Below are 97,425 nucleotides of genomic sequence, written 5' to 3'. Positions count from 1 at the left end.
GAGAACTCGCGGCGCCGGATACGATTCCACTGCACCCGCGCCCAGCGGGCCAACATCCAGCAATTCCACTGCTGAGCAGTGCCCGGCTAACTTCGAAGAGCCCGCTTTCAACCCCTCACGCCGCGGCCGCATCGGTCAACTCGTCGAACACGCCCACGCGCTCGGAGTCGAAACAATCACCGGCAAGCCCTACAAGCCCACCACGCAGGGCAAGAACGAACGCTTCCACCAGACACTGTTCCGCTACCTGGACAAACAGCCACTTGCCGACACCCTGGCCGAGTTGCAGGCCCAGGTCGACGCGTTCGACCACATCTACAACACCGAGCGGCCTCACCAAGGACTGCCCGGGCGGGTCACACCGTTGACCGCCTGGCAGGCAACACCGAAAGCCGACGCGCCACACCCCAAATTCGGTCGGCCGTTGCTCGATCCGCCGACACCACGCCCTCGGCCCGCACAGCGGCAACCCACCGACCTACCCGACGGCGTCCTGGCCAGAACTGTCAGCACCTCCGGCACCATCAGCGTGGACGCAGTCACCTACATGGTCGATGTGGACCACGCCTTCGACCAGGTCCTCGTTGTCACCGACGACAACACAATCGTCATCGCCAACACCGAAGGCGAAGTCCTCGTCGAACACCCCCGACCCGCCCCAGGAATCACCTACGTCGGAAATCGACAACCCCGCGGCCCACGCCCCACCAAGAAGACCGCACCGTCACCGAAGTCCTGACACACCAAGTGTCACCAATGTCCAGATGCAGAAACGTCACCGATGTCCCGATACATCACACCCCGCGACGTGGACACTACCACGTAGTATCGAATGCGTGTTCGATCCACGCGCCTTGGATATGTGGTCTGATCGAACGACGCTGCGCATCATCGACCCACCGCGGCCTGTCTCGGTCGACTGGTCGCAAGTCGACCCGACTGCGGGGCGACCTCCCGGCTTCGCTCGCCAGCCGCCGCCACTGCGGGTGCGCGCCGGGGGAGTGCGCGTCGAACCGCGCATGTCTGGTGTGCAGCACGCCTGGCTGCGCCTGTGTTCTCTGCACCAAGCAAGCTACGGCGCTACGGTCGAACTTCGTCGGCGCAAGATTCGGTCATGTGCTAAGCAACACGCTGCCACGTATTGCGCGGCTTTTCACTAACCGGAAATGGTGCCCGGCTTCTGCCCACCTTGTATTCCCCCGGATAAAGCACCTGCCTCCCGATGTCCGCTTGCTAATTTGCCGAAATCTCAAGTAGAACGGCACCCTGGGTAACGGGCGTGCCCGGCTCCACGGCCAGACCGGAGACGGTGCCGTCCTTGTGGGCGACCACCGGGTTCTCCATCTTCATCGCCTCGAGGACCACGACCAGGTCACCCGCGGCGACCTCCTGGCCCTCCTCGACGGCCACCTTGACCACGGTGCCCTGCATGGGTGCGGCGACCGAGTCGCCGGACACCGCCGCCGCACCACCCTTCGCGCGGGTACGGGGCTTGGGCTTCTTGCGGATCGCGCCGTTGCTGCTGCCACCGTTGCCACCGCCGAGCGCGAGATCACCGGGCAAGGAGACCTCGACGCGGCGTCCACCGACCTCGACGACGACCTGCTGACGCGGAGCCGACTCGTCCTCGCCGATGGGCGCACCCCCCGCGTAGGGCTCGAGGGTGTTGTCCCAGTCGGTCTCGATCCACTTGGTGTAGACGTCGAAGGTCTCTTCGCCGGTGTCCGGATCGACCCGGCCGATGAAGGCGGGATGACGCACGATGTGCCGGTCGAACGGCAGTACGGTGGCCAGACCCTCCACCGCGAACTCGTCGAGGGCGCGACGGGCGCGTTCGATGGCCTGTTCGCGGTTCTCGCCGGTCACGATGAGCTTGGCGAGCATGGAGTCGAACTGCCCGCCGATGACGTCACCGGCCACCACGCCGGAATCCACCCGGACCCCCGGACCCGCGGGCTCGCGGTAGACGGTGATCGGACCGGGGGCGGGCAGGAAGTTGCGGCCCGGATCCTCCCCGTTGATGCGGAACTCGATGGAGTGGCCGCGGGGCTCGGGATCCTCAGACAGTTCGAGCTTCTCACCCGCGGCGATGCGGAACTGCTGACGCACCAGGTCGATTCCCGCGGTCTCCTCGGTGACCGGGTGCTCCACCTGCAGACGGGTGTTCACCTCGAGAAACGAGACCAGGCCGTCCGCACCCACCAGGAACTCCACGGTCCCCGCGCCGTAGTAACCGGCCTCCCGACAGATCGCCTTGGCCGAGGAGTGGATGCGGTCGCGCTGTTCGCGGGTCAGGAACGGCGCGGGCGCCTCCTCCACGAGCTTCTGGAAACGACGCTGCAGCGAACAGTCACGGGTACCGGCCACCACCACGTTGCCGTGCTGGTCGGCGATGACCTGCGCCTCGACGTGGCGGGCCTTGTCGAGATAGCGCTCGACGAAGCACTCGCCACGACCGAAGGCGGCGACGGCCTCGCGGGTGGCCGACTCGAACAGGGCCGGGATCTCCTCGATGGTGTACGCGACCTTCATCCCGCGGCCGCCACCGCCGAACGCCGCCTTGATCGCCACCGGTACGCCGTACTCCTCGGCGAACGCGACCACCTCGTCGGCGTCGGCGGCCGGATCCTTGCTGCCCGGGGCCATCGGCGCCTCGGCGCGCAGGGCGATGTGACGCGCGGTGACCTTGTCACCGAGGTCGCGGATCGACTGCGGGGAGGGACCGATCCAGGTCAGTCCGGCGTCGATGACGGCTTGGGCGAAGTCGGCGTTCTCGGACAGGAAGCCGTACCCCGGGTGAACGGCGTCGGCCCCGGACTTCTTCGCGGCATCGATGATCTTGTCGATGGCCAGGTAGGACTCGGCAGAGGTCTGACCGCCGAGAGCGAATGCCTCATCGGCGAGCTTCACGAACTGTGCCTCGGCGTCGGGCTCGGCGTACACCGCCACACTGGTCAGACCAGCGTCCTTCGCGGCGCGGATCACGCGGACCGCGATCTCCCCACGGTTGGCGATGAGGACCTTGTGGATGCGGATAGAAGGAGTCACTGACCACTCCATCTTTCAACAGTCCCCTTTAGTCTAACTCTCTGCATGACGTCTGGAGGAAGTTGTCCACCGAGTTTGCGTCCATAGCGTTGGGCCATCGCAGAGAAGAAGTCACCATTATGGTCTGAATCAACCTCGGTGATTCGACCGCGTATCTCGAGGTAACGATACGGAGCTGTCGGGTCTGCAATACACAAAGAGAACCGGGGGTCGGCATGGAGGTTAAGGTACTTCACCCGGGTGGTCGAGGTTGTAAAAGAAACTTGTGCGGATTCATCGAACACGAACCACATCGGATTCACCTGGACGCTGCCATCGTATCGAATGGTTCCAAGCATCCCAAACAGCGGGGCCTCCATCAAATCGCGATGCGAGTCCGCCAGATGTAGATTGCTCATGCTTTCACCTTCTCGTTAGGCGGTTGAAGTCTCCGTCGAGACTGAAAACCTGCCGACTCTCAGGTCCGTGATGACGTGCCCATAGCTTTCCGTAAGACGTACCGGGAGCCAGTTCGATCACATGTAGACTCCTAGAGGTGGAGTCAGCTGATTCCATGCATTTGTCCCACCGGACAGGGGACACGATTTGATTGCACAGGCGGTTCTTGAGATCGGCGCCTCGGTGGACCACAGCCCCGTCGAAATTGGAGTAGAAGGTTGGACGGCTAGGAAGGTTGTCGCCAAATTTGATGATTTCGAGATCCCTCGCGAATGCGACGCGGGCAGGTTCCATGTACTGCGAGTGAAACGCACCCGCGACATCGAGATGTACAGCTCGAACATTCCGGCCGAGGCTGAGCTCGAATGATTCAATCCCCTCGCTTGAACCGGCAACCACTACTTGTCCAGCTCCGTTAATATTTGCAATCTCCACATCAGGAGATGCGGCGGCAATCCTTACAATTTCTTCGGACGATGCGGGGTTCTTGCGAGACGGCATCAGCGCGAGCATGCCCGTCGCCTGTGCGGAGCAGCACTCAGCCATGCGCAGGCCCCTGGATCGCGCGATACTCATCGCGGTGTCGAATGAATAGAAGCCCGCGATGGCGGAGGCGGCAAGTTCTCCCACCGAATGACCAAGTACTGCGGACCTGCTGCGGTCGAACCACACTTCGTGTGACAACGCTTCGAATGCCAGTAGTGATGCAGCAGTGATGAGTGGTTGAACGATCGCTGTATCCTCAAGAGCCGCGCGATCCCGAGACACGGCACGCAGATCTAGTCCGATTGCTCTGCTCCACCTGTCGCACATCTCGTTCGCACGCGCCGTGGTGAGCCACGGGTCAAGAAGCCCTCGGTATTGGGCCCCCTGTCCAGGGCAAAGGAAGATTGCGCCAGGCGCGACGGGAGACTCGAACTTCGACCGTTCCAGTTCTTCATTGAGGGTGATTGCCATGCTTCCTGTCCTCTCCGTAGTGGGGTCCCGCGCTAACGGCCGACAGGAACCGTTTGATGTATCCCCTGGTTTGTGAAGGATCAATGAGTTGATCAACGAACCCGCGCTCTGCGGAATAGGTGTGGTGCATAACCTCGTTGCGGTATTCATCGGCGAGTTGTTGCACGTCACCTATTACATCGCTTGACTGTTTCAAGCGGCGTTTGTGAAGAATTTCTACCGCTGCCTCTGCTCCCATTACCGCAATTTCATTCGTGGGCCACGCTAAAGACAGGTTCGCGCCAAGTCCGATCGAGTCCATAACGATGTAGGCTCCACCGAAGGCCTTACGAACGATAACTTGCACTCGTGGGACGGTAACCTCGCAATAGGCGTACAGCAGTTTGGCCCCGCGGCGGATGACCCCACCCTGCTCCTCGGCAGATCCGGGGAGGAACCCGGGAACGTCCACAAAAGTCAGCAGCGGTATGGAGAAGCAATCGCAGAATCGCACAAACCGAGCGCCCTTCTCAGCGGCATTCGCGTCTAAGGCACCCGCCAAAACCGAGGGCTGGTTACCCACTATTCCGACCAACCTGCCATCGATGTGCGCGAATCCGATTAGTAAATTGGGTGCCCATTCTTCATGAACTTCGAGGAAGTCGCCGTCGTCGACAATTAGAGTGAAAATTTCACGCATGTCATACGCCGCTCGCGGCGACTCCGGGACTATCGAATCAAGAATGAGATTGTTGCGCTCCTGGCTTTGTTCTGCGTTGGCGGTTCGGGACCAGGTCGGCGCCGGCGTAGCACAGCTCGACGGGAGGATATCGAGTAGGTACCTGACGTCTTCGTAGCATTGCTCTTCGTCAGTGCAGCGGAAAGCCGCGAGCCCACTGCGCTGGGAATGTACTTCCGCGCCACCCAACGATCGGCCCGTAACATCCTCTCCCGTCACCTTCTTGACGACCGCCGGGCCGGTGAGATAGGTCTCGGACAGCTCATCGATCACGAAGACGAAATCCGAGAGCGCGGGTCCGTACGCAGCTCCTCCCGCGCACGGGCCCGCGATCACGCTGATCTGTGGCACAACCCCCGATAGTTTGACGTGTCGCCGGAAGATACCCCCGTAGCCGTCAAGCGATCCCACTCCCTCTTGAATACGCGCTCCACCACCGTCGTTGATGCACACATAGGGGATCTTCTGATCGAGTGCGAAGTCCATGATCCTGTGGATCTTGGCGGCGTGTGCTCTACCTAGTGATCCGCCGAGCACGCTGAAGTCGGTGGCCGACAACGCAATCGGTCGTCCATTGACTGTTCCCCACCCTGTCACGACGCCATCTCCGGCGTGGCGTTTCGAGGCGAGCCCAAAAGCCGCGCTCTCATGCATGCGTTCTGCACCGATTTCGGTGAACGAGTCCTCATCGAAGATGCACTGGAGGCGCTCATGGACAGTCATCCGCGTGCGCCGATGACTGCGCTTGCTGTTGTTGTCTAGCGTGTTCGCGAGCGTGTCTGTCACCGTCGTACTCCTAGTTGTTGGTCGGCGTGGCTAGCGCGCGGACAGCGAGTAGTGATCCGATCGTTGCGATCACCTGACCATCGGAGGCGTCAATTACTTTCCCACTGAAACTCGCTCCGCTGCCTAGGTCTGAGTCGAGGGTGATGTGATGGTGCACCGCTCGACCTGTGCGCGCTCGGCATTGGAAGTGCACAGTCGCCGCGGATCCGAGAATTAGTCCGTGCTCGGCGTCGTCGGGATCCTTTTGTCCTGCGGCCCAGACAATTCCGCAGCCTTGGGCGAATGCTTCGAGGACGGCCAGTTCGGGAACGATCTGGTCTGAATCGTGCGGAACGTCGATCGACTCCAGTCGCTGATGCAGCTGTTGTATCAGTGCCGTTGTGAATGAGGATTCGATCACACCACTTCCAGATTCCGGGTTGAGCCTGACAATCCGGTCGATGATGAGTGCGCTGCCGCGGTGAGGCAAGAGATCGATGACTTGTGTACTGCCCGCGTCAGACACTGCCGACCTCCCACTCTGCATCTACGGTCCCGGCCCGCTGACCATCAACCGTGATGGAGAACTTGATGCGAGCTCCGGCTGGCACCTCGATGATGTCCGTCGCGGTCGTGGCAATCTCGCACGGCGGCACCGCCGGCTGTGTGAAACGCATGCGATGAATTGCCCTCAGTGCGCCAAGGCGCGCGTCTGGCCCAGCGTTCCCAGCCCGGGAGCACAGCCCCAGCATGAACACTCCTGGAACGACGGGGGCCCCGGGGAAGTGTCCGGCGCACACCGGATCATCCACGCCGACGGTCACCGATGCGGTCATACCCTGATGATTGGTCCCGCGATCAGTGCTCATCAGAGCTCTTCCTCATCACTGTGAGCACCACGCCGATCGTCACGATCCCGAGCAGGCCCGATAGGGCGGCCAGACCGTGTAGTGCGTGATCGTGCGACGAGGCAATAATCGACGCTGCTGGTGGATTGAGGCCGAGGTCGGTGTTGCCAGAGGCGATACGGTCGCCAACCCGCTGGGCGGCCGCGGCGGCAACACCTGAGTCGGTGAGGTATGAGCGCGACAGCGATGCGACGGCGGCAACGACCACGACCGACGCAATGGATTCGGCGGCGAGGCGCACCGTATTGAACATTCCCGCCGCCATCCCGAGCGAAGACTGTTCGACCGTGGCAACGGCTGCGCCATCCATGACGCCCATCAGGACACCCACCCCGGAGCCCGTGACGATCATCGATGCGACCAACCAGACGATCGACGCATCAGCGCTCACGGTGAACAAAGAGATCGCTGCGCCGACAGACATCAGCACGAGACCAAGCGTGAGAACCAGACGCGTTGTCGCTCCGCGCCGAACCAGCACACCAGCCACATTGGGCATCACAAATGCCGGAACAGTCAGGCCCAGCATCGTTACGCCGATCATGCCGGAACTCAGGCCTCGAGTAACCGCCAAGTAGGCTGGCAACGCCAGCAAGAGACCAATGAACCCAAGCGCGAACTCAAGATTCACTATGTTGACCGTCAGGAATTGGCGGTTGGCAAATAGGCGCAGGTCGAACAGGGGGTTAGCGGTCCGCAGCTCGGCGACGATGAACGCTCCGAACAGCACTACCGCTACCACGAAAAGTGCCACGACCTGCAAAGAACCCCATCCGGCGATCGGGCCGCGGATGATTGCGACGGTAAAGACGACTAGTCCACCGGAGAACAGGACCGCACCGGGAATGTCGAACCGCCCACCGTCGGATTGCCCAGCGAAGGATGGGAGCAGCCGTGCACCTACAAGAGCGACGCCGACGAGCACGGCTTGGACAGCGAATACACCGCGCCATCCTGCGACTTCGCTCACGAGTCCACTGATGGACGGACCGAGAGCTAGGCCTAGACCGATCACCATGCCGATAGTGGCAAACGCTGACGCCCGGGCTTGTCCTTCAAAGTTGCGTGCGACGATGGCGGTGCCGGATGTGACAATCGCTCCCGCCCCAGCTCCAGCTAAGGCGCGCAGTACGTCGAGGACGAGAACGTTGCTGGTCAATGTTGCGGCGACCAAAGACACGAAGTACAGGCTGGTTCCACCAACGAATATCTTCCTGGGTCCAATACGGTCAGCGAGCACACCGGCGGTGAGCATGAGACTGGCCGCCGCGACGTTGTAAGCATTGACTACCCATTGAACCGATTCGAGACGGGCTCCCAGGTCAGCAGAGATTGCAGGCAGTAGAACCGGGGTGCCACTAACTCCAAGCGGGACGATGAGAACCGCGAGCCCTACAACCGATAGGACGAGCCACGTTGGTCGGTTAGCCACCGCACTAGATTGATGCTCCACCTCAGTACGCGTCATCGGGCTGCGCCCTGCAAGGTTGTCACTAGGTTGGCGAAGTCCGTGATCCCGCGGACCAGTGTGTTCGCTGGCAGGTCAGCCCACAGAAGATCATGGTGGGTGAGTTCATCGTCGCTGTCGATGATCAACTCTGGGACCGGGGCGGTCTCGGCCAGCCACTGCGCTGACTGTGTACAGCTACCGTTGGTGAACGCTGAAGCGAAACTGTATACGGGTATATTGATCTCGCTGCCATGGGTGTTGCGGAATCCGAACTGCTCGCTGAGCGCCGAGGGCCGGAAGGAATCGGCGACAATGTAGTCCAGGAGTGTGCGGTTCGACGTGTACCACTGGAATGCTCCTCCCGCGATCGCATGCGAGTGTGCGACCGACCCCAGCCGGGTGGGAGCCGTTGCCGCCAGGTCCGCAGAACCGGCGACTGTCACGGAATGTCCCGGCCCCGTGGCGGTATTCAACGCGTGAAACACCGCCATGTTGGTTGCATCTTCGCTACCTGACAGACCGTACTGCGCAGGTAGGTGCCTGAGCAGCGGAGAAACCGACTGGGGTCGTTCCAACAAGAGTCGCGCGGCGACATGGTAAAAGATCGCCGCTGATTCCGGCGGCCCGTCAAACCCTAGGACCGCGGTGGTTGAGGTATCGGCTTCAAATGCTGCACCTGATTCGATGCCGGCGAGCCAACCATTGGCGGTGGCGTCATCGATCGCGAAGTGCATTCCTGCGCCGGCGAACGCGTCATGGATACCGCCGTCGATGAGGATTAGGCCGTCGATCAGGTCGTAACCGGGAGTTCCAGCGAAGTCCCAACTGGCGAAGTGTGCCGCAGCGGCCGCCCCGACGGAATGACCGCCGAGCAGGACCTTGCTTTTTCCGCACGCGCGGGCCTGGTCGACGACGAACTTGATGTCGTTCACGAGGGCTACGAGCCCCCTAGAGCTGGCTTCAGCGACAGCGTTCGCCGAGGGCCGCTGATATGCCGCGTCGAGCACGTAGTAACTGACAGCTTCGTCGAGATCTCTAGTGGAATAGCTGGTGTCCGCAAGCTCGGCTTCTCGGCGATTCATCGACCACACGTCGATGTTCGGTGACAATGTTGCGATATTGCGGGCTAGAACATTGAACCCGTTCGCGGTGCCTTCTTTGCCGCCGATCAGGATGACGGCGGTGTCCCCGTCTGAACGTCCCGTTTTGAGGATAGATGGTCCGGACGGGTGGCCGAAATCGGTGGCCGCTGCTAGGTAGCTTTCACGCCAGTCATACTTGAACATCGTTATACTCCTGCTCTTCTGTGGTCGAGGTGACGGTCGTATCTATCGGTGATTCCTTCGAGGTTTATCCGTTGACACTCTGGGTTAGAGGCCCATGCCGATACCACCACCGATCGGGATGCTGGCTCCGGTGATGAACGCTGCATCGTTGCTCAACAGGAAGTGGACAAGTGCTGCCACTTCGTCGGCTCGCCCAATCCGCCGCAAGGGGGTTTGGTTCACCACAGCGGCGAGTCTCTTGTCACTCACGTCGGACAACATTTCGGTCTGGATTAGGCCGGGTAAGACGGCGTTTGAAGTGATTCCCCGGCGTCCCAGCTCCCAGGCAAGCGACCGCGCCAGACCGATGAGACCGCTCTTGGAGGCGGAGTATCCCACCTGGCCTGGGGATCCCCAGGCAGCCATGATTGACGACATGAACAGGAGCCGTCCGCTGCGTTCGGTAATCATGTCGCCGATGCACCGCTGGGTTACTCGCAACGCGCCGCGGAGGTTGATGTCGATGGCCTGCTCAGCTCCGGTCCTATCGCCAGCGGCGAGCAGCGACGCATCTGTCACACCCGCGTTGTTCACCAGGCCGTAGATTGGGCCAAGCCTTTCGCGCACATTGTCAACGGCTTGGTCGATGGAATCATCGGAGGTCACGTCGCATCTGACCCATAGCGCACCGTCGATATCCACATCCGGGCGATGGCTGCTGTAGCCGAGGGCGACGCGATAGTCGGTGGACAGCCGCTGCCCGATAGCCCGACCTATCCCGCCTGAACCACCTGTCACCAGTACAACTGGCAATGTCATAGAGTCCCCTCTTCTTGGTTCATCACCGTTCTGCAGAACTGGGCCGCGTCCGCACTGTCATCGGTGAAGTGATATGCCTTCCAGCCGACGGCGTGCGCCCCCGCGATGTTTGCCGTCAGGTCGTCGACGAGGATCGATTTCGCTGGGCTCACTCCCGCGACTTCGGAGAGGTGGGCGAACATTTGCCAGTCTGGTTTGCGGAATCCGAGATCACACGACACGGCGATGTGGTCAAATTCGTACGGTGCGAGGGCTTCGCTGAACGGCATTTTCCACTCTGCAGGCAGATTCGATACCACTCCCACGAATGCACCGGCGTCGCGTAGCTGGCGTAACTGCTTGACCCAGTCTGAGTTAATCCGGCGGTCACCCCACCAGTCGTCACGGAAGCCGTCTAGTGCATCGATGATGTTGAATTGCGCTGCTAGTTCTTGAGAGATCGATGCTAGCCAGTCTTCCTCGTTCAACACTCCGGAGTCGAGCACAGCCATGGCGTCGGGCATGTTGTGCATTCTCGCGACCGCGTGAAGGGCTTCGTTAAGCTGAGCGGGGGTAAATTCACGGTGCTGGCAGTAGTGTTTGAGCGTTGACTTCAGAGGTGGGGTGAGTACCCCTCTGAAGTCAGTCCATACGGCGATTCGCTTGTCGTCGCTGGGTGCCGGCGTGGTCATCGATTTGGTCCTTCGTCGCTTACAAATTGCACGGTGACGATGGCTGCGGTCTTGTCGTCGTGGGTGAATTCGATGGTGGCGGCAGCAGTGTCGTCGACCCGCTGGTATTCAATCCGCAACGGTCGATCCAGCTCCGCGAACGAGTGAAAGGTGGAGTGGAATCGTCGAAGTGGCGGCGCGGCACCGTCTTCGGCGGCATGGGTGATCTGGCGTGCTGCTTCTAGGAGGACCATCCCCGGAATGTGGTCGTAATCGTGATCGAACAGACTTGTGTTGTGGTAGTCGGGACTCAGCGCCGCGGTTGTTCGCCCACTGTGTGATTCCAGGTCCCGTAATACGACGTTCGCCGTGTTATGTCGCCCGACCATAGACGGAGGGGCTGCCGCGTTGGTGGGGCGGCGGGGCAGCGAGCTTGTACGCGGGGCCGGTACGCCGTCACGCTGATAGGTGCGTAGGTCCTGGTACTTCGATCGCCTGGCTCCTTGAACGATCACCTCGGTGCTCGCACAAAGATCGCCGTCAATCGACGCAGTCTGAGAGTATTTGATGCGCCGTGGGTCGCGAGCTCGGTTGTAGCGGATGTCGTCGAGCGAGGTCTCAATACGCATTCGCGGGTTCGATTCCGCAGAGGTGGTTGATGTTGGGATCCTTGGGTGGTTGGTGAGCGACATCTCGATGAAGAACATGGCGATGTCGGTGGGGACGCCGGTGAATTCGTGAGCGCCGCTCATGGCGGCCTGCCTCATGAGTTCCGCTAAGAAGATTGGGTCGTGCTGTGGGTCGTCGAGACCGTCGTAGTAGTAGGCGTTGGCGGAATGCGGCATGAGTGCCCAGTTGGCGTGCAAGCGGTCACCGCGATACTCGGGTGGTGTGACAAATACTTCATTGTCGCTGGCTCTATGCACCAGTTCCCGTGCGGCGCGGCCCGGTTCGTACATTTGGGCTTTGGCGCTCATCGGACAGTTTGCCCTTCCTTAGAGGTTGTCGGTTACGTCGGCCACGATGCTGTCGGGACGGGCGCGAACCCGCGTTCTCTGTTTCAGTCGTAGCGACTTGAACAGTTCCGGCGAGGCAGGAACTGAACGCTCACGCTTCACTCCTGCACTGTCGATCTGCGTCACCTCAATGACACGGGAGTGAGGGTCGAGATGCAGCGTGGTGTAGTTCGACCTACTTAGGAGGTCGTGGAGCGTGTCGCCCGATGATGTGGTCAGGGCCACACTGGATAGTCGAGCGCCAACCTTGAGTCGACCTACTCGACGGCGCGTCGCAGCTGGGTACCGGGTGTTGAGCATTGCTTGACGTGGAGCAACGAATCTGTCGAGCAGACCCGTGGCAGTCGCACCCTTCAGAATCACGTCACGCAATTGCGCACGCCGGCCGCGTGCTGACCACAGTCGCGTTTGCAGGTCGGTGTCGCGGAGCACGGCGTCGATGACGCTCTGACGCTCTGACGCCCACGTGTCGAGGTCGCTTCGACGAGTACCTGGCCCCTCAGCAAGTCTCCACACCAAAGACGTCGCATCTTCGAAACCAGTGTTCAGTCCTTGACCACCTGCTGGGCTGTGCACATGAGCGGCGTCACCGACGAGGAAGGTGCTCGCGCCTTTCAATGATGCGGAGGACTTGCAGTGGATGAGAAATACACTGGCGCTGTGGCCGGAACCGAACGTGATCGGCACCGGCATCCGCCGCGAAGCAATACTTTCGACCACGTCCGGAGTGACCTGGTCTGCCACGTCCATTGGTGCGCTGGCAAATATTCTCCATGAGTTGCCGGGCATTGGTACCACGACGACAACGCCTTCTTTGGTCATGAAGTAGTGCGCCTGAGTGCGATCGAGATCAACCTCGCACGGCCCATCCGAGAGCATGAACCGTGCAGCATACGTTGCTCCCTGGAAGGGAATTCCCAGCTGCTCTCGCACCATGCTGCGGTAACCGTCTGCTCCGATGGCCCATCGAAAGCGCTCGACGTGTGGTTCTTCTTCTGAGCGACGGATCGACGCAGAAACTCCATCGGGGTGATCAGACAACGCGACAAGTTCGTGCCCGAAGTCGACTGTTCCCCCTCGTCGCCGATACGCCTGCTCAAGAATGCGTTCGGTCTCATGCTGCGGAATCGCCAGGGCGAAGTCGTACTTGCTGTCGGTGATTCGCTGAAAGGTCACCGAGGCGATTGGTCGACCAGCGGAATTATAGGTTTGCCCGTGCAAGGGCAGTCCAGCCGCCACGATATCGGCCGCGACCCCGAGACGATCGAGTACCTCGAGTGCCCGCGGCCAGAGCACCACGGCTTTGGAGTGGTGGTGCCGGGTTGCTCGCCGTTCGATAATGCGAGTCGGTAAACCGAGTTGCTGAGCCGACAGCGCCGCAGTCAGACCGACTGGTCCGGCTCCGACCACTAGGATCGGAGACTCTGGCGAGTGATGCGCGGTCATTGCGCCTCCACCTCCACGATTGCGGCCGCGACCACACCGTTGAAATCCATTGCCGTGACGAGACCGAGCCCACCGTTAGAACACGCGAGCAGGCCAATGACCTGGAGCGCACCGAGCGCGCTGCCTGTCTCTCCCAAAGCCGCGCGCACGTCAAGGACACGCCCGGGATCGACGTGTGCAAGCTCCGCCGCTTCCCGCTCGGCATCTTCGAGGAGCGTCCCACGATTACCCGGCAGCCAGGTCTGCACGGCGTTGGCCGAGACACCGGCCGCAGCTAGGGCGCGTTCGATTGTCCGCAGCAACCTTTCGCGTGGCACATCTGCTATGGGATCGAAGAATCCGGTCTCACAGGACAGGACAGCCCCCAGCCGCGATCGCGAGTGTGCGTGCGCTGAGTCTGAGCTCTCGACAACGAACATGGCGCTTGCCTCGCTGATGGGGACGACGTCGCCGACCTCCTGCTTCTTCCGAATTCCCCACCGAATCTGGTCGGACAGCTCTTCTACCCCACCGACAATCATTTGCTTTGCGTGTCCGTTCGTAATTGCACGCTTGGCGTACCGCATCGCGACGAACGCGCTAGCAACTCCCGCAGACGTCGTGCTGTTGGGGCCTTTGAGTCCGTTGCGGATCGCAACCTGGCTAGCGGCACAGTTCATCGTGCAGTTCGGGAACCGTTTGGGATTGACCCCAGCAGAGCCTGTGCCAGTGAGGATGTCGATATCGAGTTCAATGCTGGCGGGGACGCTGCCCGCGATCGTGCCAAGAGCTATGCCGATGTCACTCGCTGTCTGAGCGTAGAGAGTCAGGTCCAGCATCGACGCCGCCGCCAAGCTGATGGCGGTCGTACGGTCGAGGTGGCGCGTGCCCTTGCCCGGAACGTAGTCCTTGATGTCAAAACCGGGGATGGGAAGGCTAGGGCCCGCACCGTCCTGCGCAGCTACGCTCGATGCACCCGCCCCTACCGCGCGCTGATTACCGTCGAGGGCGCATGCTAGAGCCTTGAGACCGCTTCCCGAGGAAGCAAGCACCGAGGCGTCTGCGATGTACGTCTTAGGAGTGGAGCTCATGAATGGTCCCCAAACATGGTAATTGCATTGTTTCCCCCGAATGCAAATCCGTGATTCTGTGCGATCGACACCGCCGCTGGGCGTGACCGATTCGCCACAAAATCCAGATCGCCGAGCGCTGGGTCTGGCGTTTGGAGGTTAATTGTCGGGGGTAAGAATTGGTTGGCGATCGCGAGGCAGCACGCTACGGCACCGAAACCGCTCGCCGCCCCCATTGTGTGTCCAAGCATTGATTTCAATGAACTAATCGGCGGATGCGCTTCGCCGAATACCGCGCGAGTAGCCGTTGTCTCTGTCAGGTCATTCGTCGGCGTCCCTGTGCCGTGTGCACAAATATAGTCAACAGCCTCCGGTCGAACATTGGAACGAGCGTGCGCACTCCGGATACAATCCGCTATCCGCTCAGCATTAGGATGCACAATATGATCCGCATCGCAGTTCATCGCATACCCGAGAAACTCGGCATAAATCCGCGCGCCCCGCGCCTGGGCATGTTCTCTGTCCTCTAGAACAATCATCGCACCGCCTTCAGCGGTGACGATCCCCGTTCGTCCCGCGTCGAACGGACGCGGTAAATCTTTCGCAATAGCACCTAGACTGTCAAATCCCGCATGTGTAAATCGGTTGACCGAATCCGATCCGCCAGCCAGCATCACATCAGCATCACCCGATGCAATGAGCTCTGCCGCGTACCCAATAGCGTAGTTTGCAGCTGCGCATGCCGTTGGGATCGTCGCCGTTTCTCCTTTGACACCAATCTCCGATGCAACTGCGCCCGCAATGTTTCCCGCAGGCACTCGCCGCACCATTTCCGGGTCAATCAGTGCAGGATCTTCAAGCCACTGAATGGCCAGCGCATCCATGGTCGGGGCTTCCCCGTTCGTGGTACCAACGATCGCACCAGTTGACTCCGCATCGATAAGGTCGAGGTCAAGGTCGGCGTCCGTGAAGGCCAAGCGTGCTGCAGCCGCTGCGAACTGCGCAGTCCGCCCCCAGTCCTTATAGGCCGGTGCTTGCAGGTAGTCGGAAGCCTCGAATGCACGTACCTCCCCGCCTGATGTGCGTTCGAACCCCGCAGTCGAGAAGGAGGTGATCGGCGATACTCCATTCGCGCCCGCCCTGACTCCTTCCAAGAATCGGTTCGCACCGATCCCGATACTGCTGACCGGTCCCAGTCCTGTAATTACGACACGCCGTTGCACGATGGCCTCAACTCGCCGATGCGACGAGGTCGGTATTCACGCGATCCCATATCTTTCGGATCGTAGTCAGGCCACCAGCCTGATCACGGGGGATTTTCACACCAATTTCTTTGTTGAGCCTAGCCAAGACCTGGATCAGACCCAGTGAGTCTGCCTCATACTCGTCGATAAGATCTGCGTCTACATCGACACTATCAATCGTCTCTTCCAGCTCCAGCTCGTCAATGACGATGTTCGTGACGGCGTCGTTCGTGCTTCCCATAATCTATTCCTTCCTGGGGTGACATTGAGTGATTTTGTCACAAAACAAATGTAGATCGCTGTCTGATGCTTACGTCTATCCCTTCCTCCATCGGAAAGGGCACAAGCTGCGTCTCGGGCGGCACGATCGTTCCCTCCGCAATGTGTTCGGCAAGCCATTCGATATCTCTTCCAAGATCAGCATCGTTCGACCCACGTTCAAGCAGATGCATCGTCTCGATTCTCTTGCCTTCGCGCCCGAAGTCACCCTCGAACGCTCCAACGGGAAATGACTCTTTCGTTCGGGCCGTGTGGCCGACAGATAAGAGTCGCCCATACGCCTGCAGTGCGGCGAAAGCCTCAACCATGCTGTTCCCCCCTTCGATGTCGATGACCCCGAATACCGGGGAGTCCAATCCGTCAAGCCTCTCGATGACTTTTGAGGCGCCAAGGTCACGGTGATAGGTATGCCTGCTAGTTTGGCGATCGTGCGCAATGACAGTGGCGCCAGCCAGCCGCAATACTTGGATGGCATAAGTCCCGACCCTCGATGCCGCTCCGGTCACGAGTACAACCCGCCCGACAACCGAGCCAAGTCGCCGCACCGCGCTCACGGCAGTTCCGCCAGCGACGCCAACTGTGGCAAACAGAGCGACATCGCTACCCTCGGAGCGAATGCGAGCGCATTGGCGCTCGCTCACGACACGATTCTGTGCCCAGCCGCCATCAGCACCTAACGTCACCACGGTGTCACCGGTGGTCAAACCACCGTGCTTGGGTGCGGCAACGACTGTGCCCACAGCTTCCCAGCCAGGAATAGATCCCGGCCGCAGTGTCGGAAGGACGTCATTTGCCTCACCAAAGTTGATGTTGGCTACCTCAACTCGAACCAAGACGTCGTCATCAGCCGCTCTTGAGGGCTTACGAACGCAGATCGACTTGACAGATCCGTCCGCATGGGGCGACAGCGCCAAGTGGAGCGAGGGGTCTGAGATCACGTTGGATTGCACTCCTGTCTGACTTGCTTGGCCCGCTTCGGACCAGCGGGGCCCGAGTGTATGAAACGGCGTTCGAATTGACTCAGAGTTCGAACTGGTACTCCGTCTCACTTGGATCAGAGTACGATTAGGTGGTGGTTGATGCAACAGATGTGCTCGGCGCCACTGCGCCTGGCCTACGTGAGCTTAAAAAGGCCGAGGTCAGGAGCCTCCTGACCCGCGTGGCGCGAACGCACGGACAACGGCGCGGCTACGACGCGACGACCGTGTCCGACATTTGCGAGGATGCGCGGGTATCGCGAAGCACGTTCTTCCGCTATTTCAGCGACAAAGCTGCCGTGTTCCTCGCGCCCGAAGTCGACCTGTTCGAGAGGTTCCTTGCGTACGTGGGCGATCGAACCGCCACTTTTCAGATGCTAGACCAGACTTTAGATCGAGCTCTTCAATCTCTCGACGACGAATGGGCTTATTCCTTCGCGCTGTCATGCGACTTCGCAAAGGGCAGTGCAGATCTCGCGAAGCACAGCTTTGACCACTGCGTCGACATTGAAGTTGTCCTGACCAATAACCTCATCCGGGCAGGCGAGCCCGATTCGCTCGAGACCAGACTGAAGGTCGGTACATTTCTGGCTAGCTGGAGGATCGCATCGTCGAGATGGGCTGACTTCGAGGACCGCTCACTCAACTCCCTTCGCAGCGAGCGCACCCTAGCCTGTGCCTTGGTCCAGTCCGTAGCCGTCATGTAGAAGACGCAGATCCGGCCCTGCTCCCACCTGTTTCTAAGACAGACCCGCTGGTCCGTGCGGCATGGCGGGCACCCCGAGGTTGGTGGTGCGGCGGAGGCGGTGGTGGAGTTCGTCGCGTTTGGTGCGGAGGTAGGACAGGGTGAGGTCGATGCCGTCGATTTCGCCGAGCCATCCTTCGGTGTGGGCGTGGTCGCGGCGGGCGAGGAGGTCGGTTTCGATCTCGTCGAGTCGGGTGAGCATTTTCGGGTCGATGTGCAGCATGGGGCAGCGGATGCAGGCGTGTTCGTGGGTGCATGGGGTGGCGTAGGGGCGTCCGCAGCCGCCGAGTTCGACTTTGCGTTTGTCGAAGTGGGCGTCGAATTCGGCCCATTCGTCGTCGCTGACCGGGGTGTATTCGCTGGTGGGGCGGGTGGCGCGGCGGCGTTGTAGGTGGGCTTGATAGTGGCGGATGACGTCTTCGTTGAACACGGCGACGTAGCCGCGGGTTGTTTGCAGGTCCAGGTGCCCGAGTAGGGCGGCACCGATGTGGATGGGTAATCCGGCGTTGACGAGATTGGTGGCGAACAACCGCCGGAAGTCGTGCGGCCGGAAGTGGATACCGGCGAAACGCTTGTCGGTGCGTGCGATATCGGCACACAGGCTGCGTAGGCTGATGCCGATAGCGCCGGTGCTCATGACTTCGACGCGGTTGCCGATGTGGCGTTGGAACAGGAACGGTTGGGGGTCGGTGGTGATGCGTTCGCAGTCGTCGTAGCGGGTGGCCAACGGGACACTGGTCCGCCCGGCGGTGATCCGGCGGATCACACACGCGATGACATGAAACAGTTCCGCCGACATGGGTATAACGCGTTCGCGGTCTGTTTTCGATGGGGCGACCACCAGCAGGGCAATGACTTCACCGTTCGGGCGCTGGTATTGGCGCACACTCAGCTGCGACAGTTCGGTGAGTTCCTCGATCCGCAACCCACTCAGGCGCAGCGTTTCCACGATCGCCCAGGACCAGAACGCGGCGTCCTCGAGCCGGGTGACGTCGAACTTCGCACAAGTGGTGTGGTTGTACACCCGCACCCGTGGAGTGCGTCCTTCGGCGATGAGCGTGCGATCGTTTCTGGTGTAGACACGGGTGTAGGTGGTGCCGTTGGCGATGAACTGTTCACCGTCACCGGCGGCCGCTCCGCGACGGTTGAGCTCATCGAGCTGCTCGTAGCGGGTGGTGACGTGCTCGACGAGCAACGGCAGCAATGGTTGCAGCACACGGATCGTGGCGTGGGTGCGTTCACGCCGGCGTGGCAGGTGATTCGACAGTGCCCGCATGTCGCTGCGCGGGACCGGGCACGGCACCGACCATTGGGCCCAGTGTTCGGGTTCGTGGACCGCCCAGGTGTGGATGTCGGCGTAGAGGGCTCGCACCCACGTCAACACAGCTCGTTGATCCAGGCGCGGGCTACCGTCCTCACACACGCTGATCGTGGCCCGCCACTGGGTGTACACCTCGGCTGATAACCGCAGGTCGGCCTGGTCGGGATTGATGTGCTCGATCGCGACCCAGAACAGTTTGACCAGGACCTGACCCATGCGGGCCAACGATGAGTAGTCCACTTCCGCGCCCCGGCGGGTCAGGTAGTCGATGAACATCTGCCGTACCGCGGGGTTGGTGACCGGGTACTGGTCGACGATCTCGGTGATCGATAGCTGCGGGGCTCGCAACGCGGCCCGCAGCGTCGGTGGTGCACCGGCCGGGAAATGTCCGCAACTGTGCAATGTTTTCCACGCCAGGGTGCCCACATATTTGCCCATGGACGACTTCCCGCGGGGCACGGTGTCACGGGTCAGGCGGGTGTAGTACAGGAACGCTTCGGGGGTCAGGTCGGCGATCGGTATGCCCTGGGTGATCAACGCGGCGCACACATCGAAAATGGCCCACCGTTTGTGCAGGGCGCAGGTATCCAGGGCGTCGATCGCGGCGATGACCGCGTTCAGGGCCGGATCGTTGGCGGCGGAGATCACATGCTGGCAGAACGTTCGTGACCGGTTGTTGCGCATCACCACCAACGTGGGGCGAATGATCTGCAACGCGAACAGGGCCTCAACGGCCTGATGGAACTCCGAGCGCGCGCACAAGCTGCCGCTGCTGACATCCCCGGCGACCATGGTCTCGGAATTCAGCGGGCACCCATCCCACCGTTGCTGCCACGTCACTCCCGGGTACTGCAACAGGTAGGCGCCCAGTTTGCGTAGCCCGCGGGCACGGCCTTCACGCCGGCTGTCTGGGTGCGGCCACACCCGCGCCGCGACAGCGATGATCTCCACCATCTCGGCCTGCGACAGATCCCCGTAACGGCGGGTCGGGTGCGGGGTTGCTGGTGCGGCGATCACCGTCGGCCGCGTGTACCGGGTATTCGGAGCGGCGCGACGCGGCCGCATCTCATGTAGGCGAAGGGGTCGCTCCTGCGTGCTAGCCACCGAACACCGTCGCGATGTCGTCAGCGGCATACCCGGCGGTGAACGTGCGCTGCGGCGCCGGCCGGGCGAAGTGTTCCTGGAGTTTGTCGTGGATCTCCTCGATCCGCGGCTGCACATACAGTTCCGTGCTCGACACATGCCGGTGCCGCAACACCGTCTGCACCTCGGTCAACGTCAACCGCGGGTCATTGGCCATCCGGGTCGCGGCGGTGTGCCGCAGATCGTGGGCGGTCCAGTTCGTGCCCAACACGTCGTTGGCGCGCTGCAAGATCCGGCGCATCGCCCAATACGACAACGGGCGTGGTTGCCCACGCAACGTCCGCCAGATCGGTTCCTCCGGTCCCGGCGTGCCCGCCTGATCGAAATACCGTCCCAGGAACACGAACGCTTCCGGTGAACCCGGTAACGGATCCAGCGTGCGGGTGCCTTTCGAGACCACCCAGAATCGTTGATGGTCCCAATCCACCCGGTTGCCGGTGACACCGAGCAGCTCACTGGCCCGCGCCCCCGACGACACATACAACGCCAACAAGGCACGATCGCGGTCGTGGACCATCCAGTCGAACAATTCGTTCCACAACGCGTCCGGGATCGAGCGTGGCAGCCGGTGAGCAGGTTTCTGCCGCAACGGCGCCCGGGGTATGCGCGGAATCGGGGCCATAAGGCTGCGGTGACCCAGCAGGCGGTGGCGGTTCGCGGTGATCGGGACCGGGTTGGTCACAGGCCCCCGACCGTAGAGGTGATGGAATTCGTAAAACCCCGACACCACCGTCAACGCGTGGTTGATCGTCGACGACGCGTACCCGCCGGCCAGCACCGGTTTGCCGGTGCGCAGGTTCACCGACCCCGGTTGTGCGGCCGAAGCGTCCGAGCGGCGGCGCTGCGGATTCGCCGCGGTACGCATCCACCCCACCAGCAACTCGACATCATCACGGGTGGCCCGGTCCCACGCCACACCCACAGCTGACAGCACCCGCCACCACCGCAACAAATCATGCGCATACGACCGCACCGTCAACGGACTCACATCCGACACCACCAAGCTCGCCAGATACGCAGCGACAGGCTCCACCTCGGCACCATCAATCACCACCGAGAACGGCAACACCGATCCCTCACAAGCCACGACCGAACCCAGGGTGGGCAACGCGACCCCGCCCTCGAACACCAGCTGTCGCACATCCATGACACACTCCCTGCCTGCTGAAACTACACCCCGTTTAGTGCAGTTAACAGGTACGACGGCCAGTGGCGGGCGCTCGTCGAGGTCGAGGTGAGCAGCGCGAACAGGCACTCACGGCTGACGCTGACAATGCTCATCGCACCCGGCGCGATTGAACTGCACAGAAAGGATCACCCATGACCGAACCGAACGCCGCCGACCGTCGCGCACCCAAGCGCGCTCGAGTCCAGGTGGCAGACCTGACCCTCATCGTCCGACCCAACGGACGGCCCGACAAAATCGCCGCCTTCACCGACAGTGAGGCCGACGAGGCAAACGACTACGCCGCACGCATGGGTGCCCACGTCGAGCGCCTGGCTACGGACGACAAATAGTCACCGCCGCCACGTGTTCCATTCCGCGACCCGCCCTCGTCGCAGTAATTCGATAGGAGGGTCTTCGTCTCTCGCCATACGCGATATCAGATCACGATGCGTGCTGAGTGAATGCGTTTGGTCGCCGTGTCGATCAGACAGGTTGTATTTAGTTTCGTCACTGGCGACGAAATATCTTGTGGCGCAGTTTATTACGCCGATAACTTATATTATGTCAAGTAACCAACTGCGTATTGCGCCACGCCGCAACACTATTCGGATGCGTCGTTGTTGCCGTCGGCTATGTGATTCGTCGGCCGCCGGACCCGTATTCGCCTACACGTCATCGCGCGAGTCCCAAAAACGCCATTAACGAGCGTTCGACTTCCACGAGTTGCTCGGATGTCAGACGGCCAACACGCGTCAGTACATTCGACCGCCGGACCGCAGTCAGCTTGTCAATCATCACGTCGCTGTCCCGATCGAGGCCCGAGATCGTATCCCGGTCTCCTGAGATACGAATGCGCAACAATGGCGCCTCGATGAGCTGGCTCGTCATCGGCGCAACTACCACCGACAGAGTTGAATCGAAGAGGTCGTCCTGGACGATGACCGCAGGCCGCGGCTTGGATGCATACACGCCACCCGCAACTGTCCAGATCTCCCCGCGAATCACGCCTCGTCGTCCCAGGGTGCCGCAATAGCCTCGACGAAATCCTGCTCGTCCCCATCGACATCGGCCTGAGCGACGAGAACCGACTGCGCGTGGGCTTGCGCGGCAAATTCAGGCGTGCGCACGTCGGGAACCCAGACCTGTAGTGGGCGCAAACCGCGCTCACGCATCCGGCGGCGATACTCACCAACCCTGTCCCTCACTGCCATGACCCGATGTTACATGTAACGCTGCGGGGTGGCCAGGCTGAGCGTTGGCTGCGAATATGCAGCAATCGAATATGCGGGGCTACCAGTAACCCGCTTGCCGAGGCCCCGCGCCCCGCTCATCCCGCCAGCCCCCAGACATGTCGGGCGACAAGCTATCTGCGACTTTGCGAACCTACTTGCGACTCACTGACGTCGACCTGAGCAAGGCCTCCAACGCGCCGCCTTCGCGCCGACCACTCACGGACCGCCGTGACAACCTCCACCTCCTGTGCCACCGAGTGCTACCATATGGCACATGAGTGCGCCGCGCGATGTCAGCCAACGTGACCTCCGCATGCGTTCCAAAGAAATCATGGACGCGGTGGAAGCCGGCGATTCCTTCACAGTTACCCGCGACGGCCGCGGGATAGGACAACTCGTCCCCCTGCGACCACGACGCACCTTTGTGTCTCGCGCAGAGTTCGTCCGCGGCTCGGTACCGGCTCCATTGATTGATGCAGAGAAGTTCCGATCTGACCAGGACCGCGCATACGACGGAACGTTGAGCGACCCGTATGCCTGAGAAAAACGGCACGGGCTACTCGACACCAACATCTTGATTCTTCGCCACGCGATCGACCCTGCCGAACTGCCGGACGAGATGGCAATCAGCGCTATCACCTTGGCTGAACTCTCCGCCGGCGTACACCTGGTAACCGGGAACGACCCACAGGGCTCTGACGAACGCGCACGCCGCGCAGACATTCTCCAGCGCGCCGAGAACGAGTTCGACCCCATACCGTTCGACGCGGACGCTGCTCGCGCGTTCGGACGCATCAGTGCCGCGGTCCAGGCTCGTGGGAGAACGCCGCGCAGACGAGTAGCAGACCTGATGATCGCATCTGTTTCGACCGCAGCCGGGCTCCCCCTCTACACCACCAACCCCAACGACTTCGAAGGCCTGGACGGCATCGTCCGCGTCATGCCCGTGAGTCGCCCCTGAGACTGACCTCGGCCCGGTCTCGAATCGACATGGTCCAGTGAATACGCAGCAACTGACCATGCAGGGTTACCAGTAGCCCGCTTGCCGAGGCCCGTCATCGGCGCAGCTACTACCGACAGAGCCGGGTCGAAAAACATACTGCACGATCGAAGTCGCCGTGCCTTGGACGCACACAGGCCACCGGCCTCACCGCATTCGACTCTTGCGGAGTCACCACATATCCCAAGGGCTGCAGCATATTTCGCCCACTACGGCCACGGCCACGGCCAGAGACCATCACGCCGCACCCCTCGTGCAGCGATCGACTCCCCCGCGAATTCATCACCTCACACGAGGGCATCCGGCCGGTGCACGCCACCCGCAACTCTGACCACCCACACGACCGTGTCAGTGCTCAGCACGTCGCGTCACCACCGAGGCCGATGAACCCATCCCGTCAGGACAGTGGCCCACGGATCGGTATCTGCCACGGGAATGACAAAACAAGCCCATTTGTCTCTAACTGTGACGTATGATTCAGTACTGTCACCCGACATGAAGTTCAGCGAAAGTGATTGTTGTCATGCGCGTTGTCGATCAGGCCATCAACAGAGCCCAGGTAGTGGTGCCGATGGAGCGCCAGATCCAGGGCCTCCACCTACTCCAGCGGGCCAAGAAGCTGGTGGTGGGCGATAACCAGCCGCACTTCGCGGAGTCGAAGATTCCTGACGTTCAGGACTTGGACCTCACCGAGATAGACCCCAGTAGCCCGTTCCTGTGGCGTCAGGGGCAGTGGCAGCCCTACTTCAAGCGGCTCAGGGACGAGGCACCGGTGCATTTCCGAGCCGACAGCGCGTTCGGTCCGTACTGGTCGGTGACCCGCTACGAAGACATCGTCACCGTCGACAAAAACTTCGAAACCTTCTCGGCCGAACCGCAGATCGTCATAGGTGAGCCGCCAGAGGGCCTTGATATCGAGATGTTCATCGCGATGGACCCGCCGCGACACGACAAGCAGCGCACAGCAGTTCAGGGTGTCGTCGCGCCCCAGAATCTCGAGGAGATGGAAGGTCTGATCCGGTCACGGGTCCGAGAGGTTCTCGACGACCTGCCCGTGGGTGAGCCGTTCGACTGGGTCGACCGCGTCAGCATCGAGCTGACGTCACGGATGTTGGCCACGCTGCTGGACTTCCCGTACGAGGACCGTCGCAAGCTGGTGCAGTGGACCGACTTGGTGGCCACGAGCGCGTCGGCCACCGGCGGGGCCAACAACACCGACGAGATCTACCGCGGCGCAGCCGAGATGGCACGTAGCTTCAGCGCGTTGTGGCATGACAAGGCAGCGCGTCTGGCGGCCGGCGAGAAGCCCGGGTACGACGTGATCACACTCATGCAGCTCTCCGAGGACACCAAAAACCTGATCCACCGACCGATGGAGTTCCTCGGAAACCTCGTCCTGCTGGTCGTGGGCGGCAACGACACGACGCGGAACTCGATGACCGGCGGTGTGCTGGCACTCAACCAGTTCCCAGACCAATTCGACCGTCTGCGCGCCGACCCGGAGCTCGTACCGAAACTGGTTCACGAGACCCTTCGGTGGCAGACGCCCCTGGCGTACATGCGTCGGGTCGCCACCCGCGACACCGTGTTGAACGGGCAGTTCATCCGGAAGGGCGACAAGGTCGTGATGTGGTACGCCTCGGCCAACCGCGACGAACGCACGTTCGAGGATCCCGACCGCTTCGTGATCGGTCGACGCAATGCTCGCCACCACTTGGCTTTCGGGATCGGTACGCATCGCTGCATGGGTAGCCGGCTGGCTGAACTGCAGTTGCGGATCCTGTGGGAGGAGTTGCTGGCACGATTCGACGACATCGAGGTCCTCGCCGAGCCCGAACGCGTGCAGTCGAACTTCGTCCGCGGCTACAGCTCGATGATGGTGCGCGTGACCCCGATCGGCGGCCCGCGCCCGGAGCCGGGCCGATACCGCCAACAAATACGTGCGCAACGCTTGGCTGACAAGAACACTGCTGACAGCCAGGACGTGGACGCGAATCCCTCTGCGGCAACCAGCTCCGATCTTACGACCGCACGCGCCCACCGTGCTGCGGCGAAGACTCTCGAGCTGCAGGTGGCCCATCGGCGGACAGTGGCCGACGATGTCGTCGAGCTGACCCTGACCGATCCCGCTGGCGCTCCCCTGCAGGCCTGGGCCCCGGGAGCGCACGTCGAACTCCATCTCGAACCAGGATTGTCGAAGAGCTACTCCCTGTGCGGAGATCCCGCCGAGCGGTCGTCCTGGACGATCGCGGTGCTGCGAGAGCCCAACGGTCGTGGCGGATCGGAGTTCGTCCACGCGAAGCTGACCGAGGGGACGCGCGTGCAGGTCGCGGGCCCCCGCAACCACTTCGAATTCGTACCCTCACCGCGTTATCTGTTCGTCGCCGGTGGTATCGGTATCACCCCGATGCGCGCGATGATCGCAGCAGCCGAAGCCGACGGCGCCGAGTGGAACCTGGTGTACTGCGGTCGGTCGCAAGCCTCGATGGCATACCTCGGCGAGTTCGAGGCCGACGACCGGGTGACGATCTGGGCTCGCGACGAGCACGGCGAGCGGTTCGACCTCGACGCGCTCCTCGGCGAGCCGCGGCCGGACACTCTGGTCTACAGCTGTGGACCCACAGCGATCCTGGACGCCGTCGAAGAGAAGTGCACGCCGTGGCCCGACGGAAGCCTGCACCTCGAGCGATTCGTGGCTGTGACCGTCGATGTACCCGAGGGTGCACTCGACACGTTCGAGGTTGTCTGCGCACGATCAGGCGTGTCCGTCACAGTCACCAACGGCACGTCGATCTTCGACGCCGTTGAGCAGGCCGGTGTTTCGGTGATCGGATCGTGTATGGAGGGCACCTGCGGTACCTGTGAAGCCGATGTTCTGGAGGGTACCCCCGACCATCGCGACTCGGTGCTGTCGCGAACCGAGCGGGAGCGGGGTGACACGATGATGACCTGTGTGTCCCGGTCACTTTCGCCGAAAATCGTGCTCGACCTGTAGAACAAGCCCGAGGGGTCGTCACGACTCCACAATTCGCATCAGGCAGACCGTCCGTCAGCGAAAGCCGCGGATGGTCTGCCTGATCCGGTCCACAGCCTTCTCCACGTCCACCGTGGGTTGCAGGAGATGGCTGGTGGTCAGTCTGACCACGGTGTCGACCATCGCCTCCGACGCCGACTCGCCCAGCAGCGAGGTGACGGCATTGGTTGCTCGACTCAGGACGGCGTCGGGGTCCACGGTGACGAGCGCGAGGAGCCCGGCGTCATTACTCGGCCGGAGAACGGCCCCGACGATCGCGTTGGCTCGCCCGTGCTCCAAGACTCCGCGTGCTGCCGCGGCGAGGCCCTCCTCCACTGAGTCGGGATGGGCCGCGATACCGGCGCTGACCGTCGCGAGGAACCGGCTCACCTCACGATCCACGACGGCGCGGCCGAGTTCCTCCTTGGTACCGACCGCCTTGTAAAGGCTCTGTCTGGGTATGCCCGCTCGCTTCGCGATAGCGGTCATACTCAGGCCGTCCCAGCCCTCTTCTGCGATGATGTCCGCCGAAGCGTCGAGCACTCGATCCACGCGCAGAGCCCGGAGTTCGGCGTAAAAGGCGGGCTCGGTCATGCACCGAGCCTAAAACACCACCTCCGAGCCCGGGATAGGACTCCCTGAGGGCGCATACCGGTGGCCCTTCGACGCCCCAGAGACTACGCAGCGGTCGAATGATCAGGTTGCCGGGACGCTCGGATTGCAGGCGAACATCGGAATACTCGGCTGCGCGGTTCCGATCCCCTGAGCCGTCGCCGAAACGCCGGTAAACGGCACAACCACGGGGTTATGCGAAACTTCACTTCGGTGAAGGCCGACGACTGGGAGAAGCACCACCGATGATCAGCCAACGCGGAGTCACCAGTTGGATGGAAGACCATCAGGCGGTGCTCTATATCGCCGCAATCGCTCTCGGAATCGTCGTCGGCGTCGCCACACCTGGCACCACGTCCCTCAGGGCTGCGATCAACCCGATTCTGGCAGCACTGCTGTATGCGACATTCCTGCAGGTCCCCGCTGCCGATCTGCTGCGCTCGCTCCACGACGGCAGGTTCGTCGCCGCACTGTTGGCGATGAACTTCGTCGTCACGCCGATCGTCGTGACCGCCCTGTTCGTCCTGCTCCCGTCGAATGACGCGCTGCGGATCGGGATGCTGTTGGTCTTGCTGTGTCCGTGTGTCGATTACGTCATCGTGTTCTCAGGGATTGCCGGGGCGGACAATCAGCGTCTCCTAGCCGCGACTCCCCTACTTCTGCTGCTTCAAATGGCCCTGCTGCCAGTATTTCTCACCCTGTTCATGGGTGCCGACCTCACGGACGTCATCGACGTCGCACCCTTCCTTCGCGCGTTTCTCGTATTGATCGTCATTCCACTCGTGCTCGCCTGGCTCACGCAAGCATGGGCCGCACGAAAATCGGCAGGCCAGCAGTTTGCCAGCGGTGCGGGAAAACTCATGGTGCCGTTGATGATGGCGGTGTTGTTCACGGTGGTCGCGTCGCAAATACCCCGAGTCACCGACGATCTCGGCTATGTCGTGGCATTGATCCCGTTTTACATCACCTTCCTCGTCGTGATGGCCGGAGCAGGTGTTGTGTTCACTCGAGTCTTCCGGCTCGACATCTCGTCTCGTCGTGCGATCGTGTTCTCCGGTGCGACCCGCAACTCCCTCGTCGTCCTGCCGCTGGCACTCGCACTCCCGAGTGGCTACGAGCTGGCTGCGGTCGCCGTTGTCACGCAGACACTCGTGGAAGTGCTCGGCATGGTCGTCTACATCCGCGTGATACCGCGGCTGCTCCCCGACGGGGCCGAGTCTCCCCCGCGATGACACCGCGTTCGGCACCGTTCGTGTCCGTCACGCGAGGCGGCGTCGAGGACGAGGAACTGCGATGGTGAACTGTCCGCGATGCACCCTTCAGGGCCGTTGGCGGCATACCGTGGCCTCATGACCACTCACTCGACGCCGCCATCAACCGGCACTGTGGACATCAAACCACGCAGCCGCGACGTAACCGACGGACTGGAGAAGACCGCCTCCCGCGGAATGCTGCGCGCGGTGGGGATGGGCGATGACGACTGGGCCAAGCCGCAGATCGGTTCGGCTCGTCGTGGAACGAGATCACGCCCTGCAATCTTTCGCTCGACCGACTTGCGACCGAGGTCAAAGAGGGTGTTTTCCAGGCCGGCGGTTATCCCCTGCAGTTCGGCACCATCTCCGTGTCCGATGGAATCTCGATGGGTCACGAAGGCATGCACTTCTCCCTGGTGTCGCGAGAGGTCATCGCCGACAGCGTCGAAACCGTGATGAGCGCTGAACGTCTCGACGGTTCGGTACTGCTCGCCGGATGCGACAAATCACTGCCCGGGATGCTGATGAGCCGAGACGACGTGGACACCATCGAGCGTGCCATCTGCCCGGGGGAAGGGGCGTGCGGCGGGATGTACACGGCCAACACGATGGCCAGTGCAGCCGAAGCACTCGGCATGTCACTGCCTGGCAGCGCCGCCCCGCCGGCCCCGGACAAGCGTCGCGACGGATACGCCAGGGCCAGCGGTGCGGCGTGGTTGAACTGCTGAAGCGGGGCATCACCGCCCGCGACATCATGACGCGCGAGGCGTTCGAGAACGCCATCGCCGTCGTGATGGCATTCGGCGGCTCGACGAACGCGGTACTACATCTGCTCGCGATCGCCAACGAGGCCGAGGTCGAGTTGTCCCTCGCCGACTTCTCGCGGATCGGGGCACGGGTCCCCCACCTCGCCGACGTGAAACCGTTCGGTTCCCACGTGATGACCGACGTCGACCGGATCGGCGGCGTCCCGGTCATCATGAAGGCGCTGCTCGACGCGGGGCTGCTGCACGGAGACTGTCTGACCGTCACCGGGCAAACGGTGGCCGAGAACCTCGCCGACATCGAGCCGCCGGATCCAGACGGAAAGGTGCTCCGTGCACTCGACTCACCGATCCACCCCACCGGCGGCATCACGATTCTGCACGGTTCCCTTGCACCGGACGGCGCGGTGGTGAAGTCCGCGGGTTTCGACTCGGACGTGTTCGAGGGCGTGGCACGGGTTTTCGACCGCGAGCGGGCGGCAATGGATGCCCTCGAAGACGGCACCATCACCGCCGGAGACGTCGTGGTCATCCGCTACGAAGGCCCCAAGGGCGGACCGGGAATGCGCGAGATGCTCGCCATCACCGGCGCCATCAAGGGCGCGGGACTGGGCAAGGACGTGCTGCTGATGACCGATGGCCGATTTTCCGGGGGCACCACCGGACTGTGTGTCGGTCACATCGCCCCCGAAGCGGTCGACGGCGGCCCCGTAGCACTCGTGCACGATGGCGACCGCATCCGTCTCGATGTGGCCACCGGGACTTTGGATCTGCTGGTCGACGCTGACGAAATGGCCCGTCGCGCTGATGAATTCACTCCACTGCCACCGCGCTACCGCCGAGGTGTGCTGGCCAAGTACTCGAAACTCGTCACGTCGGCTTCCCAGGGGGCGGTGTGCCGGTGACACCACACAGATGACCGACCACCCCCGCGCATTACGCTGAGGGTCACGACAGAGAAAGGTTGGACACTGTGCAGAAGATCGGTGTGATCGGCGGCGGCACCATGGGTGCCGGAATCGCAGAGGTATGCATCAAGGCCGGTAGCGAGGTCATCATCATCGAGGCCAAGCCCGAATTCGTCGAAAGCGCACAGAAGCGCGTGTCGACGTCCCTGGGCAAGGCCGTCTCCCGCGGCAAGATCAGCCAGGAGGACGCCGACGCGGCGCTCGCCCGCCTCACGGTCACCGTCGACTACGACACCCTCGCCGACCGCGATCTCGTCATCGAAGCCGCACCGGAGAACCTCGATCTCAAGCGTCAGATCTTCGCCCGCCTCGACGAGGTCACCAGCGCGGAGGCGATCCTCGCCACCAACACCTCGTCGATTCCGGTCATCCAGGTGGCCACGGCGACCAAGAAGCCCGCCCGTGTCGTGGGTGTGCACTTCTTCAACCCGGTGCCGGTGATGCCGCTGGTCGAGATCATCTCGACGCTGGTCACCGACGAGAAGATCGCCGACACCGTCGCCGACTACGTCAAGAACACCCTCGGCAAGACCGTGGTGCGCGCCGGCGACCAGTCGGGATTCATCGTCAACGCACTGCTCATCCCCTACCTGTGCCAGGCGATCCGCATGTACGCCTCGGGTTATGCGACCGCCGAGGACATCGACGCCGCGATGGTCGGCGGCTGCGGATACCCGATGGGTCCGCTCACACTGTGCGATACCGTCGGCCTCGACATCGCACTGGCCGCATCAGAGTCGCTGTACGCCGAGTTCGGTGAGCCGCACCTCGCTCCCCCGCCGCTGCTGCGTCGCATGGTCGAGGCCGGCCAGCTCGGCCGTAAATCCGGACAGGGTTTCTACAACTACTCGAAGTAGCTACCGCACGGCACCAGGTCACGGTGTCAGTGCCGCTGTAGCAGAAGAGAAACCGCGCATTCCGAAGTACTGCCGCACGCGTCCGGTCGCCCCCGGCGCGGCGGCAGTACTCGTATCGGTCACCGGTCGAGCGGCCGATGCCACACCAATGCGTATCGGAACATCGCCAGTCGTTTCCACCGGACTCCCGGCAACACCTGCATCGCGCACTCGCGCACCTCGGCATAGGTCTGCGGGGGCGGCCACACCGTCGGCGCGGAATGCTCCCAGTACCCGCGTCGTGATGAGAGCCATCGGTGCGCGAGAACGCCTGCCGCATCGACGGCGACGTCGGCCGCGCCGCTCGACCGGGCGAGACCGACCACGACCATCACGCCACCGGGTGCGGTCAGCTCGGCGAATCGTCTCAGGGCGCAGGCAAGATCAGGGAGATGATGCAGCGTCGCGATTGACGCCACTACATCGAAGGTCCGCGCGAACCGATATTCCTGCACATCGCCGGCGATCCACCGAACGCGGTCGTCTCGACTCCGTGCCCGAGCGAGCGCGGCCGCGTCGGAGTCGATGGCGACAACGTCGTCGAGAACGCGCCGCAGATCGGTCGCGAGCAGTCCGTCGCCGGTCCCCACGTCCAGAGCGCTACGCGCGTTGGCGGGGATCGCCTCCAACACCACCGAGTGATAGTGGATTTTGTGGTTCCACCGCTTGGTCATGTCTTCTGCTGACGCCACAGTTCTTCTGTATCGCGCACACGGGGTGCAGCCCACACACACTCGTCCCCACGCAAATTCGTCCCCACACAATCTCGCGACTGTCAAACACACCGTGCACACCTGTGGACAGCGACGTTGTGGCTCTCACCGAGCGGCCACACCATGAGAGCCATGACATTCGACGACAGATCCGACATCGCACCCATCGACCACTCGCCGTCCGCACCGTTCCTCGGTGCTGCCGAACTCGGTCGACGGTGGCACCACCTGTACTCACCGCTGGGCTTCCGAGAGGCATCGGTGTGCGTGGGCTTCGTGCGCTCCAGCGCTTTGGTCCCGCCCCTCCTGGAGCTACCGGGTTCGGAGTGTCCCAACGGTTTTCACGCCGACATGCTTATGAGGCGGCTGCGTGGTCTGGTCGCCGCGGATGCCTGCGACGGCTTCGCGATCCTGCTCTCGCGCCCCGGCGGAGACCGCCTCAACGCATGGGACACCGCCTGGTCGAATCTGCTCGACGCAGCAGCACGACGGCATTCGGTACTGCTCTACGGAATTCACCGCGCCAACGACAACGACGTGATCAGTGTGCCGACCGAGTTCGACGAGGCCGCATGACGATCCATATTCGATGCCGCCGTCCGCCGAGGCGCTCCACGTCAGTGCGCGAAGACGAAATGCGTCTCGGCAGTGGTGACGAGGTTGTCCTCGTCTGCATGTGCGGAGGCGACGTCGCGCGCCGAGTAGGCGGTGTGCTTCGTGGCCCACCCGAAGGTGGTCTCGAGACTGTCGGCCGGGTCGCCGCGGTGGACTCCCATCGAGTCGCAGATCCCGTCGCCGGTGAGACAGATCTCGGTGACCAGTGGATCGGGGGTGCGATTGGGTCGCCACGGCATACCGCCGGAGACCTGGGGCAGCACCGACGGATCGCTGACACCGATCACGCCGCCACGGCCGGTTTCCTTGTCGGTGGGGCGACGCGGGTCGGCGATGAGGGTCGCCGCGAGCCCCATCTCCTCGGCGACGTCACCGGCGATACCCGCCCCCTGCGAGTAGCCGCGCAGTTCGAGTGCCGTCGTCGGGCAGGTCACCTGATAGCCCGCCACACTCGATCGCAGAAGCTGGGCACCGACATCCCAGGACGCCTGCATCAGCAGCGCCGGGTACTCGATGACCGTGGTCCTGCCCGCATCATGCGGCCAGAAATGCCGATACTCCGACCCGATGGGATCAGAGGTGCCCCCGACGAAGAAGTAGTGCACGGGACCGCAACCGGGGGCCTTGGGCACCGGAGACGCCGACGCGGGTGCACCTCCTGCCACCACTGTGGTGAACATGCCGACCACACCGGCGACGAGCAGACTCTTCCGCACACCCCACATCATCTGCGCCCCTACCCCCATCTCGACCGTCAGCGCGCTCACCGTATCCCATCGCAGCGAGCCCGGTCGGATTCGCCGTCCGTGTGTACAGAATGCCGAGCTGCCGAAACATGATGCCCGCCAGCATCAGTGAGGCAGAACACACTCAGCGACCGGTTGGCGTCACCTCATACTGCGGCTGGGTTGACCGATGATCGAGTCCGGTGCCGGCAGGGTTCGGGGAGCAGGCGCGAAGTCCACGACACCGAAGGCGATCGACGAGGCGTGGGCGCCGCCGCACCAGATCGCGTTGTCAGTCGGCGCCAACGGACTGAACAGCCAGTCGCCGGTGGGGCTGGGCCCGTCGATGACCACGCGCAACGCCGAACCAGCGCGGAACACATGGGCGAACGGCCGGATCTCCACGCGCGCGAGCACCGGGACGTCGCGGCGCAGGAACCGCTGGTCGGCGTCGCGCTGCGTGGGGACCGGACGCAGCTGCGACGATCGGTCCGCATCGAGCATGCGCTGGGCCACCCGCAGCCACCCCCGCTGGACGTAGGTCTCCAGGCCGTCGGGCCGAACCTCGGTCACCGTCACCTGCACATCGGTGTCCGGGGCGTGCGAGGAAATCCACAGGTCCGCCGAGGCCGATCCGAACACCGCCAGGTCGGAGTCCAGCGGCGCGGAGATGAACGACGCCGACAGTCCGGGAATCGGCTGACCGGCCTTCCACCCCGCCTCGGCCTCCGGGCCGCCCGCCTCGAATGTGATCGCGCCGACGACACCGAAGTTCACCGCCGGCCCGGGAACCGATCGGTAGTCGACCCGCCCGCTGCGCACCCGCCCCATCCCCGCGCTGAGTCTGCCGTCGGCACTGAGGACGAATCTGCGGACGGTGGCCGCCGGCGGGATCGTGTCGAATGTGCTGCGCCACCGGGGATGCGCTGATTCCAGGGCTTCATCGGAGGGCATCGGGGCCTCCGGCGAGGTGGTCTCATGCCAGATCTCCACATGCGGTCGCGAGTCGAACCCGTTGCGTTCGCCGCGCAGAAAATGATCGAAGAAGTCGATGAGTCGCGACCGTGCGGCCACGTAGGTGTCGTGGCGACCGTTGGTTCCCAGCCACCACATCCGGGCCGGATCGAGAAGCTCCTGGAAGTATCCGGCCCGTGACCCCACCTCCTCGTCCTGCCAGGCGGTCATGCTGAACACCGGTACGTCGATGGCGGCGATCCGATCGGTGAGGTCGCGCGCCGCCCAGAACTCGTCACGGAAGCGCGAGTAGTACTCCGCGGAGGTGATGTGCTGATTGCCGGTGAGGAAGTTGCGTTGGTTGTTCGCCACACCTTCGGCGTCGCCGTCGGCCTGGGCGTTCTCGAGGTTGAACCGCCACGCCGACTGGATGGTGAGCCACCACAGACCGATGAACCCGTTGGGGACACCGCCGGGGGCGAGCACGTCGCGGATCGGGTCGACCACCGGCATCCCTGGCGCGATCGCCGTCAGCCCGCGCGGACGGTGCGGGGCCACGAACAGCTGCGAGATGCCCGGCCACGACCAGTCGTACATGCCGACCGCACCCGAGGACCACGGCTGACGTGCCGCCCACTCGACCGCGTATGCCCCGTCGGTCCCCCACGCGTCGGAGAAGAATTCCAGAACACCGCCCGACGATCCGGTGCCGCGCATCGAGACACCGACGACCGCGTATCCCGCGGACACCAGCGCCATGTCGAGATCTGCCGACATCCACCAGTCGCCGCGCAGATACCCCGCTCCGCCGATCGTGCCGGCGTCATATCCGTGGTACTGCATGAGTACCGGAAACGGCCCCTTCCCCGTGGGCAACAGCACGCTGTAGCGCAGCCGGGTGCCGTCGGGCACCGTGATGTACCCCCACCGCCGGGAGGCGAAGGTGCGCGTCGGCTGCGCTGCGGCCGCCCCGACACCAGCAACCCCGGCGCCGGCAGCGACACCGAGGGCTGCTCCGATCCCGACCGTGGCCAGAAAGGCCCTGCGACTGGTCGTCGATGTGCCGGTGAACGCACTGCCGAGTCGATGCTGCCCGCCGGCGATGTCGCCGACGTCTGATCCTGCGCGTGACATTGGATCAGTGTCCACCCCGCACGCCGCGATATCCACGCATATCGCCCATGTCACGGACACACTCACCGGGACCTGCGCGGTCCCCGGCGTACCTGCGCCCCGTCCTGGGCCTCAGCGACCTCGCGCCCGCATGCCCTTACTGGTTACTTCGGGCGGTCTGGCGCCGGTTCTCCTTCTCGATCGCTGCCACCAGTTCGTCCTTGGTCATCGACGAACGCCCGTGGACGTCGAGGCGGCGCGCGATGTCGAGGAGATGATCCTTGCTCGCGTTGGCGTCGACTCCGCCGGCGCTGCGCCCCTGTGGATTCCGGCCGTGGTGTTCGGCCCGCTCGTCGGACGGCCCGGATTCGCTCTTGGGCTCCCAGTGATCGCCGACCTTCTCATGCGTGCGCTTGAGAGCCGCGTAGGCGACGCGGTAGGCGCGTTCGGCGGACCCGTACTCGTCCTCCGCCGAGTCGTGGGCGGCGGCGAACGTGCGTTGCGCCTTATCGTCGGATCGTGCGATCGTGTCGGGGAGCTCCGACTTCTTCGGATCGCCGTTCTCGTTGGTCATGGGCATGGAAACCTCCCGCGCCGCATCCGTGGTGTCGCATCCTGGTGTCACCTGCCCGTGTTGTCGACAGGCCCACCGATATCACCGAGGGTAGGCGTCGACTTCGCTGGCGTCAGCTAGGTTGGGTACCAGCTAGGTTGGGTGTATGGGTCTTTCCACCGTCCGACTGTCCACCGTGGCCGCCACGTCCGCCGCCACCGCAACTGCAGCACTCGTCGGATCTCTGGCGGTGAAATCGGGTTTGTCTGGCTGGTACGACAAACTCGAACGACCCAGTGTCGTACCGCCGAACGGCGCGATCCCGGTGGTGTGGACCGCGCTCTACGCCGACGTCGCCGCAACCTCGGCGGTCGCAATCGACGCCCTCGAGGACAGCGGCGAGAGCGCCACATCGTACAAAGCCGCACTGCTGACCAACCTCGCACTCAACGCAGGCTGGTGTCAGTTGTTCTTTGGCGCGCACAAACTCGGCGCCGCCACCGCCGGGGCCGCACTGCTGACGGTGAGCAGTGTCGATCTCACCCGCAGAGCCGCACAGGCGAACACCGTCGCAGGTGTGGCGCTGGCGCCGTATCCGCTGTGGTGCCTGTTCGCCACCGGCCTGACGTTCGGGTTCTGGCGACACAACCGATGACGTCGACCTGAACAGGGCGACCGGGGTGGATCGGCTGACGTGGATCCCGTGTGGGTGAGGTCAGATTCCGAACGGCGCCGCGTACCGGACCGTGCCACTCGGGATCGGGCTGCCATCCAGGCTCAGGACCATCAGCGCGTCGTCGGGAACGTCGATGCTCAACTTCACCCCGTGCTCGGACGCCCTGGTGAAGCCGAATCTCGGGTAGTAGCCGGGATGTCCGAGCACCACCACCACCTGCTCACCCGCGTTGCGCGCGAAGTCGAGAGCCGCTTCGATGACCGAGGAGCCCACGCCGACGCCCTGATAACGCGGCTGCACGGCACACGGCGCCAGCGCGAGCGCGGGCTCATCATCGATCCGGCACCTCGTGAGCAGTGCATACCCCACCGGTTCATCACTGTCGGGATCCACCGCGACAACCGACAATTCGGGAACCCATGCGTCGTCGTCGCGCAGCGCGTCGACGAGATCGGCCTCCTCGGACGTCTCGAATGCCGCGAGGTTCGTCGCCCGCACAGACGCGACATCCGAGGTCTCCTCGGTTCGCGTCGGCCACCGTGTACCCGTCACCCTGATCGCCCTCTCATGACCTGTGGGGCGCGTCAGCGCCAGGTGAGGCGACATCCGCCTCGTCGATCGATACCAATTGGAATTGCCTGACCCGGCCGGGTATCTCCGCCGTGCACATCGTAAGGATAGGCTCGGAGAGTTCCTCCCGGAGGGTGACCCGCAGCGTCCTGCCCGGACTCGCCGATGCCAGCACGACCACGACAACCGCGTCACCGTGGGCGACATCGATCTCGGTGAATGATCCAATTCTGTTGTCGCCGTATTTCTTACGTGCGAAGTACTGTGCAGCCTGAACCGCGTGCGGCAACGACGTGCGCCCACGCAGCAAGGAGTTGACCACGCGGCCCAGTGTGTAGAGTTCGACGATATTCGCCGGCTCGTCGGCCGAATCCGCTCTGCCATAACACAATCCATGCGGAAGAAGCATCATCGTCGCGGCGAAGCGATCACCACCCAGATGTGAGCACTCCCAGGTCCAGTCCGGATAGCGATCGGCAATCGCTGCCGCGACACCCCGGCCACGAACCGCACAGCACTGGTCGTGTTTGCCGTGTGCACACACCGCGACCAGCGGGTCGGTGATCTCATACCCGCCGGTCCCGTCGAGCGGAACCGTGAGATATCCCTCCGCAGAGTCGCATTCACCACCCACCATTCGCTCCTCCCCCGGCCTCGCGTTCGCGACGAACCAGCGCCATCGCGGGGTCGGCGCACGTCGTCCGGGCCGGCGGATCGCCACGATCCGCAGCCCTGCACGTTCTGCTCGGCGAACGATCTGGCGACCCAGTTCAGGGTCGATGACGGTGGGAGACTGCATGAATGCCGAAGGCCCCCACGGTCCTGATACCTCGAGCATCAGCCAGGAGAACCCCGCCGATGCGGTCCCGTACATGGGGTCGTGTCTGGTGCGGGACTGGTCGCTGCACGGGAGGCGTCTGATCACTCCGGGCGACCCGACTCGCCCACATGCGCCGGATCCGACGGCGCGCGCTGGGACTCCGATATCACCACCACCGCTTCGCGCAGCAGGCGGCGCGCCAGCACCACACCGTCAGCCGAGTCGAGTCCGGGCAATGATCCGGCAGCGCCACGGTGACCCGCGTGCAGCCAATCCAGTGCGCGCGCACAGGATTCCGGGAAGGTGATGGTCTTCTCACGCAGCCGCAGGTCGACAACGCCATCGTGTTCGCAGAGTTCGCCGACCAGACCACCGCGCCATCCGACGACGGTGTCAGAGGTGATCGACGACAGCTGGGCGACCGTGCTGAGGGGGCGCACCGCCACCGGACGTGTCCGATCGGCGTGACGCCAGGTCAACCGATCGGCGACCGCCGAGGCGTAGTCACTCGAGGAGGAGCCGACGACGTCGAGTGCAGCCGCGAGCGCCTTCTCCGCAATCGGCCTGATCTGTGCCGACGCGGCGAAGTCGACCCCCATCGGCAGGGAGGCCCGCATCTGCGGGGAGTCGGCCAGTTCGTCGATCAATGCGCGAACCGCGTCGTGAACGGTCACCGGTGACACACCGACCGTGAGATGGATCGACGTCTCGCCCAATGCCTGCGCGGCATGAATCCACCCGCGCGGCAGGTAGAGCGCGTCTCCCGGCTCGAGGACGGCGTCGATCACCGGCTCCTCACGCGAACGCTCCTCGATCGCCTGGCGGTGGGTCGACCACGACTGTCCCGGTAGCGGATCGACGAACACCGGCTCGTAGACCACCCAGTGCTTACGACCCGCCGTCTGCAACACGAACACATCGTGCACGTCGTAGTGCGGATCGAAGCCCCGGTTGCTGGCCGGCGTGATGTAGGCATTCGCCTGAACCGGATGACCGAGGTCGGCGACCATCGCGGCGACGAAATCGATCACCGGCGGCCACAACCGGTGCAGCCCCTGCAGGACGATGGTCGTACCGGCGGCGAACTCGGCGAGGACTTTCGCGGAATCGATCTGGTCGGGCATGTCGGCGCCGAATCCGGCAGAGCTGAGATACCGCTCGCCTGCGAGCAGCTCGCCGTCCTTGGCCATCCGGATGAACGGCTTGCGTACCCCGCGTTGAGCAATCAGCTCGTCGACGGCATCCGTGGAGAGCAGATCGTCGAAGTCGGCAGGAAGATCGGCGGCCCTGCTGAGCAAGGGCCGCCGATTCCAGTGATCCCGGGCGAAAGTCGCGCTATCGACCGAGATGGTGCGAGTGAGCACTACGCTCAGGCGGTACCGTCGGCGCCGCCGTCGTGACCATCGGGGTTGGAACCGCCGTCGGCCGGACCCTCACCCGCCGACGGCGAACCGTCGGCACCACCGTCGTGACCGTTGGGGTTGGAACCACCGTCAGCCGGACCCTCACCCGCCGACGGCGAACCGTCGGCACCACCGTCATGTCCACCGGGGTTGGACCCACCGTCAGCCGGACCTTCTCCGCCACCGGTTGATGTTGTGATGTCGTCATCGTCGAGTGCCATGGTGTTCCTCTCTGATCGGGAGCACGTGCCCCCTTTATCGACCGGTCACACGCCACGCTGCGAAATCCGTGTCGGATTCGCCTCTTTCACGCCTATGGTGCGACCTCGTGACTCACACTACTCGTCGCCTCGGATTCCCCGGCGACTTCGGATCACCACCATGTCGATGTCTGCGATCACCGATAATCGTGATCATCGGCGCCCGGTGAGGCAATGGCGCTCGGTGAGGCAATGGCGCCGGCGAGCAGTACCTCGGTGAGGCAGTACCTCAGTAAGGCAGTGTGCGGCGCAGACTCACACGCTGCGCGCACCGCCTTCCACGTGGATCGTCTCGCCCGAGACGAATCCGGCGGTGAGCAGCCATGCGACCGCGTCGACGATGTCGTCGGGTCTGCCGACCCGCCCGGCGAGGTTGGTCTGAGCCGTATCGGCGAAGAGGGCTGATCGATCGGCATCCGGGAGGCCGTCCCAGGTTCCCGAGTCGATGATTCCCGGCGACACGGCGTTGACTCGGATCGGAGCGAGTTCGGCGGCAAGATGTGACACGGTGAATGCCACCGCTCCATTGGTGATTCCCATGATCGACAGCCCCGGTTGCGGATGCCATGCCGCGACGCCGGAGAAGAGCACCATCGACCCCGTGGGCGCGATGATCGGCCCGAAGTGTTTGGCGAGCATCAGCGGTCCGATCACCTTGGCGTCAAAGGCGGTGACCACCGACTGATGATCGAGTTCGGCAACCGGCACGTTGTGGTGCGCAGCCGCAGTTGTCACGATGTGGTCGACCGCACCCAGCTCGGCGACCGCGGCCTCCACCGTCTGCTCGTCGGTGACGTCGATCCGGATACCCGTGGCACCAGGGATGTCGGCAGCCGCCCGACGTGCCGTGTCGAGATCTCGGGCACCGATCACCACGTCGGCACCGAGTTCACTCGCTCGCCGGGCGATGGCCAGCCCCAGATTCTTCGCACCGCCGATCACCAACACCGTCGCGCCGGTCAATGTCGTCTGACCAGAACGGAACTCCTCAGAACTGGATCGGGCTGTCGGGGTCATACTCGCACCTCATCTCCGGTGACCGATCACACCGTGTGTCGGCCGCGACGGCGGCCACGTCAGATGGTCGCCACCAACGAGGCACACGGTATGGTTTAGATACCGGTATCTTCAACGATACTTCGCACGACCTGCACATTCGCGGTCCCGGCGCCCGCCGGGTCGCCGCAGCGGGCCCATCTGCACCGGAACACAGGAGGCGAGCCCATGGCCGAGGCGTACACCGTGATGGCGGCGAGCTGTCCGAGTCGGGTGATCCTGCATCGCATCGGAGCACGCTGGACCATCTTCGTCATCACCGCGCTCGCCGACCGCGAGATGCGCTTCACCGAACTCAAGGCCTATATCCAGGGCATCACCCCGAAAGTACTCACCGAGACCCTGCGGTCGCTCGAACACGACGGACTCATCGAACGCACCGACCGCGGGGGATCCGTTCGGCACGTGAGCTATTCACTGACCCCACTGGGCCGCTCGCTGCTCGTTCCGCTGGCCGCGGTGCGCACCTGGGCCGAGAACCACGTACCCGATGTGCAGGCGGCCAATGCCCGCCAGGAGACGCCGGAGACGAACGCATACCAGCAGCCGGTCACGTCGCGACAGGCGCGCACTCCTTCGCGCCGATAAGCTCCTGCTGGTGACGATTTCGGCAGTTCTGGCGATCGATCAGGGCACCTCGGCGACCAAGGCAGTCGTCACCGATCAAGCCGGCCAGATCCTGGCCGAAGCGTCGGCTCCGATCCGTCCTCACTATCCCGAAGAAGCAGTGGCCGAACAAGATCCAGAAGAACTGTGGACTTCGGTACTGACGGCCGGACGCGAGGCGGTGCGCCGTGCGCAGGCGCCGGTCGACGCTGTCGCGCTGGCCAATCAGGGCGAGAGCATCCTCGTGTGGGATCGCGCGACGTCGAGGCCACTGAGCACGATCATCGGATGGCAGGACCGCCGCGCCACCGAGATCTGCACTGAATTGTCCGACGCGGCCGAGGCACTGCGACAATCGACCGGCCTGGTGCTCGACCCGTACTTCTCCGCGCCGAAGATGGGGTGGGCGCGGCGTCACCTCTCCCAGCAGGGTGTTGTCACCACCACCGACACCTGGCTCGTCCATCGGTTGTGCGGAGCCTTCGTCACCGACGCATCCACGGCGAGTCGCTCGCTGCTCACCTCACTCTCCTCGACCGGGTGGGATCAGGCGTCCGTCGATCTCTTCGGTCTCACCGACGAGGAGTTGCCCACGATCGTCGGTTGCGACGAGATCGTCGGGACGACAAGCGCTTTCGGTCCCGACATACCACTGGGCGGGCTCATCGTCGATCAGCAGGCGGCACTGTTGGCCCAGGCCTGTGTGAACGCCGGCGACGCCAAGTGCACCTACGGAACCGGAGCCTTCCTGTTGGCCAATGCCGGCCAGCACCCGGTCATATCGCCGTCGGGCCTGACGACGTCGGTCGCCTGGCAGTTGCGGGGTCAACCGTCCTACTGTCTCGACGGGCAGGTCTACACGGCGGCGTCGGCGGTGCGCTGGGCAATCGATCTCGGCCTGATCGACTCGGCGCGTGACATCGATGCCGTCGCCGCTCACACCAGCGACGGCGTGGTCTTCGTTCCGGCCTTCGCCGGTCTGGCGGCACCCTGGTGGGATCCCGCCGCCACCGCATGCCTGCGCGGGATGACCTTGTCGACCGGGCGCGGCGAGATAATCCGCGCACTGGTGGAGGGCATCGCCGCGCAGGTGGCGGTGTTGACCGCACTGGTCGCCGCCGAGTTGCCCACACCGCCGACGAGGCTGCGCGTCGACGGCGGACTCACCGGCTCAGCCGCTCTGATGCAGGCCCAGGCCGATCTGCTGGGGATCCCGGTGGAGGTTCACTCCTCAGCCGATGCCACCGGTCTCGGGGCCGCGGCATGTCTGCGGCTGGCACTGGATGCCTCGGCGACGGTCGACCAGATCGTGCGACCGTCGCCGCCGTCGCGGGTCTACGAACCCCGATGGTCACGCGAACATGCGGCCGAGGTCCTCTCACGCTGGCAGGCCGCCGCCGCGACGACCATGCCGTGAGAAGATCGACCTCGATGACGATTTCTGATCACACGACCCCTGTTCACACCACTGTCGCCGTGGTCGGCGGTGGTGTCGTCGGCACGGCGATCGCCCACACCCTGTCCCACCGCGGGGTCGACGTGGTGCTCCTCGAGGCCGACTCCGACCTCGGCTATGCGGCCAGCGGCACGAACTCGGGAATCCTGCACACCGGCTTCGACTCGACTCCCGGCGAGCTGGAGACCGAGCTCATCCTGCGCTCGGTCCCGTTGCGGGAGAAGATCTTCGATGCCCTCGGCGTGCCCATCGTGCGCTGCGGGGCAGTGCTCATGCCGCGAGGCGAGGATGATGCGCAGACGATCGAGGAGTTGGCGGCCAATGCCGCACGCAACGGCGTCGACGTCCACATCCGGCCCGACGACGGTGCACTGGAGGTGCCGGGTGAATCGCTGACCGACCCGGTCGCATTCACCAGGGCGCTGGGGGCCTCCGCACGGGCAGCCGGTGTGACGATACTGCTCGATTCGCCGGTGGTGGGCATCGACGAGAGCGCCGATGCGCTCGTCGTGCACACGGCCGCGGGATCGAGTATCACCGCCGACGCGGTGGTGAACGCCGGAGGCCTGCACGCCGACGACATCGCCCGCATGGTGGGTGACGACACATTCGAGATCTACCCGCGCACGGGTGAATTCCTCGTCTTCGATCAGCTCCGTGCGCATCGTCTCGAACAGATCCTGTTGCCCGTGCCGACCAAGCGGACCAAGGGCGTGCTGGTGTTCCCCACCGTCGACGGCCACGTGATCGCCGGTCCCACGGCGGTGGATCACGAGGACAAGGCCGATTGGAGTGTCCGGCCGCAGGCGCGCGAGGAGATCCTCGCGAAAGCCGTCAGCCAGTATCCGGCGTTGGCCGGACGCGACCCGGTCGCCTCCCATGCCGGGCTGCGACCGGCCGGCCGGAATTGCAACTACGTGATCGGTCCGTCGGCGGCGTGCGGGCGGATGGTCAACGTCGCCGCGATCCGTTCGACCGGTTTGTCGGCGAGTCTGGGCATCGCGGCCTATGTCTCCGATCTGCTCGCCGAGATCGGCATCGACCTCGGCGACGAACTGCCGCCCACCCGGGTGACATCCGCACCTGCCTCATCGGGCGCCACCGCCACCACCCCCTGGTGGCAACGCACCGCCCGGCACGTGGCCCAGCACCTCACCCACTAGCCCCAGCGCTGCGGCAACCCCAGCGCTGCGGCAAGCCCGTCGATCACCACACCCGGTAGTCCACCGAGGTGACCTGCGCGAGTCCGGATGTCGAGGAGATGGTCAGCGACAGGGTCCACTGCCCGGGAAGCGGTGTCGCCGCACCGACGCTGCGCCAGCGGTCCGGGCCGTCCGGCACGAATCGGACAGACAGAGAAGGGATTCCCGCGTCGTCAGACGACAGCGTCGCGGCCAGTGAGGTAGCCGTGGCCGGCGAGCCGTCCGCTGATCGGACTGCCACGGCGATGTCAGTGTCGCCGCGCCGGGTGGAACCGATGTGCACCTCGGCGGTGCCATCGCTCAGCGGGGCCGAGAGATTCACCGCCGGCCCATAGGTGGTCCGAGCCGGCGCCGACGACACGAGCACCGAGGTCACGGCGAGTACCGCGATCCCCAGGCCGGCCTCGAGCGGCACGGTACGACGCAGACGCTCGGTGCTGAGCCTGCGACGCGAGATCACCGCCAGCACGAGCATGGCCGCCACCAGCGCGCCCTTGACGAGCAAGGCGATGCCGTATCCGGTGCTCCACAGCGATTCCAGTGGCGATACCTGCCGCCACGCCTGATACTCGCCGCTCAGCAGCAGCACCACCGCCAGGACGAACGCCACGGTCGACCAGGTTTTCAGGCCGTCGTCACGTCGCAGCGGCACAACGGCCGCTGCCAGCACCGCCAGCCCGCCGAGCCACAGGCACATCGCCAGCACGTGCAGGCTCGTCACGACGGTGGCGAGCACCGCGTCGTCACCAACGCCCGCGTGTCCGTCGACGGCGACCGTCACCGACACCGCCAGTGCCGCGAGTGAAACGGCCACCCGGGACACGGCTCGGCTGCGGTGGGCAGGAACGTCTCGGCCGCCGCGGGCAGGGTCACCGTCGCGACCGCGTAGGCGGGTGACCACCTGACCGCAACCGACCATCAGACCGCAACCGCTGAGCACCATCAGCACGAGGCGCGACAGCAGGGTTGCGAAACTGTCCAGCCCCGTGACACCACCGAGATGCGAGAAGACCCCGCCCAGACTCCGCACATCGTCGGCAGAGGCGGACCGCAGCATCATCTGCGCCACCGTCGCCAGCACCACCAGCACCCAGCCGACAACCATCGTGACGCGAATCCGCCTCAACGACAATGCAAATGGCCAGAGGAAGACGCAGATCAGCGCGATACCGAAGAAGGCGACCAGTCCCGCGTAGAGCAGGGCCTGTGTCACCTGCTCGGCACGGGTGAGCGACGTCGACTGCGCCGACCCGGCCGACACCGGTGTACCGGCGTCGGCACGCACACCGAAGACCACCGAGCCCGTCACCAGATGGGTGTCACCGGATATGACACGCCAGGTGATCGAGTAGCTTCCCGTGGCCAGGTTCGGTGCCACACCGAGAACCACGGTGGTTCCCCCATCGATGAGGCGCGGGGAGCGGTCGTCGACGCGCTGACCGCTCGACGAGATCACCCGGACAGCCGAGGGGTTGATCCCCACCGCCTCGTCGAAGGTGAGACGGATCTGCGACGGCGACTCATCGAGTCGCGCGCCGTCGACCGGCGAACTCGACACGAGCGTGGCGTGCGCTGATGCCATCGGTTGCGATGACATCAGCGCAGCGACCACGCCCAGGAGTCCGAGCAGAACGATCCGGAGTCTCACCTGTTCGAGGTGTCGTTCCTCCGCGCGATCGCGAAGTTGGCGATACCGATCAGCAGCGCGATGATCGCCACGACCAGACCGGCGATCGCGACCGGGCTGGTCGAGGAGTCGGAGTGACCGGACGAGTTGTCACCCGATGTCATCCCGGCCATCGACGAGCCATGCTCGTCCGCGCTCGTGGCCGATGCCAGTGTCAGGACCGGCGCCGGATGCTCGGGCTCGCTCTTCCCGTCGCTGGAGGTCTCATTCCACTGCACCACCTGACCATCGCTGTAGGTCTGGGCAGCGGGGATCGTGATCGACTCCGACTCGGGCATCGGACCGGCCGAGATGGCGAAGGTGTCGAAACTCCCCGGTGCGATCGCCGCCTGCGGGGTATCCGCCTTCCAGATCACCTGCGACACGTACTGGGTGATCTCGTTGCCGTCGTCGTCCTTGCGCGGTGTCGCCAGATCCTTCTTCACCACCTGCGCCGACCATCCCGGTTTGGGCTGGGTCGACACCGAGACGATCGGCGTCGAATCGGGCAGCGTGATCGTGAGTCCCACGGTGGAGGCGGTATCCGATTCGGTGGGCACACGGAACGTCAGCACCCCGTATCCGCCCTGCGTCACGTCGGTGCCGTCGACGCGAACGTGCGCCGACGCCGGTGCGGCGACGACCAACGCCGCCACCAGCGTTGCGAGGAGGGCGACGACGCCCCTGTTCCACTTGTGCACGCGAATATCCCTTCATCTGTTGTTGTGTCGAGAGGTCATGTCTGCGGGTGCGTCCGGTGTGCGCATGCGTCATGTCCTGAGGTATCCGCGGCGTCCGACTCGTCGCCGCTGATGGGCACGCGGCGTTCACAGCATGAGTGCGAATGCACCCGCCATTCCCGCACTCATCAGCAGGTCGGCATAGGGTCGCCGCGGCCCGCGCACGATGACGTAGAAGATGCCCAGCGCGACCACGGCATAACCGGTTGCGGCAATCGCGGCGACCGCTGACGCCCAGGCGGGCATCGACGTCGCAAGGCCGCCACCACCGGCGTCCATACCCGGCATGGACATCGGCATGTCCGACGCCGAGGAATGCCGGTGTCCGCCGGCATGGCCCGTCCCGCCACCGGCGGCTGGGGCGAACATCACCAGCGCCATGAGCACCATCGACGCCATCATGACCGCGTGATAGAGCCGGTGATTGCCTGTGGCACAGTCGATCCGCTCCAACCAGAGGTAGACGAAATAGGTGGCGGCCGCGGTGAACACCACCACGTAGACGATCAGGGGGATCTCCATACCCCATGCCCACACCATCGCGACCATTGCCAGCGCCATCACGACATGACAGGCCCACGCACCGCGGGCCCATCCCCGCGAGATCAGCGCCGCCCGCAGATATGCGCCGGCGCAAGCCAGGAACACGACGGTCAGCGTCACCGACGCCGCGTTTGCTCCCGACACCTGCTGCCCCATCTCTCCGCCGATCCGCTGGTTCGACACAGTGGTCGGGGTCGACGAACGAACAGTTCCCACAGTGAGCCAGATCACCACCATCGATCTCGGTGGCCCGCACTCGCACCCGAGGATGTCTCACTGATCACACGAGGTGGCGGAGACGGCGATAACCGGACTACGGTCCGACTATGTGCGGCGTACACACGCCGTGTTCGAACCATGCGCGCTCACCCGCGCTGAACGGAAGGTGGCCGGAGATGGCACGGAAGAACAAGAAGACCGGCACAGCGGCATCGGCGCACACGTCGGCGTCCGCACGAGCTCTCGATGCCGGACTCCTCGGCCTGCGGGTGACCGTCGGCGCAACACTCTTCGCTCACGGCGCGCAGAAGCTGGCCGGCTGGTTCGACGGCCCGGGTATCGAGGGCACCGCTGCGGGCATGCAGCAGATGGGCTTCGAGCCGGCGAAGGCATCGGCCGTCCTGGCCGGTATCAGCGAGGCCGCAGGCGGTCTGATGGTTGCCGGCGTGGGCACCCGACTCGCGGCAGCGGCCGGCAGCGCCGCCATGCTCGCGGCCGCACAGGTGCACCGCCAGAGCGGCTTCTTCGCCCAGAACGGCGGCTACGAATACCCGGCGGTCCTGGGGTTGGCGTCGGCCTCGATCGCCCTCACCGGACCGGGCCGCTACGCCCTGGACTCGGTCGTCGGCCGCAAACTCAACCACTGGGGTGTCGGCGTGGCCGCACTGGGACTGTCACTGGCAGGCTCGGCGGGCGTGCTGTCTCAGCGCACCAAGACTCTCGCGGCCCGAACGGCCGCGTGAGGCGTCAGGGGATCTCGCGGCCTCACACCCCCGAGCGCCGCTGAGGACTCCGGCCAGACGGGGCCTCGTCAGCTACTGACGAGGCCCCGTCGCCGTATTCACGCCCGGGAACCCGAACCGCCACCACCCCTGACCGGTTCCGCTGCGGCAAGATCACAGGGTGAGCATCTCCGTGCCGCGCACTGCGCCCGCCGTCGACGACGAGTACTACGACCTCGGTTCTTTCAGTCGTCCGATCTCGACCTGGGTCGATATGGCGCAGCGCTGGTTCGACCGGGGGCTGGTGTGGGCCTACGCCTTCAACCACGACGAGGCGATCGCGTGCTTCGAGCAGGCGCTTCACCATGATTCAGCACTGGCCGTGGCCCGCTGGGGCATCGCCTACGCCATCGGCCCGAATTACAACAAGGGCTGGGACGCCTTCGACCCGCGCGACCGGCAGATCTCGTTGCGGCGTGCCCGCGCCGAACTCGCACGCGCACGCACGAGCAGCGGGTCCGAGGTGGAGATGGCACTCGTGGACGCCCTGTCGCTGCGCTATCCCACCGACGATCCCGACGACGAGGCCGCGCTCGCCGCCGGCATGGCCGACTACGCCGATGCGATGACGGCCCTTGCGGCCGCGCGGCCCGACGACGCCGACGTGTCGACGCTGGCCGCCGACGCGCTGATCAACCTGACCGCGTGGCAGCTGTGGGACACCGGCACCGGCAACCCGGCACCGGGCTCACGCGTGGTCGATGCGCTGGCGCTCCTCGACCAGGTGCTGTCGACGCCGCAGGGACGAGAACATCCGGGCGCCTTGCATTTCTACATCCACGTGATGGAGATGTCGGCACATCCCGAACACGCCTTGCCCGCCGCCGACGCACTCAGGGATCTCGTCCCCGATGCCGGGCATCTGCGCCACATGCCCTCCCACATCGACGTGTTGTGCGGTGAGTACCACCCGGCGGTCCAGGCCAATCTCGCCGCTGTGGAGGCTGACCGCAGATTCGTCGAAGCCCGCGGGCCACTGAACTTCTACTCGCTCTACCGCGCCCACGATCTGCACTTCGCGGTGTACGCGGCGATGTTCGCCGGGCAGTCACGTCTGGCCTTGGCCGCGGCGGAGGAGCTGCACGACCAGCTGACCCCCGAGGTGCTCTCGGTGGCCTCTCCGCCGATGGCCGACTGGCTCGAGGCGTTCGTGCCGTTGCGTGTACACGTACTCATCCGGTTCGGCCGCTGGGAGGATCTGATCGCACAACCGCTCCCGACGGACTCCGTGCTCTACTGCACCACCACCGCGACGATTCACTACGGCCGGGCGATGGGCTATGCGGCCACCGACCGGCTCGACCAGGCGCGGCGCGAACAGAGGCCCTTCGAGGCGGCATATTCGCGCATCCCCGAGAGCAGGACTCTGTTCAACAACACCGCGCGCGACATCCTTGCCGTCGGGTTGGCGATGCTTGATGGTGAGATCGCTTATCGCGCGGGCGATTTCGAGCGTTCCTTCGCATATCTACGCACCGCGATCGAGCGCGATGACTCGCTGCCCTACGACGAACCATGGGGCTGGATGCAACCGACGCGACACGCCCTGGGCGCGCTGCTACTCGAACAGGGCCGGGTGGCCGAGGCCGCCGAGGTCTACGCGGCCGATCTCGGTCTGGACCCGACCCTTGCACGACCCTGCCGCCATCCGAACAACGTGTGGAGCCTGCACGGCTACCACGAATGTCTGGTGCGCCTGGGCAGGCAGGCCGAGGCGCACATCATCGCCGGTCAGCTCGAACTCGCGCGTGCGCGCGCCGACGTGGCGATCGAGGCCTCGTGCGCATGCCGCCTCGAGGTGTTCGACGTCGGGGCCGCGGCCGAGTCCGGTCGCGAAGCGGATATCGCCGCCCCCGGCGAGGGTGATCCGGCCGAGCCCGAGCCCCCGGCATGCTGCGCGCACTGAGCCTCTAGTCTCTAGTGATCATGGGCTGGGTGTTGCTGGCGATCGCGATCGCCTCGGAGGTCGTCGGAACGCTCGCGATGCGTGCGGCTGTCTCGGGCAGCCCGTGGTGGTATCTGCTCACCGCCATCGGATACACCGCCGCATTCATCCTGCTGCCCATGGCATTACGCACCGGAATGCCCGTGGGCCTGTCCTATGCGGTGTGGGCGTCGGCCGGCATCGTCGCCACGGCCATCCTCGCGCACTTCCTGTTCGGCGAGCGGTTCACGGTGATCACCGCGGCGGGCATCATCCTCATCACTGCGGGTGTGGCCGCGATCCAGTCACAGCACTGAATCGACCACAGCACTGAATCGCTTCGCCGGAGGTCACGACCGCGCGGCAGCTGCCGGATCGCCGGCCGCGGTGTCGCCTGCGAACTCCTCGACGCCGACCGGCTGCGGCCATTTCGCTGTCAGGCCGTCACCCGACGAGGTGCCCTTGATGCGTCGGGAGAACCACGGGAGCAAAAACGATCGCACCCACTCGCGGTCCTCACGTCGCCGCGTTGCGTCGTCGATGGTCGGCGCCGGCCCGAGCGCGGGCACGTCGATGGCATGCGGCAGGCCGAGAACGTCGAGGACCTCGGCGGCCATCCTCGCGTGCCCGGCGGGTGACATGTGCAGACGATCGAACGACCACATACGCATGTCGTCGTACCCGCGCAGACGCCAGTAGTCGAGCACGGTGAGCCCACGATTCTCGGCGACCTCACGCAGCAGTTCGTTGTACACCGCGATGCGACCGCGCAGGAGACGGAACACCGGCGCCCAGCCGGTGTCGTAGGCGGTGAACACCACCACGGTCGCACCCGTTGCACGCAGACGCGACAGCGCGGCGTCGTAGCGGCCGATCATCGCATCGATGTCGATCCCTTTGCGCATGATGTCGTTGCCGCCGGCGTAGATGGTCACCAGGTCGGGCTCGAGGTCGATGGCCGGCTGCAGCTGCTCGTCGAGGACCTGATCCATCAGTCGGCCGCGGATCGCCAGGTTGGCGTAGCGGAAATCGGGGTTGCCCACCGCCAGCTGCTCGGCGACCCGATCGGCCCACCCGCGCACGCCGTTGGGGCGAGAGGGATCATCGTCTCCCACTCCCTCGGTGAACGAATCACCGAGGGCAACGTAGCGATTGACGACCATCGATTCCCCCTTGTCCGCGACTGCATCTGCCACCGCACGCACGTCTGCGCTGACCTGAACAGATCTGTGACAGTGTGCGGCTGCGGCCATGACGAGGTTACCGGGACTCCCCCGCGCCCTCGCGGGCGGCAGCGGTGGGCGAAAGCGGTCGGCGAGTCGGGTCTCCGGGTCACGCCGGGGCAGTGATCGCCGCGACGGCACATGCCAGAAGCCTGACGGCCACACAACCTGCTCTTTACCAGCTGTTTTACCCAGGATCCTTTCAGCATGCTGGCTCTATGCTCACACACGAGCCGTCGGCGACGGGTCGCCGACTCGACGTGCGCTGGGACACGACAGCGACATGTGCCGCGGAGCGACGGCGACATGTGCCGCGACGCGGCGGCGACATGTGCTGACACGACAGCGACATGTGCAGGCAAACGACTGTGCAGGCAAACGACAGGGGGATGTCCGTGAGTGATCTGAGCTACCCGCAGGCGGTGGTGATGGGCCTGTTACAGGGGGTCACCGAGCTGTTCCCGGTGTCGAGCCTCGGCCATTCGCTGCTGGTGCCCGCATGGCTGGGCGGCAGCTGGCAGCGTCTGGTCACCGAATCCAATTCCCGCGGGCACACACCTTTCCTCGCCTTCGTGGTCGCCCTGCACGTGGCGACCGCGTTCGCGCTGATCGCTTTCTACTGGCGCGACTGGGTGCGCATCGTCGGCGGTTTCGTGACGAGTATCCGTACGCGACGCGCCGACACCGCCCCGGCCCGGCTGGCGTGGCTGATCATCGTGGGCACCATCCCGGTCGGTGTCGTGGGGCTGGTCGCGGAGAAGCCGCTTCGCGTGCTGTTCGCGACACCGTTGGCGGCGGCGATCTTCCTGTTCCTCAACGGGCTGGTGTTGCTGGCCGCAGAGTTGTTGCGGCGCCGTCAGATCCGCACGACGCGCACGGCCGTCGAGGGTCCGAGCACGACACCGCGGCGTTCGGTCGGGGCCAACGAGGCCGGATCTGCGGGCGCCGGACGCGGCTACACGCTCACCGAATCGGGGTCGGCGCGCACCGACGACACCGATGAGCAGCCCACCGCCGATCTCACCTCGATCGATGAACTCTCCTACCGGGACGGCGCGATGATCGGAGCCTGTCAGATCCTCGCGCTGCTGCCGGGCATCTCCCGATCCGGTGCGACGATCTCCGGCGGGATCCTGCGGCGCCTCAACCACGAGGACGCGGCGCGCTTCGCCTTCCTGCTGGCGACCCCGGTGATCCTGGCGGCCGGTGTGCTCAAGATCCCCGAGCTGTTCGGACCCGAGGGTCATGGCATCGGCGGCCAGGTGGTGGTCGGATCGATCTGTGCCTTCGTCGCGGCCTTCGTCTCGGTGGCCTTTCTGGCCCGGTGGTTCCACGCGCGCACGCTGTTCCCATTCGTCGTCTACTGTCTGGTCGCCGGCGCGATCAGCATCGTGCACTTCGCCTGAGCGCAGTGGATGTGCACGCCGATCTGACGAGATGAGGACCCCGGGGTGGAATCGCTTCCGCCCCCGGGGTCCTCGTCTCGTGATCACCCCGCGCTTCGAGGTCACCGACCAGTCGCGGCCGCCTGCGCCGGGACTCGGCGGTCAGTCGAGCGTCAGCCCCGCCGTCAGACGTGCAGCCAGCGTCTTGGCGAAGGCGGCCGGATCTGACAACTCGCCGCCCTCGGCGAGAAGTGCAGCGCCGTACACCAAGTGGGCGGTGTCGGTGAGCGCCGGATCGTCGGGACGGGCGGCATGCGCCTCTCTCAGCCCGGCCACCAGGGGATGGTCGGGGTTGAGCTCGAGGATCCGCTTGCTCGGCGGCAGCGCCTGCCCCGATGCGCGATAGAGCTTCTCCAGCTGCGGCGAGAAGCTGAAGGTGTCGCCCACCACACATGCCGGTGATTCGGTCAGTCGGGTGGACAGGCGCACCTGCGACACCGACTCACCGAGCGTCTGCTCGAGCCACGACAGCAGGTCGGCGAACTCCTTGCGGCGCTCCTCCTTCTCCTGCTCGGCGGCCTTCTTCTCGTCGTCGGTCTTGCCGGCGTCGTCGTCGAGATCCACCTCACCCTTGGCGATCGACTGGAAGGGGGTGCCCTCGAAGTCCGCGCCTGCGCTCGTCCACATCTCGTCGATGGGATCCGACAGCAGCAGCACCTCGTACCCCTTGGCGCGGAACGCCTCCATATGCGGTGAGTTCTCGATCTGGGCCCGGCTCTCGCCGGTGAGGAAGTAGATCGAGCTCTGGCCTGGCTTCATCCGGGAGACGTAGTCCTGCAACGATGTCTGCTCATCGGCGCTGTGCGTGGTGTCGAAGGAGGCCACCGCCAGCAATGCGTCGCGGTTGTCGGGGTCGGAGACGAGGCCTTCCTTGAGCACCCGGCCGAACTGGGTCCACACGCTCAGGTACTTCTCGGGGTCCGAGCCGCGCAGGTCCTTGATCGCGGAGATGACCTTCTTGGTGAGCCGCCGACGGATGGCGCGGATCTGCCGGTCCTGCTGCAGGATTTCCCGGGACACATTGAGCGACAGGTCTGCCGCATCGACCACACCCTTGACGAACCTGAGGTACTCGGGCATCAGCTCGTCGCAGTCGTCCATGATGAACACGCGCTTGACATAGAGCTGCACGCCGTGGCGCGAGTCACGCATGAACAGGTCGAACGGCGCCTGCGACGGGATGAAGAGCAGAGCCTGGTATTCAAATGTTCCCTCGGCGTTGACCGAGATCACCTCGGCTGGCTCATCCCAGGCGTGGGAGACGTGACGGTAGAACTCCGCGTACTCCTCGTCGCTCACCTCGTCGCGAGGACGCGCCCACAGCGCCTTCATCGAGTTGAGCGTGTCGGTCTCGACGACCGTCTCGGTGGTCTCCTCGCCGCCCTCCTCGGCCGGCTCGACGGTGCGAGTTCGGGTGACTTCCATGCGGATGGGCCACGAGATGAAGTCCGAGTACTTCTTGACCAGACTGCGCAGTGTCGCCGGGTCGGCATAGTCGTGGAGGTTGTCTTCCTCGTCGACCGGCTTGAGGTGCAGGGTCACCTGCGTGCCCTGTGCGACGTCGGGTACCGACTCCACCGTGTAGGAGCCGCCGCCGTCTGATTCCCACCGGGTTCCGGTGGCCTCGCCGGCCTTGCGGGTCAGCAGCGTGACCTTGTCGGCCACCATGAACGTCGAATAGAAACCGATGCCGAACTGGCCGATCAGATCGGGTGAGCCGGCGGCATCCTTGGCCTCGGCGAGCTTGCGGCGCAGCTCCCCGGTCCCGGATTTGGCGACGGTGCCGATGAGGTCGACGACCTCATCGCGCGACATCCCGATGCCGTTGTCGCGCAAGGTGAGTGTGCGGCCGTCGGTATCGGGCTCCAGTTCGATGTGCAGGTCGGAGGTGTCGGCACCGAGGTCTTTGTCCCGGTATGCCTCCAGCCGCACCTTGTCGAGCGCGTCGGAGGCGTTGGAGATGAGCTCCCGGAGGAAGCTGTCCTTGTTGGAATAGATCGAGTGGACCATCAGGTCCAGGAGCTGCCGGGTTTCGGCGGCGAACTCACGTTCTTCGACTGGGGGCGTCGAGGTGGCCACGGGTAGAACTCCTCCCTCACAGGTGTCTCGCGATGGTTGTCGAGTAGGCGCGAACGTCTGCTCGACGGGTTGTCGGGTCGGGGGGGGCGCCGAGCGCGCCCGAGCGCATCCATTTTACCGGCGCCGCCAGGGCGGTCGGTCAGTGCGGCGCACGATCAGAACGTCACGAGCGAGCCCAGCAGATAGGTCAGGCCCATCGTCACCCCGCCGATCAGCACGGCACGCACGACCCCCCGGCGCACGTCATATCCGGTCAGTCGAGCACCGACCGCCGCGATGACCGCCAGGGCGGTGAGCGTGATCACAATGTTGACGTCCGAACGCGTTGATGCCGAGGTCAACATCATCCCGGTCAGCGGCAGCGCACCGCCGAGCATGAACGCCACGGCCGCGGATGCCACGAAGTGCAACGTGGCGGGTAACTCGTCGATGTCGAGCTCGGCCTCGGCGTGCGCCGCCAGCGCGTCGCGAGCAGTCAGCTGCTCGGCGACCACCCGCGCGACGTCGGGGGTCAACCCCTTCGACTGGTAGATCTGGGTCAGCTCGTCGAGCTCACCCTCCGGGTCGTCGAGGATCTGACGGCGTTCCCTGGCCAGCTGAGCGGCGTTGAGGTCGCGTTCGGAGGTGATCTCGGTGTACTCGCCGGAGACGATGGTGATCACGCCGGTGACCAGGGCCGACAACGCCGCCGCGAGGATGACCATCCGACCGCCACCGGCGGTGGCGATACCTTCGGTGACACCGGCAACCGTCACCACCCCGTCACTGGCGTGCACCATCAGACGTGGGATGTCGAAAACCAGCGATCGCGGAAGACGGACCAACGCAGGGGTTTCCCTCACGCACTGCGTCGCAGGAGCGGACGCAGCGCTTCGGTCTTGGCCTGCGTCCAGCCCGGTGGCTGCAGAATCGCGGCCCAGCAGTTGGCGATGTCCTTGAGGTAGAAATGCCCGTGTCCGTCGGGCACCTGGTCGGACACTGCCATGTCGGCGGCCACCTGCAGGAACGTCACCACCGGGATCCAGTGCGTACTCGACAAGACGTCGGGACCGCGCTTCTCCTTGAGCCAGTCGGGTTGGCGGAACAGCAACGACGGACTCCACCACGCGATCGGGTCCGACGCGTGCTGCAGATAGATGACACGCGGGGTGCTCCACGGCTTGGCGGGCCGGTCGAGATCGCCGGGCCGTGACACGAATCGGACGCTGTTGCCCTGGTCGTAGATGGGAAGCCACTCCGGCGAACCCTTGTCGCGCTGGCCGCGCAGATCCGCCCAGATCTGGTTCTGGAATGTCGGCCCGCTGAACAGCGCACCGTCGGTGCGGGCGACCACATTGTTGATGTTGCCGAACGGAGCCTCACCGCCGAACGACCCGAGGCTCTCACCGAATACCACCAGTTTCGGCCGCTCCCCTTCCGGCAGTGCGCGGATCCGCGCGTCGACCGCCTCGAACAGGGCGGTGCCGGCCTGACGGGTACGCTCCTTGTCCACCACGAACGACAACCAGCTCGGCAGATACGAGTACTGCATGCTGACGATCGCCGTGTCGCCGTTGTACATGTACTCCAGCGACGACATGGTGGCCTGGTTGAGCCAGCCGCTTCCGGTCGCGCTGCCGATCGCCACGATCTTGCGCCGCAGCCCACCCGTACGCACCAGTTCGTCGGCCGCGAGTGCGGCGTTCGCGCGGAAGGACTGACTGGGACTGGAGTCCAGGCCGGCGTAGACCCGTATCGGTTCCATCGCCGGCGAGCCGTTGAACTCCGAGAGCTGTTGCACGCTGGGGCCGTTGGAGACCACGATGCGACCCTCCCGACCGAGTGACGACCAGGAGACCAGCGAACCGGGCCCGCCCGAACGCAATTCGCTGGTCGGCCGCACGGAATTCGGACGGGTCTCGTCGTTGGCCGCGGCGAAGGCGTTGTTCAGCGCGCTCATACCCTCGCGGGCCACGACACCGTTGAGTACCGAAATGGTCACCGCGACGACCACGGCGAAACCGATCACCGCGGCGATACGTCCGGTGATGAAGCGTCCCAGGACCCGCGAGAGCCATCGCACCAGCGCACCCCAGAGCTGACCGATGATCACCAAGACGATGGCGACGACGATCGCGACGGCCACCGCGATGGGATAGGCGGTCCACGGGAGGTGACTCATACCCATGAGGTCACGGATCTCGTTCTGCCAGCGCTGGAACCAGTAGAACGCCAGCACCGACCCCACCACCGCGACGACTCCGACGATCCACCACAACACGCGGTGCGGGCGCGGCAGTGAGTCGCGGGAGGTCATGAACTTGACCAGCCACGACAGGAATGCCCCGACCATGTAGCCGATCGCGAACGATCCGCCGCTCACCAGACCCTGGAACAGCGGACCCCGGGGCAGCAACGACGGCGTGGTGGACGCCCACAGGAGCACCAGGCCCAGCACGACACCGAAGAAACTGAAGTGCCGGAAATACCGTGTCAGTTCCCGCCGGAACCACGGCTGTTCGTCGGTGTCGCCGGTTGCCTTGTTGTCGTGCGCGTCTGCCGACACCCGCTCATCGGGATCAGTCTGCGTCGCCGCGGCGCCGGTGGTGTCGTCGGCCGACCGGGCATGTCGTGCGCGCCGACCGCGATGCGGCCGGTGTCCCCGATCGACATGATCGCCGTCCGTACCGGTCGACGCGGTGGTCGATTCCGTGGACTGCGCCGCAGCGTCGGTCGGTTCGGTCGTGTCGGCATTCTCCGAGCGCGTGGAGTCGGGCTCGCCCGTGGACTTCGGCTCCTCAGCGCTCTTCGGGTCTCCCGCGCTCTTCGGATCCTCGCTCCTCGGGTCTCCCGCGCTTTTCGGGTCCTCGCTCTTCGGGTCTCCCGCGCTTTTCGGGTCCTCGCTCTTCGGGTCTTCTGTGCTCACTGACCACGACCCCGGCGGCCGAACACCAGGCCGACCGCTCCGCCGAGCAGAAACAGCACCAACAGGATGAACCACAGCGGTGAGGTGATCCGCACCCAGAACAGCTCGATCGACGTATCCGACCGGTTCTGGCCGATGAAGACCGCCACGAGCACCACGATGACCACCGCGATCCACACCCGGAAGGGGACCTTGCTGATCATACTTGTTCGCCCACCGGTAGAGCTCGAGCCGCTCATCAGTCCGTCCTCAAAGGTCAACCCGCACATGCGGGTGCTGCCGATCTGCCGGTGATCACACTATCCGCTGCACCGTCGCCTGGTGTGCTTGCTGGCACACCCGAGCGGCGCATGTCTAGGCTGGTTTCGACGGTGCGGCCAAGCGGTGGCCGGATCCGCACCGATCGTCTCGCCCGCCGGCGGCCGCCCGAGGAGACATGTGTCCACACCGAGCGTGCTGTTCGTACATGCGCACCCCGACGACGAGGCGCTCTGGACGGGCGGCACCACCGTGGCCGCAGCCGAAGCCGGGTGGCGGGTGGCGGTGCTCACCTGCACGTGGACCGAGGGCACCAGACGCTACGACGAACTGTGCAGATCACTGGACTTCCTCGGTGCCGGTGCACCGCGTCTGCTGCGTTACGCGGACGCCGGTGTGCCCGAGTCGGCGCCCGACGAGCTGCCCTTCTGCCGCGCTGACCTCGACACGGAGATCGGCGCGCTGGTCGCCCAGATCCGCGATTTCCGGCCCGATGTCGTGGTCACCTACGACGGCTACGGTGTCTACGGCCACCCCGACCACATCCACACGCACCGAATCGTGGTGGCGGCGGTCGACGACGCCGCACTGGGTGTGCTCTACCCGGACGCCGGGCCTGCCTGGCATGTCTCGTCGCTGTACATGGTCACACCCCCGAAATCGCTGGCGCGCGCCACCTGGGAGCGAACGACGCGCACCGCGGCGCCCGACGACGATCACCTGCCCGGCACCGACGACGACCGGATCGACGTGGAGGTCGACGTACGGCCCTACCTCGACCGCAAGTGGTCGGCGCTGATGTCGCACGAATCGGAGATACGTCGCAGTTCCGCGCTGCGGATCCTGACGGCACTCGATGCCGAGCAGCGCGCGTACTTCATCGGCACCGAAAGCTATCTGCGCCGAGATCTGGGACCTGGCGGGCTGTTGTTGCCCGGTGCAGTGGTCCTCGATCACGGTAGCGAGGCCGCGCCCAGCTCTCTCCACTGATCCTGAGGTGTGCGAAGTCCGCTGGCGCGCAGCACCTTTCGATCAACACCGGCCAGCAGGGCATCCATCGACCCGATCAACCGCACCGAATGACGCGCCCTGGTGACCGCGGTGTAGAGGAGTTCCCGAGTGAGGATCGTCGAATCCAGCGTCGGGATCACCACCGAGACGCCGTCGTATTGACTTCCCTGACTGCGGTGAATGGTCATGGCGTACACGGGTTGTGCCTCGGGAAGCCGTGCGGGGTGGATGAGCCTGATGTCCTGACCGCGCTCGATGGCCACGCGTAGGCGATGGTCTCCGCTGTCGATCGTCACACCGGTATCGCCGTTGAAGGTTGCCGACCGGATGTCGTTGGCAGTCAACAACAACGGCTGGCCGGCGTAGGGAACCCGGGTGTCGGCGACGAAACCGGAGTCCACGAGCAGTTGCTGGATGCGCCGCGACCACCACGACGCCCCGGACGGCCCGTCGCGATGTGCACAGAGGACGCGATGGCCGTTGAGCGCACGCAGCGCCGCCGGTGCGTCGCCGACGCGGGCCGAAGCGATCATCGCCGACGCCCACGCCACGACATCGGCGTCGAAGTCGGCGAGCGCTCCTGGATCCTCGGCACCGACGCGGGCACCGTCTGGTCCGGCACCGTCCGGGTCACAGAGCACCACCTCGGAGTGACCACCGGTTACGATGGCCGCAACACGCGACGTGTCACCACGTCGGATCGCATCGGCCAGTTCGGCGATGACACCGCCGAATCGCCGACCGCGGCGCAGCATGACCACCCCGCCGACGACGCGGGCATGCTCGACCGGACCGATCGCCGGCTCGACGGCGCTGCCGGGGGCCGCGAGGTCCTCGGCACTGACTGCCTCGAGAATCTCGTTGTGCGCGTGCGGATCCGGCTCCCGGTCAGTCATATCCGACAGCACCGCGCCCGCGTCCACCGATGCGAGCTGGTCGGGATCGCCGACCAGTATCAGCCGGGCCGAGGGTCGCAGGGCCTCGAGCAGTCGACACATCAGGGTCAGCGACATCATCGATGCCTCGTCGACGATCACCACATCATGCGGAAGCGGGTTGGCGGCGTTGTGACGGAAGCGATTCGACGCTCCGGGCACCGTGCCGAGCAGCCGGTGGATCGTGGAGGCGGCCACGGGTCGGTCGTTCGCCTCGGACTCCCTCGCCACCGCGGCGGCGAGGTTGGCCGCTGCTCGCCCCGTCGGTGCGCACAGGGCCACCCGCTGCCGATGCGGACCGAGCCGGTCGAGCACCGCGACCAGTCGTGCGACGGTGAACGTCTTACCGGTGCCCGGTCCGCCGGCGAGCACGGTCGTCCAGGTGGTCGCGGCGACCGCGGCGGCGAGGCGCTGGCGATCGGGTTCGCCGACGGCACCCGTGCGGGGAAACTGTTCGTCGAGTGCCGCGCGCAGGACCTCGGGGTCCACGAGCGGCCGGCCCGCCGAGCGGGCGGTGAGCACCGTGCGCACCGACAACTCCTGCCGGAAGTATCTGTCGAAGTACAGCAGTTCTCCCGCGGGAGTGTCCACCAGACGCAGCGGGCGCAGTCGTGCGGTGTCTGCATCGGATTGGCCGGCAACAGAACCGATGTGGGCGCGCACCGCAGTGATGACCTCGGCCGAGTCCGGGTGCGCCACGCCCGGATCGGCGCCGATGTCGAGGATCTCGTCGAGTCGCGCGAGGTCCAGACACACCGACCCCGCTCGCACCACTCGTACGAGCACCGCCGCGGCGAACATCACCGGCTCGGGTAGACCTCCGGGGGTGCCTGCGGCGATGGTGCGCGTGACGTGGATGTCGGCGGCGTCGAGAACGCCGACCCTGTTCAGCTCGGCGAGCAGACCCGTTGCGGTGGAGGCGGTCTGCCGATCGCCTCGATCTCGCTCGACATGCTCGGGCGTACTCGCCACGATCGGCCCTGCCTGCCCTGCCGGTCCTGAGCTGTCGCGGACGTGTTCGGTCATCGTCGGCCCGCCAGTACATCCGAACACGCGGCGATCATCCCGGCGGGCGGATGCCAGTGGAAGATCCCGTATCCCGCTGGTGTGACCGGCCCGATCATCCCCCGGACGAAGTGGTACTGGACCGGGCCCAGGTGACGCGCGGGGTCGTAGTCGGGTAGTCGCCACCGCAGGAATCTGTGCAAGGCAACCGAATAGAGCAGCGCCTGTAACGGGTAGTGTGCGTGCATCATCTCCGCCGCGAGCAGATCGGCGCGGTAGTCCCCGACCGCAGCCTCCGCCCCGCCGAGTCGGTTGGTCTTGTAGTCCACCACCACGTAGCGGGAGTCCTCGTCCGGCCCCACGCGCAGGACCGAGTCGATGCTGCCGGTGAGGTAACCGCGCAGGCGACGCGGCGTCAACAGTCGGAGTCGCGCGGAGTAACACGCCAGTGGGTCGTCGTCGGGCAGCCATGTGTCGAGGAGGTCGGCGATGGCGCGGATCGTCACCTCGGCGTCGACCGGGTGATCACCACCGGCGAGGGGGAATTCGAAGGTCAGTTCCGAGCGACGCCTGCGCGGCGGGATCGCCGCCAGATCCACCTCATCCTCGCGGTGTGTGTCCGTGCCGCCGAGACGAAGTGGGGTGTGCAACACCTCGACGAGCGCGTCGGTGAGGCGTTCGACATCCAGAGCCATCATCGCTCGTCTACTCGATTCGGTCACCCGTCGGGACACCTCGGTACGCAGCGACGGCGCTGAGGTGTCGACATGTTCGAGGATGTCGTGCACGACCGTGCCGAACGCCGCTCCGTAGGGCAACCCATTCATCGGCGACGGTCGCGACACGATCGCCTCGAGGTCTGTCGACGCCTTCTCCCCGACCCCGCGCGACATGTCGTGACGCCGGATCAGCGAGGATGTCTCGCCGTCGAGGAGCTCGTCGGTGACATCACGGTCGGGCTCGTCGTGCAGCACCGGAGGCAGGTCGGTCTCCGAACCCGCCGCGTTCACCTCGATCGACGGCGCTGCCGGGTCGGGATCGGAGACAGGACCCGCGTCGACAGCGCCGGCGGCGACGATCGCGGTGTAGGAGGTGCGGGTCCACGACGAATCGATGATCCGGTCGAAATGTGCTGCGACTGCCTGTGTTCGGCTCACCGTGGCGGGAGTCGGGACGAAGTCGGGTGCGTCGGATCCATCGGCGGGCTCCACCGAGATCTCCACATCACTGCTCGCAGCCCAGCCACGCAGATGTTCGACAGCACGCACATCAGGAGGCACGGGCACCCTCTGAGGCGGTGTCTGTCCGGCGGCCGTGTCACCGAAGAGCAGCCGGTGCACCGGGGAGTGGGCGGTGCCCCATACCGGCGCCCAGTACAGCACCACCTGACAGCGTGCCCGCGTGATGGCCACATATGTCAGACGCAGTTCCTCGGCCGACTCCTCCTGCGACGACGTCGCCAGCCGGCCCGACGCCCCTGGCGCGGACTCGCCGCCGACGTCGACCACGCGGTGCCCGTCGTCATCGTGGAAGACGAAGGTCTCCTTACCCCACGAGCCGTGTCCGTCCCAGCCGAACGGCACGTAGACGATTGCGAACTCCAGGCCTTTGCTCGCGTGGATCGTCATGATCTGCACGGCGTGGGCGTCACGATCGAGCCGACGGCTGTACTCGGCGGCGCCGCCCGCACGCGGGTCGGTCATGCGCTCGCTGATCCACCGCAGCAGGCCGCTGATCCCCAGCCCCTCATGCACCGCGGCGTCGTTGCACAACCCGGCGATGTGGGTGAGGTCGGTGAGCATCCGCTCACCGCCGTCCATCTCGAGGATCCGTCGCTGGAGGTCGCCGCCCTGTGCCAGCCGTTCGAACATCGCCGCGAATCCCACCCGCTCGAAAACCCCCGCCAGCGATCGCAGCCGTGCGCCGATGTCGGCGGCCAGATCGTCGCCGCCGGAATCCAGATCGGCGGGCGTGTAGCCGAGCAGCGGTGACAGCGCGGCCAGCCGGACCCGGTCGAGCCGCTGTGGTGACTCCAGCCCCATGAGGACCCAGCGCCAGTGGTCGGCGGATTCGGTGGTGAACACGCTTTGGCCACCGCCGACCACGCTGGCGATCTGATGACGCGCCAGCGACGACTGCAGTCGCGGGATGACGCTGTGACTGCGGACCAGGATCGCGATGTCGGCCGGGCGGATCGGTCGCGTGGTTCCCGTGGCATCGACGATGCGCGCGGTGGATGCCAACAGTCGTGCGATGTCGGCGGCCACATCGTCGCAGACCGCCTCGCGCATCACCTTCGGTGCGGGGAATCCGGACTTGTTCAGCAGGCCGTGACCGGCCCGTCCCAGGTGACGCAGACGCAACGGCGCGAGGCCGGTCAGGCGCGTTCCCGGTGATGCGGCGTCCACGGGATGCACGACGATGCGTGGGTCGCCGAGTGCGCAACCGCCGAATACGTGCTGGCATGCCGTGACCAGGTCACCATCCGAACGCCAGTTCATCCCGAGCACCTGATGTCCACCGGCGGTGTCCACGGCATCGAGATAGGACAGGATCTCAGCACCGCGGAAGGCGTAGATCGCCTGCTTGGGGTCTCCGACGAGGATGAGCCTGATATGGCGGTGAAAACAGATCTTGAAGATCTCCCACTGCACCGGGTCGGTGTCCTGGAATTCGTCGACCAGGACCGCGGAGAACCTGTCGCGTATTCGCGTGGCCGCGATCGCGCCGTGGTCGGGCTCGGTCAGCACGCGATACAGCGTCGACTGCAGGTCGTCGAAGTCGCGGATGCGTTGTCGGCGCGCACGGCGCGCGACCTCGGCTCGTGCGGCGACGGCGAACCGGAGTCGGTGTGCCACCGGCGAGCGGTCGTCGGCGGCGACCGACGGAGACAGATCGGCATGCACGTTGCGCACGGCGACCTTGGCGATCTCGCTCGCCACCGCCGGGCCGAATGGGCGTTGTTCCCGGCCGGCGTAACCGCCCAGATACAGGTCGCGGCCCACCTGTACGGCCAGATCGTCGAGGTCCTCCACCAGCGTCAGGTCGGTCTCCCGGTCGCCACCGATTCCGAGCCAGTCGAGCATCCGGCTGCAGAAGTTGTGGGTGGTGGTGATGGTCGCCGAGTCGAAGTCGCCGAGCGCGGCGGTGATGTTGCTCCGCCGTTCGTCGATCGTGGCGCGGTCCCCGGTGGCCAACAGTCGAGCGACCGGATCCGAACTCGCGCGCGCGGTATCGGGGTCGAGGAGGACATCGGCGAGATCGTGCAGCCGGATGCGGGTGCGTTCGCGCAGTTCGGCCGTGGCCATCCGGCTGAAGGTGACGATGAGCAGTTCGCTGATCGGTGTGCCTTCGGCGACCAGCCGCGCCGCCAGTCCGACGATCGCGTAGGTCTTTCCGGTACCGGCGCTGGCCTCGAGGATCGTTGTCCCCCCGGGGATCTCCCCGTCGACGTGGAATTCCCGTGGCGGGAGGGTCGTCGAATATCCGGTCATTGGCGTCTCGTCTCGTTGGCCAGCACCGGGGTCCAGATGGCGCGGGCCACATCGGCGAACAACCCGTCGCCCGCGTCGGGGAACCCGGCCGCATCCAGGAAGCGCCAGTCCGCGCCGGTGAAGCCGCGGTCGGCACGTCCGATCGTCGACAGCTCGGCGAATCCACCGGGAAAGGCCATTCGGAGATATCGGTCGGTGGATTCTCCTGCGAACGAGGCGAATTCGACGGCAGCACCGTCGCGAGCCGCCTCGTCGTCGCGGCCGGCCGCGCGTGCGGCGGCATAGACCTCGCCGGTGGCGGTGGCCATCGGCAACGGACTTCGCATCCCCCTGTCGTGGAGGTCGAGCAGCACCTGCAGCACCGCTGCCGGTGACTCGGGCAGCGTCAGCTCGGTGACGGTCGGTCGGTACCGGTTCTTGAGCGGGCGGCCGATGATGGTCGCCGACAGGCCCGCCGATTCGGCCGGCCGCGCAACGGCCATGGCCAGCAACCGAACCCATGTCGCGAGCCGATGTCGTGGCGCTGTGCGGGAGTAGGTGATCACACCCAGTTGTGCACCCCGCACACCGGCGACGGTCCCGGTCAGTCGGCGTCCGTCGGGCAGTTCCACGTCGATGTCGACCACACGCTCGGGCTCGGCACCGATCGCCGAACCCGCCGAGAACACCTGACCCACCTCGCCCATGATGTCCTCGAGGGTCTGCACACCGAGGGTGAACGGGGGCAGTGATCCCCGCCGTAATTCGCTGCCGCGCAGTCTGTCCGGGTCGACGCCCGCGCGGGCACGGGTGAGCAGGCGTTCCCCCACCTGCCAGCGGGCCAGCCCGTCGAGCGAGGCAGGGATCTCGTCGTCGAGACCCTCGTCGACCTCGGGAACCGGTGCCCCGACCCGCCGGGAGATGAAGGCCCGCACCGGGTGTTCGATCAGTGCGACCAGGTCGTCGAGCGCGATGTCGTCGTCGCGCGGGTCCAGCGGATGTGCTACGAATTCCGCACGCGGCGACGGTCCGTCGAGGATCGCCTGGGCACCCCTGCGTGCCGCGGTGTCATAACTCGCCGTCGCCGTGTCGCGGAAATTCACCGGATCGAACGAGTGCAGCGAATGCCTGGTCACCAGAGACGTCGGCTGCCCACCGGCGGACTGCCGATGACCGGTCACCATCGCCTCGGCGACGTCGATCACCTCGCCGATCGGCACCGACGGCGGCCGGCGGACGCCCGAGACAGGGTCGGTTCCGGTGTAGAAGATCGCGAAGGCCTCACGCGCCGACATCAGGGCGTCGAGCAGAAGTTGCCTGTCCTCGGCACGTGGATCGCGTTCGCCGATCAGCGGCGCCACACCGGTCACGTCGTCACCGTCGAGTCGACCCGCACGGGGGAACACGTCGTCGTCCATGCCGAGCAGAGCCACCACCCGGTGCGGCACCGATCGCATCGGCACGAGCGAGGACACCGTCAGCTCCCCGGTGCGGAAGTTCGACCGGGTCGGGCGGGCGGCCGTGGAGTCGGCGAGCAATGCCCGAAACTCGTTGTGCGCCAGTTCTCCGACACCGGCGTCGGCAACCGTGTCGCCGATCAGCCCGACCGCTTGGGCATAGTGCCACGTCGCGTCGGCGGGTGGATCGATCAGGGCGTCCACGGCTGCCACCGTGTTGGCCGCCCAGGTCTCGGCGGTGTGCGGGCCGCGTAACGAGATCACGGCGGCGTGCAGGCGAACGGCGAATTCGGCGAATCGCCCGGCGAGATCGATATCGGTGCTCTCGAGCCCGTCGAGTGGGAGCACCCGTCCGAGCCACTCCTCGGCCGATTCATCCGCGGCGACGCCGAGCAGCACCCGGTCGAGCCCGGCGGCGACGGTGTTCTGCGGGAACCCCGCCAGGCGGTAGCCCTCGCGGTCGTGTTCGTCCATGCCCCACCGGATGTAGGTGCGCTCGGTCCATTCGACGATCGTGGAGATGTCGTCATCGGTGAAACCGAACCGCCGTCGAACCCCGGGTGCGGACACGATGGTGAGCATCTGCGTCGCGGTCACCCGTGACGCCGCCAGATCGCACAATTGCACCATCGCGGTGAGGATCTCGTTGCTGTGCAGCGCGCTGCGGTCGGCCAGGCGCACTCGCAACCGGTGACCGGGATGGTCCTCGCCCTCGCTGGCCGGTGTGCCGAAGGAGGCGCGGATCAGCGGCGCGAAGGTCTCCACGTCGGGGCACATCACGATCACATCCCGCGGCGACAGGCCCGGGTCGTCGTCGAATCGGTGCAGCAGCCATTCACGCAAGACCTCCACCTGCCGTGCGGGACCGTGGCACACGTGCACCTCGAACGATCCGTCAGCGGTCACCGGGGTCGGGTCACCGCCGCGTTCGCCCTCGGCTCCATCGGTGTCGTGGCCGCATCCGGCGTCGGTCAGACGATCGGCGACGATGGAGCGTTGCAACGTCTGGAGCAGGCTCGGACCGGCGAAGTCCGCGGCCAGGTGGATCTCGCGACACTCGGGATGTGTCACCGGGTCGTCTGAGTGTCGGGTCGCCGTCGGCAGCCGCAGCGCGAGCTCGCACACGTCGCGGGCCAGCGAGGCCAGCAGGGGGTGCGCCGGGCGCCGGATCGTGTTGTCACGCAGTCGCATTGCTGGTCGATCGCGCTGTTCACGCAGGCTGCGCCACAACGGTTCGCTGGGGAACTGGACGAGCAGATGCACGTCGCGATGTACCGACAGGGCCTCGATGACGGCGAGATCGCGGGTCGACAGACGTGTCGGTCCGAACACCGCGAACCGCGACGGGATGTCCAGGTCGACGCCACCGGAGCGGATCCGCGCACACACCTCGTCGAGCATCTCGGCCGGTGCGGGCTGCCCGATCGCCTGGCGCAGTGCCCGCCACACCACCGGCTGCCACCGGTGGTGGTCACCGAGTGAGACCTGGTGCACCCGATCGCGTGTCCGGCCGTCATGGTCGACACCCGCAGTCCAGTCGGTGAGCATATCGGGCCGCTGAGCGGCATAGGTGGAGAACAGCCCGGCGATGTGGACAGCCGTGGCATACCGACGATCCGCCTGGTCGAGACGACCACCGGGGCCGCGACCTTCCCGGCCCAGATGCCGCGCCAGCGGCGCGCAGCGCGGGTCGTCGAGCACCTGCTCCATCACATCGACAAGACGCCAGATGACCCGTTGCCGGTCCCAGGGATCGTCATCGACCGGCACACCCCGCACGCCCGCATAGGCGCGATCGACAAGGCGTGCCGGCGAGGGGAATTCGATGTCTGCCGCGATGCCGTCGCCATCCGCCGCACCGAGTCGCATCGCGAGCATCTGGTTGAGCCAGCGTTCGACGCCGCGGGCGGGAACACAGATCATCTCCCCGGCGAACGGGTCGACCTCGCCGCCGCCGGAAGCGCCGGCCGGTACCGACAGCATCTCGGCAACGGCGTCGACGAGTCGGTCGGTGCGCTCGGAGCGGTAGAGGGTCAGCACAGCTGCAGTGTCCTAGCTGCGGTGGCGAAACGGCAGCGGATCGCCGAGATGGTCGCCGAGAACCGAGACGGCCTGCTGGGTCAGCGGGGCCGAGCGTCCGGTCGACGAGTCGATCGACACCAGAGTGGTGGACACCTGCGCGCACAACCTGCCCGCCGGATCGGTGAGAGTCGCCGCGATGTCGAATGACGCGGTTCCCACCCGGCTGATCCACGCGACGATCGTGGCGGGCTCGAGTGTGTAGGCCAGCGGGCTGGCGAACTCGATCTCCTGCCGTGCGACCAGAACTGTCACGCGCATGTCGGGTCCGCCGAACCAGTCGGCCAGCGCGCGTACCCGCGCCTCTTCGAACAGACGCGCCACCTGCACGTTGTTCACATGGTTGAACGAGTCCATGTCGCCCCAGCGCAGCTGGATCGCCAGCTCGAATCTCTGTGATGTCATCGTCAGATGACATTAGTGGTGCACGGTGGGATCTGCGCCGCCGCACACGCCGGACGTGCTCACACCCGGCGCATACGCAGCTGACTGACCTGGAGATAGCCCGAGGCGAAGCCGGCCTCGCTATAGGCCAGGTAGTACTCCCACGCCCTGCGGAAACGCTCGTCGAGCGGGCCGCCGGAACCGCCGACGCGCACATGGGCGACCAGCTGCGGCCATGCGGCGTTGAATGCGTGACGCCATCGCCGCAGCGTCTGTGCGTAGTCCGGGCCGAAGTCGATGCGGGCGGTCCTGCGCAGCGTGGTCGCCGACGCCAGGGAGCCGTCGATCGACTCGATCGAGGGGATGAGTCCCCCGGGGAAGATGTACTTCTGAATCCAGCCGAAGGAGTTCTTCGTCGCCATCATCCGCTCATGGGGCATGAGTATCGCCTGGATGGCCGCCGTGCCGCCGTCGGCGAGAAGTGCGTCGATGGTGGCGAAGTAGGTGTCCCAGTACTCCGCACCGACCGCTTCGATCATCTCGACGCTGACCACCGCGTCGAAGCGGCCGGCCACGTCGCGGTAGTCCTCGATACGCAGATCCACCTGGTCGGACAGACCGGCTTCGGCGATCCGCGCCTTGGCGAGCTCGAACTGTTCATGTGACAAGGTGATCGCGGTGACGTGAGCTCCGCGCTGCGCCGCCCGGATGGCCAGTGTGCCCCAGCCGCAACCGATCTCCAGCACCCGCGTCCCCGCCCCGACCGCGGCGAGATCGAGGATCGAATCGATCTTGCGTAGTTGAGCTTCGTACAGGGACTGGTCGGCGAGCGGGCGGGTGTGGTCGAACATCGCACTGCTGTAGGTCAGACTCGGGTCGAGGAAGGACTCGAACAAGTCGTTGCTCAGGTCGTAATGCGCTTCGATGTTGCGCCGGGATCCACTGCGGTTGTTGCGTTGCTGCTCAGGGATGCGCTGATCGACCAGACCACGCAATCGCCACCAGGAGCGCGGCAGCAGGTCGGTCAGGGTCGCGGCGAACGGCGTGAGCGCATCGCCGAGGTCGGTTCCCTGCGCCGCACGCCACTCCCCTGCCATGTACCCCTCACCCAGCCCGATCTTCGGATTCGCGGCCAGCCGCGCGAACAACTCCGTCGGGCGGACGATCTCGATCACCGGCAGCGCCTGCGCATGTGGGTGGGTGTGTCGGCGACCCGACGATCCACCGATCTCACGTCCGTCGGGATAACGCACGACGACCGGCACTCGCGACACGGCATGTTCGAGCGCCCACTGTGCGGTGCGCCCGCGCAATCCGGGGCGAATCCCGACGGTCTCCTGCGTCATCAGCTGCACACCCTTCCCGCTGCCGCGGCCGACATCGCGCCGGTGTCGGCGAGCGACTGCATCACTTCCCAGCCCACCACTCTCGACGGCCAGCCCCGCACGCGGCACCATCGGCAATCCTTTCATCAACAATCGAACACCTTCGACAGTGATGAGGCCGCGCACGCGTACCGGCATCAGGGGCATTGCGAGCTTTGTCGCAACTACCGTGCGAGGTACCGCGGGTAGGACGTCGCCGGTGATGGTCGCGACGAAGGGCGGCAACCCATCGCGTTCGAGCGTGATGGACACCGACACCCGCCTGGGCGACAGCACGAACCGCATCACATAGATCCCCGACACATCGTTGAAGGGAGACACGTAGAACGTCTTCTCAGTGCTCACACGCCCGGCGTCGTCGGGGAACAACACATAGGTGGACCGCTGGTGATAGGTGTTGTGCACCTCGGCGACGATGCAGGCGACCTCGCCGTCGGAGTCCAGACACCAGAACACGCTCAGCGGATTGAAGACGTATCCGGCGCTCCGGATGTTCGCGAGCACCACCACCCGTCCACGCGGTCCGAGATCGACTCCGTGGCCGGCGATCAGCTCGACGATCGCGGCTTTGAGCCGCACTCCCTCGGCGTGCGCACGTGCCCGAGCGCGGGTTCGCACACCTCCATCGCGAGAATGTGCATCGGCGGAGTCGTCGACACCGTGATCCTCGGCGCGCAATGCGCCGGCCCATCGGGGAACCGACTGTGCGTCATCGAGATCGATGAGCCACTGGTACACACGGTGATCGAAAGAATGGGCACCCTGTCCCTGCCGCACGTGTCGCACATGCCCGATGACCAACGCGGGCAGCAACGGCAGCCCGGTCGTCACCGGACTCGACACGTCGTGGCTCGTCACCATTGAGCCCCGAATCTGGTGGCTGCGGCCACGCCGGATCGAGCGCCGTCCTCGTGGAAACCCCACCCGTGGTAGGCACCGGCGAGGACAAACCGGTCAGTGGCCAACGAGTCGAGTTGCCGCTGTGCAGCAACGGATCTGGTGGAGTAGAGCGGGTGGGAGTAGTTCATCTGCGCGATGACCGTCGAGGGGTCCACCCGATCCGCGGAGTTCAGCGACACCAGATAGTCGCGTGTGCCGCGCAGTCCCTGCAGGCGATTCATCCAGTAGGTGACCCGCGGCGCGCCTTCGGTACCGACCTCCAGGTTCCACGCGCCGCGTGCGCGGCGCGAGCGCGGCAACAGCGACGAATCCGTGTGCAACACAACCTCGTTGTCGCTGTATTCGATACTGGAGAGCACATCACGCTCGCGGGGTGTCGCATCGGCGAGCATCGCCAGCGCCTGGTCGGGATGGGTGGCCACCACCACCCGGTCGAATGTGTCGGTGTGGCCGGACGCGTCGACGACATCGACATGGTCATGCGCACGCACGATCGACCGCACCGGGGTCGACGTACGGATCGTGTCGATCTTGGCCGCGATCAGCCCGACGTAACGCCCGGAACCGCCCTCGACGGTGTACCACTGCGGTGACCCACCGACGCTGAGCATGCCGTGGTTGTCGAGGAATTCGAAGAGATAGCGCGCCGGATAGTCCAGTGCGCGATCGCCGCCCGAGGACCAGACACACGACACGAGCGGGATCATGAACTGCCGCCGGAACCGTGCGCTGAAGTCGAGCTCGTCGAGAAAGCGCGCCAGGCTGCGGCCGGCGACCTCGGAGCCGGCATGCCCGGCCGCGAGCTCCCTGCGGGCGCAGATGTGAAAGCGCTTGATCTCCAGCAACATCGACAGGAAACGAGGATCGACACTGCGATGCGGCTGGGCGAACACCCCACCGAGCCCGCGACCCCCCACGTAGGACACACCGCTCTCGGCGTCGACGATGCTCATACTCATCTCGGTGGCGTAGCGGCGCACCCCGAGTTCGGCGAACAATCGCGTCAGGATCGGGTATGCGCGGTCGTTGTGCACGATGAAACCGGTGTCGATCGACAGTTCGGTCCCGTCGGGATCGACCACCTGATGTGTGTGCGCATGACCACCGAGGCGATCGTCGGCTTCATAGAGTGTGACGTCGGTGACATCGCGCAGCAGATGCGCGGCGACCAGCCCTGAGACACCCGACCCGATCACTGCCACGCGCTGTGCCGACGACCCGACGGAGGTCATCGCCACGGCGGGCCCGCCCACCGTCGACTCGGACGCGCGGTGATCGCGTACAGGGTGATCGCGTACAGGGTGATCGGGCGGGTCGTGGGGTCCGGCGGTCTCCTGCGAGGGTTCACCGACGCGTGTGACGCGCTGTGCCGTGGCAGATCCTGCGATCTCAGCATGGTCGGTCATGTCAGCGAACGTCACCTCACTCCGGTGGTCTGGACCACCTCGTCGGTCGCCGGGGGCGATCCCCGCCGGGCGTGTCTTCCACCCGTGGTTCGGTGCCGCCCGCCGCCCGGATGGCAGTCGAGCTCCACGGCTGTGATGACCCCGGCCTGGTGATTGCCGTGTCTGCCGCGGCGAGTACCGGTGGGTCCGCATCGCGGCGGGCCTCGACGTCAACATTAATGTCGTCAACCCTAATGTCTCGGGGGCGCGTACCTCGTGTCCGCGCCGCCGACGACTGATCACTCTGTCCGCCGAGGGTCGTCCTGCCACGACACGGCGCATATGAGAGGCGCCGAATGAGTGGCCCGCACCGTATGATGCTTCAATCCGGGCAAGGCAGACATGCGTTTCTGCGTCGTGGCCATGCGCCGGCAGTCATCGGCATCCGTGGGGGAACGGCTCGTCGATGTCGTGCGTATGACGGGGTCGTCGCCGGTAGCGTGAGTCCGCACGGACCGCTCCCACCGCGGCCCTCCCCGTTGCACACCTGGCAGGGAACGGACGCCCGACGACACCGAAGTGGGGACACGGTGATCATTGACACGGATCGGATGGTTCTGCGTCCGGTCACCACGGCTGACGCCGAGCACCTGGTGGTGCTCGACGCGGATCCCGAGGTGATGCGTCATGTGAGCGGCGGCGTCGCGACACCGCCATCGATCATCGAGGACTGGGTGATTCCCCGGGCGATATCGGAGATGAACTCCCGTCCCGGCGTCGGGATCTGGATCGCGGTGGACCGTCGGCGCGGTGATTTCCTCGGCTGGGTGAGTCTGCGTGCTCCGCGACATGGCACCCGCCCCGAACTCGAGCTCACCTACCGGCTGCGGCGGGCCGCGTGGGGGCGCGGCCTGGCCACCGAGGGTGCGCGTGCGGTGATCGCGCTGGCCTTCGACCTCGTGTCCACCGACCGGGTGTTCGCCGGGACCACCGCGATCAATCACGCATCGCGACGCGTGATGGAGAAGTCGGGGATGTCGCTGGTGGCCGCCACGGCGGCCGATCCACAGGTCGAGTACGAACTGCTGCGCGACCAGTGGACGTCACACAGCTTCCCGTGGGCCGCCTCGGCACGTCCCGTCGCTCATCTCATCGCCTGAGTCTGAGTCGGCGCCGGAGACTGAGTCGGCGCGTGCCGGCGGACGGGCGCCGGCGGGGCCCGCCCGGTGGCACGCCGGCGACGTGCACCCGTTCCGGCGATCCTTGCCTCACCACGATCGAGCCGGTGAACTACCGTTAGTAACCGAGCAGCCCCGAAGCGACTGACGAAGTATCTTCGATCAACGACGTACAGGAGTAAGACATGAGTGCCCGCCATCGTGTGGTGATCATCGGAGCAGGTTTCGGTGGCCTGAATGCTGCGAAGCATCTGAAGAACGCCGACGTCGATGTGACCCTCGTGTCGCGCACCACCCATCACCTGTTCCAGCCGCTGCTCTACCAGGTCGCGACGGGCATTCTCTCCGAGGGTGAGATCGCTCCGGCGACCCGCGTGGTGCTCAAGAAGGTGAAGAACACCCAGGTGCTCCTCGGCGACGTGGAGAAGATCGACTTGGAGAAGAAGGTCGTCACCTCGCGCCTGCTCACGCGCATCACCGAGACCCCGTTCGACAGCCTGATCATCGCCGCCGGTGCCGACCAGTCGTACTTCGGCAACGACCAGTTCGCCGAGTTCGCCCCCGGCATGAAGACGGTCGACGACGCCCTCGAACTGCGCGGCCGCATCCTCGGCGCGTTCGAGCAGGCCGAACTGTCGAACGACCCCGAGGAGCGTGCGCGCCTGCTCACCTTCGTGGTCGTCGGTGCGGGTCCGACCGGTGTGGAACTCGCCGGCCAGATCTCGGAGATGAGCGACGAGACACTCAAGGGCACCTTCCGCAACATCGACCCCACCCAGGCGAAGGTGGTTCTCCTCGACGCCGCGCCGGCGGTACTGCCCCCGATGGGCCCCAAGCTCGGCAAGAAGGCCGCCGACCGCTTGACCAAGATGGGCGTCGACATCCAGCTCAACGCCATGGTCGTCGACGTCGACTACGACGGCCTGGTGGTCAAGGACAAAGACGGCACCACCCGGCGCATCGAGTCGCAGTGCAAGGTCTGGTCGGCAGGTGTGTCGGCCAGCCCGCTGGGCAAGCAGCTCGCCGAACAGTCCGGGGTGGAGCTTGATCGTGCCGGTCGTGTCAAGGTCGGCGCCGATCTGGCCCTGCCCGACCATCCCAATGTGTTCGTCATCGGTGACATGGCCCTCGTGCCAGGGGTCCCGGGTATGGCCCAGGGCGCCATCCAGGGCGCCAAATACGCGACCGCAGCGATCAAGGCATCCCTGCAGGGCGCCGATCCCGCCGACCGCAAACCCTTCGAGTACTGGGACAAGGGTTCGATGGCGACCATCTCGCGGTTCGACGCCGTCGCCCAGATCCCGATTCCCAAGACCGACAAGAAGATCGAGTTCTCCGGCTTCTTCGCCTGGCTTGCGTGGTTGTTCCTGCACCTGATCTACATGGTCGGGTTCCGTAACCGGATGGCCACCACCTTCAACTGGCTCTTCGCCTTCAGCACCCGCAACCGCGGGCAGCTGACCGTGACCGAGCAGCAGGTGTACGCGCGCACCGCGCTGGACACTCTGCACGAACTCGAATCGCAACGCGAACTCGACGCTCCGTCGTCGGCCGCACCCAGTACAGACGCGGCCGGATCCGCTGCGCCACAGGCAGATCCGACACCCCAGCCGGATTCGGCACCGCAGCCCGATCAGGCCGAGGCGAGCTGACCGACGCCGCCGGGCTCGCACCCGCCGCCGGGTCGAGCCGTCAGATCGACACCAGCCCGCCGGCGGGCCACCGAGCGTCGAGCAGGAGATCGTCGGCGGCGGCCTGAGCGCTGACCACATCTGCGCCGGTGGCGGTGATCAGCTCACCTCCACCGGCCAGCGGCATCCGACCAGCCGCCACCACCGGCGAGACAGCAGCCTCATCCGCCTGCGCGGGATAGCGGAATGCGCTCACCAGTGCGCGCGGTGCGGGCCATCGGCCGATCGACGTGGCCATCCCCGGCAGGTCGATGCGATGCCGGAGTACCGGTCGACCTGCGACATCCACCGACATCGTTCCCGACCAGCTGCCGGCGGTCTCGTTGCTCCGTCCGCGCTGCACACTCTCGGTGACCAGCAGCCGCGAGGTGTCGTCGAGATCCGCGCGCACCACCGATCGGTGCCGCGACCGGGGAACGAGGATCGTCGGCAGCGGGCACACCACCAGCGAACCATCCTCGCCGACCGTGAGATCCCATGTCGCGGTGGACGTCTGGTCTCCGCGGCCCGGGTAGATGACAGTCGCGGCGGTGGTGGTCAGTTCCAGCCGGGCCCCGGATGCCACCTCGATGCGCACCACGATCTGGTCGTCGCCGAGCGGGGTCGCCGCGGTCGAGATGAGGTGAACCCGGTCGGGACCGGTGAGCCGGGCGGTGAGCCCGCCCACCGCGGTGATCCGCGGTGACCGGCCCGGGGTCGCCGTGATGGTGACCTCGGTGAACACCTAGCCGGCCACCGGCGCAGTTGCCAGCTGTTCGCGCACCCAGGCCACCACATCGGTTGCGGCAGGGTCCTCGGTGAGCGAGATCATCGCGGTGGGCCGGTTCTCGCGCACCCGAGCGGCGTCGGTCGACATGACACCGAGATCAGCGCCCACCAGCGGTGCGAGATCGGTTTTGTTGATCACCAGCAGATCCGAGTAGGTCACCCCAGGGCCGCCCTTGCGGGGCACCTTGTCACCACCGGCCACGTCGATCACGAAGATCTGTACGTCGATCAGACCTGTGGAGAAGGTGGCGGTCAGATTGTCGCCGCCGGACTCCACCAGGATCAGATCCAATGCGGGATTGGCCTCCACCAGGTCGTCGATGGCGTCGAGGTTGGCGGTGATGTCGTCGCGGATGGCGGTGTGCGGACACCCGCCGGTCTGGACCGCGGTGATGCGCTCGTCGGGGAGAACCGCGTTGCGCCGCAGGAAGTCCGCGTCCTCGGTGGTGTAGATGTCGTTGGTCAGCACGGCCAGCGACAGCTCGTCGCGCAGTACGCGGCACAACGCCGCGACCAATGCGGTCTTCCCCGAGCCGACCGGCCCGCCGATCCCGATACGCAGGGCCTCACCCGGCGTGCGGACGCGCCGTGGACGCTCGTCGAGATGTGAATGCGGCTCTCCGTCGATCAGATGCGGCGGCATGGTGTTCTCCTCACAGATACACAGATGGTGGCAACGAATTGCCGATTACGATGCGAACAACGGCATGTCACGGATCTCGTGCCGTTGCGCCAGGATGTCGAAGTCGGGGTCGGAGACGTCGGCCAATCCGTCGGCGGCCCTGGCCGCGAGCGACTCGTAGAGTCCGACGAGTTCGACACCCAGTCCCGCGACATCTCCCGGGTCCAGCGCCAGCAACCGCTGTCCGGCCGTTGCTGCACCGGTCTGACCACTGTAGAGGTAGACCAGCGCGGTCTCGAATCCGCCCAGGCCGGTGACCGCGCCCACCGATCCGGTGATCACCGGAAGATGGGGCCGGGCCCGATGAGCCGACCAATCATGCTGCGGCCACGTCCCTTTGGCCAGCCGCAGCATTCCTCGCCCCTGGGTCTGCGAGGCCGTGCGCGCCGCGGGCGAGGGGGTGCGGGCATCGGTCTCGATCTCGGCATCGGCTGGTGTCAGCCGACCGTCGGCCACGGCCGCGGCGATCGAGGCCCCGACCAATCCCGCGGTGGCCGCCCGGCGGATGAGGAATTCACGCAGTGAGTCCACTCCGGTGACCAGTCGATCGGTGATCGCCTGTTCCAGGCCGCCGGAGTGGACGTGACCGCCCACCGGCAATCGCGAATCGGCGAGCGTGAGCATCATCGCGAGCGAGCCACCCGCGCGGGGCACCCCACGATCGCTCTGTGACAACGCCATCAGAATCCAGCCATCAGAACAGGAAGTACCGCTGGGCCATCGGCAGTTCGACCGCGGGATCCTGCTGCCAGATCTCCCCATCGACGAACACCGTGAAGGTGTCCGGGTCGACCCGGATCTCCGGCGTCGCGGAGTTCTCCGGCATGTCGGCCTTGGCGACCTTGCGCACGTTCTTGACCGGGACGAGTTGCCGCGCCAGCCCCAGCTGCTCGGGCAGACCGGCCTCGATTGCCTGCGGCGCAACGAAACTCAGCGATGTCTGTGCTGCGGCACCGGGTGCGGCGCCGAACATCGGCCGGGGCAGCACCGGTTGCGGGGTGGGGATGGAGGCGTTGGCGTCACCCATCGCCGCCCAGGCGATCGCGCCGCCCTTGAGCACCACGTTGGGTCGCACCCCGAAGAACGCCGGATCCCACAACACGATGTCGGCGAGTTTGCCGACCTCGATCGAACCGATCTCGTCGTCGAGGCCGTGTGCGACAGCGGGGCAGATCGTGTACTTCGCAACGTAGCGGCGTGCGCGGTTGTTGTCGGCGGCCGAGTCCCCCGCCAACGCACCGCGACGCTTCTTCATCACATGTGCCGTCTGCCAGGTCCGCAACACCACCTCACCGATACGTCCCATCGCCTGGGCGTCGGAGCCGATCATCGAGATGGCGCCCAGATCGTGCAGCAGATCCTCGGCGGCGATCGTCGAGGGCCGGATGCGGCTCTCGGCGAAGGCGAGATCCTCGGGGACGCTCGGGTTCAGGTGATGGCACACCATGAGCATGTCGAGGTGCTCGTCGAGGGTGTTCACGGTATGCGGACGCGTCGGATTGGTCGAGCTGGGAAGGACATTCGCATACGACGCGACCGTGATGATGTCGGGTGCGTGACCGCCGCCGGCACCCTCGGTGTGGTACGCGTGGATACCGCGTCCGGCGATCGCGCCGAGCGTCAACTCGACGAATCCCGCCTCGTTGAGAGTGTCGGAGTGCAGTGCCACCTGCACGCCGGACTCGTCGGCGACCCGCAGGCAGGCGTCGATCGCCGCGGGCGTACTCCCCCAGTCCTCGTGCAGCTTGAACCCCGACGCGCCGGCGCGCAGCTGTTCGCGCATGGCATCGGGGTTGACGGTGTTGCCCTTGCCCAGCAACGCGATGTTCATCGGCCAGCCGTCGGTGGCTGCGAGCATCGATGCCAGATGCCACGCGCCGGGGGTCACCGTGGTGGCCTTGCTGCCCTCGGCGGGGCCGGTGCCACCACCGATCATCGTGGTGATGCCGTTGCCGAGCGCCTCGTCGAGGATCTGCGGACAGATGAAGTGCACATGGCAGTCGATCCCGCCGGCCGTGGCGATGAGCCCGTTACCGGCGATGATCTCGGTCGACGGCCCGATCACGAGATCGGGATGGACACCGTCCATCGTGTCGGGGTTACCCGCTTTGCCCATCGCGACCACGCGACCGTCGCGAATACCGAGATCCGCCTTGATGATTCCCCAGTGATCGAGAATCACCACCCCGGTGATCACGGTGTCGGGTGCGCCCTCCGCCCGTGTCGCACGGCCCTGCCCCATCGACTCGCGGATCACCTTGCCGCCGCCGAACACCGCTTCCTCACCGGCCAGTCCCGGTCCGCCGCAACGGTCTTCGGTGATCTCGATCAGCAGGTCGGTGTCGGCCAGACGTACCCGGTCCCCGGTGGTGGGACCGTACAGTTCGGCGTAACGCTGTCTACTCAGGGATGCCATGCGAGTCAGTCGACCTTTCCGGGTGCGTCGAGCGAGATGCCGTACACCTCACGGGTGCCGGCCAGCGGGACGAGCGAGACCGTCATCTCGATACCTGGCTCGAATCGCACCGCGGTGCCCGCGGGGATGTCGAGGCGGAGTCCGCGAGCGGCCGCACGGTCGAAATCAAGAGCGGCGTTGGCCTGCGGCAGGTGCACATGCGATCCCACCTGCACGGGGCGGTCGCCGGTATTCGTCACTGTCATCACGACATGCGGGGCACCGGAATTCAACTCGATCTCACCCGGTGCGACGATGACCTCGCCGGGGATCACGGGATCGGACATGATCTCTCCTGACTGATGCGGGAACCTCGAGGGCGGAGGCCGTGGCGGATCGGTGCTCTCCCGTCTGCCCGACTGCTGTGGGTCACAGGGCGACTCGACGGCGCGACTCGACAGACGCCCGCGAGGACCGCCGCAGATGACCTCATGAGATGGGATGGTGAACGGTCACCAGCTTGGTGCCGTCGGGGAAGGTCGCCTCGACCTGCACGTCGTGGAGCATCTCGGGCACGCCGCTCATCACGTCGTCGCGGGTGAGCACCTCCCGACCGGTGGACATCAGCTCGGCCACCGGCCGTCCGTCACGGGCGCCCTCGAGAACGTGATCGGTGATGATCGCCACGGCCTCAGGATGATTCAGCTTCAGCCCGCGGCCTTGCCGCCGCCGGGCGACCTCGGCCGCGTAGGAGATCAACAACCGTTCCTGCTCATGTGGCGACAGCCGCACTGCTCATCCTCCTCGTCGGCGCCCGCAGCCAGATCCCGGCCCATGAGAGCCGGTCGCGGTGCGCACGTGGAATCTCATACTGCCACCGCCGACGGCGGTGGGCATGACGGACCGCAAACCACCTCACAGACCGCGACCGGCGGCGCTCCCACCCCCGCGCGCCGATCGTGACTCTCAGACGGGTGTCACCGAATGTTCAGGACAGAACGCCGCCACTGGCGCGCAACTGGGTCAGACGGGCCGCCGAGCACTGCTCGCCGAGCGCCGTGACATCGGACTCGTCGAATGCGCCGGCGGCGAGTCCACGCAGCACCACCAGGGCCAGCGACTGCGCGGTTGCCGGCTCATCCATCACCTCACCGCTCTGCCGAGCGAAATAGTCCTGCAGGCGTGCGACCGCCGCGGGCATCGCCGCGGCAAAGAAGTCGAACACCGCCAGCCAGCGCGTCACGAGATGCCCCGGATGCATATCCCAGCCCTGGTAGTACCCGCGGGTCAGTGACCGGGTGACCAGCCGGTGATGCCGGCGCATCGCCGCGTCCACCACCTCGTCGGTGCCGACCGGGATCACCTGCGTCGAACCGTCGCTGACCCAGACACCGGTCTGGGCAGCCGCGGCGAGCATCACCGCCTTCGCGTGATCGGCGACCGGGTGTTCCAGCGACTGCTGCGACGAGACGATGCCACAGGCCGCGCTGTAGTCGTATGTGCCGTAGTGCAATCCGGTCAACCGGGGCATCCCCACGCCGATCGCGCGAGCCAGTGTCGCGCTGCCATCAGCACCGATCACCGCTTGCGGACTCTCGATCTGCAACTCGAACTGCAGTGTGCCGGGGGCGATGCCGTGGACGAGTTCGAAGTCCTCACACATCGCCACCACGGCCTCGACCTGTTCGATGGCGCGCAGTTTGGGCACCGTGAACACGAAGCCCTCGGGCACACCGCCGGCGGCGTCGAGGACGTGTTCGAGCGTCCGGATGCCCCGACGACGATCACCGGCACCCATGCTCTTGGCGCGCACCCCGAACGACCACGGCGCACCGACGCCGTCCTGGTCGGCGCTGCCGTCGGCTGCCGCGTCGCCGCGTGAGGCCTGCGACCATGCGGCCAGGATCTCGCCGGCGCGACGCGCGTCGGCATCCTCGACCTCGTCGGCACGCCACCCGTAGCCGTCTTCGAGGTCGATGCGCAGATCGTCGATCGGCCGCGACCGCAACCGCGTCCGCACACGATCGGCGACGCCCATCGAGTCGAGGTCGGCGATGGTCTCGGCAGCGCGGTCGGTCAGCTCGAGCGCCGCCGTCCCCCACAGCGACGGCGTCTCCGTCGAGACCTTGTCGGCGGGAATGTAGACGGTGTGGGAGGGCTGCGGCTGGGGTCTGTCACCGGGATAGCGAACGGCGAGTCGCTCGTCGACCTCACTGAGCAGCGCTTCGATCCGCTCGCGAGCCGGCGCCGACAGCCCCGACCCCGAGGCGGTCACGACGCGGCCTCGATGTTCTGCAGTCGCACCCTGCCCTGGGCGATGAGCCGCTGGTTCTCGTCGGTGATGTCGACCTGCCACAGCTGCTGACGCCGACCACGATGGATCGGCGTGGTGGTGGCGGTCACCGTGCCCGCGGTGATGGCGCGCAAGAAGTCGGTCGAGTTGTTCACGCCGACCACCCCGCCACCGACGCCGCGCTCGTTGAGCCAGACGTAAGCAGAGGTGCTGGCGGTCGACTCGATGATCGCGCAGTACACCCCGCCGTGCACGAGTCCCGCCGGCTGATGCAGCGCCTCTGAGATGGTGAGGGACGCCACGACGCCCTCGGCCGAGACCATCTCGTACCGCAGGCCGTACAGAGCATCGAAGCCCGACGAGTCCCCCACCTGACCGGACACGCCCAGCGCACCCCCGGTCGCGGCGGCGTCACCACCAGACTGCTGTGGGGTTCCGTCGGAGTCGGTCGCGGTTCGTTCGGAGTCGGTCACTGCGTGCACCCTCGCCTCTCATCCCGGTTGCCGGGGCGTGTCCACAGCCACCGGCGACGGCCGATCACCACGATCACCGCTGATGACGATCCAATCACGCATCGCCTCGCTCGATCGACGCCCGCCTGCGGGAACGGCATGGACGGGTGTCGTACAGAGGGGCTGCGGGCGTTCGAGTCCGACGCGCACACAGCGAGAGACGAGCTCGTCACAGGGGCCTCGTCACAGGGGCCTCGTCACAAGGGGCTCGTCACAAGGGGCTCGTCACAAGGGGCTCGTCACAAGGGGCTCGTCACAGAAACGGACAGGCCCACACGATGTGCATCGTGTGGGCCTGTCCTCGCGTGGACCGGGGGTCTCTGCAGCCCTCAGGACACTCTCGCGGTCCGACCTAAGAGTGAATGTAGGCTACCCTTACCTACATGTCAACCCCGACGTCTCTCGTATCCACCGCCACACCTCGCTCACGTCGGATCGGTAGAATCCGACGTGTGAGTGGATTGGGCGAATTGGAACGTGCCGTCATGGACCATCTGTGGTCGAGCGAGGAGCCCCAGACGGTACGGCAGGTCCACGCGGCGCTGGCCGCCGAACGCGGACTCGCCTACACCACCGTGATGACCGTTCTGCAGCGCCTGGCCAAGAAGAACTTGGTCGCCCAGATCCGCGACGACCGGGCACATCGGTACTCGCCCAGCTACCGGCGCGAGGATCTCGTCGCGAGCCTGATGGTCGATGCGCTGAGCGAAGCCGACGAATCTCAGGCGCGGCATGCCGCCCTGGTCTCGTTCGTGGGGAAGGTCGGAGCCGATGAAGCGCGAGCGCTACGCCGAGCACTCGACGAGCTCGAAGCGTCACAGCATGGGGACGAGACCCCTTAAGATCCCTTCCGTGACGACATTCACCAGCGTCAACGGAGACGCGTGATGATTGCCGCGGTATTCGGAGCCATCGCATTGCTCCTCGCCGGTCCGGTACCCGCGCTGCTCGCGCGTGCCGACTGGTCGCTGCGCGCCCCACGTGCAGCGATGACGCTGTGGCAGTCGATCTCGATCGCAGCGGTGCTCTCGGCGTTCAGCTGCGGGCTGGCGATCGCCTCCCACCTCCTCGTGATCGGACCGGACGGCCGTCCTACGACCAGCCCCTTCCGCCAGGCCGATCGCCTCGGCTGGCCGATCTGGACCGTATGTTTCGGCGTGTTCTTCCTCACACTGCTGATCGGTGCGCGTCTCATCTTCGCCTCGATCCGCGTCGGGGTCCGCACGCGGGCACGCCGTGCGCTGCACCGTGATCTCGTCGACCTGCTCGATCACATCGACCGCCGTTCTGGCGACGGCACCCTGCGCGCCCGCGACGTCCGCATGCTCGACGTGCGCGAACCGATCGCCTACTGCCTGCCCGGCATCCGTCGTCGCGTGGTCCTCTCGGCCGGCATCGTCGACCGCCTCAACCGCGATGAGCTCACCGCGGTCATCACCCATGAGCGCGCCCATCTGCGCGCCCGCCACGACCTGATCCTCGAGGCCTTCATCGCCGTTCACGAGGCCTTCCCGCGCGTGATCCGCAGCCGCTCGGCGCTCGACCAGGTGCGTCTGCTGGTGGAGATCCTCGCCGACGACCACGCCGTCCGCGCGAGTTCACGCCGGACGGTCGGGCGCGCACTGGTCAACTGTGCCGACGCCGTCGCACCACAGGGCGCGATGGGCGTGGGCGGGCCCTCGACCCTCACCCGCGTCCAGCGACTCTCCGACAACAGGAGTGCGCACACCGCCGGCGCATGCGCATACGTGTGCGCGGTACTGATCCTGGTGGTGCCCACCCTCGCGGTCGCGATCCCCTGGCTGACCGAGCTGAGCAGACTGGCCGGATCCCTGTAACGCCGTCACGGCGGAACGTCGGCGGCGCCACCTGCTCCCGACTTGCCGGAAACGCCCGGCGCCGGGCGAAAGAGCCGCCGCCGGAACACTCGTGGCCGAGCTCGCCGAGCGCATACTCTGGCGACATGGCATCTCAGCAGAATCCCGAGAGCACCTCGAACCTCGCACAGATCGGCGTCACCGGATTGGCCGTGATGGGATCCAACCTCGCCCGCAACCTCGCCCGGCACGGCTACACCGTCGCCCTGCACAACCGAAGTATCGCCAAGACCGATGCGCTGTTGGAGAACCACGGGGACGAGGGCACGTTCATCCGTACCGAGTCGATGGCCGACTTCGTGGCCGCACTCGAACGCCCGCGCCGCGCGCTGATCATGGTGAAAGCCGGTGATGCGACCGATTCGGTGATCGAGGAGCTCGCCGATCTGATGGAGCCCGGCGATGTCATCATCGACGGCGGCAACTCGCTCTACACCGACACCATCCGTCGCGAAGCCGCGATGAGCAAGCGCGGCCTCAACTTCGTCGGCACCGGCATCTCCGGCGGTGAGGAGGGTGCGCTCAACGGTCCGTCGATCATGCCGGGCGGCCCGGCCGAAGCCTACGAATCGCTCGGTCCGCTGCTCGAGTCGATCTCGGCACATGTGGACGGAACACCCTGCTGCACGCACATCGGCCCGAACGGCAGCGGTCACTTCGTGAAGATGGTGCACAACGGGATCGAATACGCCGACATGCAGCTGATCGGCGAGGCCTACGACCTCATGCGCAAGGCGCTCACGATGTCGACCGACGAGATCGCCGACGTGTTCCGCCAATGGAATTCCGGCGATCTGGAGAGCTATCTGGTCGAGATCACCGCTGAGGTGCTCGCCCAGAAGGACGCCGAGACCGGCAAGCCCCTGATCGATGTGATCGTCGACGAGGCCGGCCAGAAGGGCACCGGCCGATGGACGGTGAAGTCGGCCCTCGATCTGGGCATCCCCACCACCGGGATCGCCGAGGCGGTGTTCGCCCGCGCGCTGTCGAGCTCACGCGATCAGCGCACCGCCGCTCGCGACCTCGCCTCCGGCAAACTCGCCGGCGCCCCCACCGACCGCGACCGTTTCGTCGCCGACATCAACGCCGCGCTCTACGCCTCCAAGGTGGTCGCCTACGCGCAGGGTTTCGACCAGATCCGCGCGGGCAGCGCCGAATACGACTGGAACGTCGATCCGGGCGCACTGGCCACCATCTGGCGCGGCGGCTGCATCATCCGCGCGAAATTCCTCAACCGGATCGTCGACGCCTACCGCGACGACCCCGATCTCCCCTCACTGCTGCTCGCGCCGTACTTCCGGGAGGCCGTCTCGGCCGGCCTCGACAGCTGGCGTCGCGTGGTGGCCACCGCGAGCACGATGGGAATCCCAGTACCCGCATTCGCCTCGTCACTGTCCTACTACGACGGTCTGCGGGCCGAGCGGCTGCCCGCCGCGCTCACCCAGGGACTGCGAGACTTCTTCGGCGCGCACACCTACAAGCGCGTCGACAAGCCGGGCAGCTTCCACACCCTGTGGGGTGAACAGACCCGCACCGAGGTCGAGGTCTGAGCAGCGAACCGACCTGACGAGCAGGTTTGGCGTTCGGGACGGGGTCGGCAGTAGGATGGGCGCACGTGCGATTCCTTGATGGGCACGGCCCTGCCTACGACCTCACGTATGACGACGTTTTCGTCGTTCCCTCGCGAAGCGATGTGACATCCCGTTTCGACGTCGACCTCTCCTCCAGCGATGGTTCCGGTACGACTATCCCGATCGTCGTCGCCAACATGACCGCCGTCGCCGGACGGCGCATGGCCGAGACCGTCGCCCGCCGCGGCGGACTCGTGGTTCTCCCGCAGGACCTGCCGATCCCCGCCGTGGAAGAGACCATCTCCTTCGTCAAGAGCCGCGATCTCGTCGCCGACACCCCGGTGGTGCTGCGCCCCGACGACTCGGTCACCGACGCGATCGCACTGATCACCAAACGATCACACGGCATCGCGGTGGTCATCGACGATCGGCGACGCCCGGTCGGGATCGTCGACGAGGCCGCCTGCAGTGACGTGGACCGCTTCGCGCGCCTGTCCGACGTCCTCGACACCGCCTTCGTGTCACTGCCTGCCGACACCGACGCCCGCGAGGTCTTCGAACGTCTCAACGACGCCCACGTGGACGTCGCGGTGCTCGTGCGCCCCGACGAGACACTCGCCGGTGTCCTCACCCGCCGCGGTGCACTGCGGACCGGGATCTACACCCCAGCCGTCGACGACGAGAACCGGCTGCGCGTTGCCGCGGCCGTCGGCATCAACGGCGACGTGGTGGGCAAGGCCAAGGCGCTCGTGGCTGCCGGCGCCGACGTGCTGGTGATCGACACCGCACACGGCCATCAGCACAAGATGCTGTCGGCACTGGAGTCGGTGGCCTCGGCATCCCTGGGTGTGCCGCTGGTGGCGGGCAATGTCGTCTCGGCGGCCGGCACTGTGGACCTGATCAACGCCGGCGCCGACATCGCCAAGGTCGGCGTCGGACCGGGCGCGATGTGCACCACCCGCATGATGACCGGCGTCGGACGTCCACAGTTCTCCGCTGTTGCCGAATGTGCCGCAGCGGCAAAAGAACTCGGTAAGCATGTATGGGCCGACGGCGGCGTGCGCCATCCGCGCGACGTGGCACTCGCGGTCGCCGCGGGTGCATCGAATGTGATGATCGGCTCGTGGTTCGCCGGTACCTTCGAGTCGCCGGGCGACCTCAAGCGCGATGCGCAGGGGAACTACTACAAGGAGAGCTTCGGTATGGCCTCCAAGCGCGCTGTCGCCGCGCGCACCTCCGCCGACTCGGCCTTCGACCAGGCGCGTAAGGCACTGTTCGAGGAGGGGATCTCGACCTCTCGCATCAAGATCGATCCCGATCGCCCGGGCGTGGAAGACCTCATCGACCACATCTGCTCGGGTGTGCGGTCCACCGCCACCTACACCGGCGCCCGCTCGCTCGACGAGCTGCACCAGAACGTGGTCCTGGGAGTGCAGTCACCCGCCGGCTTCGCGGAGGGCAAGCCGCTGCCGACCGGCTGGTGAGCAGGCCGTCGGCCGTCCGGCGCCGCGCCCGCATGTGGTCGCGGCGCCGGGAAGCACTCGTGGCGAGCCCGTAGAATGGCGGGAACGTCTCGTTGGCGCGCCGACAACGTGACCCTCACCCGATCCGGCGTATCTGGAGGGATGACCCGTGCCGGTGGCACCAACCGTGCCCGACTCGGAAGAAACCGCACCCGACTCCGAGCAACCTGAGCCCGAACCCGAGAAACCTACGGGGCCGTCCCGGAGATCCACGCGGCCAGAGCCCCACCTGGAGCGATCATGCAGGCTCTGATCATCATCGCCAGCCTGGTCGGGTTCATCGCGCTGACCGTCGGGACCGCCCTGTTCGTCTCGGCGGAATTCTCGCTCACCGCCCTGGAACGCTCGGCCGTCGACGCCGAGGTCCGCGAACGTGGCGACCGCCGCTCCCATCAGGTGCAGAACGCTCACCGCACCCTGTCGTTCCAGCTGTCCGGCGCCCAGCTCGGTATCACCATCACCACCCTGATCACCGGCTATCTGGCAGAACCGGTGATCGCACAGCTGACCAAACCGGCCTTCGACGCCATGGGGCTGTCGGCAGGCGTCTCCTCGGCGCTGTCGCTGATCCTGGCACTCGTGATCGCCACATCCTTGTCGATGGTGCTCGGCGAACTCGTGCCGAAGAACCTCGCCATCACCCATCCGATGAAGACGGCCCGATCGACCGCCGGGCTCATGACGGTCTTCTCGGCACTGTTCCGGTGGGCGATCAACGGACTCAACGGTTCGGCGAACTGGCTGGTCCGCCGACTCGGGATCGAACCGGCCGAGGAACTGCGTTCGGCGCGCTCTCCGCAGGAACTCGGCGCCCTGGTGCGCACCTCCTACGAACACGGCTCACTCGACGCCGAGACCGCGACACTTGTCGGCCGGTCGCTGCGGTTCTCCGAACGCAGCGCCGAGGATCTGATGACTCCCCGCGTGACGGTGGAGTCCCTCGACGACGACGCGACCGTGCGCGATCTGATCGTCCTGGCGTCGCGCACCGGGATGTCGCGGTTCCCGGTGGTCGTCGACGGCGACCTCGACAACATCGTCGGATTCGTTCACATCAAGCAGGCGTTCACCGTCCCGGTCGCCGACCGGGAACTCGTGCGCGTGGTCGACATCTCGCGTCCTGTGCCGGTGGTCCCGGCAAGCCTCGACGGCGACTCGTTGATGGAGCGCATACGCGGCGACGGATTCCAGGTGGCCGTGGTGGTCGACGAGTACGGCGGAACAGCCGGGATCGTGACCACCGAGGACCTCATCGAGGAGATCGTGGGCAACGTCACCGACGAGCACGATCGCGAGGTGGACGACGTGCGCCGCTCGGGCACCGGCTATGTCTGCTCGGGTCTGCTTCGTATCGACGAACTCGCCGAGGCCACCGAGTACCGGGCGCCCGACGGCCCCTACGACACGCTCGGTGGACTGATCATGTTCGCACTCGGACGCATCCCCGCCGAAGGCGATGTGGTGGAGATCCCCGAACGCGCCCACCTCTCCGATGACGACGACGAGGAGGTGTCCACCCGGATGTGGCGGGCACGTGTGGTGAAGATGGACGGCAGACGCGTGGACCTCGTCTCGTTGGCACCGGCCGACCCGGGCACCGCATCCGCGAGCACCCCCGCGGAGTCCGTGAACCCACGTGAGGTCGCCGCCGACTCGGTGGCCGCCGGGACCGGGAGCCGACGATGAACGACTACTGGGCCGTGGTCCTGACCATCGTGCTGCTCGCCGCCAACGCCTTCTTCGTCGGTGCCGAGTTCTCGCTGATCTCGGCGCGACGTGACCGCCTCGAAGCACTCGAGGAGCAGGGCAACAAGCGGGCTCGCAAGGTCATCGACGCCTCCGAACACCTGTCGATGATGCTGGCCGGATCACAGCTGGGCATCACCATCTGCTCGCTGCTGCTCGGTCGCGTCGGCGAACCGGCCATCGCTCATCTCATCGCCACACCGCTGCATCTGGCGCATGTCCCCCACGAGTTGCTCCACCCGATCTCGTTCGCGATCTCCCTGATCATCGTGGTGATCCTGCACATACTCCTCGGCGAGATGGTGCCCAAGAACATCGCGCTGGCAGGTCCCGAACGGGCCGCGATGCTGCTGGTGCCGATCCATCTGCACTTCATGCGGCTGGCCCGACCGGTCATCGTCTTCTACAACTGGCTGGCCAACGGGACCCTGCGTTTGCTGCGCGTGGAGCCCAAGGACGAACTGGAGTCCGCGGTGTCGGCTCCCCAGCTCTCGGAGATGATCGGCGAATCCCGCGAGGAAGGACTGATCGACGAGGAAGAGCACGACCGGCTGACCCGCGCCATCCGTACGTCGAGTCGCACCGTCCGCGAGGTCGCGATCCCTCTGGACAAGGTGCGCTCGGTGCCCGCCTCGCGCGATCGGGAGACCGGGATCGTCGGACCGACGCTCGGATCGGTGCAGGACGCGGTCACCGAGACGGGGTTCTCACGCTTTCCCGTCCGTGGCACCGACGGCACGTTCACCGGCTATCTGCACGTCAAGGACATCCTCGACCTCATGCTCGACGACTCCGTCTCCGACGAGTCGGTCATCGGGCCCGAGATGATCCGTACGCTGCCGGTTCTCGCCGACGACACCCCGCTCGACGAGTCGACCGAAGCACTGCGGCGCACCAGCGCACACCTGGGTGCCGTCGTCGACGCGACCGGTCGCACCATCGCCATCGTCGCGCTCGGTGATCTGGTCGAGGAGTTCGTCGGCACGGTTCGCGATGCCACCCACGAGCTGTGATCGCGACGACGCCGTGACGGCCGCAGCCGGCCACACCCCGACCCCCACCCCCAGCGCCCGGGTGCCGGGGGTCGAGGTCATGGCCGTGCCGGAGAACATCGGAGCCAACGAGCCCACCGGCATCCCCGGATCGGCTGTGTCCACGTTGCCTGCGGCGCTGTGGCGCGAACGAGCAGCGGAACACCGACGGCGCATCGACGAGCTGCTCGACACCCATCCGCCACGCCTGCCCGACGGATCACCGCACCCGGTCTGGTCGTTCCTGTTCACCTATTACTCGTTCCGGCGAGCGGCGCTGCGGACGTGGCATCCGGGATTCGGTGTGGTGCTCTGCGACGCAGCCGACTACGTATCGCGTCGGGGATACCGCAGGGTGGCCGGGACGACAGACGACATCGCGGTGACCGTGGATGTGTCGATGCTCCGACGGCGCCGCGACCTTCTCGCCTACGTGCACCGGCTGCTGTCGGCGACCGCCGCCCGACCAGCTCGCCTCCACTGTTTTGGATTGCACGAGTGGGCGATGGTCTATCGCACCGCCGAGGTCCGCCACGACTCGGTGCCCCTGCGCCTGGGTTCGGCCGGGACCGACGAGGTGGTCGAGTCGTTGCCGCTGCGGTGTACGCACTTCGACGCATTCCGCTTCTTCACCGACGAGGCCGCACCGCGCAACGAGCTGCCCCTCGAGCGGGAGGGTCAGATCGCCAGCGAACAGCCGGGGTGCGTGCACGCCGGGATGGACCTGTACAAGTGGGCCACCAAGCTCTCGCCGCTGCTGCCCGCAGAACTGGTCGCCGACGCGTTCGCGCTGGCACTGGACCTGCGCGAGCTCGACATGAAGGCCAGTCCCTACGATCTTCGTGATCACGGCCTGGAGCCGATCGCCATCGAGACGACCGCCGGCCGCGCCGCCTATGCGCGCGAGCAAGAACGGCTGGCCGGACGGGCCGCCGAACTGCGCGATGGGCTGCTGACCGCCTGCGACGCGTTGATGGCCGCCGAGTAACCTGGGAGCGCGAGAAGTGTCCCGGATCTGGCGCGCACCACGCTTCCGCGAGCACCCGATCGTGCACCGCACCGCCACAAGCGGATCGCGGCCGGTACGGGATCCGGGGCGGTTGGCGTCGGGCCGATGCCCCGACGCCACAGCAGCCGACGAGCCGACCCAGGAGAAGCTGCCCGCGGCGGATGTGGGCCCGCCGCGACACCTTCCCATTCGCACACGACCCCATTCGCACACGACCCAACGACAAGGATTGTGAGGCCGCCATGACAGAGCGCGTCACCGTCGAGGGACTACAGGTCGAACCTGTTCTCTACGACTTCATCAACAACGAGGCGATCCCCGGAACCGGCGTGGACGTCGACGCGTTCTGGAAGGGCGCGGCGGCGATCGTCAACGACCTCGCTCCGCGTAACCGCGAGCTGCTCGCTGTCCGCGATTCGCTGCAGTCCCAGATCGACGACTGGCACCGCGATCACAAGGGTGTCGACTTCTCCGATCCGGCCGTGTTCGCCGAGTACAAGACCTTCCTCACCGACATCGGCTACCTCGCGCCGGTGCCCGACGACTTCCAGATCACCACCCAGAACGTCGACCGTGAGATCAGCGAGACCGCCGGCCCGCAGCTGGTGGTGCCGATCCTCAACGCGCGCTTCGCACTCAACGCCTCCAACGCACGCTGGGGTTCGCTCTACGACGCCCTCTACGGCACCGACGTCATTCCCGAGGACGGTGGCGCAGAGAAGGGCAAGGGCGGCTACAACAAGGTCCGCGGCGACAAGGTGATCGCCTACGCCAAGGGCTTCCTGGACAAGGCAGTGCCGCTCGAGCAGTGCAGCTACACCGATGTGACCTCGTTCGCCGTCGCCGATGGCGGTCTGCAGGTCACCCTCGCCGACGGAACCACTTCCACGCTGGCCGACCCGTCGGCATTCGCCGGGTACACCGGTGACGCCGCGGCACCGACCTCGGTGCTGCTGCGTAACAACGGGCTGTTCCTCGACATCGAGATCGATCCCTCCTCGCCCATCGGTCAGACCGACCCGGCCGGCATCAAGGATGTCGTGATGGAGTCCGCCATCACCACGATCATGGACTTCGAGGACTCCGTCGCCGCCGTCGACGCCGAGGACAAGGTGCTCGGCTACCGGAACTGGCTCGGGCTCAATCGCGGCGACCTGGCCGAGGAGGTCAGCAAGAACGGCAAGACGTTCACCCGCGTCCTCAACGGCAACCGCAACTACACCGCTCCCGACGGGTCGACGTTCGACCTGCATGGCCGTTCACTGCTGTTCGTCCGCAACGTCGGTCACCTGATGACCAACGACGCGATCCTCGATGCCGAGGGCAACGAGATCCCCGAGGGCATCCTCGACGCACTGGTCACATCGCTGGCCGGCGTGCACGGTCTGTCCACCGACGGTCTGCAGAACTCGCGCACCGGCTCGATCTACATCGTGAAGCCGAAGATGCACGGCCCCGACGAAGCCGCATTCACCGCCGAGCTGTTCGGGCGCGTCGAGCAGGTGCTCGGCCTGCCGACCAACACCCTCAAGGTCGGCATCATGGACGAGGAGCGCCGCACCACGGTGAACCTCAAGGCGTCGATCAAGGCCGCCTCCGACCGGGTGGTGTTCATCAACACCGGCTTCCTCGACCGCACCGGAGACGAGATCCACACCTCTATGGAGGCCGGTGCGATGATCCGCAAGGGCGACATGAAGAAGGCCACGTGGATGTCCACCTACGAGGACAACAACGTCGACGTGGGCCTGCACGCCGGACTGCAGCACAAGGCGCAGATCGGTAAGGGTATGTGGGCGATGACCGACCTCATGCGCGACATGGTCGAGCAGAAGATCGCCCAGCCGCAGGCCGGGGCTTCCACCGCGTGGGTCCCCTCCCCGACCGCAGCCACGCTGCACGCGATGCACTACCACCTCGTGGACGTGTTCGAGCGTCAGGACGAGATCGCCAAGCGTGACCCGGCGAACATCGACGACATCCTGACCATCCCGCTGGCCCCGAAGACCGACTGGTCCGACGAGGAGAAGCAGCAGGAACTCGACAACAACTGTCAGTCGATCCTCGGCTACGTGGTCCGGTGGATCGACCACGGTGTGGGCTGCTCCAAGGTGCCCGACATCCACGACGTCGCACTCATGGAAGATCGCGCGACCCTGCGCATCTCCAGTCAGCTGCTGGCCAACTGGATCCGGCACGGGATCGTCACCGAGGACGACGTGGTCGCCTCGCTCAAGCGGATGGCCCCGGTGGTCGACCGTCAGAACGAGAACGACAAGACCTATCGTCCGATGGCGCCGGACTTCGACACCAACATCGCCTGGCAGGCCGCCAAGGATCTGATCCTCCTGGGCACCTCGCAGCCCTCGGGCTACACCGAGCCGATCCTGCATCGTCGTCGTCGCGAGTACAAGGCCGCCAACGCCTGATCGAACCCGCTGCGCGACAGCCACTTCCGCGCCCCCGATCCGCCACCTGGGACCATGTGAGTCCACGGCGGGCCGGGGGCGCGGTGCGTCCGGCTAGACTCGCGAAGCGGACATATCGACGCGACGGATGGGACGGGGCACGAGGTGGGGCGGCATCGCACGACCGAACCGGTACGGCGCGGGGTCAGCGGGCGGGTCTGGATCGCACTCCTGGCACTGATCGTGGTCATCATCCTGGTGGTGGTGTGGGTGATCCTGGGCAAGCGGATCGACAACCAGGGCGACGCGGCCGCACGTGAGTGCGTCTCCGGGGACTCCACCGTCACCATCGTCACCGACGTCTCGCTGGCCTCTCCGCTCAACGCGATCGCCCAGTCGTTCAACCAGACCCACCCGGTGGTTCGCGACCACTGCATCACGGTGTCGATCCGGCCGATCGACCCCCAGACGGCGCTGCAAGAACTGGCATCGGGCTGGGACGAGGCATCGATGGGTCCCTTCCCGTCCGCCTGGATTCCCGCATCGTCGGTGTGGAGCTCCCGGCTGACCGCGGCCGCCCCCACGGTCGTCGACGGCGCACCGGAGTCGCTGGTGACCTCACCGGTGGTGCTGGCGATGCGCGGCGAGGATGCGGCGGCGGCCGCCGGCCGCATCTCGTGGGCGGATCTGCCGGCACTGCAGTCCGACCGCGCGGCCCTACGACGCGTCGGGATGACGGGCCGGTCCTCATTGGGTCTGGCCATGCCCGCCGGTGCCGGCACCGACGCCACCGTTCTCGCCGCCGAGGGCATCGCCGCGGGGGTGACCGGTACCCGGGCTCCGCTGACGAGGACCGACGCCACCAGGGCGACCCCCGGCGTGCGCACGGTTCTCGAACGGGCGCCCACGGTGGCGGATGGGACGACGTCGTCGGCGGTCCTGGCCGTCGGCCGCCGCGCCGGCGGCGAAATCGGCGCGGTTCCGGTGATCGAACAGCAGCTCTTCTCCCTCACCGGCGCGAACACCTCCCTCGACGTCACCGAGGTGGTGCCGCGCGGAGCGACCCCGATCGCCGACTTCCCCGTGATCCGGCTGTCGGGTTCGCAGGTGACCGACGACAAGGCCGATGCGATCGGATCGTTTGTGAGCTTCGTCCGCACGAGAGAACAGATGTCGATCCTCACCGGGCTCGGCTTCCGCGGACCCACGCCGTTGCCCGCAGCGACGCGCGCGGTCGGCTTCTCCGCGATCAGCGACCCGATGCCGACGCCGACCACCGAGGCGGCAGTGTCACTGTCGGATCTGGTCTACCCGCACTGAGCGGATTCCGATACCGGCAGGGGCACCCGGATACCGGCAGGCCATCAGCGCCGGCGCGAGTCGAAAGCACCGGCGCGAGTCGGACACCCGCCGCCCGTCAGCACCGACCGGCCGGCGGGGCCGCCACGCTCACGACTGCCCGGCGAAAGCCTCCACCGGAGGGCAGCTGCACACCAGGTTGCGGTCGCCGTAGGCGCCGTCGATACGCCGCACCGCCGGCCATACCTTGGTCCGGCCACCGGTCGACGGCAGGCCCGACGGGAACACCGCGAGCTCCCGGGAATAGGGCTTGTCCCACTCGTCGACGAGACATTCGCTGGTGTGCGGTGCCCCTCGCAACGGGCTGTCGGCCACCGCCCACTCGCCTGAGGCGACCCGGTCGATCTCAGCGCGGATGGCGAGCATCGCCTCGCAGAAGGCGTCGATCTCGTCGAGATTCTCGCTCTCGGTGGGTTCGACCATCAGCGTCCCGGCAACCGGGAAGCTCATCGTCGGGGCGTGGAAGCCGTAGTCGGCCAGCCGTTTGGCCACGTCGTCGACCGTCACCCCGGTGGTCTTGGTGAGTTCGCGCAGATCCAGGATGCACTCGTGGGCCACATACCCGCTCTTGCCGGTGTAGAGCACCGGGAAAGCCGAGTTGAGCCGCGCGGCAATGTAATTCGCCGAGGCGATGGCCGTCAGCGTCGCCGCACGCAGCCCTCTGGCACCCATCATCCGGATGTAGGCGTAGGTGATCGGCAGGATCGACGCCGAGCCGTAGGGTGCCGCCGACACCGTCGGGCGGTTCTCCCCGAGTTCCGGCGCCAGCGGGTGGCCGGGCAGGAAGGGGGCGAGGTGGGCGCGCACGCCGATCGGCCCGACGCCGGGGCCGCCGCCCCCGTGGGGGATGCAGAACGTCTTGTGCAGGTTCAGGTGACTCACGTCGCCGCCGAAATGTCCCGGCCGCGCCACCCCGACGAGAGCGTTGAGGTTCGCCCCGTCGACGTAGACCTGTCCACCCGCATCGTGGACGGCCGCGCAGATGTCGGTCACCTCGTCCTCGAACACGCCGTGGGTTGAGGGGTAGGTGATCATGATCGCCGCGAGGTGATCGGCGTGGTGGTCGATCTTGGCCCGCAGATCCTCGACGTCGATGTCACCGTTGGCGCGGGTACCCACCACCACCACGCGCATCCCGGCCATCACCGCCGAGGCCGCGTTGGTCCCGTGTGCACTCGACGGGATCAGACATACGTCGCGCTGCTGTTCGCCGCGTGAGCGGTGATACCCGCGGATGGCGAGCAGACCTGCGTATTCGCCCTGGGATCCGGCATTGGGCTGCAGGCTCACCTGGTCGTAGCCGGTGATGTCGGCCAACCAGGTCTGCAGGGACGAGATGAGCTCGCGGATACCCGCGGTGTCGGCGGCCGGCGCGAACGGATGCAGCCCGGCGAACTCCGGCCACGTGATCGCCTCCATCTCGGTGGCCGCGTTGAGTTTCATGGTGCACGAGCCCAGCGGGATCATGCTGCGGTCGAGCGCGATGTCCTTGTCGGAGAGCATGCGCAGGTACCGCATCATGGCGGTCTCGGTGCGATAGCGGTTGAAAGCCGGGTGGGTGAGGAACTCCGAGCTTCGGGCCGGTTGCAGCGCGGTGGCCTCGACCTCGCGGATCCCCGAGGGCTCGGCACCGCCGAATGCAGCGACGACGGTCTGCACGATCTCGTCGGTGGTGGTCTCGTCGCAGGCGATACCGATGTGGTCGGCATCGACGAGACGCAGGTTCACCCCGGCCGCCTTCGCGCGGACGACGACGGACTCGGCCTCGGCGGGCACCCGTACCAGCACCGTGTCGAAGAAGTCGGCATAGACCACCTCGATTCCCTTGTCGCGCAAGGCCTGCGCGATAGCCACCGCCTTCTCGTGGACCTCTCGGGCGATGCGGGTCAAACCCTGCGGACCGTGATAGCTGGCGTACATGGCCGCGAGCACCGCAAGCAGTACCTGTGCGGTGCAGATGTTGCTGGTCGCCTTCTCGCGACGGATGTGCTGTTCACGGGTCTGCAGCGACAGCCGGTAGGCCAGCTTGCCGTCGGCGTCCTTGGACACTCCGACCAGCCGTCCCGGCAGCTGGCGGGCGTGGGGTGTCGTCACCGCCAGGTACCCGGCATGCGGTCCGCCGAATCCCATCGGCACGCCGAAGCGCTGGGTGGTCCCGAAACAGGCGTCGGCACCCTGTTCCCCCGGTGGGGTCAGCAGCGTCATGGCGAGCAGGTCGGCACCCACGGCGACCAGCGCGCCCCGCTCATGGGCGGCGTCGATGACCGGCTGCGCGTCGATCACCCGGCCGGAGGCGCCGGGCACCTGCAGCAGAACCCCGAAGAAATCTCCGTCGGGAAGCCCGGCGGTCACGTCGCACGCCACCACCTCGATCCCGAGCGGTTCGGCGCGGGTCTCGATGACCGCCAGGGTCTGCGGGAAGATGTCGGTGTCGACCACGAAACGGGGCGACTTGGACTTGGCGGCGCGGCGCAGCAGCGTCATCGCCTCCGCGGCAGCGGTCGCCTCGTCGAGCATCGACGCGTTGGCCACCTCGAGCCCGGTCAGATCGGCGACCATCGTCTGGAAGTTGAGCAGCGCTTCGAGGCGACCCTGGCTGATCTCGGGCTGATACGGCGTGTAAGCGGTGTACCAGGCCGGGTTCTCGATGATGTTGCGGGTGAGAACCTGCGGGGTCAGCGTGCCGTAATAGCCCAACCCGATCATCGATGTCGCGACGGTGTTGCGCCCGGCCAGCGCCCGTAGTTCGGCCAACGCCTCGGCCTCGGAGATCTCCGGCGGCAACGACTGCAGACCGTTGTGTTCGGGGTCGTCGGCGATGACCGACGGAACCACCACCGACGCGAGGGATTCGAGGTCACTCACGCCGATGGCGTCGAGGATGCGGGAGGTCTCGTCGTGATCGGGACCGATGTGGCGGGAGGAGAAGACGTCGCTGCTCATGGGAAGGACCTCCGCAGGAGATGTCACGCTCGTCGACGTCCTCGTCGGACGAGCGCGATGTCAGTGGGTCCTCCCCCTCTGTCATGTCCGTGCCCACTCGAATGAGTGACGCTGGACGCCTGAGAGATTCAGCTCCGCTGAGAGCCTTTCACCGTGGGCGGGCGCACGCAGGTGCAAACCACTTTCCAGAGACGTCGGCCACAACACGGTCCGCTTGCCTGAGAGTTTGACGGGGAGGTATTGCTCCTTCGGCGGCCGATCGGCGACTCCCGGGCATCCCGGTCACCACCATCGACGCTCTCCCGTGCGACAGCGACGCGTAGTCAGTCTATCCGGGAACCGTCTAGATGAATCCTATCCGGGAACCGTCTAGATGAATCGCGCCGGGTTTGTTGGAGGCTCGGTTAGTTGGTTCCAGCGTTCACTGGGGCCGGGTTCTCACGGTAGCTGGTGACCGTTCGGGCCACCCAGTAGGCGGCCTCGTACTCGACAGGTGGAACATGCCCGATCTCGCCGTGCAACCGTCGGTGGTTGAACCATTCGATGTACTCGGCGACAGCGATCTCGACCTCGCTAACACCGCCCCAACCGCCCCTCGGGCGCATGATCGGGTTGCGGATACACTCGGCCTTGAACAACGAGTTGAACGCCTCAGCCATCGCGTTGTCATACGAATGGGCCTGGTGCACGGATAGGTGACAGGGTTAGTCACGCGGCCTGAGGGGCCTCGTGGTTGATGATGGTCTCGAATTCAATGGGGGTCAATCTGCCGAGG

General features: G+C 65.8%; 81 protein-coding genes, 3 pseudogenes and 1 riboswitch. Of the genes and pseudogenes, 30 read left to right on the top strand and 54 right to left on the bottom strand.

Annotated features, from left to right (window positions below; translation table 11 throughout):
* The coding region (locus IEW22_RS10915; RefSeq protein WP_229742468.1) for an integrase core domain-containing protein at positions 1–739 on the top strand (739 nt) is incomplete at its 5' end.
* 494 nt (positions 740–1,233) lie between these two features.
* On the opposite strand, the gene IEW22_RS10910 is transcribed toward IEW22_RS10915, so the two are convergent.
* The 16 genes from IEW22_RS10910 to IEW22_RS10835 form a co-directional block, all read right to left on the bottom strand.
* Complete coding sequence (locus IEW22_RS10910) at positions 1,234–3,048, bottom strand: acetyl/propionyl/methylcrotonyl-CoA carboxylase subunit alpha (RefSeq protein ID WP_373284170.1); 1,815 nt, start codon at positions 3,046–3,048, stop codon at positions 1,234–1,236.
* On the bottom strand, positions 3,045–3,446 hold the full coding sequence (locus IEW22_RS10905; protein ID WP_188586627.1) for a PPOX class F420-dependent oxidoreductase: 402 nt from the start codon (positions 3,444–3,446) through the stop codon (positions 3,045–3,047). The genes IEW22_RS10910 and IEW22_RS10905 overlap by 4 nt, the downstream gene beginning before the upstream one ends.
* A gap of 4 nt (positions 3,447–3,450) precedes the next feature.
* Complete coding sequence (locus tag IEW22_RS10900) at positions 3,451–4,443, bottom strand: ACP S-malonyltransferase (protein WP_188586626.1); 993 nt, start codon at positions 4,441–4,443, stop codon at positions 3,451–3,453.
* Positions 4,424–5,947: an acyl-CoA carboxylase subunit beta gene (locus tag IEW22_RS10895; RefSeq protein WP_229742466.1), complete on the bottom strand. Its 1,524-nt coding sequence runs from the start codon at positions 5,945–5,947 to the stop codon at positions 4,424–4,426. Before IEW22_RS10895 ends, IEW22_RS10900 begins: the two co-directional genes overlap by 20 nt.
* 10 nt (positions 5,948–5,957) lie before the next feature.
* A complete protein-coding gene (locus IEW22_RS10890; protein WP_188586625.1) occupies positions 5,958–6,452 on the bottom strand; it encodes a hypothetical protein in 495 nt (164 codons plus the stop codon).
* A complete protein-coding gene (locus IEW22_RS20555; protein ID WP_373284171.1) occupies positions 6,445–6,762 on the bottom strand; it encodes a hypothetical protein in 318 nt (105 codons plus the stop codon). Before IEW22_RS20555 ends, IEW22_RS10890 begins: the two co-directional genes overlap by 8 nt.
* Positions 6,763–6,784: 22 nt before the next feature.
* Positions 6,785–8,302, bottom strand: coding sequence for an MFS transporter (locus IEW22_RS10880; protein ID WP_188586623.1), 1,518 nt, complete (start codon positions 8,300–8,302; stop codon positions 6,785–6,787).
* Complete coding sequence (locus IEW22_RS10875) at positions 8,299–9,570, bottom strand: hypothetical protein (RefSeq protein ID WP_188586622.1); 1,272 nt, start codon at positions 9,568–9,570, stop codon at positions 8,299–8,301. Before IEW22_RS10875 ends, IEW22_RS10880 begins: the two co-directional genes overlap by 4 nt.
* 84 nt (positions 9,571–9,654) lie before the next feature.
* Positions 9,655–10,368, bottom strand: a complete 714-nt coding sequence (locus IEW22_RS10870; RefSeq protein WP_188586621.1) for an SDR family oxidoreductase — start codon at positions 10,366–10,368, stop codon at positions 9,655–9,657.
* Positions 10,365–11,039, bottom strand: a complete 675-nt coding sequence (locus IEW22_RS10865; protein WP_188586620.1) for an HAD-IA family hydrolase — start codon at positions 11,037–11,039, stop codon at positions 10,365–10,367. The genes IEW22_RS10870 and IEW22_RS10865 overlap by 4 nt, the downstream gene beginning before the upstream one ends.
* Positions 11,036–11,995: an AfsA-related hotdog domain-containing protein gene (locus IEW22_RS10860; RefSeq protein WP_188586619.1), complete on the bottom strand. Its 960-nt coding sequence runs from the start codon at positions 11,993–11,995 to the stop codon at positions 11,036–11,038. Before IEW22_RS10860 ends, IEW22_RS10865 begins: the two co-directional genes overlap by 4 nt.
* Before the next feature lie 18 nt (positions 11,996–12,013).
* Positions 12,014–13,480, bottom strand: a complete 1,467-nt coding sequence (locus IEW22_RS10855; protein WP_188586618.1) for an FAD-dependent oxidoreductase — start codon at positions 13,478–13,480, stop codon at positions 12,014–12,016.
* Positions 13,477–14,550, bottom strand: a complete 1,074-nt coding sequence (locus tag IEW22_RS10850; RefSeq protein WP_188586617.1) for a beta-ketoacyl synthase N-terminal-like domain-containing protein — start codon at positions 14,548–14,550, stop codon at positions 13,477–13,479. Before IEW22_RS10850 ends, IEW22_RS10855 begins: the two co-directional genes overlap by 4 nt.
* Positions 14,547–15,752 carry a beta-ketoacyl-[acyl-carrier-protein] synthase family protein gene (locus tag IEW22_RS10845; RefSeq protein ID WP_188586616.1) on the bottom strand — a complete coding sequence of 402 codons (1,206 nt, stop codon included), beginning with the start codon at positions 15,750–15,752 and terminating at the stop codon, positions 14,547–14,549. Before IEW22_RS10845 ends, IEW22_RS10850 begins: the two co-directional genes overlap by 4 nt.
* Positions 15,753–15,759: 7 nt before the next feature.
* The gene (locus IEW22_RS10840; protein ID WP_188586615.1) at positions 15,760–16,014 is read right to left on the bottom strand and encodes an acyl carrier protein; all 255 of its coding nucleotides are present in this window, start codon (positions 16,012–16,014) and stop codon (positions 15,760–15,762) included.
* A 37-nt stretch (positions 16,015–16,051) separates the two neighbouring features.
* Positions 16,052–16,990: an alcohol dehydrogenase catalytic domain-containing protein gene (locus IEW22_RS10835; RefSeq protein WP_188586614.1), complete on the bottom strand. Its 939-nt coding sequence runs from the start codon at positions 16,988–16,990 to the stop codon at positions 16,052–16,054.
* Positions 16,991–17,124: 134 nt separating this feature from the next.
* Here IEW22_RS10835 and IEW22_RS10830 point away from each other — a divergent pair, with 134 nt between their 5' ends.
* On the top strand, positions 17,125–17,736 hold the full coding sequence (locus IEW22_RS10830) for a TetR/AcrR family transcriptional regulator (RefSeq protein ID WP_188586613.1): 612 nt from the start codon (positions 17,125–17,127) through the stop codon (positions 17,734–17,736).
* Between the two features lie 33 nt (positions 17,737–17,769).
* Here the strand turns inward: IEW22_RS10830 and IEW22_RS10825 are convergent, their stop codons facing one another.
* Both IEW22_RS10825 and IEW22_RS10820 read right to left on the bottom strand, forming a co-directional pair.
* Positions 17,770–20,160, bottom strand: a complete 2,391-nt coding sequence (locus IEW22_RS10825) for a tyrosine-type recombinase/integrase (RefSeq protein WP_229742464.1) — start codon at positions 20,158–20,160, stop codon at positions 17,770–17,772.
* A gap of 31 nt (positions 20,161–20,191) precedes the next feature.
* Positions 20,192–21,385 carry a tyrosine-type recombinase/integrase gene (locus IEW22_RS10820; RefSeq protein ID WP_188586612.1) on the bottom strand — a complete coding sequence of 398 codons (1,194 nt, stop codon included), beginning with the start codon at positions 21,383–21,385 and terminating at the stop codon, positions 20,192–20,194.
* Between the two features lie 173 nt (positions 21,386–21,558).
* Between IEW22_RS10820 and IEW22_RS10815 the strand changes: the two genes are divergently transcribed.
* Positions 21,559–21,756: a hypothetical protein gene (locus IEW22_RS10815; RefSeq protein WP_188586611.1), complete on the top strand. Its 198-nt coding sequence runs from the start codon at positions 21,559–21,561 to the stop codon at positions 21,754–21,756.
* 322 nt (positions 21,757–22,078) lie between these two features.
* On the opposite strand, the gene IEW22_RS10810 is transcribed toward IEW22_RS10815, so the two are convergent.
* Both IEW22_RS10810 and IEW22_RS10805 read right to left on the bottom strand, forming a co-directional pair.
* Positions 22,079–22,411, bottom strand: coding sequence for a type II toxin-antitoxin system PemK/MazF family toxin (locus IEW22_RS10810; protein ID WP_188586610.1), 333 nt, complete (start codon positions 22,409–22,411; stop codon positions 22,079–22,081).
* Positions 22,408–22,617, bottom strand: a complete 210-nt coding sequence (locus tag IEW22_RS10805; RefSeq protein ID WP_188586609.1) for an antitoxin MazE-like protein — start codon at positions 22,615–22,617, stop codon at positions 22,408–22,410. The genes IEW22_RS10810 and IEW22_RS10805 overlap by 4 nt, the downstream gene beginning before the upstream one ends.
* Before the next feature lie 295 nt (positions 22,618–22,912).
* Between IEW22_RS10805 and IEW22_RS10800 the strand changes: the two genes are divergently transcribed.
* The 3 genes and pseudogenes from IEW22_RS10800 (at position 22,913) to IEW22_RS10790 (ending at position 26,633) form a co-directional block, all read left to right on the top strand.
* Positions 22,913–23,179 carry a type II toxin-antitoxin system Phd/YefM family antitoxin gene (locus IEW22_RS10800; protein WP_188586608.1) on the top strand — a complete coding sequence of 89 codons (267 nt, stop codon included), beginning with the start codon at positions 22,913–22,915 and terminating at the stop codon, positions 23,177–23,179.
* 27 nt (positions 23,180–23,206) lie between these two features.
* Positions 23,207–23,599 (top strand): annotated as a pseudogene (locus IEW22_RS10795) (PIN domain-containing protein); the annotation flags it as partial.
* Between the two features lie 562 nt (positions 23,600–24,161).
* Positions 24,162–26,633: a cytochrome P450/oxidoreductase gene (locus IEW22_RS10790; RefSeq protein ID WP_188586607.1), complete on the top strand. Its 2,472-nt coding sequence runs from the start codon at positions 24,162–24,164 to the stop codon at positions 26,631–26,633.
* Positions 26,634–26,687: 54 nt separating this feature from the next.
* On the opposite strand, the gene IEW22_RS10785 is transcribed toward IEW22_RS10790, so the two are convergent.
* Positions 26,688–27,245: a TetR family transcriptional regulator gene (locus IEW22_RS10785; RefSeq protein ID WP_188586606.1), complete on the bottom strand. Its 558-nt coding sequence runs from the start codon at positions 27,243–27,245 to the stop codon at positions 26,688–26,690.
* Positions 27,246–27,508: 263 nt separating this feature from the next.
* Between IEW22_RS10785 and IEW22_RS10780 the strand changes: the two genes are divergently transcribed.
* The 3 genes and pseudogenes from IEW22_RS10780 to IEW22_RS10770 form a co-directional block, all read left to right on the top strand.
* Positions 27,509–28,495 carry an arsenic resistance protein gene (locus tag IEW22_RS10780; protein WP_188586605.1) on the top strand — a complete coding sequence of 329 codons (987 nt, stop codon included), beginning with the start codon at positions 27,509–27,511 and terminating at the stop codon, positions 28,493–28,495.
* Between the two features lie 117 nt (positions 28,496–28,612).
* Positions 28,613–30,185: pseudogene (gene ilvD / locus IEW22_RS10775) on the top strand (dihydroxy-acid dehydratase).
* Between the two features lie 53 nt (positions 30,186–30,238).
* A pseudogene (locus tag IEW22_RS10770) lies at positions 30,239–31,105 on the top strand (3-hydroxybutyryl-CoA dehydrogenase); the annotation flags it as partial.
* 119 nt (positions 31,106–31,224) lie between these two features.
* Here IEW22_RS10770 and IEW22_RS10765 read toward each other — a convergent pair.
* The gene (locus tag IEW22_RS10765; protein ID WP_229742459.1) at positions 31,225–31,836 is read right to left on the bottom strand and encodes a class I SAM-dependent methyltransferase; all 612 of its coding nucleotides are present in this window, start codon (positions 31,834–31,836) and stop codon (positions 31,225–31,227) included.
* Between the two features lie 153 nt (positions 31,837–31,989).
* Between IEW22_RS10765 and IEW22_RS10760 the strand changes: the two genes are divergently transcribed.
* Complete coding sequence (locus IEW22_RS10760) at positions 31,990–32,433, top strand: hypothetical protein (protein WP_188586603.1); 444 nt, start codon at positions 31,990–31,992, stop codon at positions 32,431–32,433.
* 41 nt (positions 32,434–32,474) lie between these two features.
* On the opposite strand, the gene IEW22_RS10755 is transcribed toward IEW22_RS10760, so the two are convergent.
* The 3 genes from IEW22_RS10755 to IEW22_RS10745 all read right to left on the bottom strand — a co-directional run bounded on the left by IEW22_RS10755 (position 32,475) and on the right by IEW22_RS10745 (position 35,844).
* Positions 32,475–33,239 carry a cutinase family protein gene (locus IEW22_RS10755; RefSeq protein ID WP_188586602.1) on the bottom strand — a complete coding sequence of 255 codons (765 nt, stop codon included), beginning with the start codon at positions 33,237–33,239 and terminating at the stop codon, positions 32,475–32,477.
* 120 nt (positions 33,240–33,359) lie between these two features.
* Positions 33,360–35,285: a CocE/NonD family hydrolase gene (locus IEW22_RS10750; RefSeq protein ID WP_188586601.1), complete on the bottom strand. Its 1,926-nt coding sequence runs from the start codon at positions 35,283–35,285 to the stop codon at positions 33,360–33,362.
* 136 nt (positions 35,286–35,421) lie between these two features.
* Entirely contained in the window at positions 35,422–35,844 is a 423-nt protein-coding gene (locus IEW22_RS10745) for a ChaB family protein (protein WP_188586600.1), read from the bottom strand.
* A 139-nt stretch (positions 35,845–35,983) separates the two neighbouring features.
* Between IEW22_RS10745 and IEW22_RS10740 the strand changes: the two genes are divergently transcribed.
* Complete coding sequence (locus IEW22_RS10740; RefSeq protein ID WP_188586599.1) at positions 35,984–36,472, top strand: TspO/MBR family protein; 489 nt, start codon at positions 35,984–35,986, stop codon at positions 36,470–36,472.
* Between the two features lie 60 nt (positions 36,473–36,532).
* Here IEW22_RS10740 and IEW22_RS10735 read toward each other — a convergent pair whose 3' ends face one another.
* The 5 genes from IEW22_RS10735 to IEW22_RS10715 form a co-directional block, all read right to left on the bottom strand.
* Positions 36,533–37,045, bottom strand: a complete 513-nt coding sequence (locus IEW22_RS10735) for a GNAT family N-acetyltransferase (protein WP_229742457.1) — start codon at positions 37,043–37,045, stop codon at positions 36,533–36,535.
* 13 nt (positions 37,046–37,058) lie between these two features.
* Positions 37,059–37,937, bottom strand: coding sequence for a sucrase ferredoxin (locus IEW22_RS10730; protein WP_188586597.1), 879 nt, complete (start codon positions 37,935–37,937; stop codon positions 37,059–37,061).
* Between the two features lie 47 nt (positions 37,938–37,984).
* A complete protein-coding gene (locus IEW22_RS10725; protein ID WP_188586596.1) occupies positions 37,985–39,247 on the bottom strand; it encodes a cupin domain-containing protein in 1,263 nt (420 codons plus the stop codon).
* A 5-nt stretch (positions 39,248–39,252) separates the two neighbouring features.
* Positions 39,253–39,507 (bottom strand): BatC protein, encoded by a 255-nt coding sequence (locus IEW22_RS10720; protein ID WP_188586595.1) that lies wholly within the window; start codon positions 39,505–39,507, stop codon positions 39,253–39,255.
* A 294-nt stretch (positions 39,508–39,801) separates the two neighbouring features.
* Positions 39,802–40,563 (bottom strand): SDR family oxidoreductase, encoded by a 762-nt coding sequence (locus IEW22_RS10715; protein WP_188586594.1) that lies wholly within the window; start codon positions 40,561–40,563, stop codon positions 39,802–39,804.
* Between the two features lie 207 nt (positions 40,564–40,770).
* On the opposite strand from IEW22_RS10715, the gene IEW22_RS10710 reads away from it, so the two are divergent.
* Genes IEW22_RS10710 through IEW22_RS10700 form a run of 3 tightly spaced genes read left to right on the top strand, consistent with a single transcriptional unit; the run spans position 40,771 to position 43,827 of the window.
* Positions 40,771–41,190 (top strand): winged helix-turn-helix transcriptional regulator, encoded by a 420-nt coding sequence (locus IEW22_RS10710; RefSeq protein ID WP_188586593.1) that lies wholly within the window; start codon positions 40,771–40,773, stop codon positions 41,188–41,190.
* A 16-nt stretch (positions 41,191–41,206) separates the two neighbouring features.
* Complete coding sequence (locus tag IEW22_RS10705) at positions 41,207–42,625, top strand: FGGY family carbohydrate kinase (protein ID WP_188586639.1); 1,419 nt, start codon at positions 41,207–41,209, stop codon at positions 42,623–42,625.
* A gap of 14 nt (positions 42,626–42,639) precedes the next feature.
* Positions 42,640–43,827: an NAD(P)/FAD-dependent oxidoreductase gene (locus tag IEW22_RS10700; protein ID WP_188586592.1), complete on the top strand. Its 1,188-nt coding sequence runs from the start codon at positions 42,640–42,642 to the stop codon at positions 43,825–43,827.
* A gap of 43 nt (positions 43,828–43,870) precedes the next feature.
* Here IEW22_RS10700 and IEW22_RS10695 read toward each other — a convergent pair whose 3' ends face one another.
* The 3 genes from IEW22_RS10695 to IEW22_RS10685 form a co-directional block, all read right to left on the bottom strand.
* Positions 43,871–45,448, bottom strand: a complete 1,578-nt coding sequence (locus IEW22_RS10695; RefSeq protein WP_229742456.1) for a copper resistance CopC/CopD family protein — start codon at positions 45,446–45,448, stop codon at positions 43,871–43,873.
* A gap of 62 nt (positions 45,449–45,510) precedes the next feature.
* Complete coding sequence (locus IEW22_RS10690) at positions 45,511–46,233, bottom strand: YcnI family protein (RefSeq protein WP_229742454.1); 723 nt, start codon at positions 46,231–46,233, stop codon at positions 45,511–45,513.
* 126 nt (positions 46,234–46,359) lie between these two features.
* Positions 46,360–46,998, bottom strand: coding sequence for a DUF5134 domain-containing protein (locus IEW22_RS10685; protein ID WP_188586591.1), 639 nt, complete (start codon positions 46,996–46,998; stop codon positions 46,360–46,362).
* Between the two features lie 212 nt (positions 46,999–47,210).
* On the opposite strand from IEW22_RS10685, the gene IEW22_RS10680 reads away from it, so the two are divergent.
* The 3 genes from IEW22_RS10680 (at position 47,211) to IEW22_RS10670 (ending at position 50,057) form a co-directional block, all read left to right on the top strand.
* Positions 47,211–47,777, top strand: coding sequence for a DoxX family protein (locus IEW22_RS10680; protein ID WP_188586590.1), 567 nt, complete (start codon positions 47,211–47,213; stop codon positions 47,775–47,777).
* Positions 47,778–48,030: 253 nt separating this feature from the next.
* Positions 48,031–49,722, top strand: coding sequence for a hypothetical protein (locus tag IEW22_RS10675; RefSeq protein WP_229742472.1), 1,692 nt, complete (start codon positions 48,031–48,033; stop codon positions 49,720–49,722).
* 20 nt (positions 49,723–49,742) lie between these two features.
* Positions 49,743–50,057 (top strand): DMT family transporter, encoded by a 315-nt coding sequence (locus IEW22_RS10670; RefSeq protein ID WP_188586589.1) that lies wholly within the window; start codon positions 49,743–49,745, stop codon positions 50,055–50,057.
* Positions 50,058–50,090: 33 nt separating this feature from the next.
* Here the strand turns inward: IEW22_RS10670 and IEW22_RS10665 are convergent, their stop codons facing one another.
* Positions 50,091–50,903 (bottom strand): SGNH/GDSL hydrolase family protein, encoded by an 813-nt coding sequence (locus IEW22_RS10665; RefSeq protein WP_188586636.1) that lies wholly within the window; start codon positions 50,901–50,903, stop codon positions 50,091–50,093.
* Positions 50,904–51,358: 455 nt separating this feature from the next.
* Between IEW22_RS10665 and IEW22_RS10660 the strand changes: the two genes are divergently transcribed.
* Positions 51,359–52,369, top strand: coding sequence for an undecaprenyl-diphosphate phosphatase (locus IEW22_RS10660; RefSeq protein ID WP_188586588.1), 1,011 nt, complete (start codon positions 51,359–51,361; stop codon positions 52,367–52,369).
* A gap of 141 nt (positions 52,370–52,510) precedes the next feature.
* Here the strand turns inward: IEW22_RS10660 and htpG are convergent, their stop codons facing one another.
* From htpG to IEW22_RS10640, 4 genes are all read right to left on the bottom strand, one after another.
* On the bottom strand, positions 52,511–54,487 hold the full coding sequence (gene htpG, locus IEW22_RS10655) for a molecular chaperone HtpG (protein ID WP_268235476.1): 1,977 nt from the start codon (positions 54,485–54,487) through the stop codon (positions 52,511–52,513).
* A 155-nt stretch (positions 54,488–54,642) separates the two neighbouring features.
* Positions 54,643–55,266, bottom strand: a complete 624-nt coding sequence (locus IEW22_RS10650) for a VIT1/CCC1 transporter family protein (protein ID WP_188586587.1) — start codon at positions 55,264–55,266, stop codon at positions 54,643–54,645.
* A 59-nt stretch (positions 55,267–55,325) separates the two neighbouring features.
* Positions 55,326–57,032, bottom strand: coding sequence for an alpha/beta hydrolase (locus IEW22_RS10645; protein WP_188586634.1), 1,707 nt, complete (start codon positions 57,030–57,032; stop codon positions 55,326–55,328).
* A 356-nt stretch (positions 57,033–57,388) separates the two neighbouring features.
* Positions 57,389–57,595 (bottom strand): DUF1049 domain-containing protein, encoded by a 207-nt coding sequence (locus IEW22_RS10640; RefSeq protein ID WP_188586586.1) that lies wholly within the window; start codon positions 57,593–57,595, stop codon positions 57,389–57,391.
* Positions 57,596–57,830: 235 nt separating this feature from the next.
* Here IEW22_RS10640 and IEW22_RS10635 point away from each other — a divergent pair, with 235 nt between their 5' ends.
* Positions 57,831–58,640 (top strand): PIG-L family deacetylase, encoded by an 810-nt coding sequence (locus IEW22_RS10635; protein WP_188586585.1) that lies wholly within the window; start codon positions 57,831–57,833, stop codon positions 58,638–58,640.
* Here the strand turns inward: IEW22_RS10635 and recD are convergent.
* From recD to IEW22_RS10605, 6 genes are read right to left on the bottom strand one after another with little or no spacing between them, the layout of a single operon-like run.
* The gene (gene recD, locus IEW22_RS10630) at positions 58,604–60,622 is read right to left on the bottom strand and encodes an exodeoxyribonuclease V subunit alpha (protein ID WP_188586584.1); all 2,019 of its coding nucleotides are present in this window, start codon (positions 60,620–60,622) and stop codon (positions 58,604–58,606) included. The genes IEW22_RS10635 and recD overlap by 37 nt on opposite strands.
* Positions 60,619–64,095 (bottom strand): UvrD-helicase domain-containing protein, encoded by a 3,477-nt coding sequence (locus IEW22_RS10625; RefSeq protein WP_188586583.1) that lies wholly within the window; start codon positions 64,093–64,095, stop codon positions 60,619–60,621. The genes recD and IEW22_RS10625 overlap by 4 nt, the downstream gene beginning before the upstream one ends.
* Positions 64,092–67,571: an exodeoxyribonuclease V subunit gamma gene (recC, locus tag IEW22_RS10620; protein ID WP_188586582.1), complete on the bottom strand. Its 3,480-nt coding sequence runs from the start codon at positions 67,569–67,571 to the stop codon at positions 64,092–64,094. The genes IEW22_RS10625 and recC overlap by 4 nt, the downstream gene beginning before the upstream one ends.
* Positions 67,572–67,583: 12 nt before the next feature.
* On the bottom strand, positions 67,584–68,015 hold the full coding sequence (locus tag IEW22_RS10615; RefSeq protein ID WP_188586581.1) for an acyl-CoA thioesterase: 432 nt from the start codon (positions 68,013–68,015) through the stop codon (positions 67,584–67,586).
* Positions 68,016–68,074: 59 nt separating this feature from the next.
* Positions 68,075–70,240, bottom strand: coding sequence for a DUF1365 family protein (locus tag IEW22_RS10610; protein ID WP_188586580.1), 2,166 nt, complete (start codon positions 70,238–70,240; stop codon positions 68,075–68,077).
* Positions 70,234–71,511 carry an NAD(P)/FAD-dependent oxidoreductase gene (locus tag IEW22_RS10605; RefSeq protein ID WP_188586633.1) on the bottom strand — a complete coding sequence of 426 codons (1,278 nt, stop codon included), beginning with the start codon at positions 71,509–71,511 and terminating at the stop codon, positions 70,234–70,236. The genes IEW22_RS10610 and IEW22_RS10605 overlap by 7 nt, the downstream gene beginning before the upstream one ends.
* Before the next feature lie 743 nt (positions 71,512–72,254).
* Between IEW22_RS10605 and IEW22_RS10600 the strand changes: the two genes are divergently transcribed.
* Positions 72,255–72,824 (top strand): GNAT family N-acetyltransferase, encoded by a 570-nt coding sequence (locus IEW22_RS10600; RefSeq protein ID WP_188586579.1) that lies wholly within the window; start codon positions 72,255–72,257, stop codon positions 72,822–72,824.
* 203 nt (positions 72,825–73,027) lie between these two features.
* A complete protein-coding gene (locus IEW22_RS10595) occupies positions 73,028–74,494 on the top strand; it encodes an NAD(P)/FAD-dependent oxidoreductase (protein ID WP_188586578.1) in 1,467 nt (488 codons plus the stop codon).
* A 40-nt stretch (positions 74,495–74,534) separates the two neighbouring features.
* On the opposite strand, the gene IEW22_RS10590 is transcribed toward IEW22_RS10595, so the two are convergent.
* From IEW22_RS10590 to IEW22_RS10555, 8 genes are all read right to left on the bottom strand, one after another.
* Complete coding sequence (locus IEW22_RS10590; protein ID WP_188586577.1) at positions 74,535–75,257, bottom strand: urease accessory protein UreD; 723 nt, start codon at positions 75,255–75,257, stop codon at positions 74,535–74,537.
* Entirely contained in the window at positions 75,258–75,944 is a 687-nt protein-coding gene (ureG, locus tag IEW22_RS10585; RefSeq protein WP_188586576.1) for an urease accessory protein UreG, read from the bottom strand.
* Positions 75,945–75,989: 45 nt separating this feature from the next.
* Complete coding sequence (locus IEW22_RS10580) at positions 75,990–76,664, bottom strand: urease accessory protein UreF (RefSeq protein ID WP_229742450.1); 675 nt, start codon at positions 76,662–76,664, stop codon at positions 75,990–75,992.
* 13 nt (positions 76,665–76,677) lie between these two features.
* A complete protein-coding gene (locus tag IEW22_RS10575) occupies positions 76,678–78,399 on the bottom strand; it encodes an urease subunit alpha (protein WP_188586575.1) in 1,722 nt (573 codons plus the stop codon).
* 5 nt (positions 78,400–78,404) lie between these two features.
* Positions 78,405–78,725 (bottom strand): urease subunit beta, encoded by a 321-nt coding sequence (locus IEW22_RS10570; RefSeq protein ID WP_188586574.1) that lies wholly within the window; start codon positions 78,723–78,725, stop codon positions 78,405–78,407.
* A 142-nt stretch (positions 78,726–78,867) separates the two neighbouring features.
* Positions 78,868–79,170 (bottom strand): urease subunit gamma, encoded by a 303-nt coding sequence (locus tag IEW22_RS10565; protein ID WP_188586573.1) that lies wholly within the window; start codon positions 79,168–79,170, stop codon positions 78,868–78,870.
* Between the two features lie 196 nt (positions 79,171–79,366).
* The gene (locus IEW22_RS10560; RefSeq protein ID WP_188586572.1) at positions 79,367–80,653 is read right to left on the bottom strand and encodes a DUF6986 family protein; all 1,287 of its coding nucleotides are present in this window, start codon (positions 80,651–80,653) and stop codon (positions 79,367–79,369) included.
* The gene (locus IEW22_RS10555; RefSeq protein WP_229742470.1) at positions 80,650–80,994 is read right to left on the bottom strand and encodes a PaaI family thioesterase; all 345 of its coding nucleotides are present in this window, start codon (positions 80,992–80,994) and stop codon (positions 80,650–80,652) included. The genes IEW22_RS10560 and IEW22_RS10555 overlap by 4 nt, the downstream gene beginning before the upstream one ends.
* Positions 80,995–81,626: 632 nt before the next feature.
* On the opposite strand from IEW22_RS10555, the gene IEW22_RS10550 reads away from it, so the two are divergent.
* From IEW22_RS10550 to IEW22_RS10510, 9 genes are all read left to right on the top strand, one after another.
* A complete protein-coding gene (locus IEW22_RS10550) occupies positions 81,627–82,025 on the top strand; it encodes a BlaI/MecI/CopY family transcriptional regulator (RefSeq protein WP_188586630.1) in 399 nt (132 codons plus the stop codon).
* A 45-nt stretch (positions 82,026–82,070) separates the two neighbouring features.
* A complete protein-coding gene (locus IEW22_RS10545; protein ID WP_188586571.1) occupies positions 82,071–83,021 on the top strand; it encodes a M56 family metallopeptidase in 951 nt (316 codons plus the stop codon).
* 125 nt (positions 83,022–83,146) lie between these two features.
* The gene (gene gndA / locus IEW22_RS10540) at positions 83,147–84,610 is read left to right on the top strand and encodes an NADP-dependent phosphogluconate dehydrogenase (RefSeq protein ID WP_188586570.1); all 1,464 of its coding nucleotides are present in this window, start codon (positions 83,147–83,149) and stop codon (positions 84,608–84,610) included.
* Between the two features lie 65 nt (positions 84,611–84,675).
* Entirely contained in the window at positions 84,676–86,115 is a 1,440-nt protein-coding gene (gene guaB1 / locus IEW22_RS10535) for a GMP reductase (protein WP_188586569.1), read from the top strand.
* Positions 86,116–86,394: 279 nt separating this feature from the next.
* Positions 86,395–87,840: a hemolysin family protein gene (locus IEW22_RS10530; protein WP_188586568.1), complete on the top strand. Its 1,446-nt coding sequence runs from the start codon at positions 86,395–86,397 to the stop codon at positions 87,838–87,840.
* Entirely contained in the window at positions 87,837–88,913 is a 1,077-nt protein-coding gene (locus IEW22_RS10525) for a hemolysin family protein (RefSeq protein WP_188586567.1), read from the top strand. Before IEW22_RS10530 ends, IEW22_RS10525 begins: the two co-directional genes overlap by 4 nt.
* The gene (locus IEW22_RS10520) at positions 88,894–89,919 is read left to right on the top strand and encodes a 3-methyladenine DNA glycosylase (protein ID WP_229742448.1); all 1,026 of its coding nucleotides are present in this window, start codon (positions 88,894–88,896) and stop codon (positions 89,917–89,919) included. Before IEW22_RS10525 ends, IEW22_RS10520 begins: the two co-directional genes overlap by 20 nt.
* A 263-nt stretch (positions 89,920–90,182) precedes the next feature.
* On the top strand, positions 90,183–92,369 hold the full coding sequence (locus IEW22_RS10515) for a malate synthase G (protein WP_188586566.1): 2,187 nt from the start codon (positions 90,183–90,185) through the stop codon (positions 92,367–92,369).
* 144 nt (positions 92,370–92,513) lie between these two features.
* Positions 92,514–93,668 carry a type 2 periplasmic-binding domain-containing protein gene (locus IEW22_RS10510; RefSeq protein WP_188586565.1) on the top strand — a complete coding sequence of 385 codons (1,155 nt, stop codon included), beginning with the start codon at positions 92,514–92,516 and terminating at the stop codon, positions 93,666–93,668.
* Between the two features lie 129 nt (positions 93,669–93,797).
* Here IEW22_RS10510 and gcvP read toward each other — a convergent pair whose 3' ends face one another.
* Complete coding sequence (gcvP, locus tag IEW22_RS10505; RefSeq protein ID WP_188586564.1) at positions 93,798–96,650, bottom strand: aminomethyl-transferring glycine dehydrogenase; 2,853 nt, start codon at positions 96,648–96,650, stop codon at positions 93,798–93,800.
* A gap of 196 nt (positions 96,651–96,846) precedes the next feature.
* A riboswitch (glycine riboswitch) is annotated at positions 96,847–96,965 on the bottom strand.
* 89 nt (positions 96,966–97,054) lie between these two features.
* Positions 97,055–97,339, bottom strand: coding sequence for an integrase core domain-containing protein (locus IEW22_RS10500; protein WP_268235475.1), 285 nt, complete (start codon positions 97,337–97,339; stop codon positions 97,055–97,057).
* Positions 97,340–97,425 lie beyond the last annotated feature (86 nt).

The organism is Gordonia jinhuaensis, from assembly GCF_014639795.1.
Lineage (GTDB): Bacteria > Actinomycetota > Actinomycetes > Mycobacteriales > Mycobacteriaceae > Gordonia_B > Gordonia_B jinhuaensis.
Note: the sequence above shows the minus strand (reverse complement) of the source record. Positions and strands in the feature narration are given on the sequence as shown.

What these genes read in the sequence shown, in the direction of transcription:
- IEW22_RS10905 (WP_188586627.1), bottom strand. Translation starts at nt 3,446, where the DNA reads ATGAGCAATCTACATCTGGCGGACTCGCATCGCGATTTGATGGAGGCC.
- IEW22_RS10900 (WP_188586626.1), bottom strand. Translation starts at nt 4,443, where the DNA reads ATGGCAATCACCCTCAATGAAGAACTGGAACGGTCGAAGTTCGAGTCT.
- IEW22_RS20555 (WP_373284171.1), bottom strand. Translation starts at nt 6,762, where the DNA reads ATGACCGCATCGGTGACCGTCGGCGTGGATGATCCGGTGTGCGCCGGA.
- IEW22_RS10880 (WP_188586623.1), bottom strand. Translation starts at nt 8,302, where the DNA reads ATGACGCGTACTGAGGTGGAGCATCAATCTAGTGCGGTGGCTAACCGA.
- IEW22_RS10875 (WP_188586622.1), bottom strand. Translation starts at nt 9,570, where the DNA reads ATGTTCAAGTATGACTGGCGTGAAAGCTACCTAGCAGCGGCCACCGAT.
- IEW22_RS10870 (WP_188586621.1), bottom strand. Translation starts at nt 10,368, where the DNA reads ATGACATTGCCAGTTGTACTGGTGACAGGTGGTTCAGGCGGGATAGGT.
- IEW22_RS10865 (WP_188586620.1), bottom strand. Translation starts at nt 11,039, where the DNA reads ATGACCACGCCGGCACCCAGCGACGACAAGCGAATCGCCGTATGGACT.
- IEW22_RS10860 (WP_188586619.1), bottom strand. Translation starts at nt 11,995, where the DNA reads ATGAGCGCCAAAGCCCAAATGTACGAACCGGGCCGCGCCGCACGGGAA.
- IEW22_RS10855 (WP_188586618.1), bottom strand. Translation starts at nt 13,480, where the DNA reads ATGACCGCGCATCACTCGCCAGAGTCTCCGATCCTAGTGGTCGGAGCC.
- IEW22_RS10850 (WP_188586617.1), bottom strand. Translation starts at nt 14,550, where the DNA reads ATGAGCTCCACTCCTAAGACGTACATCGCAGACGCCTCGGTGCTTGCT.
- IEW22_RS10840 (WP_188586615.1), bottom strand. Translation starts at nt 16,014, where the DNA reads ATGGGAAGCACGAACGACGCCGTCACGAACATCGTCATTGACGAGCTG.
- IEW22_RS10825 (WP_229742464.1), bottom strand. Translation starts at nt 20,160, where the DNA reads ATGCGGCCGCGTCGCGCCGCTCCGAATACCCGGTACACGCGGCCGACG.
- IEW22_RS10820 (WP_188586612.1), bottom strand. Translation starts at nt 21,385, where the DNA reads ATGGATGTGCGACAGCTGGTGTTCGAGGGCGGGGTCGCGTTGCCCACC.
- IEW22_RS10815 (WP_188586611.1), top strand. Translation starts at nt 21,559, where the DNA reads ATGACCGAACCGAACGCCGCCGACCGTCGCGCACCCAAGCGCGCTCGA.
- IEW22_RS10805 (WP_188586609.1), bottom strand. Translation starts at nt 22,617, where the DNA reads ATGGCAGTGAGGGACAGGGTTGGTGAGTATCGCCGCCGGATGCGTGAG.
- IEW22_RS10800 (WP_188586608.1), top strand. Translation starts at nt 22,913, where the DNA reads ATGAGTGCGCCGCGCGATGTCAGCCAACGTGACCTCCGCATGCGTTCC.
- IEW22_RS10790 (WP_188586607.1), top strand. Translation starts at nt 24,162, where the DNA reads ATGCGCGTTGTCGATCAGGCCATCAACAGAGCCCAGGTAGTGGTGCCG.
- IEW22_RS10785 (WP_188586606.1), bottom strand. Translation starts at nt 27,245, where the DNA reads ATGACCGAGCCCGCCTTTTACGCCGAACTCCGGGCTCTGCGCGTGGAT.
- IEW22_RS10780 (WP_188586605.1), top strand. Translation starts at nt 27,509, where the DNA reads ATGATCAGCCAACGCGGAGTCACCAGTTGGATGGAAGACCATCAGGCG.
- IEW22_RS10760 (WP_188586603.1), top strand. Translation starts at nt 31,990, where the DNA reads ATGACATTCGACGACAGATCCGACATCGCACCCATCGACCACTCGCCG.
- IEW22_RS10750 (WP_188586601.1), bottom strand. Translation starts at nt 35,285, where the DNA reads ATGTCACGCGCAGGATCAGACGTCGGCGACATCGCCGGCGGGCAGCAT.
- IEW22_RS10745 (WP_188586600.1), bottom strand. Translation starts at nt 35,844, where the DNA reads ATGCCCATGACCAACGAGAACGGCGATCCGAAGAAGTCGGAGCTCCCC.
- IEW22_RS10740 (WP_188586599.1), top strand. Translation starts at nt 35,984, where the DNA reads ATGGGTCTTTCCACCGTCCGACTGTCCACCGTGGCCGCCACGTCCGCC.
- IEW22_RS10730 (WP_188586597.1), bottom strand. Translation starts at nt 37,937, where the DNA reads ATGTACGGGACCGCATCGGCGGGGTTCTCCTGGCTGATGCTCGAGGTA.
- IEW22_RS10720 (WP_188586595.1), bottom strand. Translation starts at nt 39,507, where the DNA reads ATGGCACTCGACGATGACGACATCACAACATCAACCGGTGGCGGAGAA.
- IEW22_RS10715 (WP_188586594.1), bottom strand. Translation starts at nt 40,563, where the DNA reads ATGACCCCGACAGCCCGATCCAGTTCTGAGGAGTTCCGTTCTGGTCAG.
- IEW22_RS10710 (WP_188586593.1), top strand. Translation starts at nt 40,771, where the DNA reads ATGGCCGAGGCGTACACCGTGATGGCGGCGAGCTGTCCGAGTCGGGTG.
- IEW22_RS10700 (WP_188586592.1), top strand. Translation starts at nt 42,640, where the DNA reads ATGACGATTTCTGATCACACGACCCCTGTTCACACCACTGTCGCCGTG.
- IEW22_RS10695 (WP_229742456.1), bottom strand. Translation starts at nt 45,448, where the DNA reads ATGGCATCAGCGCACGCCACGCTCGTGTCGAGTTCGCCGGTCGACGGC.
- IEW22_RS10680 (WP_188586590.1), top strand. Translation starts at nt 47,211, where the DNA reads ATGGCACGGAAGAACAAGAAGACCGGCACAGCGGCATCGGCGCACACG.
- IEW22_RS10675 (WP_229742472.1), top strand. Translation starts at nt 48,031, where the DNA reads ATGGCGCAGCGCTGGTTCGACCGGGGGCTGGTGTGGGCCTACGCCTTC.
- IEW22_RS10670 (WP_188586589.1), top strand. Translation starts at nt 49,743, where the DNA reads ATGGGCTGGGTGTTGCTGGCGATCGCGATCGCCTCGGAGGTCGTCGGA.
- IEW22_RS10665 (WP_188586636.1), bottom strand. Translation starts at nt 50,903, where the DNA reads ATGGTCGTCAATCGCTACGTTGCCCTCGGTGATTCGTTCACCGAGGGA.
- IEW22_RS10650 (WP_188586587.1), bottom strand. Translation starts at nt 55,266, where the DNA reads ATGGTGCACGCCAGTGACGGGGTGGTGACGGTTGCCGGTGTCACCGAA.
- IEW22_RS10640 (WP_188586586.1), bottom strand. Translation starts at nt 57,595, where the DNA reads ATGATCAGCAAGGTCCCCTTCCGGGTGTGGATCGCGGTGGTCATCGTG.
- recD (WP_188586584.1), bottom strand. Translation starts at nt 60,622, where the DNA reads ATGACCGAACACGTCCGCGACAGCTCAGGACCGGCAGGGCAGGCAGGG.
- IEW22_RS10625 (WP_188586583.1), bottom strand. Translation starts at nt 64,095, where the DNA reads ATGACCGGATATTCGACGACCCTCCCGCCACGGGAATTCCACGTCGAC.
- IEW22_RS10615 (WP_188586581.1), bottom strand. Translation starts at nt 68,015, where the DNA reads ATGACATCACAGAGATTCGAGCTGGCGATCCAGCTGCGCTGGGGCGAC.
- IEW22_RS10610 (WP_188586580.1), bottom strand. Translation starts at nt 70,240, where the DNA reads ATGGTGACGAGCCACGACGTGTCGAGTCCGGTGACGACCGGGCTGCCG.
- IEW22_RS10605 (WP_188586633.1), bottom strand. Translation starts at nt 71,511, where the DNA reads ATGACCTCCGTCGGGTCGTCGGCACAGCGCGTGGCAGTGATCGGGTCG.
- IEW22_RS10595 (WP_188586578.1), top strand. Translation starts at nt 73,028, where the DNA reads ATGAGTGCCCGCCATCGTGTGGTGATCATCGGAGCAGGTTTCGGTGGC.
- ureG (WP_188586576.1), bottom strand. Translation starts at nt 75,944, where the DNA reads ATGCCGCCGCATCTGATCGACGGAGAGCCGCATTCACATCTCGACGAG.
- IEW22_RS10580 (WP_229742450.1), bottom strand. Translation starts at nt 76,664, where the DNA reads ATGGCGTTGTCACAGAGCGATCGTGGGGTGCCCCGCGCGGGTGGCTCG.
- IEW22_RS10575 (WP_188586575.1), bottom strand. Translation starts at nt 78,399, where the DNA reads ATGGCATCCCTGAGTAGACAGCGTTACGCCGAACTGTACGGTCCCACC.
- IEW22_RS10570 (WP_188586574.1), bottom strand. Translation starts at nt 78,725, where the DNA reads ATGTCCGATCCCGTGATCCCCGGCGAGGTCATCGTCGCACCGGGTGAG.
- IEW22_RS10555 (WP_229742470.1), bottom strand. Translation starts at nt 80,994, where the DNA reads ATGGTCTCGGCCGAGGGCGTCGTGGCGTCCCTCACCATCTCAGAGGCG.
- IEW22_RS10545 (WP_188586571.1), top strand. Translation starts at nt 82,071, where the DNA reads ATGATTGCCGCGGTATTCGGAGCCATCGCATTGCTCCTCGCCGGTCCG.
- gndA (WP_188586570.1), top strand. Translation starts at nt 83,147, where the DNA reads ATGGCATCTCAGCAGAATCCCGAGAGCACCTCGAACCTCGCACAGATC.
- IEW22_RS10530 (WP_188586568.1), top strand. Translation starts at nt 86,395, where the DNA reads ATGCAGGCTCTGATCATCATCGCCAGCCTGGTCGGGTTCATCGCGCTG.
- IEW22_RS10525 (WP_188586567.1), top strand. Translation starts at nt 87,837, where the DNA reads ATGAACGACTACTGGGCCGTGGTCCTGACCATCGTGCTGCTCGCCGCC.
- IEW22_RS10520 (WP_229742448.1), top strand. Translation starts at nt 88,894, where the DNA reads ATGCCACCCACGAGCTGTGATCGCGACGACGCCGTGACGGCCGCAGCC.
- IEW22_RS10515 (WP_188586566.1), top strand. Translation starts at nt 90,183, where the DNA reads ATGACAGAGCGCGTCACCGTCGAGGGACTACAGGTCGAACCTGTTCTC.
- gcvP (WP_188586564.1), bottom strand. Translation starts at nt 96,650, where the DNA reads ATGAGCAGCGACGTCTTCTCCTCCCGCCACATCGGTCCCGATCACGAC.